Origin of the sequence: Pseudomonas sp. Lz4W (assembly GCF_000346225.2) — a bacterium.
Lineage (GTDB): Bacteria > Pseudomonadota > Gammaproteobacteria > Pseudomonadales > Pseudomonadaceae > Aquipseudomonas > Aquipseudomonas paraversuta.
In genome coordinates, this window is sequence record NZ_CP017432.1 from 2,567,627 (window position 1) to 2,682,969 (window position 115,343).

General features: G+C 58.4%; 86 protein-coding genes and 2 pseudogenes (2 of these 88 running past the window's edge). 57 read left to right on the forward strand and 31 right to left on the reverse strand.

Going from position 1 to position 115,343, the window contains the following annotated elements:
- The 3 genes in view from B195_RS11850 to B195_RS11860 are tightly spaced (at most 34 nt apart) and all read left to right on the forward strand, a layout consistent with a single transcriptional unit that may run on beyond the window.
- Positions 1-1,526: the 3' portion of an RND family transporter gene (locus B195_RS11850; RefSeq protein WP_003445563.1), read on the forward strand. 1,009 nt of this gene lie to the left of the window's left edge; the window shows 1,526 of its 2,535 coding nt (coding positions 1,010-2,535); its start codon lies beyond the left edge, outside the window; the stop codon is at positions 1,524-1,526.
- A 7-nt stretch (positions 1,527-1,533) separates the two neighbouring features.
- Positions 1,534-3,312 carry an acyl-CoA dehydrogenase C-terminal domain-containing protein gene (locus B195_RS11855; RefSeq protein WP_003445565.1) on the forward strand — a complete coding sequence of 593 codons (1,779 nt, stop codon included), beginning with the start codon at positions 1,534-1,536 and terminating at the stop codon, positions 3,310-3,312.
- Between the two features lie 34 nt (positions 3,313-3,346).
- Positions 3,347-4,990, forward strand: a complete 1,644-nt coding sequence (locus B195_RS11860; protein WP_003445567.1) for a fatty acid--CoA ligase — start codon at positions 3,347-3,349, stop codon at positions 4,988-4,990.
- Between the two features lie 104 nt (positions 4,991-5,094).
- Here B195_RS11860 and B195_RS11865 read toward each other — a convergent pair whose 3' ends face one another.
- Genes B195_RS11865 through B195_RS11880 form a run of 4 tightly spaced genes read right to left on the reverse strand, consistent with a single transcriptional unit; the run spans position 5,095 to position 11,243 of the window.
- Positions 5,095-7,206 (reverse strand): 3-hydroxyacyl-CoA dehydrogenase NAD-binding domain-containing protein, encoded by a 2,112-nt coding sequence (locus B195_RS11865; RefSeq protein ID WP_003445569.1) that lies wholly within the window; start codon positions 7,204-7,206, stop codon positions 5,095-5,097.
- Entirely contained in the window at positions 7,203-8,282 is a 1,080-nt protein-coding gene (locus tag B195_RS11870) for an NAD(P)-dependent alcohol dehydrogenase (RefSeq protein ID WP_003445571.1), read from the reverse strand. Before B195_RS11870 ends, B195_RS11865 begins: the two co-directional genes overlap by 4 nt.
- A 59-nt stretch (positions 8,283-8,341) precedes the next feature.
- Positions 8,342-9,799 (reverse strand): acyl-CoA reductase, encoded by a 1,458-nt coding sequence (locus tag B195_RS11875; RefSeq protein ID WP_003445573.1) that lies wholly within the window; start codon positions 9,797-9,799, stop codon positions 8,342-8,344.
- A gap of 4 nt (positions 9,800-9,803) precedes the next feature.
- On the reverse strand, positions 9,804-11,243 hold the full coding sequence (locus B195_RS11880; protein ID WP_003445575.1) for a hypothetical protein: 1,440 nt from the start codon (positions 11,241-11,243) through the stop codon (positions 9,804-9,806).
- Between the two features lie 331 nt (positions 11,244-11,574).
- Here B195_RS11880 and B195_RS11885 point away from each other — a divergent pair, with 331 nt between their 5' ends.
- From B195_RS11885 to B195_RS11905, 5 genes are all read left to right on the forward strand, one after another.
- Complete coding sequence (locus B195_RS11885; protein WP_003445577.1) at positions 11,575-12,726, forward strand: iron-containing alcohol dehydrogenase; 1,152 nt, start codon at positions 11,575-11,577, stop codon at positions 12,724-12,726.
- Complete coding sequence (locus B195_RS11890) at positions 12,723-13,160, forward strand: thioesterase family protein (RefSeq protein WP_003445578.1); 438 nt, start codon at positions 12,723-12,725, stop codon at positions 13,158-13,160. Before B195_RS11885 ends, B195_RS11890 begins: the two co-directional genes overlap by 4 nt.
- Before the next feature lie 77 nt (positions 13,161-13,237).
- Entirely contained in the window at positions 13,238-13,906 is a 669-nt protein-coding gene (locus B195_RS11895) for a TetR/AcrR family transcriptional regulator (protein WP_003445586.1), read from the forward strand.
- 166 nt (positions 13,907-14,072) lie between these two features.
- Positions 14,073-15,083, forward strand: coding sequence for an aldo/keto reductase (locus tag B195_RS11900; protein ID WP_003445589.1), 1,011 nt, complete (start codon positions 14,073-14,075; stop codon positions 15,081-15,083).
- A 160-nt stretch (positions 15,084-15,243) separates the two neighbouring features.
- Entirely contained in the window at positions 15,244-15,867 is a 624-nt protein-coding gene (locus B195_RS11905) for a dTMP kinase (RefSeq protein WP_003445590.1), read from the forward strand.
- A gap of 27 nt (positions 15,868-15,894) precedes the next feature.
- On the opposite strand, the gene B195_RS11910 is transcribed toward B195_RS11905, so the two are convergent.
- A complete protein-coding gene (locus tag B195_RS11910; RefSeq protein WP_003445597.1) occupies positions 15,895-17,394 on the reverse strand; it encodes an amino acid racemase in 1,500 nt (499 codons plus the stop codon).
- Entirely contained in the window at positions 17,391-18,710 is a 1,320-nt protein-coding gene (locus B195_RS11915) for a dicarboxylate/amino acid:cation symporter (protein ID WP_003445600.1), read from the reverse strand. Before B195_RS11915 ends, B195_RS11910 begins: the two co-directional genes overlap by 4 nt.
- 229 nt (positions 18,711-18,939) lie before the next feature.
- Here B195_RS11915 and B195_RS11920 point away from each other — a divergent pair, with 229 nt between their 5' ends.
- The 6 genes and pseudogenes from B195_RS11920 to B195_RS23065 form a co-directional block, all read left to right on the forward strand.
- Positions 18,940-19,860: a LysR substrate-binding domain-containing protein gene (locus B195_RS11920; RefSeq protein WP_003445601.1), complete on the forward strand. Its 921-nt coding sequence runs from the start codon at positions 18,940-18,942 to the stop codon at positions 19,858-19,860.
- A gap of 115 nt (positions 19,861-19,975) precedes the next feature.
- Complete coding sequence (locus tag B195_RS11925; RefSeq protein ID WP_003445603.1) at positions 19,976-20,575, forward strand: MliC family protein; 600 nt, start codon at positions 19,976-19,978, stop codon at positions 20,573-20,575.
- 308 nt (positions 20,576-20,883) lie between these two features.
- Positions 20,884-21,252 carry a hypothetical protein gene (locus B195_RS11930; RefSeq protein ID WP_003445609.1) on the forward strand — a complete coding sequence of 123 codons (369 nt, stop codon included), beginning with the start codon at positions 20,884-20,886 and terminating at the stop codon, positions 21,250-21,252.
- Positions 21,253-21,374: 122 nt separating this feature from the next.
- Positions 21,375-22,322, forward strand: coding sequence for a 5'-nucleotidase (locus tag B195_RS11935; RefSeq protein ID WP_003445611.1), 948 nt, complete (start codon positions 21,375-21,377; stop codon positions 22,320-22,322).
- A 763-nt stretch (positions 22,323-23,085) separates the two neighbouring features.
- Positions 23,086-24,993, forward strand: coding sequence for a nuclease-related domain-containing DEAD/DEAH box helicase (locus B195_RS11940; protein WP_003445614.1), 1,908 nt, complete (start codon positions 23,086-23,088; stop codon positions 24,991-24,993).
- Positions 24,994-25,276: 283 nt separating this feature from the next.
- Positions 25,277-25,444 (forward strand): annotated as a pseudogene (locus B195_RS23065) (LysR family transcriptional regulator); the annotation flags it as partial.
- Positions 25,445-25,509: 65 nt separating this feature from the next.
- On the opposite strand, the gene B195_RS11950 reads toward B195_RS23065, so the two are convergent.
- Complete coding sequence (locus B195_RS11950; RefSeq protein ID WP_003445616.1) at positions 25,510-26,388, reverse strand: LysR substrate-binding domain-containing protein; 879 nt, start codon at positions 26,386-26,388, stop codon at positions 25,510-25,512.
- Positions 26,389-26,542: 154 nt separating this feature from the next.
- On the opposite strand from B195_RS11950, the gene B195_RS11955 reads away from it, so the two are divergent.
- The 7 genes from B195_RS11955 (at position 26,543) to B195_RS11985 (ending at position 31,862) form a co-directional block, all read left to right on the forward strand.
- Positions 26,543-26,968, forward strand: a complete 426-nt coding sequence (locus B195_RS11955) for a VOC family protein (protein WP_003445618.1) — start codon at positions 26,543-26,545, stop codon at positions 26,966-26,968.
- Between the two features lie 112 nt (positions 26,969-27,080).
- Entirely contained in the window at positions 27,081-28,337 is a 1,257-nt protein-coding gene (locus tag B195_RS11960) for a cation:dicarboxylate symporter family transporter (RefSeq protein WP_003445620.1), read from the forward strand.
- Positions 28,338-28,402: 65 nt separating this feature from the next.
- A complete protein-coding gene (locus B195_RS11965) occupies positions 28,403-28,984 on the forward strand; it encodes a TetR/AcrR family transcriptional regulator (RefSeq protein ID WP_003445622.1) in 582 nt (193 codons plus the stop codon).
- A gap of 55 nt (positions 28,985-29,039) precedes the next feature.
- A complete protein-coding gene (locus B195_RS11970) occupies positions 29,040-30,146 on the forward strand; it encodes an alkene reductase (protein WP_003445624.1) in 1,107 nt (368 codons plus the stop codon).
- Between the two features lie 78 nt (positions 30,147-30,224).
- Positions 30,225-30,968: an SDR family oxidoreductase gene (locus B195_RS11975; protein WP_003445625.1), complete on the forward strand. Its 744-nt coding sequence runs from the start codon at positions 30,225-30,227 to the stop codon at positions 30,966-30,968.
- A 68-nt stretch (positions 30,969-31,036) separates the two neighbouring features.
- Positions 31,037-31,417 (forward strand): nuclear transport factor 2 family protein, encoded by a 381-nt coding sequence (locus B195_RS11980; protein ID WP_003445626.1) that lies wholly within the window; start codon positions 31,037-31,039, stop codon positions 31,415-31,417.
- 58 nt (positions 31,418-31,475) lie between these two features.
- A complete protein-coding gene (locus B195_RS11985) occupies positions 31,476-31,862 on the forward strand; it encodes a nuclear transport factor 2 family protein (RefSeq protein WP_003445627.1) in 387 nt (128 codons plus the stop codon).
- A gap of 247 nt (positions 31,863-32,109) precedes the next feature.
- Here the strand turns inward: B195_RS11985 and B195_RS11990 are convergent, their stop codons facing one another.
- The 8 genes from B195_RS11990 to B195_RS12030 all read right to left on the reverse strand — a co-directional run bounded on the left by B195_RS11990 (position 32,110) and on the right by B195_RS12030 (position 56,940).
- A complete protein-coding gene (locus B195_RS11990; protein ID WP_148666175.1) occupies positions 32,110-44,112 on the reverse strand; it encodes a LysM peptidoglycan-binding domain-containing protein in 12,003 nt (4,000 codons plus the stop codon).
- 22 nt (positions 44,113-44,134) lie between these two features.
- Positions 44,135-45,682, reverse strand: coding sequence for a hypothetical protein (locus tag B195_RS11995; protein WP_003445629.1), 1,548 nt, complete (start codon positions 45,680-45,682; stop codon positions 44,135-44,137).
- The gene (locus tag B195_RS12000; protein ID WP_003445630.1) at positions 45,679-49,515 is read right to left on the reverse strand and encodes a hypothetical protein; all 3,837 of its coding nucleotides are present in this window, start codon (positions 49,513-49,515) and stop codon (positions 45,679-45,681) included. The genes B195_RS11995 and B195_RS12000 overlap by 4 nt, the downstream gene beginning before the upstream one ends.
- 4 nt (positions 49,516-49,519) lie before the next feature.
- Positions 49,520-53,056 (reverse strand): hypothetical protein, encoded by a 3,537-nt coding sequence (locus B195_RS12005; RefSeq protein ID WP_003445631.1) that lies wholly within the window; start codon positions 53,054-53,056, stop codon positions 49,520-49,522.
- Between the two features lie 73 nt (positions 53,057-53,129).
- Positions 53,130-54,803, reverse strand: a complete 1,674-nt coding sequence (locus B195_RS12010) for a hypothetical protein (protein ID WP_003445633.1) — start codon at positions 54,801-54,803, stop codon at positions 53,130-53,132.
- A gap of 814 nt (positions 54,804-55,617) precedes the next feature.
- Positions 55,618-56,232: a nitroreductase family protein gene (locus tag B195_RS12020; RefSeq protein ID WP_003445635.1), complete on the reverse strand. Its 615-nt coding sequence runs from the start codon at positions 56,230-56,232 to the stop codon at positions 55,618-55,620.
- A gap of 70 nt (positions 56,233-56,302) precedes the next feature.
- On the reverse strand, positions 56,303-56,656 hold the full coding sequence (locus tag B195_RS12025) for a putative quinol monooxygenase (protein ID WP_003445637.1): 354 nt from the start codon (positions 56,654-56,656) through the stop codon (positions 56,303-56,305).
- An 86-nt stretch (positions 56,657-56,742) separates the two neighbouring features.
- Positions 56,743-56,940: a 4-oxalocrotonate tautomerase family protein gene (locus B195_RS12030; protein WP_003445639.1), complete on the reverse strand. Its 198-nt coding sequence runs from the start codon at positions 56,938-56,940 to the stop codon at positions 56,743-56,745.
- 150 nt (positions 56,941-57,090) lie between these two features.
- On the opposite strand from B195_RS12030, the gene B195_RS12035 reads away from it, so the two are divergent.
- The gene (locus tag B195_RS12035) at positions 57,091-57,993 is read left to right on the forward strand and encodes a LysR substrate-binding domain-containing protein (RefSeq protein WP_003445640.1); all 903 of its coding nucleotides are present in this window, start codon (positions 57,091-57,093) and stop codon (positions 57,991-57,993) included.
- Positions 57,994-58,008: 15 nt separating this feature from the next.
- On the opposite strand, the pseudogene B195_RS23070 reads toward B195_RS12035, so the two are convergent.
- Positions 58,009-58,107, reverse strand: a pseudogene (locus B195_RS23070) (LysR family transcriptional regulator); the annotation flags it as partial.
- A gap of 241 nt (positions 58,108-58,348) precedes the next feature.
- Here B195_RS23070 and B195_RS12045 point away from each other — a divergent pair.
- From B195_RS12045 to B195_RS12055, 3 genes are all read left to right on the forward strand, one after another.
- Entirely contained in the window at positions 58,349-58,774 is a 426-nt protein-coding gene (locus B195_RS12045; protein ID WP_003445642.1) for an N-acetyltransferase, read from the forward strand.
- Positions 58,771-59,289 carry a MepB family protein gene (locus tag B195_RS12050; RefSeq protein WP_003445644.1) on the forward strand — a complete coding sequence of 173 codons (519 nt, stop codon included), beginning with the start codon at positions 58,771-58,773 and terminating at the stop codon, positions 59,287-59,289. Before B195_RS12045 ends, B195_RS12050 begins: the two co-directional genes overlap by 4 nt.
- A gap of 659 nt (positions 59,290-59,948) precedes the next feature.
- Positions 59,949-62,369, forward strand: a complete 2,421-nt coding sequence (locus tag B195_RS12055; protein WP_003445646.1) for a glucose/quinate/shikimate family membrane-bound PQQ-dependent dehydrogenase — start codon at positions 59,949-59,951, stop codon at positions 62,367-62,369.
- 78 nt (positions 62,370-62,447) lie between these two features.
- Here the strand turns inward: B195_RS12055 and B195_RS12060 are convergent, their stop codons facing one another.
- Positions 62,448-63,995 carry a TerC family protein gene (locus B195_RS12060; protein ID WP_003445648.1) on the reverse strand — a complete coding sequence of 516 codons (1,548 nt, stop codon included), beginning with the start codon at positions 63,993-63,995 and terminating at the stop codon, positions 62,448-62,450.
- A 395-nt stretch (positions 63,996-64,390) separates the two neighbouring features.
- Here B195_RS12060 and B195_RS12065 point away from each other — a divergent pair, with 395 nt between their 5' ends.
- Positions 64,391-64,846: a GNAT family N-acetyltransferase gene (locus tag B195_RS12065; RefSeq protein WP_003445651.1), complete on the forward strand. Its 456-nt coding sequence runs from the start codon at positions 64,391-64,393 to the stop codon at positions 64,844-64,846.
- Here B195_RS12065 and B195_RS12070 read toward each other — a convergent pair.
- Positions 64,827-65,720 carry a LysR substrate-binding domain-containing protein gene (locus tag B195_RS12070; protein WP_003445654.1) on the reverse strand — a complete coding sequence of 298 codons (894 nt, stop codon included), beginning with the start codon at positions 65,718-65,720 and terminating at the stop codon, positions 64,827-64,829. The genes B195_RS12065 and B195_RS12070 overlap by 20 nt on opposite strands.
- A gap of 157 nt (positions 65,721-65,877) precedes the next feature.
- On the opposite strand from B195_RS12070, the gene B195_RS12075 reads away from it, so the two are divergent.
- Positions 65,878-67,176, forward strand: coding sequence for an FAD-binding oxidoreductase (locus tag B195_RS12075; protein WP_003445657.1), 1,299 nt, complete (start codon positions 65,878-65,880; stop codon positions 67,174-67,176).
- A 47-nt stretch (positions 67,177-67,223) separates the two neighbouring features.
- A complete protein-coding gene (locus B195_RS12080; RefSeq protein WP_003445659.1) occupies positions 67,224-68,312 on the forward strand; it encodes a polyamine ABC transporter substrate-binding protein in 1,089 nt (362 codons plus the stop codon).
- A gap of 68 nt (positions 68,313-68,380) precedes the next feature.
- On the opposite strand, the gene B195_RS12085 is transcribed toward B195_RS12080, so the two are convergent.
- Together B195_RS12085 and xerC are read right to left on the reverse strand one after the other, a co-directional pair.
- A complete protein-coding gene (locus B195_RS12085; protein WP_003445661.1) occupies positions 68,381-68,593 on the reverse strand; it encodes a PLD nuclease N-terminal domain-containing protein in 213 nt (70 codons plus the stop codon).
- Between the two features lie 89 nt (positions 68,594-68,682).
- Positions 68,683-69,528, reverse strand: a complete 846-nt coding sequence (gene xerC / locus B195_RS12090; protein ID WP_003445663.1) for a tyrosine recombinase XerC — start codon at positions 69,526-69,528, stop codon at positions 68,683-68,685.
- A 1,215-nt stretch (positions 69,529-70,743) separates the two neighbouring features.
- Here xerC and mgtA point away from each other — a divergent pair.
- From mgtA to B195_RS12115, 4 genes are all read left to right on the forward strand, one after another.
- On the forward strand, positions 70,744-73,458 hold the full coding sequence (gene mgtA, locus B195_RS12100) for a magnesium-translocating P-type ATPase (protein WP_003445666.1): 2,715 nt from the start codon (positions 70,744-70,746) through the stop codon (positions 73,456-73,458).
- Positions 73,459-73,524: 66 nt separating this feature from the next.
- A complete protein-coding gene (locus B195_RS12105) occupies positions 73,525-75,189 on the forward strand; it encodes a Na/Pi cotransporter family protein (RefSeq protein ID WP_003445667.1) in 1,665 nt (554 codons plus the stop codon).
- A complete protein-coding gene (locus B195_RS12110; RefSeq protein ID WP_003445668.1) occupies positions 75,177-75,524 on the forward strand; it encodes a DUF2493 domain-containing protein in 348 nt (115 codons plus the stop codon). Before B195_RS12105 ends, B195_RS12110 begins: the two co-directional genes overlap by 13 nt.
- Before the next feature lie 31 nt (positions 75,525-75,555).
- The gene (locus B195_RS12115) at positions 75,556-76,281 is read left to right on the forward strand and encodes a hypothetical protein (RefSeq protein WP_003445669.1); all 726 of its coding nucleotides are present in this window, start codon (positions 75,556-75,558) and stop codon (positions 76,279-76,281) included.
- A 10-nt stretch (positions 76,282-76,291) separates the two neighbouring features.
- Here the strand turns inward: B195_RS12115 and B195_RS12120 are convergent, their stop codons facing one another.
- The gene (locus B195_RS12120; protein ID WP_003445670.1) at positions 76,292-76,924 is read right to left on the reverse strand and encodes a LysE family translocator; all 633 of its coding nucleotides are present in this window, start codon (positions 76,922-76,924) and stop codon (positions 76,292-76,294) included.
- A 147-nt stretch (positions 76,925-77,071) separates the two neighbouring features.
- Between B195_RS12120 and B195_RS12125 the strand changes: the two genes are divergently transcribed.
- The gene (locus B195_RS12125) at positions 77,072-78,466 is read left to right on the forward strand and encodes a PLP-dependent aminotransferase family protein (protein ID WP_003445671.1); all 1,395 of its coding nucleotides are present in this window, start codon (positions 77,072-77,074) and stop codon (positions 78,464-78,466) included.
- Between the two features lie 125 nt (positions 78,467-78,591).
- Positions 78,592-80,214, forward strand: a complete 1,623-nt coding sequence (locus B195_RS12130; protein WP_003445672.1) for an acyl-CoA synthetase — start codon at positions 78,592-78,594, stop codon at positions 80,212-80,214.
- Between the two features lie 96 nt (positions 80,215-80,310).
- Here the strand turns inward: B195_RS12130 and B195_RS12135 are convergent, their stop codons facing one another.
- Complete coding sequence (locus B195_RS12135; RefSeq protein ID WP_003445673.1) at positions 80,311-80,607, reverse strand: putative quinol monooxygenase; 297 nt, start codon at positions 80,605-80,607, stop codon at positions 80,311-80,313.
- Positions 80,608-80,633: 26 nt separating this feature from the next.
- Positions 80,634-80,870, reverse strand: a complete 237-nt coding sequence (locus tag B195_RS12140) for a YdcH family protein (protein ID WP_003445674.1) — start codon at positions 80,868-80,870, stop codon at positions 80,634-80,636.
- A gap of 534 nt (positions 80,871-81,404) precedes the next feature.
- Between B195_RS12140 and bcsE the strand changes: the two genes are divergently transcribed.
- From bcsE to bcsC, 9 genes are read left to right on the forward strand one after another with little or no spacing between them, the layout of a single operon-like run.
- Positions 81,405-82,949, forward strand: coding sequence for a cellulose biosynthesis protein BcsE (gene bcsE / locus B195_RS12145; RefSeq protein WP_003445676.1), 1,545 nt, complete (start codon positions 81,405-81,407; stop codon positions 82,947-82,949).
- Positions 82,946-83,146, forward strand: a complete 201-nt coding sequence (gene bcsF / locus B195_RS12150) for a cellulose biosynthesis protein BcsF (protein WP_003445678.1) — start codon at positions 82,946-82,948, stop codon at positions 83,144-83,146. Before bcsE ends, bcsF begins: the two co-directional genes overlap by 4 nt.
- Positions 83,133-84,779: a cellulose biosynthesis protein BcsG gene (bcsG, locus tag B195_RS12155; RefSeq protein WP_003445680.1), complete on the forward strand. Its 1,647-nt coding sequence runs from the start codon at positions 83,133-83,135 to the stop codon at positions 84,777-84,779. The genes bcsF and bcsG overlap by 14 nt, the downstream gene beginning before the upstream one ends.
- Positions 84,749-84,982, forward strand: a complete 234-nt coding sequence (bcsR, locus tag B195_RS12160; RefSeq protein ID WP_003445683.1) for a cellulose biosynthesis protein BcsR — start codon at positions 84,749-84,751, stop codon at positions 84,980-84,982. The genes bcsG and bcsR overlap by 31 nt, the downstream gene beginning before the upstream one ends.
- A complete protein-coding gene (gene bcsQ / locus B195_RS12165) occupies positions 84,979-85,701 on the forward strand; it encodes a cellulose biosynthesis protein BcsQ (RefSeq protein WP_003445686.1) in 723 nt (240 codons plus the stop codon). Before bcsR ends, bcsQ begins: the two co-directional genes overlap by 4 nt.
- Positions 85,698-88,298: a UDP-forming cellulose synthase catalytic subunit gene (bcsA, locus tag B195_RS12170; protein ID WP_003445689.1), complete on the forward strand. Its 2,601-nt coding sequence runs from the start codon at positions 85,698-85,700 to the stop codon at positions 88,296-88,298. Before bcsQ ends, bcsA begins: the two co-directional genes overlap by 4 nt.
- Positions 88,295-90,616: a cellulose biosynthesis cyclic di-GMP-binding regulatory protein BcsB gene (gene bcsB, locus B195_RS12175; protein ID WP_003445691.1), complete on the forward strand. Its 2,322-nt coding sequence runs from the start codon at positions 88,295-88,297 to the stop codon at positions 90,614-90,616. Before bcsA ends, bcsB begins: the two co-directional genes overlap by 4 nt.
- 4 nt (positions 90,617-90,620) lie before the next feature.
- The gene (gene bcsZ / locus B195_RS12180) at positions 90,621-91,733 is read left to right on the forward strand and encodes a cellulose synthase complex periplasmic endoglucanase BcsZ (protein ID WP_003445702.1); all 1,113 of its coding nucleotides are present in this window, start codon (positions 90,621-90,623) and stop codon (positions 91,731-91,733) included.
- On the forward strand, positions 91,721-95,251 hold the full coding sequence (gene bcsC / locus B195_RS12185; RefSeq protein WP_037001795.1) for a cellulose synthase complex outer membrane protein BcsC: 3,531 nt from the start codon (positions 91,721-91,723) through the stop codon (positions 95,249-95,251). The genes bcsZ and bcsC overlap by 13 nt, the downstream gene beginning before the upstream one ends.
- Positions 95,252-95,736: 485 nt before the next feature.
- Here bcsC and gorA read toward each other — a convergent pair whose 3' ends face one another.
- Positions 95,737-97,095: a glutathione-disulfide reductase gene (gene gorA, locus B195_RS12190; RefSeq protein WP_003445707.1), complete on the reverse strand. Its 1,359-nt coding sequence runs from the start codon at positions 97,093-97,095 to the stop codon at positions 95,737-95,739.
- A 131-nt stretch (positions 97,096-97,226) separates the two neighbouring features.
- Entirely contained in the window at positions 97,227-98,066 is an 840-nt protein-coding gene (galU, locus tag B195_RS12195) for a UTP--glucose-1-phosphate uridylyltransferase GalU (RefSeq protein WP_003445709.1), read from the reverse strand.
- A 283-nt stretch (positions 98,067-98,349) separates the two neighbouring features.
- Here galU and B195_RS12200 point away from each other — a divergent pair, with 283 nt between their 5' ends.
- Entirely contained in the window at positions 98,350-98,541 is a 192-nt protein-coding gene (locus tag B195_RS12200; protein ID WP_081481317.1) for a hypothetical protein, read from the forward strand.
- A gap of 26 nt (positions 98,542-98,567) precedes the next feature.
- Complete coding sequence (locus B195_RS12205; RefSeq protein WP_003445711.1) at positions 98,568-98,849, forward strand: hypothetical protein; 282 nt, start codon at positions 98,568-98,570, stop codon at positions 98,847-98,849.
- A gap of 191 nt (positions 98,850-99,040) precedes the next feature.
- Here the strand turns inward: B195_RS12205 and B195_RS12210 are convergent, their stop codons facing one another.
- Complete coding sequence (locus tag B195_RS12210; protein WP_003445727.1) at positions 99,041-99,391, reverse strand: hypothetical protein; 351 nt, start codon at positions 99,389-99,391, stop codon at positions 99,041-99,043.
- Positions 99,392-99,601: 210 nt separating this feature from the next.
- Between B195_RS12210 and B195_RS12215 the strand changes: the two genes are divergently transcribed.
- The 6 genes from B195_RS12215 to modC all read left to right on the forward strand — a co-directional run bounded on the left by B195_RS12215 (position 99,602) and on the right by modC (position 103,441).
- The gene (locus B195_RS12215) at positions 99,602-99,904 is read left to right on the forward strand and encodes a DUF1883 domain-containing protein (RefSeq protein WP_003445729.1); all 303 of its coding nucleotides are present in this window, start codon (positions 99,602-99,604) and stop codon (positions 99,902-99,904) included.
- 36 nt (positions 99,905-99,940) lie between these two features.
- Positions 99,941-100,120 (forward strand): hypothetical protein, encoded by a 180-nt coding sequence (locus tag B195_RS12220; protein WP_003445731.1) that lies wholly within the window; start codon positions 99,941-99,943, stop codon positions 100,118-100,120.
- Positions 100,121-100,123: 3 nt separating this feature from the next.
- Positions 100,124-100,780 (forward strand): DNA oxidative demethylase AlkB, encoded by a 657-nt coding sequence (gene alkB / locus B195_RS12225; protein ID WP_003445732.1) that lies wholly within the window; start codon positions 100,124-100,126, stop codon positions 100,778-100,780.
- 121 nt (positions 100,781-100,901) lie between these two features.
- A complete protein-coding gene (gene modA / locus B195_RS12230; protein ID WP_003445734.1) occupies positions 100,902-101,669 on the forward strand; it encodes a molybdate ABC transporter substrate-binding protein in 768 nt (255 codons plus the stop codon).
- Positions 101,670-102,350, forward strand: coding sequence for a molybdate ABC transporter permease subunit (gene modB / locus B195_RS12235; protein WP_003445736.1), 681 nt, complete (start codon positions 101,670-101,672; stop codon positions 102,348-102,350).
- 2 nt (positions 102,351-102,352) lie between these two features.
- Positions 102,353-103,441 carry a molybdenum ABC transporter ATP-binding protein gene (gene modC, locus B195_RS12240; protein ID WP_003445738.1) on the forward strand — a complete coding sequence of 363 codons (1,089 nt, stop codon included), beginning with the start codon at positions 102,353-102,355 and terminating at the stop codon, positions 103,439-103,441.
- Here the strand turns inward: modC and B195_RS12245 are convergent.
- Positions 103,433-104,728, reverse strand: a complete 1,296-nt coding sequence (locus B195_RS12245; protein WP_003445751.1) for a Wzz/FepE/Etk N-terminal domain-containing protein — start codon at positions 104,726-104,728, stop codon at positions 103,433-103,435. The genes modC and B195_RS12245 overlap by 9 nt on opposite strands.
- A 474-nt stretch (positions 104,729-105,202) precedes the next feature.
- On the opposite strand from B195_RS12245, the gene B195_RS12250 reads away from it, so the two are divergent.
- Positions 105,203-106,138: a LysR family transcriptional regulator gene (locus B195_RS12250; protein ID WP_003445752.1), complete on the forward strand. Its 936-nt coding sequence runs from the start codon at positions 105,203-105,205 to the stop codon at positions 106,136-106,138.
- 8 nt (positions 106,139-106,146) lie between these two features.
- Here the strand turns inward: B195_RS12250 and surE are convergent, their stop codons facing one another.
- Positions 106,147-106,908 carry a 5'/3'-nucleotidase SurE gene (gene surE / locus B195_RS12255; RefSeq protein ID WP_003445754.1) on the reverse strand — a complete coding sequence of 254 codons (762 nt, stop codon included), beginning with the start codon at positions 106,906-106,908 and terminating at the stop codon, positions 106,147-106,149.
- Between the two features lie 90 nt (positions 106,909-106,998).
- Positions 106,999-107,973, reverse strand: coding sequence for a porphobilinogen synthase (gene hemB / locus B195_RS12260; RefSeq protein WP_003445756.1), 975 nt, complete (start codon positions 107,971-107,973; stop codon positions 106,999-107,001).
- A gap of 192 nt (positions 107,974-108,165) precedes the next feature.
- Here hemB and B195_RS12265 point away from each other — a divergent pair, with 192 nt between their 5' ends.
- The 4 genes from B195_RS12265 (at position 108,166) to B195_RS12280 (ending at position 112,122) form a co-directional block, all read left to right on the forward strand.
- A complete protein-coding gene (locus B195_RS12265; RefSeq protein ID WP_003445757.1) occupies positions 108,166-108,462 on the forward strand; it encodes a helix-turn-helix transcriptional regulator in 297 nt (98 codons plus the stop codon).
- A gap of 54 nt (positions 108,463-108,516) precedes the next feature.
- Positions 108,517-109,527 (forward strand): NAD(P)-dependent alcohol dehydrogenase, encoded by a 1,011-nt coding sequence (locus B195_RS12270; RefSeq protein WP_003445759.1) that lies wholly within the window; start codon positions 108,517-108,519, stop codon positions 109,525-109,527.
- Between the two features lie 77 nt (positions 109,528-109,604).
- Positions 109,605-110,087 (forward strand): YbaK/EbsC family protein, encoded by a 483-nt coding sequence (locus B195_RS12275; protein ID WP_003445761.1) that lies wholly within the window; start codon positions 109,605-109,607, stop codon positions 110,085-110,087.
- A 163-nt stretch (positions 110,088-110,250) separates the two neighbouring features.
- Positions 110,251-112,122: a DUF3857 domain-containing transglutaminase family protein gene (locus B195_RS12280; protein WP_003445762.1), complete on the forward strand. Its 1,872-nt coding sequence runs from the start codon at positions 110,251-110,253 to the stop codon at positions 112,120-112,122.
- 67 nt (positions 112,123-112,189) lie between these two features.
- Here B195_RS12280 and pgm read toward each other — a convergent pair whose 3' ends face one another.
- Positions 112,190-113,830, reverse strand: a complete 1,641-nt coding sequence (gene pgm, locus B195_RS12285) for a phosphoglucomutase (alpha-D-glucose-1,6-bisphosphate-dependent) (RefSeq protein ID WP_003445764.1) — start codon at positions 113,828-113,830, stop codon at positions 112,190-112,192.
- A 184-nt stretch (positions 113,831-114,014) separates the two neighbouring features.
- On the opposite strand from pgm, the gene eco reads away from it, so the two are divergent.
- A complete protein-coding gene (gene eco, locus B195_RS12290) occupies positions 114,015-114,497 on the forward strand; it encodes a serine protease inhibitor ecotin (protein WP_003445767.1) in 483 nt (160 codons plus the stop codon).
- Positions 114,498-114,610: 113 nt separating this feature from the next.
- On the opposite strand, the gene B195_RS12295 is transcribed toward eco, so the two are convergent.
- A protein-coding gene (locus B195_RS12295) for a PQQ-dependent sugar dehydrogenase (protein WP_003445769.1) crosses the window boundary here: on the reverse strand, positions 114,611-115,343 show its 3' portion. The gene runs 416 nt beyond the window's last position; the window shows 733 of its 1,149 coding nt (coding positions 417-1,149); its start codon lies beyond the right edge, outside the window — the gene reads right to left on this strand; it ends in the stop codon at positions 114,611-114,613.

The window sequence follows — 115,343 nt, forward strand, 5'->3', positions numbered from 1 at the left end:
TCATGCAGGACATCGCCCGCGGCACACACAAATTGATTGCCGCCCGCTATACCTTTCGCCGTCTGTTCATTGCCGGTGTTACAGCCCTGCTGGCCGATGCAGTGGGCTTCGCCGTGCTGATGCTGATCGATATTCCGGTGATACAAGACCTGGCAATCACTGCCAGCATCGGGGTCGCAGTCCTGATATTTACTTCTTTGCTGTTAATGCCCGTCGCGCTGTCTTATATCGGTGTGGGCCGTAAAGCCGCCGAGCGGGCCCTTGAAATCGAAACCCGGGCCACCGGCCATAAAGGCTTCGGCAAAATGTGGGACCTGCTGGACCGCTTCACCACTGGCAAGTGGGCAACCGGTGCGGTGCTGGTGGCGCTGCTTATGGGTGGCATTGGCTTTGTGGTCAGCCTGCAACTGAAAATAGGTGACCTCGACAGCGGTGCCCCGGAGCTGCGCGCAGACTCGCGCTACAACCTCGACAACGCCTACATCACCCGCCATTACGCGCTGTCCAGCGATCTGTTTGCGGTCATGATAAAAACCGCCCCGGAAGGTTGCCTGAACTACCAGACACTGATTCTTGCCGATCGTCTGGCATGGGAGCTGCAGCAGTCCCCAGGGGTACAGGCCACCTCTTCGCTGGTAAACGCGGTACGCCAGATCACTGCCGGTTCCTATGAAGGCAATCCCAAGCTCAACAGCATCCAGCGCAACCAGGACGTGCTCAACTATGCCGCCCAGCAGGCTTCGGTGAATTCCCCGGAGTTGTTCAACACCGATTGTTCGCTGATGCCCGTGATCGCTTTTCTCAAAGACCACAAGGCCGAGACCCTGGACGCCGTCGTGGCCATTGCCGACAAATTCGCCAGGGAAAACAGCACCCCGCAGCGTCAGTTCCTGCTGGCAGCCGGTACTGCCGGCATAGAAGCGGCGACCAATATCGTGGTGCGCGAAGCCAACCGCACCATGCTGCTTTATGTCTACGCCGCGGTGACCCTGTTCTGCCTGATCACCTTCCGCAGTTGGCGGGCCACGCTGGTGGCCTTGCTGCCGCTGGTGCTGACCTCAATCCTCTGCGAAGCGTTGATGGTGGTCATGGGCATCGGGGTGAAGGTTGCCACCTTGCCGGTGATTGCCCTGGGTGTGGGGATCGGCGTGGATTACGCGCTGTACTTGCTCAGCGTGCAGCTGCATCACCAGCGTCAGGGCCTGTCACTGTCCGATGCCTACCGTAAAGCGGTGTCATTCACCGGCCGGGTCGTGGGGCTGGTGGGCATCACCCTGGCGGCAGGTGTGGTGAGCTGGGTCTGGTCACCGATCAAATTCCAGGCAGACATGGGCATCCTGCTGACCTTCATGTTCCTGTGGAACATGCTTGGCGCGCTGATTCTCATTCCTGCCCTGTCGTACTTCCTGTTGCGCGGTCCTGCGCTGAGTCGTCGCACTGCCCCCGACGAGCCGGCGGTACACCTCAGCGAGACCGACAACCCCAAAAAACAGGGCATGCGTCGTGCCCTGTCACTGACTGAGTAAGCCAACCATGTCTGACTACAAAGCTCCCCTGCGCGACATGCGCTTCGTGCTCAATGAGGTTTTCCAGGTGTCCCGGTTGTGGGACCGACTGCCCGGCATGTCCGGGGTCGTGGATGAAGAGACCGCAGCCGCCATCCTGGAAGAGGCGGGTAAGATCAGCGCCGGGATCATCGCCCCGCTGCGCCAGAAAGGGGATGAGCAAGGCTGCGCCTGGAACAATGGCGCAGTGCAGGCGCCCGAGGGGTTTCAGGCGGCCTATCAGACTTTCGCTGAAGGTGGCTGGGTCGGTCTGGGCGGCGACCCGCGTTACGGCGGCATGGGCATGCCCAAGGCCATCAGTGCCCAGGTTGAAGAAATGGTCAACGCGGCCAACCTGTCGTTCGGTCTCTACCCGATGCTCACCGCCGGCGCCTGCCTGTCACTCAATGCCCATGCCAGCGAAGCGCTGAAAGAAAAGTACCTGCCCAACATGTATGCCGGCCTCTGGAGCGGCTCCATGTGCTTGACCGAGGCCCATGCCGGCACCGATCTGGGCCTGTTGCGTACCAGAGCCGAGCCCCGGGACGATGGCAGTTATGCCATCAGCGGCAGCAAGATTTTCATCACCGGTGGTGAGCACGACCTGACCGAGAACATCATTCACCTGGTACTGGCCAGAGTGCCGGATGCACCCGCCGGGCCAAAAGGCATTTCACTGTTTCTGGTGCCCAAGATACTGGTCAATGCCGACGGGACGCTGGGCGAGCGCAATTCACTGTCTTGCGGCTCCATCGAACACAAGATGGGCATCAAGGCGTCCGCGACCTGCGTGATGAACTTCGACCAGGCGACCGGCTGGCTGGTCGATGCGCCCAACAAAGGGCTGGCGGCGATGTTCACCATGATGAATTACGAGCGGCTGGGTGTCGGCATTCAAGGCCTGGCGCAGGGCGAACGCTCTTATCAAAGTGCCATCGACTATGCCCGTGAGCGCCTGCAAAGCCGCGCCCCGACGGGCGCACAGAATAGCGAAAAGACCGCCGATCCAATTATCGTGCACCCGGATGTGCGGCGCATGCTGCTGACCATGAAGGCCCTGAACGAAGGCGGACGAGCATTCTCCAGTTATGTGGCCCTGCAACTGGACACCGCCAAGTACAGTCAGGACCCGCCCGCCCGGCTGCGAGCAGAACAACTGGTGTCATTGCTGACTCCGGTTGCCAAGGCGTTTCTCACCGACATGGGCCTGGAAGCCACTCTGCACGGGCAGATGATTTTCGGCGGCCATGGCTATATCCGCGAGTGGGGCCAGGAGCAACTTGTACGTGACGTGCGGATCACCCAGATCTACGAAGGCACCAATGGCATTCAGGCGCTGGACCTGACAGGGCGCAAGATTGTCGGCAGTGGCGGGGCACTGTACCGGCTGTTTGCCGATGAAATTCGCCAGTTCAGCGCAACCGCCAGTGCTGACCTGGCCGAGTTCACCAAGCCGCTCAACGCGGCCGTGGACAACCTCGACGAGCTGACCGCCTGGTTACTGGACCGGGCCCGGAACAACCCGAATGAAGTGGGCGCGGCCTCAGTCGAATACCTGCAAGTGTTCGGCTACACCGCCTACGCCTACCTGTGGGCGCGTATGGCCCAGGTGGCCCTGGAAAAACACACCGAAGATGATTTTTACGCCAGCAAGCTGGGCACCGCACGTTTTTACTTTGCCCGCCTGCTGCCACGCATTGAATCACTGAGTTCATCGGTCAAGTCGGGCAGCGAAAGTCTCTATCTGCTGGATGCCGTGCAGTTCTGAGGCACGTCTAAATAAAGAATCAGGAATTTCCATAATGCTTAAAACAAAAATAATTCCACCAGCAGATGGCGCCTATACCTACCCGCTATTGATCAAGCGCCTGCTACTGTCGGGCGCTCGCTATGAGCCGGGCAATGAAATCGTCTACGCCGACAAACTGCGTTACAGCTACAAGACCCTGAACCAGCGTATCCACCGACTGGCCAACGCCCTGACCGCTGCCGGAGTCAAGGCCGGGGATACGGTCGCCATGCTTGACTGGGATAGCCACCGCTACCTGGAATGTTTTTTTGCGGTGCCCATGATTGGCGCAGTGCTGCACACGGTCAACATTCGCCTTTCTCCGGATCAGGTGCTCTACACCATGAATCACGCCGAGGACGACCTGGTGCTGGTGCATGATGATTTCTTGCCCTTGATTGAGCAGATCCAACCCGCTCTGACCAGGGTCAAAGGCTTTATCCGCCTCACTGACGACCAGCCTCGGCGCACCGACCTGCCGCTGTTGGGCGAATATGAAGGCCTGCTGGCGCAGGCGGCTACCGATTACGATTTCCCCGACTTTGACGAAAATTCGGTGGCGACGATTTTCTACACCACGGGCACCACAGGTGCACCTAAAGGTGTGTACTTCACCCATCGTCAGTTGGTGCTGCATACCTTGAATGCCGTGGGAGCCATGGGCAGTTACCAGAGCTTGCCGCTGGTACGTTCCGATGACGTTTATATGCCGATCACCCCGATGTTCCACGTGCATGCCTGGGGGGTGCCTTATGTGGCGACGCTGATGGGGATCAAGCAGGTGTACCCCGGCCGTTACGAACCCAACAGTCTGGTCAGGCTGTTCCGGGAAGAAAAGGTCACGTTCTCCCATTGCGTGCCCACTGTTCTACAAATGATCCTGAGTTGCGAGGAGGCGGTTAATACCCGCTTTGACAGCTGGAAAATGCTTCTGGGTGGCAGCGCCCTGACCCTGGCAATCGCCAGCCAGGCGAGCGCCAAAGGCATTCAGGTACACAGCGGGTACGGTATGTCAGAAACCTGCCCGATGCTCTGCACCAGCTACCTGAACGCAGCAGAAATTGAGCACTCCACGCAAACCCGACTCAGCCAGCGCATTAAAACCGGAATGCCGATACCGATGGTCGACCTGAAGATCATCGATGGCAGCGGCCATGCCGTTGCCCACAATGGAGAGTCTTTGGGCGAAATCGTGGTGCGTGCACCCTGGCTGACCCAGGGCTATTTGAAGGAACCTGAAAAAGGCGCCGAACTGTGGCAGGACGGCTGGCTGCACACCGGCGACCTGGCCTCCATCGACCCCCAGGGCCGGGTGGAAATCAAAGACCGGATCAAGGATGTGATTAAAACCGGCGGCGAGTGGATCAGTTCCCTGGATCTGGAGAACCTGATCAGTGAACACGCGTCGGTGATAGCGGTGGCCGTGGTGGGTGTAGCGGATGAGCAGTGGGGCGAACGGCCGATGGCCCTGGTGGTATGCGAGCCCGGGCAGTACGTCGATCAACCCATGCTTGAGGTCCACCTGCAGCAGTTCGTGGCCTGTGGCCGCATCAACAAATGGGCGATACCCAAACAGTTCGACTTTGTGGTTGAAATTCCCAAGACCAGTGTGGGCAAGATCAACAAAAAGCTGATCCGCGAAAGCCTGTTGACCTGACGCAAAAAGCCCCTGTGCCACGGCGCAGGGGTGTTACCTTGGCGGGGGGCAGATGCTCGCCATCTACGGCAATCACCGCCCCCGGCTCCTTGTTGCAGTTTGGCTCAGATCACTTCAATCCGGGTTTTACCCGCGGCAACCAGACGCTCCAACAGCGGCGCCGGCTGGAACCACATCTGCCCATAAGCGCCCAGGCTCTGGCGATAGTGGCGGATCCCCTCAAGCACCACATCCAGGCCAAGGGTCTGTGCATAGTGCAAGGGGCCGCCTCGCCAGGCCGGAAAGCCATAGCCGTTGATCCATACCAGATCGATATCACCGCTGCGTTGCGCGATACCTTCATCCAGCAGCGCAATCCCTTCGTTGATAAGCATGAACATGCAGCGATCATGGATTTCCTGATTGCTGATGACACGCCGGGTGATCCCCAGGCCCCAGGCGATATTTTCAGCCAGAGCAGTCAACTCCGGATTCTCCACAGGTTCTCGGCCCTGATAGAGGTAGAAGCCACTGGCGGTTTTTTGCCCGTAGTGCCCCAGGTCATACAGCGCGTCGGCGATTTTGCAGTAGCCCGGGTCCTGCCGGATCTGCTCGCGCCGCGCCTCGCGGATCAGGTAGCTGACGTCGATCCCGGCCAGGTCATGCATGGCCAGCACCCCCATGGCCAGCCCCAGATCAGTCAGCACCTTGTCTATCTGGGCTACGGTTGCGCCTTCCAGCAGCAGGCGATGGGCTTCCCGGGAGTAGGGCTCGAGCATGCGGTTGCCAATAAAGCCAAAGCACACCCCGGACACCACCGGGATTTTGCCGATACGGGCGGCGATGCTCAGCGTGGTTGCCAGGGTATCGGCTGCGGTGGCTTGCCCGCGAACCACTTCAAGCAGACGCATGACATTCGCCGGGCTGAAGAAGTGCAGGCCAATCACGTCTTGCGGGCGTCGAGTGACCGCAGCGATGGCATCCACGTCCAGGGTCGAGGTGTTACTGGCCAGGATTGCCCCCGGTTTGCACACTTCGTCCAGGGTGCGGAAGACCTGCTGCTTGATGGCCAGGCTTTCGAATACCGCTTCGATGACCAGGTCGGCATCACTGATCTCGGCATAGTCGAGGGTGCCGTGCAGCAGTTCCATGCGCTGTTCCAGTTGCGCCTCGGTCAGTTTTCCGCGTTTGACGCCAGTCTGATAATTAGTGCGAATCTGCCTTAAGCCGTGGTCCAGCGCCTCAGCCTTGAGCTCCAGCAAAGCGACCGGAATTCCGGCGTTGGCAAAACACATGGCAATCCCGCCGCCCATGGTACCTGCGCCAATGATCGCTACCCGGTGAACGGGACGAATCGGCGTCTGCAGGTTTACCCCGGGCTGTGTGCCGAGGTCGCCCTCGGCAGCATGAACGTGGCGCAAAGCCTCGGACTGGCTTGATCCCTCGAGCTGCCGGAACAGCCCGGCCTCGAACGCCAACCCTTCGGCCAGCGGTAAATTGCAGGCGGCTTCAAGGGCCGCCAGCGCCTGTTGCGGGGCTGGCTGACCTTGCCAGCGATGCTTATTGGCGCTGCGATATTGCTGGAAATAATGCGCAGGCAGTTCGCTGGCCGGGTCGGGCCATGGCGGTGACGGTTGGGCAGGTGCCTGGGCCGCAAGCAGTTCATGGGCCCACTCACTGGCCTCAGCGAGCAAGGTCTCGGGGCTTTGGGCCAGGCGATCGAGCAGACCGGCTTGCAGTGCATGGCGAGCATTGACGGGCCGCCCGTAGAGGATCATTTCCGTAGCTTGCGCAGCGCCTACCAGACGCGGCAAACGCTGAGTACCACCGGCACCGGGAATCAACCCCAGGTTGATTTGCGGCAGGGCGAAACGGGCACCCGGCTCACTGATGCGATAGCCACAGGCAAGTGCCAGTTCCAGGCTGCCCCCCAGCGCCATGCCACTGATTGCGGCAATCAGCGGCTTGTTCAATTGCGTCATGCGCAGCAGTACATCGCCCAGGGAGGGGCTGGCGAATGGCGCCAGAGTACCGGACTCATTGATATCCGCCCCCGCACCAAAGGGCACGCCGTGACCGTAGACAATGATTGCCCGTACCTCCCCGTCGGCCACTGCACGCTCGATGGCCTGCAGCAGTTCGCTGCGCAGCCTCTGGCCTAGGGCATTGACGGGGGCATGGGCCAGGCCGATCAGGGCCAGTTGCCGGTCTACCTGAAAGTGGATCAGGGCACTCATGGCGCCTCCTTTGAAGACAAAGAGGCAACGTCATGCAAGGTGCTCATATCGATCACGAAACGGTATTTCACATCGTTGCTCTGCAGGCGCTCAAAAGCGCTGTTGATGTCCTGCATGGCAATCATTTCGCAGTCGGGCAGGACCTGATGTTCGGCGCAGAAATCCAGCAATTCCTGAATCGCCTGAATTCCGCCGATCAGCGAGCCCACCAGACTGCGGTTATTGCGTATCAGCAAGCCGCCATGAATGGGCTCCAGCGGTTCTATGGCGCCCACCAGCACCAGCACCCCGTTGCGTCCCAGCAGCATCAGGTAGGGGTTGACGTCGTGACGGCGAGGAATGGTGTCGATGATGAATTCAAATGAATTGGCCGCTTTGGCCATCCCTGGCGTATCACTGGAGAGCAGCACCTGCCTGGCGCCCAGGGCGCGGGCGTCATCCGCCTTGCCGGCCGAGGTGGTAATCACGGTGACATCGGCGCCCAGGGCTGTGGCCAGTTTTACGGCCATATGCCCCAGCCCGCCAAGCCCGACCACCGCAACCTTCGACCCTTTGCCCACGCCGTAGCGGCGCATAGGGTTCCAGACGGTGATGCCCGCGCACAACAAAGGGGCTGCGTAGCGCGGATCAAGATTTTCCGGCATGCGCAGCACAAACGGCTCACGAACCACAATATGTTCGGCATAGCCGCCATAGGTGATCTCGCCGGTCTGCCGGTCTTTGCCGTTATAGGTGGTCGTAGGGCCGTGGACACAGAGTTGTTCTTGATGCTCGGCGCAGGGTGCGCACTGCAGGCAACTGTCAACCTGACAACCGACAGCCACCCGGTCACCGACTTTGAAGCGGCTCACCTTGGGGCCTGTGTCTGTGACATAGCCCACAATTTCGTGGCCCGGCACGCAGGGATAAACCGTGTTGTTCCAGTCGTTGTGAACCTGATGAGCATCGGAGTGGCACACACCGCAAAAAGCGATCGCGATGGCAATGTCATCATCGCGCAAGGCCCGCCGCTGGAAGCGAAACGGGGTAAGAGCGCAATGTGCATCCAGAGCAGCAAAACCCAGGCAAGTAGTCATGGCAATGTCCTGTGAAAATCGACAGGCCCCCACAGCCTTGACTGTGGAGGCTGTGGTGGTTAGATCGAGGGGCGTAGCCAGGGAGCCGGGCTGGTTTGCGGTGAAGCAATCTGGTTGACGATCCACTTGCCCATTCGCCGCAGCGGCTCGATGGCATCCTGGGGACCGGCCCATTTGAGCCCTGCGGCGTAGCCCAGCGAGACAATTCGCTGGGCACCATACAAGGGCAATATGTCCTTGAGCTCCTCCTTGATACTTTCCGGGTAGACGCCAACTGTCTGGGTATAGGCATCCACCGCTTCGAGCATTTCGCTCAGCTCGTCAACGGGCACCAGGTTGGCTGTGCGATCGTCCAGACGTGCAGCAAAGGACACCGGCTCCGCCAGCTGGGAACAGATCACCGAACCTTCGCCGTCCTTTCCGCCAATCACTTGATACCAGTCATCACTCAGGCGCAGTGCATCGACTTCGGCCTTGAGGCCCGGGTCGTAACTTTTGGGCGCGGTACTGATGGTATTGGGCAGGGTCTGCATGGCGTCGTAAACATAGCGGCCGAAGGTGTTCAACTGCGCCAGGCCGGCCTCATCGGTACCGCTCTGTACATAGACCACGCGGGCGCACACACAGGCCTTCTGGTTTAGCGCGCCAATGTCGCAGGCCAGGCGCACGGCGGCCTCACGCATGCTTTGCTCACTGTCGAAAGTGGCCTTGCCGATGATGCTGGCGCTGCGTTTGGGATCCAGGGAAATCAGTTCAAGACCCGGCTGGATATAGCGCGTGACATGCTTCATTGAGGCAAAACCGCCCCACGCGACGATTTTTTCCAGGTTCTGAGGCTGGTAAAGACGCTCCTCAAAAGCCTGATCGCCACCTTTCCAGTACGCGACACTCAAGTGCCGGGTCAGCGGATGGTCAGGCGCCATGTCGACCATGGTGCGGGCGATGGCCAATGCCGTGAACGGATCATTGGAAGGCGCTTTGATGATCGCATCGCTGCGCAACACCATATTGCGGATGATGGTCAGCAGCGATAGCCCGGTCGCATTGCCCGCGACGATATGCAGGGTGCGGGCGCCGAAGCAGCGTACTTCCAGCTCGGTGCCGTCGATCAAGCGCTGCCTGACCCAGCCTTCAAGGTATTTGATGCCCACGGACAGCTCGACCTGCTCGGTGATCGCTTCTCGAGTGAGCATATGGCGCAGTCCCATATAGCTGCTTTTGACCATTGTCGGGGTCACCGGGGCGGTCAGGTAAGACAGCTCGCAGGCTTCCTGCAGGTAGGGATTGGTGTCGAACTCCAGGCGTTCACCGAGGGCCTGGGCGTACTCCAGGATATCTTCGAATGTGAGGCTGTACAGGTCGGCCAGTCTGGCCGGATTGCCCAGCGGCAACTGGTCGATGTAGCAGTGTGCATCAGGGGTGCGAAAGATCAGATCACCGCCCCGGCCACCCACATCGATCAGGTTGTCGGTGATGATCTGACCGCGAATGATCATTGGCGCAACAGGCTTGTTCATGGGGTTAGCCCTCCAGGGTATTGAGAAAGTCCATCGCCTGGCGATGAGAGTCTTCTGTGGCGGCACAGGTGATCTTGTCGTCGCCGCCAGTCAGTTCGCTGTAACGCTGAATGGCCCCGACCACGTAGTAGCTGGGTCGGCCGCACGCGCAGGGTTGGTCCCACTCGATGGTGATCTCGTCGCCGGTGATAAAACCGCCCCAGCGGATCTCCGCGCCGAGGTCAAAGAACGCCGCGCGGCCGGTTACGCGGCCATGGCGGGGCAGTGGCCGGCTGGTTTGCGGGTCAAGCAGGTAAGGGATGACCGTGGGGGCAAAGTGGAAGTGCCCGGCTTCACAGCGCGGGTGGGCGCCGCCGACGACTTCGGACATTGCATAGGACTCATTGATCCGCCGGGCCCCGGTGAACCGCAGCACGTCATCGCGCCACCCTTCGGGTTGCACCACGCCCTTGCCACCCCCCGAGGTATGGATAAATGAATCAGGGTCGAACACAGCTTCAAGGCCACGCTCCAGGCCTGCTTTGGCCATGCTGTGCAACAGGTTCCAGGTTGCAGCGATGTATACCCGCTTGCCCCGGAGTTCAGTGGACATCTGATCAAAAAAAGCCGCCAGGTGCTGCGGCATTTCGGCCTGCAACTGGTCAAAGGCCTGCTTCTTGGCCTGCAGTTGCGGGCTGATTTCCAGACGATCAAGGGTGCCCTTGGACTGTGCTGCACGCAGCCTGGCGCCAAGATGAAGCACATCGCTACTGAGGGTGGCCGGGTATGCCGCATGAAACCTTGATTCGTGCCCCAGCAACGCTGGAATCATCGCTTCGTGGACCCGCACATGGCTCAGGTAGCCCTTGCGGTAGTACGGGTAAATGGTGTGCAGGTCGGGCAGGGGCGTATCCGGCCCCTGCATGTTGTGCACATTCATTTTGCGTAGCTGGGCAAATTTCTCCCATTCACGCACGGCGTGGGGCAGGAACGAGAGGGTCCCGGACGTACCGGAAGTGTGGCTGATGCGCAGTTGCGGCACGGCCTCGTCCATGACTTCGAACCAGTCGTCCAGCCCCTCACAGCCACTGACGTTGACCGCCGCAATGGCCTGGGCAAGCTCTGAGGTGACGAGCTTGCCCAGCCACTTGTTGATTTGGCCAAAGTTACGTTTTTCCAGGAGCGACGGCGGGTACGACTTGTACACGGTGTGCTCGAACAACAGAGGAACCACGTCATTGATGTGCAAGACATGATTCACGCCTTCGCCATCGGCGAGCTTCTTGAGGACCGGTATCCGGTCGCGAAGCATTGCAAAGCGCTGCTTTAACCCGCACAGCTGAATCGCGTCGATTTCGGCGCGGGGGAGCATGTCCCAGGCCTGTTGGGAATAGGCGGTCAACTCTGCCGGACTGTTAAGCAATAGCCGGGTTTTTTGTTCTATCGACAGCTGTGAAGTAGGCATGGTCTGGCTCGCTACTCGACTCGTAAACCGGCAATGCCGGAGGAGGATGTGGCTCAAGTATGGGCAGACTGGATGGGCTTTTGTTCCGTATACAGACGATCGATATATCGACCTAACTAGCTGATATAAAACATGAAAAAACTATTCATCGAGGTGCTTTCCAGGACTGATTCCGGATTCCCGGCGAAGACTGTTTTTGCCCGCTGTGCAGTGGCCCGGCTGCAATACACTGGGTTTTCCCCACGCTCGGGTGAGGGCATTTGCCCCTGAGTGCTGTGCTTTGCAAGCAACAACAAAAACTGGACGCAACACACCTATTTGTGAGGCCTTTATGTTGAAAATGGTATTTCAGACCACCGCTTCAATGATCATCGAGCGGGGCGCCGCAACTCGGCTCGCCGAGCATGTACAGGCCATGGGCTGCACATCGGTACTGGTGGTGACCGATGCCGGGGTTATCGCGGCACGCTTGCTGGATGCAGTGCTCGCCAGCTTCGAGAACAGCCCCGTCGCCGTCAGGGTATTTTCCCAGGTACAGGCCGACCCGCCGGAGTCGGTGATTCAGATTGCTGTAGACGTGGCCAAAGCCTGTGCTGCTGATTGTGTGCTGGGGCTGGGGGGAGGGAGTTCGCTGGATGTCGCCAAACTGGTGGCACTGCTGGCCTGCAGCGGTGAGGGCCTGGCTGAGGTCTATGGCATTAACCAGGCCAAAGGCCCGCGCTTGCCGTTGATTCTGGTGCCCACCACGGCAGGGACGGGCTCGGAGGTGACCCCGGTATCGGTGGTGACCACCGGCGAAGGTCAGAAAAACGTGGTGTATTCGCCGCTGCTGCTGCCTGACCTGGCGATACTGGACGCCGAACTGACCCTTGGCCTGCCGCCCCATGTCACTGCCGCCACCGGCATTGATGCCATGGTCCACGCCGTCGAGGCCTACACCAGCAAGGATCTGAAAAACCCGATCTCCGACTGCCTGGCTCGCGAAGCCCTGCGTTTGTTGTCCACCAGCCTGTTCAAGGCCTGCCAGGACGGCAGCAATCTGCAAGCGCGGGAAAATATGCTGCTCGGCGCATGCCTGGCAGGCATGGCGTTCGCCAACTCACCGGTGGCGGCAGTGCACGCCCTGGCCTATCCCCTTGGCGCACATTTTCATGTGCCCCACGGGCTTTCCAATGCGCTGGTGCTGGGGCCGGTGATGCGCTTCAACCTTGAGGCGGTCGCACCTTTGTATGCGCAACTGGCCGATATTGTGCTGCCCGGCCTCAGTGGCAGTGACAGGGAAAAAGCCATGGCATTGGCCGACTACCTGGGAGCGTTGGCCGGTGAGTTGGGGCTGGCGACCCGCCTGCGCGACCTGGGCATTACCGAGTCTGATATCGAGTTGCTGGTGACTGATGCCATGAAGCAGACCCGCCTGCTGGGCAATAATCCCCGGCCCGTCCGTGAGGAAGACGTACGCGCGATTTACAGGAGCATTCTGTGAGCAACAAGATCGAACGTGCGCACCGCGATGAGTTTCGCCGGTTTACCCAGATGCCTACACGCTGGGGCGACCATGACTCCTATGGGCATGTAAACAATGTGGTCTATTACTCTTACTGTGAGTCGGCAATCACGGCCTATCTGGTGGAGCAAGGCACTCTGGACATCGCCCACAGTCCCGTCGTCGGGCTGATTGTCAATTCAGGCTGCACGTACTTCTCATCCCTGTGTTTTCCCGACCGGATCAGTGTCGGAATGAAAATATCGCGGCTGGGCAACAGCAGTGCGCGATACGAACTGGGCCTGTTTCGCAACGACGAACCGCTGGCCTGTGCAGCAGCCCATATCGTCTATGTCTACGTCGATCGGGCCAGCAATACCCCTGTAACCATTCCACCGACGGTACGTGCAGTACTCGCTCGACTCACTGACTAAAGGAGCCGGCTCGTACATACTCCAGCTTGCTGCCTGGCGGGACTGACCCGCCAGGCAGCATTCCGGAGAAACAGCGCATGATCAAACCAAGCCGAAACGGTCAGGGCATACAGGTAGAAATACCGGCGCAGCCACGCAAGGAGCCGCGCCAGCCCCGTTCTATTGCACTGGTGAGTGCGGTAAAACAGACCGGGCGCCAGATTCTTGAAAACGAAGGCCGCGAAGCCTTGAGTGCCATGCGTCTCGCAGCGGATTCGGGCGTGGCAATCAGCTCTATCTATGAGTACTTCCCGACGATCGATGCACTGATCGCTGCGATTTTTGACGATTACCGGTCTGAGGCGCGCACTGCGCTGTTCAGCGACATCATGGCGCTGCCAGCGCAAAGCACATTGCTCGACGGCATTTTGCTGGCCTTGCGAGTCGTGATGGCCGCCCACGTCAAGAAAAACCAGTTCGACCCGGCGTTCAGCGTGCGCTCAACCCATTACGAAGAACTGGTGCGACTGGATGTGGTCAAGGACAAACCGCTGTGGACCAGCACCGCGAGTTCGGCGTTGATGCAACGGTTCGCCAGCGAGATCCGGGTCAAGGACCCGCAAAAGGCTGAGTTCCTGGTTTATCAGACGCTGTCTGCACTGCCCAGGGCCATGCTGCTGGAAAGACCGGGCTACCTGGTGGAGGAAGACTCCCCCGAATTGATTGCAAGCATGCTGCATGCTCTGTTGACCCATGGGCAGACCTGAATCGATGCGCCTGGCTCAGGGCTTCTGAGCCAGTGACCGGCAGCGACCAGGTATCGATCATCAGGGCTGTGCCACCGGCACAGCCGCATCCCTTTTTTGCACCTCAATCAGTAACAGGAACTGGTCTAGGATCAACTGCTCTTGCAAACGCCTTTGAGGATCGACGATGAATTACCGTTATCTGGGCCGCAGCGCCCTGAAAGTATCGCCTTTGTGCCTGGGCGCCATGATGTTCGGCGGCGAGACCGATGAGGCTACCAGCAAGCGCATCATCGACAAGGCGGGCGCCGCAGGCATCAACTTCATCGATACCGCGGATGCTTATCACGCCGGGCGTTCCGAAGAAGTGGTCGGCCGTTCCATTGCAGCGCAGCGCGACAACTGGGTGGTGGCCACCAAGTTCGGTTACCCGTCGTCGGCTGACGCGGGCCCGAATCAACAGGGGCAGTCGCGCAAATGGATCATGCAGAGTGTCGAGGCCAGCCTCAAACGCCTGGGCACCGACTATGTCGACATTCTGTATTTCCACCGCACCTTGAGTGATGCGCCGATGGAAGAGGGATTGCGCGCAATCGACGATCTGATTCGCCAGGGCAAGATCCGCTATTACGGGGTTTCCAATTTCCACGGCTGGAAAATCGCCGAGATGGTTCGCCTCGCTGATTCGTTGGGCATCCAGCGGCCGAGCGTCAGCCAGCCGTTGTACAACATCGTCAATCGTATTGCCGAGGTTGAACAACTGCCTGTTGCAGGCAATTACGGCATCGGGGTTGTGCCTTACAGCCCCCTTGCACGGGGCGTGCTCAGCGGTAAATACCCGGTGGACGCGCCGCCACCGGCGGATACCAGGGCAGGGCGCGGTGACAAGCGTATCCAGCAGACTGAATGGCGTCCCGAGTCGTTGAAAATTGCCCAGACCATTGCCCGGCATGCGGCCGATCGCGGCACTACTTCAGTCGCCTTTGCTATTGCCTGGGTGCTTAAAAACACATTGATCAGCGCAGCGATTGCAGGCCCCCGGACAGAGGCGCACTGGGACGGCTATATGCAGGCTTTAGGGCTGGAACTGGGGCCGGATGACGAGAAACTGGTGGATAGCCTGGTGGTGCCGGGTCATGCCTCGACCCACGGCTTTACCGATCCGGCCTACCCGGTTGAAGGGCGCAAAGTGAGCTGAGCTTGAACAACGCCGCAGGTTTACCTTCCGGCGCTGGCCACAAATCGGGTTAGAGTGTTCATCAATGCCTGTTTATCGGGCCCTCAACCCTGTTCGCAGCTGGCAGTTCCAGCTGCGCTCAGGGCGAAAAACAAACCGTCTTTCAATCGATATGTGAAGAATGAATCGTCCGCTGTTTGTTTCACTGGATGGCCCCAAGGGGGCCGGTAAAACCACACTGCTGGAGGCCATTACCAAAGTGTTGCGGGCCGACAACCAGAAGGTGATCCGCCTTTGCGAGAAAAAAAGCGATCCCTTCAGGGCTGAAACGATGGCCCTGGTGAACACACTCGCCAGAAATCCGGGCCGGGATCTGGAGTGGCAGGTTTGTCAGCGCCTTGCTGACAGCCGGGCCTGGATTTCCCGGCACGTACTGACTAAACAGCCCGCGGACAGCATCATCCTGATCGATCGCTGGTACCCGTCCGATGCCGCGTTTCGCCGGATAGTCCCGTTTGCAGAAATTGTGCAGTTGAACCTTGATCGCAACGTGCGAGTGCCAGACCTGCATGTAGGGGTGGTCACCGCCCCTGAAATTTCATGGGCGAGGGCAGCGGCACGTTCCCGGGGGCTGGGCAGCACCGTGCTGCATGACCTGGAAGAACATGTCGCCTGCACCCTGGGATTCGAGCAAGGGGTTGCAGATCACGGCTGGGTGTTATGCCGTAATGAAGGAACCCTTGAAGAGGCAACGATGCAGGTGGTTTCCGAGATTTATAGAGGCTTTCCATGCCTCATGAATTGAATCAACCCCTGCAAACTGCATGGGCCTCTAACCGGCAGGAACACTCTGCCGTTGGATCAGGTTTTCCCGGGAAAGCTGAATGCACTTGATTGCCAGGAGGGTTGTCGGGTCTATCAAGGCCACTTGATGGCCGTTGATCATGTAAGCCTTGCTGTGCTCCAGCACCAGAGGCAGCTCCGTACAGCCGAGGATGAGCACTTCGGCACCCGATTCACACAAGTGTTCTGCAGCGAGCAGTAGCTGATCTTTACAGATGCCTTCAGTGAACCCGGCTTTAATCCCCCGCGCGCCATAAATCGAATCCATGACCAGCGCCTGGTAGTCGACGCCGGGGACAATTATTTGCAGTCCGGTGCGCCGGGCAGCGTCCTGGTAGACCTGGCTTTTTATGGTGCCCGAGGTCGCCAGCAAGCCGACTGTTTTGCCAGCGCCGTACTGCCGGACAATGGCGTCCACTGTCTCAGTCAGCATGTTGACAATGGGGACCCGCAGGTATGCCTGAATACGTTCAACAAAGGCGTGGGCGGTATTGCAGGGAATCGCAATCGCATTGGCGCCTGCACTTTCCAGGCGCTTGCACGTTGCATACATCGCCATGGTCGGATCCGTTGCGTCATGCAGCAGGTTGGCCGTGCGATCAGGAATCTGCGGATTTTGCTCGACCACCATTTTGATATGTTCCTGATCACGGCCTGCCGGTGTATGTGTAACGACCTTGGCCATGAAGTCGACCGTCGCTGCCGGGCCCACCCCCCCCACTATCCCCAGTTTGAAGGGGGGGCGACTCGATTGACCTTTGTTCAGGGTCGCGAAACCGGCATAAAGCTCGTTGATATCCAGCACTGCAATACCCCGTCGCTGCAGATCACCACAGACCAGCGAGAGTTCAGTCATGCCAGGCAAGACAATGCTTGCCCCTTGTTCCTGTAGCGAAAGGCAAGCCTGATAAGCAGACTCCAGAGGAACCCCGTGCAGATAGCCATCCTTGATGCCATTGACGCCATACATCGCTGCCATCAGCCCTGACTGCACTTCATCGCTGGGATAAACCAGCTTGAAGTCAGTGCCAAAATAGCGCTCAAACAAACCGCAATGGCGCACGTAGTCAGAGGCGACGATACCCAGGGTGATGCCAGGTTTGGCGATATGGTCAATGTGCCTGCGCAGGGCAGCCATCATGTCGAGTACGGGAATACTCAGTTCTTCCTGAATTTCAGCCCGGAATGTATGGCTGGCGAAGCACGGAAGCATCACCGCATCTACGCCACTTTCTTCAAAAGTTTTACAGACCTGGAACACGTAGAACTTGCGCGATGTCATATTCGCGCCCTTGTCCAGGGGCAGCAGCACGTCCTTGAACGGATGCTGCTCGAACAGGAAGTGATAGCGGCCCTGGTCCTCAAGCACGGCCCTGGACTTGACCAGCTTGTAGAACAGATCCCCCCCGGCCAGGGAGCCGAGGCCACCCACAATGCCAAGTTTTCGAACAGTGGCTGCGTCCCCGGATGGCGCTGATTTGCTCTTCATGACGCAACACCAAAAGCCGCCGGGACAGGACATACGGTTTGAGGGTTTACCGGTGAGCGTTGTGCATCGTCAACTTCCTCTGCCGATTCATCACAGGGTTCGGACTTCGCAACCACAACGGTGGCAATGCTGTTGCCCACAACGTTGGTGGCGGTGCGAGCCATATCCAGAAACTGATCAATGCCAAGGATCAGCAAAATTCCGGCTTCGGGAAGATTGAACATGGGCAAGGTTGCCGCTACCACCACCACTGATGCCCGGGCTACACCCGCCATGCCCTTGCTGGTAACCATCAGCGTCAGCAAGATGAGAAGTTGCTGTGTGAAGCTCAAGTCAATGTTGTAGGCCTGAGCAATGAACATGATGGCGAACGCTTGATACATCATCGAACCATCGAGGTTGAACGAGTATCCCAATGGCAGTACGAAGCTGGATACGCGCTTCGGTGCGCCGAATTTCTCCAGTGCCTCCATGGTTTTCGGGTACGCGGATTCGCTGCTGGCGGTGGAAAACGCGAGGAGCACGGGTTCACGAATGAGCTTGCCCAGGGTAAATACCGAGCGGCCGAGAAAAAAGTAGCCGGCGCCGAACAACACTGCCCAGAGGATGAGGATTGCCAGATAAAACTCGGCAATCAGCTTACCGTAATCGACCAGCAGCCCCACGCCCTGGGTAGTAATCGCCGACGCAATGGCTGCAAAAACCCCGATGGGTGCAAAGGCCATGACGAAGTCGGTGATCTTGAACATCACTTTGGCCAGCTCTTCAATGCTGTCGACGATCCTGGTGTAACCGGCGCGCTTGACTCCCGCCAGGGCAAAACCGAAGAACAGCGAGAACACCACAATTTGCAGGGTCTCGTTATTGGCCATCGCCTCGGCAATGCTGCGAGGAAACACGTGGCTGATGAACACTTTGAGGCTGAAATCTCCGGTGTTGACCATTGCCGGACTCGCGGCATGCTGGACCACCTCCATGTTCAGGCCGGCACCGGGTTGAAACAGGTTGACCAGGCCCATCCCGATAGCCAGGGATACCACCGAAGCCGTGACGAACCAGGTCATGGCTCTCAAGCCTATGCGCCCGACGGAACGAGAGTTGCCCATGCTGGCAATGCCGCCGACCAGGGTGGCGAACACCAGAGGGGCAATGATCATTTTGATCATGCGCAAGAAAATGTCGGTGACCAGCGAGAAGTAAGACGCTATCTCTTCGGCTCTCTGTTCGCTGCCTGCGAAATGGTGACATGCCCAACCAACAAGCACGCCCAAGGCAATGCCAATCGCAATTCGACGCCCAAGCTTATTTTTCTTCACAGCGCTTTCCTCAAGTTGTTTTTGTGCTTTTTCTACTTGGCTGCAGACAAGTGTGTTGCTGCCGTGACGCTATGGCGGCGATCTCAGGTTCGAGATTCTAGAGACAGGCCCCGCAGGTCTTGATGAGTAATCAGGATGGGCCTATGCGCTTTTGGAATAGTTTCTCCAGGAGCTGCCTGGGCACTGCCGGGGCGCTATACACTGGCTGTTCGCAGCATGGGGTGAGGCTATGCAAATCAAATGGCTGGATGATCTTCTGGCGGTCGCAGAGTGGAAGAACTTTTCTCGGGCGGCTGAGGTTCGCTGTGTGACCCAGTCGGCTTTGTCGCGGCGTATAAAGTCACTTGAAGAATGGGTGGGTGCAGAGCTGGTGGATCGCGGCACCTATCCGGTCCAGCTCACGCCTGCCGGGCGTGCATTCAGTGAAGAGAGCCGCGAGGCATTGGCGGGGCTGATGAGGTTGCGCTCCAGCCTGCGCGAGGTAGAGCGGATGCCGGGGCGATCCATCCAGGTCACTGCCGGCCACAGCCTGTCGATGACATTCCTGCCCAAATGGCTGAAGCAATTTCAGCAGCACAACGAGCAATTCAATGTGCGGGTCGTTGCCGCCAACATCCACGACGCCGTCATAGCTCTGGAGGAGGGGAGTTGCGACCTGATGCTCGTCTATCACCACCCCCTGGCGCCCATTGTTCTCGATTCGGAAAAATTCGGCAGTCTGACCCTGGGGCATGACGCATTTATTCCGGTGTGCGCACCTGACCGCCGGGGAAATGCGCTGTATCCCTTGCCGGGCAGCTCCAGTAAACCCGTTCCTCATCTCGCCTACACGGCCACGACTTTTCTCGGGCGTGTGGCCGAGATTGTCATAAAGAATGGCCCCGCAGCATGCAGGTTGGAGCGGTGCTACGAGGCGGATATGACAATGCTGCTGATGCGCATGGCCGTCGAGGGTTACGGAGTAGCGTGGCTGCCCCAAAGCGCGGTCATCGATCAACTGCAGCGGGGACAGTTGGTGAAAGCGGGGGGTGATGAATGGAGCACACGACTGGAAATACGTTCCTGCTGCTCAATCAGCAACCAGAACCCCACCATGCGTAACCTCTGGAAGACGCTTGAAGGTGCTTCACTCAATTTAGCGGACGAATAGGGCAAACTCCCATGGCTGCTCCCGCCAGTGCATTACCCGGCGAATGCCGGGCGCTGCCATTGGCCTGAAGGGCTGCATTGGTTTTATCAAGTTTTGAATCATCAGGAGCACCAAAATGTCTTTCAATCCCTCAGTAGCCTTCTTGCCCCTCGCATTGCTGGCTGCAGGGTTCGCCAGCGCCGCCCAGGCCAGGACTGAACCTTCGTTCAAGTGCAGCCCAGGGATGTCCAGCTCTGCCGAGACGCTGATTTGCCAGAGTGAAGAGCTGTCGACCCTGGACCGCAAGCTGGCCGGTGTCTATGACACGGCCGTGAAGAAGGCCGCAAACGCGGCCAAAACCCTCAAAGCCGAGCAACGTGGCTGGATCAAGGGCCGTGACGAGTGCTGGAAAGCCGACGACAAGCAGACCTGCCTGCGCGACAGCTACACCCTGCGTATCGTCGAAATCCAGACAGCCTATGGCCTGGTTCCCTCCACAGGCCCGGTGAAGTTTGATTGCGCCAGTGATGGCAGTGTCGTAGCGACTTTCATCCAGACGGACCCGCCGTCCATCAACGCGACCTACAAGAATCAGCAATCATTGATGTTGGCCGTGCCTTCGGGCCGCGGCGCACATTACCAGGGCCGTAATGAGAGTTTTTGGGAACACCAGGGTGAAGCGCTTGTAACCTGGGGCTACGGCGCCAAGGAAATGACCTGCAAAAAGACTGGGTGAAGCATCAGGATGCCCGGTTAAGTCCGGTTCGTGAGTGTGCCGACATGAGCGGCGTCTAATTGCACGTTCGCTTGAACGTAGAGTGCCAGCGATGGAGCAACTTTCGAAAAAGTCTTGCAGACGCGCCTACTCTCTTGAGCCTTGCGGGTATCTATCCGTCAAGGCTTTCGGCCTTGGCGACTGCGTATGCCACTTGCACTTAACCAGCTCAGCGCGCATAGCCGCCACGTGGGCAAAGGCTGCAGCCGTGATGGCTTTTTGCCTTGCTTGCCTTTAAGCTTCCGGAACCTCTTTAATCAAGGATGACTATGAAACAGCTCATCGCTGTAATGGGTATGTGCTTTGTGCTAGGTGGTTGTGCCACGTCACACTACACCGCAGGCCGGGACTTTTCGTCAACCAATGTGGCCAGCATCACTAAGGGCATGACAACGACAGCCGAACTGAAGTCGCTCTTCGGTGAGCCCTACGCTAAGAGTGCTGTCAGTGAGACTGACGAGAAGTGGATCTACACCTACACCAACGGGTCAGCACACGCTCAGAGCTACATAGTGACAATGAAGGTGACGACTAGAGGCACCCAGAAGACGCTTGACGTGCTTATCCGTAACGACGTGGTGATTAACTATACATTTAGCGAAGGGCCAGCACCGGGCACCATGACAGCAACCAACTAAGATTATGTAATGTGTAGCAAATGCTGTCTCTCCCATGTGCCAATGACCCTAGACTCGCAGTCAGTCGATGGCTGCTGAGCGTTTCGTTTGCTGACGTCACTAAACAAACAAGAGAAAGTTAAATGGCCTATGAATTGGACAATCGTCTTGTAATCGGAGTCGCGTCCAGTGCCGTCTTTGATTTGCGTGAATCGGATGCAGTTTTCAAAAGTCAGGGAGAAGAGGAGTACCGAAAGTTTCAAGAGCAGAATCTCAAATGCCCCTTGCCCAAGGGCATCGCATATCCGTTCATCAAACGGCTATTATCCCTGAACGATCTTAGTGCAAATCCATCCGATCCATTAGTTGAGGTAGTGCTGCTGTCTCGAAACGACCCGGATACTGGGCTACGGGTGATGAAGACTATCGAGTATTACGGGCTTCCTATGACCCGGGCTATTTTCATGCAGGGCAAGTCGCCCTATGAATACATTCCCGCCTTAAACATCGCGCTCTTCCTGTCTGGAAATAAATCCGACGTCGAGGCAGCCATTATGGCTGGTCATCCAGCTGGCCAGGTTCTCGACTCACAATTCAATGACGACGAAGACGACAAAACTTTGCGAATCGCATTCGACTTTGATGGTGTCCTGGCCGACGATGAGTCCGAGACAGTCATGCAGTCAGATGGCTTGACCAAGTTCCATGCCCATGAAGTGAAAAACGTAATGGAGCCGCATCATCCCGGCCCGTTAAAAGAATTCATGGTGCGTATGTCGAAGATTCAGTCGGTGGAGGAAGAGCACAAGAAACTGAATCCTGACTATCAAAACAGGATTCGCGTATCGATCGTAACCGCTCGAAATGCTCCGTCACACGAACGCGCGATGAATACACTCAAGAGTTGGGGCGTAATGGCAAATGATGCTTTCTTCCTCGGAGGCATCGAAAAAGGCCGAGTTCTCGGAATACTAAAACCGCATATTTTTTTCGATGACCAGTCAGGACATCTGAAGGCTGCAAGTGCCGTCGCTCCATCCGTACATATTCCGTTCGGCATCACCAACCAACGGGCGAAGGATCCCCATTGAGGATTGATGTTCAGGAAGAGCCAGAAACTGGAAATGTCTGATCCCCTTGGGTTACTGGACGCAGGACGATCTGATTTACGCTATTTAGTTGCTTTTTAATGGAGACTATCGATATGACTGTCAAACCAAACATCGGTGCTCATGCAGGTACAGTAAACAACCCGCTGACTTTTACGGACGCGTATAATCGTGTCAGCGCAGCACCAGCAACACCCTATATCACCACCGGAAACGGTACTGCGTTCACTGCGCGAGCACGCCTCACTCGACGGGGAGCCCGGACAGGGGAGCCAGTCATCGTTTTTTATTCTAATGGCGTCGAAAAAGCCCGAGCGTATGCCTGCTGTTGGGGGTTGCGGACCAACTGCAATAAAACCCACATCAATACTTATACGGCGGCGCTTTAATAACACTACCTTGATTGGGTAAGTTCGGTAGCTATGCTCTCTGCAGGCATACGGCTTACCTATGCGCGCAACATAGTTGACTGGTCAATGAAACCGACTTAGCCGAGGAGTTGGCGTTGTATGCCTTGCTGATTGCGGTTTGGCGCCGCAAACCCAAACACCGAGTGCTTATCGGCGGCGTTAGCCTTGAGCCCTTTGAAAGCGCCACATTATCAGGCTGGAAATTGTCTATGGCGGCGGGGGTAGTCCATTTAATGTCATCGTAGACTTGGATTCTAATCGGATGGCGCATTCATTGTGTGAAATATGGCTTTGTGCTAGTGTTCGCATTGAGCATGTTCAAAGGAATTGAGGCTGTGGCGAATATAATCCCTAATATTGATCAGATTAAAAAGTCTAGACAATCACCTACGCCTGGAGAGTTGAACTTGCTCGAAGCTCTCAGTCTAATGTTCGACGAAAATACAAATATTTTTTTTCAACCTTGCTTCAATGGCGACAGGCCAGACATAGTATTGCTCAATAAGGAGTTGGGCGTTGTGGTGCTCGAGGTTAAAGATTGGGATCTTCAGCGATATAGAGTGTCTTCAGATAACGTTTGGAGTTTGAAGAGCAACGGACAAATAATTAAATCCCCTTTCGCACAGGCCTTTGCATACAAGAAAACATTTTTTGACGTTCACATTAACGGGCTTTTAGAAAAGCACATAAGGGATGAAAGATTTTTTAACATTGTCAAGGTGAGTGTTTATTTTCACTGTGTTGATAAAAAGGAGCTTGAGGGTTTTTATAGCCCGGCTATCGAAAACCTAAATCAACAGCTTAGAGAGAATGAGAGTAATTTCAAGTCAGAAAAAATATTACACGAAAGCTATGATAAGAAACGAGAGTACCTGGAGAACAAGAAGAAAAAGCTTGTTCGGGATTTGACGCTATTGTCAGTGACTAGAGATAATCTACAGGAAATTTCGTTTAGCAAAAATTTACGTGGCATAAGTTTTTACGAAACTGTGTATAAAGAATTTTATCGTTTGTTGTTCCCCCCTTATCACTATGCGAATGAGGGGGAAGAACTGCAATACAGCAAGCTACAATCAAGGCTATGTGAAAGCTCACTGGGAGCCAGAGCTAAAATTTGCGGTGTGGCTGGATCTGGAAAAACTACTGTATTGGCAAAACGTGCGGTGAACGCGCACAAACGCCATGAAGGTGCTGTTTTGATTTTGACCTTCAATATAACTTTGCGGATGTATATTAAAGGAAAAATCAGCGAAGTTCGTGACGATTTTTCTTGGGCCAATTTTGAGATTGCGCACTATCATGGATTTATGAGTTCTGCGTTTAACAATTATGGTGTTCAGATTGATTTTAAAGATTTGTCGTGGGATGAGCTAGAAAAGCGCTACTTTTCAAATGAAAATATCTTTCAAAGTATCGAGAATATTTGCCGGTACGACACGATTTTGGTAGATGAAGTTCAAGACTATAAACCAGAATGGCTAAAAATAATAAGGGATAATTTTTTAAACCCAGATGGCGAAATGGTATTGTTCGGGGATGAAAAGCAAAACATTTACTCGAGGGCTATTGATTCCGAAAGACGATCTAAGTTGATCGATGGCTTTGGACGGTGGGAAAAGCTAACCAAAAGATTCCGATTCAAACAAGATAGCCATGTCATGAAGGTTGCTGCTCTTTTTCAGGCGACCCACCTCCTGGAAAACTATAACTTGGATGTGGACGAGTCTTACCAGCCGTCTCTGTCGATGCTAGGAGTTAACGCCTATTCTTTTTATCATGAGGATGAGTTGGATAAATGTGCAAAAATGATTGTAGATCTAACAAAAAAAGAAGGCTTACATCCAAATGACCTGACAATAGTGTGTTCAAGGGAAAGTGTGCTTCAAAATTTGGACTATCATCTCCGTAATGGGGAAGGGCATAGGCAGCGCACGCTCACGACATTCGCCACTCTAGAAATGATGCAGCATCCGAAATTTAATAAATCTGCAAAGGCTCTTGGCAACTCAAAAAAAGTCGGATTCAACCTCAATAGTGGCGTTGCGAAGCTATCCACTATTCATAGCTTCAAGGGATATGAATCCCCGCTTATTGTTCTTCTTGTCTGTGACAAAGATTCTGCCGAGATAATATATACAGGGCTTACACGGGCAAAAGAAAGCATTATTGCTTTTATACCTACTGAAAGTGTTTACAAGGATTTTTTTGAAAAAAACTTTGACCAGCTGAATAGTATTCTTTAATAGTTTTGACAAGTGTAATTTAGATACAGTAAAGAGGAAGTATTCAGGCCTTGTTACGTCAAGAAGGTATAAAAGTTGAGCGATGGCAAACATGGTCACAGTTCGTTCAGTTCTGACGAGCGCGCGGGATGTATCGGGTGACACACCAGAACAGGTACTGCTTCAACAGCCGCTGGTGCTGGACACGGGTGCGCGGATCGATCTGCGGAAAAGATGCCGTTTAGCTATGCCGATTCGGGCTATCAGATTATCGGCCTGACGGCCGCTTTGGAGCCTGATGAGTCGCTCATATCTGGCCAGCGGTGCCTTGGTTGAAGTCGCGCCACAAGCATTGAGCTCTCCAGTAGCCGCCCACCATTTGGTGTTTCCAAAGGCGCACTCCAGCTTTCCTAGAGTCAGGCGATTTCTGGAGTGGATGGAAGGAGAGTTGGGGCACAGTTTTGTATTTTGATCACTCCAAATGATTTCGGTTTTGCTACAAAAGGGCCCCTAAGGACCCTTTTTGCCTGGAGGCTGTTATGTAGAAACGGCGACTACCTGATCACTTATAAGCTGAGCCAAAATTCGCACAGGCTCGGTAAAACTCTGTCGAGACCGATGTACCAGCCCGATATCCCGGTGAAAGGTGTGTTGTCCCAAATCGATCGCTCGGACCCCTGCGGGCCATTCCTGATGGAGTTCTGTCTGCGGCACCAGCGCTATGCCTACACCTTTTTCAACCAGCTTGATGATGGCCTCCAGTTCATCCAGTTCGCAAACCTCCTGCAAGGTGAAATGCATCTGCCGCAGGAAACGATCGACTTGTCTGCCGCCGAAGGATGATCGGTCATAGCGAATGAATGGCTGGCTGGACAGCAGTTCCGACCAGTCTTCTCCCTCCAGGTCACGGGGCACGATCAGTCGGTAGGGCTCCAGCGCCAACGTTGTCCAGCGCAGGTCACTTTGAAGGGAGAAGGGCGGGCGAATGATCACGGCCATGTCGATCTCGCCGGCATCGACGAGGTTCACCAGCTCCATTGAAAGGCCCGGGATGACACGTGTGCGGCACTGCGGACACTGTTGGTGAAACTTTGCCAGCGCATCTGGCAAATAGGAGCGCTGCACGGACGCGATCGCACCGATGTTGACCAGCACGCTGGGAGGCTTGCCCAGCGTTGTAGAGCCCAAATTGTCATAAAGCCTCAGCAGCTCTTGCGCCTGCAGAAGTATCTGGTGCCCCATTTTGTTGAGATGGGCCGAGCGTCCTTTCCTGTCGAAAATCTCGAACCCGAGCTCGGCTTCCAGGCGCTGGATCTGCGCGCTAACAGCGGCCTGAGTCAGGCCGATCTTGTTGCCGGCAGCGGCGAAAGTGCCTTCCCGCGCCACAGCAATGAGTGTCTTCAGTTCTTTGATCATTCACAAATATTAATTGTGTTTCTAAGAAATATATATTGATTTTAATGTTTGGTTTGCCGTCCTACGATGTTTCCCATCCCCGGCAACGGCTGAATCCTGAGAGCCAGTGTCGGTGGAAATATTCGCCAACCAACAAAAAATATTTGGAGTTCTGATGAGCCTCTCACCATTCCACCTCGCAATCCCCGTTTACGACCTGGCTGCAGCTCGCACCTTTTACGGTGAGGTTTTTGGACTTGAAGAAGGGCGCTCAAGCGCGCAGTGGGTAGATTTCGATTTTTATGGCCACCAACTGGTGATTCACGAACATCCAAAAACCGCGACCCAGGAAAGCGTTCACAGCAACCCGGTCGACGGGCACGACGTTCCAGTTCCGCACTTCGGCATCATTTTAGGTTGGGAACAGTGGGAGGCACTGGCCGAACGACTGAAGTCGTTTGGTACCGAGTTCGTGATCGAACCGTACATTCGTTTCAAAGGCCTGGTAGGCGAGCAAGCCACCATGTTTTTGTTTGATCCGTGCGGCAACGCTCTTGAGTTCAAGGCTTTCAAGGATATGAGCCAGCTCTTCGCCAAGTAACAACACCCATGGCACAACCGAGTTGTGCCATTTGATCTCAGTGAGCTGGAAGCTCATGACTCTAGCAACTGCGAATACACGCAGACCTTTCATTCCAACAAGAAGGCTAGACATGAAACGTATTCCCTTGGTGTGGCAAATCGTTGCCGGGCTGCTGCTTGGCGTGCTTGTCGGTTGGTACTTCAATACTCATCCGCATTATCAGACATGGGTGAATGCTGAGATCCTCAAACCACTCGGCGATATCTTCATCAAGATGATGAAGATGGTGGTTGTACCGATTGTGTTCTGTTGCATGATTCTGGGCATCGCAGGAGGTGGCGATAACAAGTCATTTGGCCGTATGGGAATAAAATCCCTGGGCTACTTTTTTGCGATTACGGCCTTGGCCATTGTCATCGGCTTGTGTTTCGCCAACATTTTCGAGCCGGGTACAGGCACTGACATTTCCGGTATTTCCCACGGTACCGCCGCGATCACTCTGGAGCCGTCCAAAGGCGCATTGGTCATTATGCAGAACATCGTCCCTGACAATGTGCTGGTTGCCATGTCAGAAGCGAAGTTGCTGTCCGTGCTGTTTTTCGCTGTGCTGTTAGGCATGGCTTTGAACGCGCTGCCGAAGGACAAAAGCGCACCTTTCATTGCGGTGGTTCAGAGCCTTTGCGATGCGATGTTCAAGGTCGTCTCAATCGTCATGGCTTACGCACCGATCGGTGTGTTCGGGATGATCGGGGCAACCGTGGCGACCTTTGGTTTCGCCTCATTGTTGCCGTTGCTCAAGTTAATCGGGGTGGTTTATCTGGCGCTGATTGTTTTCGCATTGGTGATACTCGGCGGTATTTGCTACTTGATTGGCGAAAACATTTTCAAGTTGATCCGCTACTTTCGCAATGAGTTGATTCTGGCGTTTTCGAGTGCCGCGTCAGCCGCCGTCATGCCGCAGTTGATGACGCGACTGGAGAGCTACGGTGTACCGCGTCGGATCGTCAGTTTTGTGGTGCCTGTGGGTTATGCGTTCAATCTGGATGGCGCATCGATTTTTCTCGGTGTGGCGACAATTTTCGTGGCGCAGCTCTATGGTATCGACCTGTCGCTGTCGCAGCAGATCCTGCTGGTGGTAACGATGGTGCTGACGTCGAAGGGCGCAGCAGGGGTGCCGGGTTTTGCCATCATCATCTTGTCAGCGACATTGGCGTCTGCCGGGTTGCCGTTGGAGGGGGTGGCGTTGATTGCCGGCATATTCAGGATTATCGACAGCGGTACCACCACGTTGAACGTATTGGGTAATGCCATCGCACCTTTGGTGATCGCCAAGTGGGAAATGGTCGAACTGGAACCCGAGCGGGCTCATCCAGCCGCTAGCGTCTAGTCGTTCGTCAGATACTCAACAGGGCGCTAGACGACCGGTCTAGTTTTGTTTAGGCTTTGCCCACTATGAAAAAACCTACTCAAGACATGCGACAACACATCATTGATGTAGCGAAGTCATTGATGACCCACAAGGGCTACACCGCTGTCGGTCTTATGGAAGTGCTGAAGGCGGCGGGTGTACCCAAAGGGTCGTTTTATCACTACTTCCGCTCCAAAGAGGAATTCGGCCAGGCACTGTTGGAAGAATACTTTCAGGAGTACATCGGGCGGGTAGACGTTGTTATGGCCGCGCAAGGGACGGGCGCCGAGCGGCTCCTTGGTTATTTGCGCTATTGGGCGAAGACGCAGGCGTTCGATCATCCCGAGGAGAAATGCCTGGTGGTGAAACTCGGCGCCGAAGTGTGCGACCTGTCGGAAGACATGCGCGGCGTATTGGAGGAGGGCACCGCGCTGATCATCCAGAGAATCAAGCGGTGTGTTGAGCAAGGAATGGCGGATGGCTCAATCACTTCGACCCAAGACGCAGAAACACTGGCTGAGTCGCTGTATCAATTGTGGTTGGGGGCATCACTGCTGGTGAAAGTGCGCAATACAACAGCTGCCTTTGACACGGCATTAATGACGAGTGAGCGCCTGCTGGCATAGGGGCGTTTTTTTTAAGATATTTACTAGACGACCGGTCTACTTAACTGGAATTTTCATGACTGATATTGCTGCAGACACCGACCTTTTTTCGCCCATGAATATGGGCGCGCTGCAACTGGCTAACCGAATTGTAATGGCCCCCGTGACGCGCAGCCGAATGGCCGACGACGGCGTGCCGAATGACATGCACGCGACTTACTACGCCCAGCGTGCCAGCGCAGGCCTGATCATCGCCGAGGCCACGAACATTTCAGCTCAGGGGCGTGGCTATGCCATGACGCCGGGTATCTGGTCGCAAGAGCAGGTGGCCGGCTGGAAAAAAGTCACCGACGCAGTACACGCGGCAGGGGGCAAGATCGTCAGTCAACTGTGGCACGTAGGTCGCTTCTCCAGCGTCGAGTTGCAGCCCAACGGCGAAGCGCCAGTCGCGCCCTCGGCAATCAAGGCCGAAGGTACCACCTATACCAACAATGGCATGGTCGAAGTGTCCATGCCTCGAGCGCTTGAGACTTCAGAGATACCGGGAATCATCGAGCAGTACAGGCATGCGGCAGAAAATGCCAAGCGAGCCGGTTTCGACGGTGTGGAAGTCCATTCGGCCAACAGCTATCTGCTCGACCAGTTCCTGCGTGATTCCACCAACCAGCGGACTGACCAGTACGGCGGCTCCATCGAGAATCGGACACGACTGACACTTGAAGTCACCGAAGCCGTGGTGGCAATTTGGGGCAGTGAGCGGGTCGGCATCCGCCTTTCACCAGTCACGCCTGATGCCGGTAACACGCCTCCAGACAGCAACGTCATGGCGACCTACGGTCACCTCATTCAGCAGTTGAACAGATTCAACCTGGCCTATCTGCATTTCGTTGAAGGCGCCACCGCCACCTCTCGTACCGTGCCCGAGGGAGTGGATCTGGATGCTCTGAGTGCGCAGTTCGAGGGGTCGTACATTGGTAACAACAACTATGACCTGGAAATGGCGCTGAAGCGCAGGGCGCAAGGGCGGATTGATGCCGTGGCATTTGGTCGATTGTTCATTGCCAACCCCGACCTGGTAGAGCGCCTGCATCGAGGTGTCGAGCTGACCATAGCCCCGCGCGAGAGTTACTACGGCGGAGGCGCCAAGGGCTACATCGATTGGCCTGCAGCCAACTCCAACTAAATAGAGATTTCCTCTGCGTCAGTTCGGCGCGGGGAGGCTAGGGCGCGAAAGCATTTCGCCGCACAGAGGTCCTTGAAAATGAGTTATCTGCAAAACAAAGTCGCCATCGTCACTGGCGCATCTTCCGGCATTGGTGCTGCCACCACCCGCGTATTGGCCGCACAGGGCGCTCGCGTCGTGGCAGCAGCAGTCGATCAGCACGGGTTGGAAGCGTTTGTTGCCGAGCTGCGTGAGGCCGGGAGCGAGGTGGTCGCTTTCACCACAGACGTTACCCATCTGGATCAAACCAGAGCACTCGCTAAGTTTGCACAAGACACCTATGGCGCAGTGGACATCCTGGTCAACAACGCCGGCCTGATGCTCTTTTCCAACTGGGTCGATCTGGCCGTGCAGGATTGGGAAAAAATGATCGATGTGAACATCAAGGGCTACCTCAACACTATTGCTGCTGTGTTGCCATTCATGCTTGAACAGAAATCCGGGCAGATTCTCAACATGGACTCCGTTGCAGGTCACCAGGTCGGCCCCGCGGCGGGTGTTTACAGCGCAACCAAATTTTTCGTCCAGGCCATGACTGAATCCATGCGAAAGGAGTTGGGCGTGCAGCATGGCATTCGCGTCAACACCGTCAGCCCGGGCGTGATCAATACCGGCTGGGCGGACAAGGTCAGCGATCCTGAAGGGCGTAAGGCTGCCCAAGCGCTGAACAGGATTGCCATTGCGCCTGATGATATTGCCCGGGCTGTGATCTACGCCCTCGACCAACCGGAAAATGTCACCGTCAACGATCTGATCATCTCGCCGACACGCCAGGATTGGTAATTGTCGTTTGAGTTTTCCGTGTCCGATTGGCCAAAAGGGTCACCGGCACATGCAACCAGGAGTACATCATGAGCAATCCTACTTACGTCCAGGAATACAACGCGATCGTTGCTGTTCTGAGTCAGTACAACGAAGGTGGTGCCAAGGCTGACAGCGCTTTGATGAAGCCCGCGTTCAACGAGCAGGCCACCATGTTTGGCGTCGACGGCGACAAACTCGTCGGCGGTGCGATCCAGAATCTGTACGACGTCATCGACAACTCTTTCCGCCCATCTCCCGAAGCCAAAGCCGCGATCGTTCGTATCGACATTGTGGGCACTGCCGCCAGTGCCAGGGTCGATACCGACAACGTTTCGGGATTTCGTTTCACTGACTTCTTCAACCTGCTGAAGGTAGAAGGCAAGTGGACGATCGTCAGCAAGATTTACCACACCCATCCGAGCGCTTGAGCATTTGAGCGCTTTTGGCGAGGTGTGTTTTACGTCGCCCTGATGAAAGGAGAAAACCATGTCGAAGAACATCAAGGCAGTACCGACTTCCGAGTACGACGCTGTCATCGCTACTGCCAATCAGTATGTTGAAGGTCTGCGCGTGGGCAGTGCAGAAGGCGTTGCTCAGGCGTTCCATAAAGACGCCGTGATGTACGGTTATACAAATGGCGAGCTGCTTGGCGGCCCGATCAGAAATCTGTTTGATTTCGTCCAGAAGAACGGCAGCGCCCCGGAAATTACGACTCGGCTCGACATACTGGCAATCACGCCCACGACAGCCGTGGTGCGTGTCGATATGGAAAATGATGCGATCGGTGCCGACTACAACGACTACCTGACCCTGATCAAAATCGACGGCGCCTGGAAGGTCATCGCCAAGGTTTATCACCAGTTCGAAGGTTGAGCATTCACCGATCCCGGTTGGGTCAATGCCGGGATCGGGGCTTGTTCATCGCCAAACGGAGCAGCGATCATGCCGCTGGCAAAGTAGGGTGGTGATTGGTTAAGCAACTCGCAGGACGAAGTCACGACCGTGAGCCAGGATCGCCCGATACGCGCGCGCAAAACGCCCAGAAAAGATCAATGACTAACGCGCGTGCCCTCTTGGAAAACCAGCATGTGGATTCAGTCGCTCGGTGCATCAGTTAGGTCTACGTGCGTCCTTCGGCCTGATGAACCAGTCTATACACCAATCGCTCAACGGTCAGCAGTGTCAGCCGTTCACGGTTCTGGATCTGCGAGTAAAGCGACAGCGACACCACGATCTCTGCGCCGCTTCGGCAGGGGGACTGGGCGGCGATCCAGCTGTCAACGGCGCCCTTGAGACTAGCGCCGGTCGAGGCGCCAAGCTGTTGGTCGGGGTACAGTGCAATCGGCAGGTAGGTCACCAATGGCTCAGCCTCTGGGGCAGGGCTTGCGAGCAGCTCGAACCCGTAGCTCAGCGATAGTGTCACCGGTTGGCCCACATAGGCGGTGGCGCCAAACAGTTGCTCAAACGCAGCAGTCAGCGCCGAACCCAGGTCGGTGCCGAGGTCAGTAATGTCAAATCGCGCGCTTTCGGTGTTAATCGGCGTCACCGTGGAAGGCGCATTCACAGTGTCTGTTGAGAACACGAAATCAGGATTCGTCACAAGGCGCTGCGACAGGTGCAAGTTGCGCGTGACGTTCAGCGATGCCGTGGCGTTCTGGTAGGACGCCATTGCGATGCCATGCCATTCCAACGCGATGTCGGCGTAGCTTCCCGCAGCAACGGGTTGTTCCAAGGTGTAGCGGCTTTGAGTAGGCGATATTTCGTTGCGCACGGTCGCCACCGGCAGGCCATCCACCGTTCGCACGATCAGCGCAGGCCATTGACCGGAAGGTCCTGGGCCCGCCGTGCCGCAGGACACACCGACGTCAGCCACACGCGCGTTACCGTCCTGATCACTCGTGTAGTCGATGTCGATGTCAAACCCATAACTTGTTGGCAGCAGCCCTGGCAGCTGACTGTCGATCGGCTCTGGCGTGTTTACGCGTCGTTTGTGCTCAAGGTCGACCCAGTGATTTTTCCAGGCGCTGGCGATCGCCTCAGCCAGTGTTGCAAAACTCCTGGCGGCATTTGCTGCCGACTGCGCGTCGCCCTTCGCCGGATCGGCATAATGGCTGAGAAGGTCCCACAGCCCGGTTGCGACGGTATCGTAGGCCAAGAGTGCGCTCGCCAGTGCATCGCTGGCCGCCAACGTGTTCGTCAGTGCGTCGGGCTGCTGGTTGAAGCGGACATCAAGGTGCACCTCGTCCTGGCTGGCATGCTCGTGTAAATAGCGCAGGCCATAGGTCCATTGGGCGGCGTTGGCGAGTGTGGTCACCGGATCATGGCTCACCGTTTGGCTACGCAATGTAGGTACCTGTGGGAAGGCGCGGTTCGGAATCGGTACGCTGACGTCGCCCAGTCTGGTTGTGGTGGTGTGCGGCATCGATACTGGGGTAAGTTGCGGGGTGAACGCAAGCCAGTTAGAGGCGTCGTAGCGCGTTTGCGCATCAACTTGGATCGAATCGATGTCGAACTCAAGGTTGTCAAATGCATAGTCAAGTGCGAGCGAGATCTGATCTGCATGTGCCGGGTCGTTCAATGTCAGCATGAAGTTGACATAGCTGTTTGCAGCGTCCAGTCGGGTCTTGGCTGCGGTGATCGAATAATGCAGGCCGCTCGACACGTCGTTGTGCTCTCGGCCAATGGCGTGGCCAAGCAGTCGCGCTGGCGCGGGTGCGTCAGGACCGGTCCATATCGAGTTGCATGTCGAGGTGTATTGCAGGAGGGTTGAGATGGCATTGCCCTGCGCAAGGCTCAGCGACAATACCTGGCGCAGTTCGGCAGCGGCGGCCTGGATGGCCGGTTGCAGACCGGGGTCGGCTTGCTCGAAGACCGCGGCGATGCCGTTGGCCACTGCCGAAGCGAGCGTTCGCTTGCTTGCGATCACCGCCACAAGCGCTGTGCGCACTTGCGCAAGGGCGTAGAGCGGAGCGGCGTATTGCGCGCACAGGAGTTGGTCAAGGTCCTGCAGAAAACGCTGCGCGATGGGCTCCACGTCGATGCCGATCACGTCTGATCGCGGCGTGTCGTGGTTCATCGTGCCGTCCCTGTTCAGTGTTGGCAATTGGATGCCTTGCAGCGAAACCAGGCTTGCATAGAGCGGACGCAAGGCGAAATACCGGGGCCATTTTTCGCCTTGGCCGGACGGTGGATCGAATACGCCTTCAACGCTTAGCGCCGCGATTGCAGAATCGTTGAAGGGCAGGAACCACAATTCATCTGTCGCGCCTGCGACGCGACCGGTGATCAGTCGCAGTGTGGGAAACAGGTGTGCCAGCAGCGTACCGAAACGGTCCTGGTCCATGTTCTGGCCGCCACTGCTGCTCGATGAGGAGACTGGCGATCCAATCTGCGTGGTGAAGCGCGCTACCGCACTGTCTGGAGTGAACGCAGGGTCGATTCGCTCGTCCGGACGGGCGAGGGAGAGCGATACCTGTAGCGGCATCACCGGATCGCAAAACGGTCCCGCCGCCGCGGGCACGGACACAGCCATCGTTAGCGGAGACGGCGGCAGCAATGCGAGCGCGCCAGCGGCCAGGAAGTCCACGTTTGCGTTGGTCGCGGCCAGTTGCGCCACATCAATCTGCGCGCCGGCTGTTGCAAACCTTGCCAACAGTGCCGTGATGGTGTCGTATTCGGCAGTCTGGACGGTAACCGGGTCAACACCCGGACCGCTCACGGCCACACCGGGCTTGATCAGACCTTTGAGCGCAGCATTTGCGCTGAGCAAGGCGGCGGCGTCAAAGCCGAATGCCGCGGCTGCCTGGGCAGGCGAGAGCACGCGGTTGCCCGTCGGGTCCGGCATCACCGCCGGCGGGCAGGACAGCATGGCGTGTTCGGCAAGCAACCCGGTCTGGGGGCCTATCGCCGTCATCAGGTTGCCGAGGTTAATGGTGTTTGATTGCGCCTGTAGCCGAGCGAGGACTGAACCGATGCTGTCGCCGGTCTGAGTCAGGGTCTGATAGCTGCTGTTGTTCAGCAGCACTTTCACCGTCTGGCCTGGGACGAACAGGTTGGTCATGCCCGCGTTGTCGAGGCCAAGCTGCTCGAGCCCCCCGGCACCGTAGGCGAAACGAGCGACGATGGCCTGTAAGGTGTCCGTCATGCGCACTGGGCAGCCGATGCGCAGCGCCCCTGAAGCCTGAGGCAATGCGAGCATGCCGGGAATGGTCAGCGTTTCGCCCGCAGGCAGGCTGGGTTGTGGGTTTTGCTGGGCTAGCGCCGCGAACAGCAGCGCTGGCGTGGTGCCATACTGGTTGCAGAATTCGTTTAGCGTGGTGGTGTCCGCTGGCTGGGCGGCTGGACTGCCGGGGAAGTCCCCAAGATAGACCAGCGCACCGTTATCGAAGAGGTTCGGCGTGGTGGCGTTGAGGATTGCCAAATCGGCGACTGAAGTGCCGCTGCCATTGTTGGCCAGGGTCTCGAACGCTGCGCTCACGGTGGTGGGCTGCGGTACCAGATAGCGCTTCGCCACCCATGTGCTATCCGCGCTCAAGGTTCCGATCTGCTCAGCAAGCTGCGCGCCGATATCGCCAACGAACACAATCACGCCTTGTTCAGCGAAGGCGGCAACGATGTCGTCAAAACTTCGAACCCCGGCGTTGTTGGGGGCAACAGTGGTGACGGTCAGTTCGTCGAACACCAATGTGATGCCGCCGGCCAGAATGTCTTTCGCGGCGCCATTGTCCTCGGCCAACAGTGGCGCCGTGCTACCTTGCTGCGCTGCAATAGTACCCAGCGACAACACTGGAGCGGCCGCGGGTACACGAAAAGAACGTGCCGGGATCGTGAGTAAAACACCGGGGCGCAGCGGCAGATGGTCGGCATTTTGTACCATTGTCAATAGCGCCGCGCCGGAAGCTGGCCGAGGCCAGCCCGGCCGTACCGTGGCCTGGATTGTATTGGCGGTCTGGTTCTCGGCGAAGGGGACTTGGGCGGCGATAGTCAGCACCTGCCCGCCAAGGATGTCGTAAGCGCGCGCAGCGCCCTGGGCGCCGGCGAGTGCATCAGTGCTGAGCCCATAGGCCTGGGCGAGCGCACTAATAGTCTGCGCGCCAGCCACCAACGGACGCTCGGGCTCGAGCGCTGCCACCGCACGCGCATAAAGCAGGTTCGCTGCCACAAAACGCCAGAGAGCGGGCAGCTGAAGTGACAGATCCACCGGTTTTGCTCGTCCCGTTTCTACACCGCTTGATTCGGTGTAGAGCGTCGAGGAAAAGCTCAGCGTCAGTTTCGGTTGGCAAAGTTGGTAATAGACCGTCTCATAGGTGGCGGCCTGGTTCTGCGCTGCTAGCAGTGCGTGCTGGGCCAGCCCGTTGAGAGCGGGCATCAGTGCGTTGGCTTGGCTGGCGAAAGTCACACCAATGGCCACCGTACCGACGCTGACACCCGACGCCAGCGCGTACCCGCTTGCCAGTGCTGGCCAAGTGTCGAAGGCCACGAGTGAATCTGTATAGCCCACAGGCAGATTGATCGTGCGTGCCTGGTCGGGGGTGGTAGCGTTGCCAAAGAGGTCGACAAAGCCAACGGTCAGATCCGCCGAAGCGAGTGAGCTGCCAGCATTGATCCCGCGATAGGGATCGGCTGCTGAGGCTGGCAGACCACTTACTGTCGGGGCGTTGGAGGCCGGGCCCATCTGCGCGATCGGGAATACCTGGGTGTAGCTCCAATGGCTCGGCTCCAGCTCGGCATAGCAGGTGCCGCGGGCGCGTGCCTGACGGGCCCGCCGCCGTCGAGCGACCGCAGTAAATTGGGGGTCGTCCTTCGCTTCTGGGGTGATCGGCATGCCAGGGCGCTCGGCATGGAAGGTCGCGCCTACCTGGCCAATACCATAGGTGGCGATTGAATAAAGCTGCTGCGTGCGCTCGCTCGGCGAGGCGGGATCGATTGGCGCCATCGGAACCACCATGCTGATGCCCGCATTGCCCGGCGGCACGCTGGCGATGCGCTTTATGTTGCTGTCGTCGGCCGCCTCAAGGTAGACGCTTGAAGCGGCGGCATCGAGGCCAGGACCGATCAGCGCGCAGGTGTTAAACGCCAGCAACGCCCGGCCGTCAGGTGCCGCCCCCTGCTGTGCGCCGACGATCACCAGAAAGTAAATCAGTGCTTCGCCTTCGCCGGTGAAAACCGTCGCTGGCAGCCCGCTGTTGCCGCTGTCGTGCAGGCTCAGATAATAGCCCGCACCGCCGACCGAGACGCCTTCCCACAGTAATTTGAGGAAGGCGGGAATATCCGCCAGGGCAGCGCCATAGGTGATTTCGACGTCGTGCGCTGCCGTTGCCTGCGCGCGCAACAGCGGCCGTATGTCCGTCAGCCCTGGCACCGTCTGCGTGGAGAGGTTGGTCTTGACGATCGTCGAGGCGTTTTCGTCCAGTGTGACCTGGGCCAGCCCCTGAATGTTGGCGGCGGCAGGATCGGGCGAAACCAACAGTGCCAGCGTTGGTGCCGGGTCAATCGAGGTCGCGAGGTATTGCCACAGGTGTAGCAACGTTTGGCGCTGGACATCGTCGGTCCCCAGCAACTGGTAGCAGGTACGCGACCCCGGCAACGTCTTGACTTTGACCGAAATCAATGTGCCGTAGCTCGATGACAACAAGGTCTGGGCATCACTGCTCACCGTGCCTTGCGGCGCTGACCCGACGATGTCGTACGGGGTCGGCGCCGCCAGCAACGCGAGCGCCTGAACGGCAGCAGAAAACGGCCAGAGGCTCGGGTTGCCAGCTTTGGGTGCCGTGCCTTGAGCAGGAATCGCAAGGGGGGCGATCACCTGCAGCTCGACTCGATTCGATAACCCGTAAGTGACGGGCACCTCGACCGACAGCGGCATTGCGACAGGGCCGGACACCGGCGTGATGCTCAGCGAAGGCGCTGGATACAGCCCCAGAAGGTCGTGCGGTGTGTAGACAAAATCGAGTTGGTTGACAGTCTCAAGCTGAAGGATCGCGCCCGCAGGTGCCGCGATGTCAGGCGCGCGCGCCAGCCGACGGTTGGCCGACAGCGCCGTTGGGGCGCGTGTAGCAAGGGCGCTACGGCTCTCCGCATTGCCGGCGACGGTGCTGTTGACCAGCTTGAGCCAGTCAGAACCGCCGTTAAGGGTTGCATGGATCGTGATTGCCGGATCGGTTCCTGTGCCAGGGGGCGGGCCTGTGAACTGCTGGCCGGACAGGCTGGCCATTGCGGTCATCGGGCCGTTGCCGCGAACGGGCCCGGCATCGACCGACACCGGTGTCGGAAGCCTCAGCCCGGCCATCAGTTGGCGGCTACTCTGCGCACTTATATCGGTGAAGTACTTGCCGGCAAGGATCCGTGACACCAAGGTGTCAACGTCGGCGACCGGCACATCGGTCACGGTCCAGGGCAGCTCGTCCTTGGTGGTGACCGGCACCAGGGCATCGTCGCTAAGCTGATGTGCGAGGGCGGCGATGTCTAAGCCCAACGCCTGCGCGACAGAGCTGAAGCTGGGGTAGACCTGAGTGTCGAGCGTGAACCCGTCGATGCGCAGCACAGCATGCACTACCAGTACGTCCGGCGCGGTAGCGACCCAGGCGAACAGCCCTGCAACATTGGGTGTTTGCTGTCCCGCGAAAATGTAGCTTCGCTGCGCAAGGCGATTGAGGCTCTCGCCGGGTCCAATCGTCACCACCGTGGGCACTAGCGCAGGGGCTGCGGCGCCGCCCGATCCCTGGGTGAAGGCAATTACCATGGCGTCACGGTAAGTCGCCCAGCCAGGAACGCTCGCCGCTGAACCCGTGGCGTAATTCTGCATAATGTCGACCATTGCAGCGATGGCATTGATGCTGTCGCCCATCAGACTGGTGTAATTGGCTTCAGCAGGCTGGGTGAGATTTTCCAGCGCAGTAGGCACTTTTAACGCCAGCCCCGGCGCAAGAGGCTCGCCGGGCAACTGGTCACGTAGCGTCTGCGCGTTCCAGTGCAGGATCAGGTCGACATACCATTGGCGCTCTGGCAGCGCACGGGTGTCTTGCAGGCGGGCAAAGAAAAAGGCCGCCGCTTGCAGTGCGTTGAAACCCGAAGGCGCGGTGTACGGTGTTGCCGGTGTGGTGAAGCGTGCTGTTGCGCGCAGCAGTTCCGGGTTGCTGGCAAGCCCGGAATAGGAGAGCAGGCGGGTGGGGCCGGTGAGGCCGAAGTTGGCGGCGATGCCTGCCAGCGTGTCCCCGGCGCGGACCTGGTAGGTGATGTGATCGACTGCATATCGACCGGCGACCAGTGTGCGCTCGGCATTGTCCAGCGCTATCACTTCGGGCGCAATGCCAAGGGCGATGCTAATCTGCGTTCCCGCCGCAGCGTCACGCAGTTGCGTGTGCAGATTGTCATTGAGGTACAGCAGTTCCTCTGTCGTCGCTGAGAGCGCCTGCGCCACGGCGTCGACGCTATCGCCATGGCGCACGGCATAACGCACCTGCGTTCTGGGGAATGCCGAAGCAAGCGCGTTCAGGCTGGTTGCAGCCAAAGGCCGCATCTCCCAGCGTGCAAGCTGCTTCTGCGCCGCATCCACCGCAGCGCGCGTGATCATAAGGCACCAATCGGCGAACAAATGGCTGGTGAAAGAGACGGTGTCTGCTGCGCCACCAATTGCTCCGGTAGATTGCGCTGCAGTTGGGGTGAACTGCTGCTGATAGGCCGCGATGTCGGCAATATAGTCGGGGCCAATTTTATTGAATGCCGCAAGGTCGACTGAACCTTGGACTGCGCCGCTCCAGGTAAAGCTGAACACTGGCGGCAATGCCACTGGCATCGCACTCATGTCGTGGGGCAGTGTGCTGGGTTGGCCGCTGACCGAGAGGCGCACGTTGGTAGTGAGGAAGGCGCTCAAGTTCGTGAAGCTGAAGGCCGTTCGGGTCGCCAGGCTGCCAAGCGCCATTTCGTCGGCCAGATGCAGAAGCTGGCCGGCGGTGATAGAGGTCGCCGCTGCTGCGCCTGTCGGGTTGGTTACCGCATAGATCGCCCAGCGCAGAAAGGCTTCAATCAGTTCGGCCGCGGGCATCTCTTGCACTTTATCGGCGTGAGCGCTGGTTCGGGTGTGTCGCTGATAACTGTCGGCGATGGAGGCCGGGTCGGTGACAGTGCCGGTCTCGGCCCAAAGCTGCAGGATGATTTTGTAGTCGGCGTTCGCTGTACCCGGTGTTGTCGACCAGCCGAGCGCGACATTGTCGCAAGAGAACACCGGCAACAGAATCAACGGTATCTGGCGCGGTGAATCGTTGAACACCGCGAAGGCAGGATCCCAGTTGAGCGCCTCGCCAACCCCCAGATCGTGCGCAAGCCGCATGCCTGATGCGCTGCGCCGGTCCGCCGCGGCCCTCATCAGCAGACAGTGCGGGGTTGTTTGCGTAGTGAGCAGGCCTGCCGCGTGCAGCCTGCGTAGGTGTTCGCTGCGCAGCAGCGTTTTGCGTGCGCTACGCTGGCCACGGCACAGCCGATAAAGACTGCTGGCAGGACCCGGCGCCGAAAATCGCTCATGCAGGGTTCCATCGTTCGCAGTCGTAGGGGCGAGAATCCAAGGCGTTGTTGATTGGGTGCCGATTGTGAAGTCGAACGAAACGGTCACGTGGAAGTTGAAGTGAATCCTGATAAACAACACTTTCACTGTGGCCCGTGCATCGACGTCGACGTCGACGTCCAGCGCGACCAGTGTCGGCTGATGGGCCTCAAGCGTCAGCGCCACCATGGCTGACGCTTCCAGTGTTACGTTGACCTTGATCACAACAAAGTCGACCGTGCCATAAATCTTGCCGTGAAGCCCGGCGATGCCGCGCACCCAATAGTACAGCGCGGTGTCCTGGCCGGCGTTGCTGGGCAGGAAGCGGGCGAAGACGCCTTCGAAGATCACTTCCAGCTCGATAAATGCACCCGCGCGCAGGACACCGGCGCTAAAGTCCTTGCCGATACCCACGGCCAGACCGATGCCCAGCTCAATGACCGGCGCAAAGAAGCCGTTGTTGATCGCAGGCACGCGGCTTGAGCTGTTGCCGTCGAGCAGGCCAAAATAGAGGCCGCCGCGGCCGAGGAAGGGAAACACTTCGACACTGAACGAGCGCGAAAAATTGCGTGCGTGAGGGAACCCGAGGTCGACCTTGAAATTGCCGTTGGTATAGACCTCGACCACCACCAGCCCAAGGGTCATCGACACTGCACCAAACTCCAGATGGCGGAAGGCTTCGGGCAGTTGCAGCTCGACCCGGAACATGCCGAGGGAGTCTGTGATCTTCTTGTAGAGAATCTCGAAGTTGAGCCCCGCGAGCGAGCCAGCGTCGGGGCCGCCCAGTGCGATTGACAGGCCATAGAGTCTGGGATCATTGAAGATCAGTCCAAGGTCAAGCACCCCGGCGATGCCGAGGTTGATACCGATCAGCCACTGGCTACCCGGATCGAAAGACACACCGTTCGCCCCCGGCTGGCCAATCGGTGACTGGCCGCTGTCGACCGGTTTCATCGCCCTCTGCATTTGCTGCAACACGGCGCGGACGGTGTTCAGGTCTTCGATACCGTTAACTTTTACATGCTGACCAAATGCCAGGTAACGCAGGTCGATAACCGCTGTTTTGGCCGGTACCAGGTCGGGCGGATTGTCGTTGATAACGTCCCAGTCGAGCGCATCGTCGCCGCGGTATTGCTGACCCAAGGCTGCGCCCTCAAGGATCAGCTTAACGCTGCCTTCGCCCTGCTTGCGGCTGTACGTTACGCCGATTCGATCAACACGCAAGATCGTCAGGTCGACGCTCACCTCATAAGTCAGCGCGATCGTCTGTTCGGTGGGGTCGAGCGTCAGCGTGAAGCGCGAAAGATCGACCTGGTTGAGTAAGTCCCAGGGTGGTGGCAGATGATAGCCCAGCGTCGGTGCGGCGAGGTTTACCAGATACTCCAGGATCTCGCCCAGGGTGATCGCGCTCAGTTGCAGTGTGACGATCTGGTGACGTGCTTGATCCTTGCCGATCCAGGCGGTCTGCGCGCTAAGGTAGTTGTCGCCGAACAAGACGCGGAAGGTATAGGTGGGGAACTCGACGCCGATGTCGCGTGCGGCGTACAGGCCAATGCGGTTGATCTCGAAGCTGCCCGACAGAGTACCCGAGGGGCTGGTCTGCTTATTGGGACGGGAAATGTCGGCAGTGGCGCGTGCCGAAACCGTCAAGGGCGTGCCAAATGGCGCGAACTGCCAGCGCGCCAGGATTGAACCCTCAACACTGTAAGACTGACTGGTTGAGCCGAAAGAAATCGCCATTGTCTCGACGTTCAACGCCGGCAGATTATCAGGTGGCGTGTCAGTCAGCAGGTTGGCGACCAGGGTGACCAGCTCAAGCGGTGCATTCTGATTGAGGCTGCCGCGGAAGGTCCATTCACGCTCGCGGCTGGAAGCAGGGTAGGTGGCGCAGACAGTGAATTGAGGTTGCGCCTCACCGCTGGCTCCGCCGGTCAGTTGCAGTGTGCCGGCAATAGAGCCGCCCACTGTGGCTTGCCGAGCATCGATGTTAAAACGCAGCTCGATGAGGTCCAGGCTCACCGACTGGGTAAAGGGGATCGACCAGTTCATCGAAATGACCGCCTCGGCCTGGAAGGTCAGGAGCCGAGGGTCGGCGAGAAACGAGAAGCCGGTGATCCGCATTTGATCGGGCGTAGGTGGGCCGGGGTTGCCGAAAAACTGGTTGAAGGCATAGCCGATCGGGATTTCTTGATTGCTGCGCAGCCGCCCTTCAAGCACGAAGGAAGGAATGTAGCCTACGAGGTCCACTGTGAAACTGTCGGCCAGTATCAATTCGCCGTCGTCGCGCACTGCCGGCACGCGAGGGTCGCCCATTGCCGCAACGGGTGCGCTGAGCAACGGCAGGCTGCGCCTTGTCGACCGCGCGGCGACCTGCTCGTCGGAGGCGCCAATGTTGAGGCCGCCGAACACCGAACCAAAGGTGTACATCTGTGGTTTATCGTTAGCGTCGACCCGCCAGCCGATGCCCCAGCGTATACAGGTGTCGATCACACGTACGAACGGAATGGGGGGGTTCCACACCCGGTCGGACTTCAACGTGACGCCGATATTGGAGACATCAAAGGCGGCTGCACCGAGGTTGTCGAGCAAGCTGGCGTGGTAAGCGGGCAGCCAGATCTCAATCGACGACAAGTAGAAGGCGTTGAACGTGTCGAGGGTGTCGGGGGAGATGAGCTCTGCGACGGAGAGTCCGAGCAGCGCAGCCACGTTGTCGATCTGGTCGCCGATACGGATCGTGTCCGGGTCAGCCTCGACCAGCAGGCGCCAGCTGGTCTGCACGGTCATGATTGCCAGCACCAGACGCAGGCTGTGTTCGGCGTCGAACTGAACCTTGCCACTGAGGTTGAGCATCGAGATGGCGTCGTAGCCATAATTGACCGGGTCAAAACCGGTCTGGACCTCGATCTCGAACCCCAGCTCGAACAAGGTCGAATCTCCGAACGCAAGCGTACTGTCGCCAACGGTCGCCATCATTTGCAGCACGGGCGGCGCGTCGAAACGTTCAGGAAGGATCAGCGTCCCCGCCGCTGCCAGCGGCCAGCGGCCTGGAAACAAGCTGGTATAGACGGGTTGGACGAAGACCCCGGACTGCGCCAGGTTGCCAGCCAGTGTGACGCGAGTGCCCGCTACGGAGCTGGCGCTAAGCGCTGCATCCAGCAATGGCAAATCGATCAGAAACGACGGCGCAAGCTCCACGGTCTGTTTGTTTTGCGAGATCTGCTGGCAGTCGGGCAGGTTGGCAAAGGTGTCGCCAAAGCGCCAGGTTTGTTGTGGCAGGAACAGCGTGAGGGTGAACACCGCGTTGCCGCCAGCGTCGAGCGTGACCGCGAGCAAGACACTGACATCAACGAGGTGATTGCCGGCGGCCTGCGCCCCGGGCAGCCCATAGCGTGCGGTGCCGCGCAGTAACACCTGGTTGACCGGTTGCGCCAGCACCGTGTTATTGATGATGAAAAGCTGTTTGAGCTGCAGTAGGCCGAGCGCTGAAGCCATCGCAGCAAGTGGGCCGGTAGCCGCACTGACCAGGTCGATTGAGCCGTCAGACAGGTGGCTGCGTAGCGCCTTGTAGATCTCATCGAGCATCATGGCGCCCCCCCATTGTAAATGCTCAAACATCGAGTGGCCTCACTCGGCGCGGTTGACGCGGGGTCAAGGCACTGCCATTTCCGGAATTCGGCCCTGTGTGGTGGGCTGGTGGCCTGGGCGCCATCGTGCGGCTCGGTGGCCGCGTGTGCTCCTCGACCTCTGGTGTTGAGCAGGCAGGTGTAGGCGTGGGGGTATCTTTGGACATTTGCATGACCGCAACACTGACGAAGCCCAGACCATCTTTGCGGTTCTCGACGCGATGCAGGGTCGTCTTCTGGGTTGCTGCGTCTGAGGTATATTGCCAGGCCACTGCAAAGGGTGGGCTGTTCAGGGCGCCCGATTTAGGGATGTCGGTCACCCGACCTGGGTTGGGCGGGAACGTTGCCGTCTCGTTTTTATCCGGTTCGTAGGCAGCCTCGCGGACATAATAGCGATTGGTGAAAACGGCGTAATTTGTCGCGAATGTCCACCAGTCGTCGAATGGGAGAAGCTCTAGCTGACGCGTGAATGTCTTTTTTGTTTGGGGATCTACAACATCCACGTTGATGGAGTAGTCGTCGTCTTTTTTGAAGTAGGCATTGTATAAATGCTGTTTCTTGGAGAGAACAGGGTCAACGTACCAAGCGGTCTTTTCCACCAACTCCCAGAAGTAGCTCATGGTGTACGCCGATGGATGGCGGAAAGAGCCTACATCTTCTGCGCTGGCGTGGATGGACATTGCCTTGACGCTGTTGGCGAAGCTCTCGATCACTTTCTTGGCTGCGTCGGGAACACGTTCGTTTTTGTGTGGGCGCTTGCCTGAGGTGAGAGCGAAGGTTGTAGTCTCACTGGAGTGATGCGGCATGGTCAGAACGGCCACGTTGCCGAACTTTACTTTGAACTTGTCGATGTAGAAGTTGGCCTGGTCGATGGTTGCGCCGGTTGCGTCGCCGGTGATGACGTACTTCCAGTCGTCGAAAACCACGACAAAAATGAGCGAGTAGGTGTTAAGCGAAAAGCTGTCGACCCGCCATTTTTTGTCACCGATTATGGTGCGGATAGTGTGTTCTCCCGCAATATGGTTGCCAACCAGCAGGTTGAAGCTGACATCCTGTATTTCGAACATCGGCGTTGGTTGACTGTAGGAGCAGTTGTTTGCGGGAAGAGGCTCAGGCTTTACCGTTCCTGTTCGTTGATAGGCCTCCAGATCGTTGATGACATTTGTGCCGCCGTGCTTGGCAAAGCGAACGCGGTGCCCCCCATAGATTACCTTGCCGACTTCAAGAATCGGTTTGGTTGCCTTCTTGGTGCCGGGCTTGTCGAACTTGCTCAGCAGGTCTTGAACCAGATTGATGTGATCGCTATCGCTGTGCGAGAGCGAGCAGAAGTCGATTCTCGGTGTGGTCATCGAGTTCAGCGACTTCTCGATCAGTTTGACCGCAGGCTGTCCCGCCTCGGTCTTGGCACGTTCCGAGCCAAGGTCGAGCAGTGCGGTTGCGGTGATTTTGCTGCCGGTATAAATCTCGACAAAGGTGCCGGAGCCCTGGCCGACGTCAAGCAATGTCACGACGATCTTGCTGGCCTTGCTCATGGTGTTGTTCCCTCGCCGCGTCGTCCTGACCGCGCGGCCCGGATGCGTTGTAATGCCTCGCGGTCGCCCTCAGGCGGCACGACCTTGTGCGTAGCAATCGGGGCGGGCGCTGCCAGGCGTTTTCGCCCGGGGTGCACCTGCAGCGCTTTTTCGTCTTTCTCCTCGGCGGCATAGGCCGCATACCAGCCCAGCTTGCTGCTGCCCAGTTGATCAGGATTGCCGAACAACACGATGTCGTTGTTGCCCGGCGGGAAGTTGAGCAGGCCAAGCACTGAAAGGGTGAATTGGTGCAGACGCAGCAGATAGACCAGTTCGTCGTGCTCACCGATGTAGGTGAGGAACTGAAAATTGCGAAAGCCCAGGCGCAACACGCCCTGTAGCGGCCACTGCACGCCTTCAGCAGGGCCCGTTTCGAGTTTCAGACCCAAAAATTGCGGCGGTGCACGCTTGCCGTCGGTGCCGGGCTGCCAGGCGGCGAGTACTTCCACGGCAATGCCGACGCTGCCCAGCAGCGCGCCCAACGTGCCCAAATCGAGGGTGAAGCGCAGCCCATACCAAGGTGCTAGCAGTGACGTTTGATCAAGTGGCGCAGACACTGAGGTGAAGCCCAGGTCCTCAGGGCGGGTGCCTGTTGGCGCGTCTGGCTTACCCTCCTGGTCAGGCATTGGCAGCACGGCTAGCAGTCCATTGAGCGTCAGGGGGAAATGGCCGACCAACGACTGGGCCCGGGTGGTGCTGTTGGCAAGATCGAAGCGCAGGTTGCTTTCGTCGACGCTGAATTGTTTGACGCCGGCGTCGTCGCCGAGGGTGAATTGCATCGAGACGGCCAGGTTGCTGTAGCGCAAGCCGACCGTGGCGTCTGTAGACACGTTGTCGTTCACCGGCTCAGGGCCGAAGGAGTAAAGATCGAAAACCTGCGGGGCGGCGAATTGCAGTGTGCCCGAGAGGGTGAACTCGGTGACAATCTGCCCTGGCGCGTTGCCTGCACCGCGGGTTTGCAGCGCGACGAGGGCGACATCAATGCGTGACAGCACCGAGGCGCTGGTGGCATAGCTGTTGCGCCCCTCCAGCAAAAAATTATAGGTCGCGACTGCCGCCAGGCGCTGGTAGCTGCCGTCGAGCACCAGGTTGTTGCCGTGTTCGGTCTGCGACTTGGTCAGTGTGTCGCCAAAGAGCCGGTTGACCAGCAGCTCTGCCTTCGCCGAGAAGTCGGTCAGTGCCGAATTGGAGAAACTGGCGCGCAGTTGCAGCGTCTTGAAATCGAACGCGACGTTCGCCTCGCTGTACAGGTCGACCGGGTCGATATAGTTGATCAGGCCGAAGGCGGCGGTGTTTTTAAGCTCAGGCTTTGAATCTTTAACAACGAAGGGCGTTTGCGCCAGGCCGAGGTGGTGGGCATAGAAGTGCTCGGTGTCGATCCCAGCGGTGAGGAACAACAAATCGGCAGGCATTTGTGCGATGTCGACTGGCGTGTTGAGGAACAGAAAACCATTCCAGGCCGGGTTATGCACCACGCCGCTCAGAAAGCGCTGGTAGGGCGAACCCTGTTCAGCGACCGCTGCATCGCTGAAAATATCGAGGATCAACCGCTGTGTCTGGCCGATGCTCCCGCCCACTATCGGCGGCACAGCCACTTCAGGCCATAGCCAACTGCTGCTGTCGGCAACCAGCTCCACGAGGGTGCGGTTGCAGAATTTGGCGATCATCACCGTTGGACTGTTGGCCACCGGTTCGAGCGTGTCCCTGGGCTCGCCGTCTTTGACTTGGCTGCGCCACGGGCGCCAGGCGCGTGGTGAGATCTGGAAGGTCCAGCCGTCCATCTGCGCCTGTAGCAAGCCGGCCATCGCCAGGTAGACCGGCAGGTAAGGAGGGGTAGCCGCCGCACCGATGCAGGCGATGAACTCGGCCTCGGTATCAAAGGGCTGGGTTTTACCGCTGAGTGCTGCAAAAACGGCAGTAATGATCGCTTGCGGTACCCCTTTGGCCAGCAGCAGAGCGCTGTTTTCGGGTGTCTGTTGGAATTGATAACGCACGGAGGTGGACTGCATCAGCACGTCCACGTTAGCCGCGACAAAAAATAGCTGATTACTCTGCAGCGCAGATTTAAAACCGCCGGTGACCACCGTGAAGTCAAGCCGCGGATGGTCAGTGCCAGGCAGGTTGCCGACAAACATGCCGTCATAATCCTGGTAGTCCGCCGTGAGTTCGACTATCAAGCCTTGCGGCGTCACGCCCAGTGGATCGCTCTCGGCGCGGGGCCGACGGACGGGGCCCGGCGAGGCGAGCAAGGCCTTTTCTGGGCTCTCCATCCGGGCTTTGGCACGCTCACCATAATGGGTGTCGATCTGGAAATGCCGGTATGGCGCGATGCTGGCATTCTCCAGCGCCGAGGCCAGCGCGGTGTCGGCGCTGTTTAGCCCTGCATAGCAGCCGAACGGAAATACCGGCGGTGTACCTGAGGCACTCAGTGTGGCAGCTGGCATCGGATTGAAGTCGAGGAAATTCGGCGCGATCTGACGTTTGCCCGAGAAGATCGGCGCCTGGCGCGGCTGAGCGAAATAGACAGCGTCGGGCTCGCCAGCCAGTGGCAGGATTGTGGCGTGTGACGTCGTGGCGGTGCTGTTCAGTGCCTGCGCCACCGTCGGTGCCAGGAGCGTGCCGTCATTGGCCCCGATGGCAAAGGCGGGGCAGTTACCGGCGAAAACGATCTGGTGGCGGTCGGCAGATATTTCGACAACTTCGAGCCCCGACAGCCCCACCAGTAGTTGATAGGCGCCGGCGGGCCGATTAGCGGGCGGGACAACGGTGATCTGGAACGCACCTTCGGGACTCAAGTGATAAAGGTCCCCTTCGTCGCAGCTACTGCCCGTCACTGGCGACACACCGAAAACGAATCGCACATCGGACAGGCTTCCCGCCGCAGCCAGAGGCGTGAGTGTGGCGGCAAAACCCAAGTTCGTGCGCAGGAATGAAGCAAGCTTTGGCGCACCACTGGCGATGGTTGGGGCCAGCGAGAGATGTGTGCGCGCGCCTACCCGGGGGTTGAGCGGGTCATAGGCCAGCGCTGCGCTGATCGCGGTTGTCTGGCCATCGAAAACGCGCTGGAACAGTAGCCGTGTCGCGCCTTGGGTGGCGATTTTTTGTGGTGTGGCATTGCTGCCGATCGAGAGGGGCGGCGCGGCGTAGCGCAGGCCGATCGCGAAGCGGGACCAGATCGTTTGTTCTTCCTGCCCTGCAGGGACGGCGGGAAGGGTGCAGCGCGCGGTCAGGCTTGCCACCTGTGCGCCGTTGAACGGGATAGTGAGCGAGCCCGCGGCCAAGTCGGCATCGCCGTTTGGGCCCAGGAAGACACCGCCACCCATAAAGCCAATGCCACCCCCTGCGTCATCGGCGATTTGCGTCAGTGCGCTGAGGCCGGCGAGCTCCAGCCCATAGTGGCCAAGTCGGAAGCTGGTGGCGCGTACCGTCCGCCATTCAATCAAGTTGCTGGCGCCATCAGCGGCGGCCTGAAGGGTGGTCAGGCGCCACTGAACCATCGGTGCATCCGGGTTCTCGATCCACAGCAGCCGAAGTTGGGCGGGCGGCGCGAGATTGGGGCGCAGCGCATCAAAACCATTCAGAAATACTGTCCAGTCGCTGGGCGTGGTTCCCAGAAACAGGTAGGTACCGCCCATGTCCTGCCACACCTGCGTGGTCGACAAGGTACCGGATAAGTTCGATCCGGGTGCTGAACAATAACCGGCCCAGAAGCCCGCTACACCCGCGTGGTCGCGGGTGGACAAGGCAAACAGGCGGCTGCCTGCCTGCTGCTCAAACACTGGCGCCGATGGCATGGGCTTAGCATCCCACGGTGATGATGTGATCGCCCGCGAGCAGGGGCAGTGAGTAGCCGTCAAAGCCGCTGCCCGGCGCGTAGACGGTACCTCCCTGCCAGTCCAGCATGACCTCAAGTTGCACGCCCAGGCTGTCCGCAGCAGAGGTGGCCGTCTGCCCAGCGCCACTTGCGCGTAGTAATCGTAGGCCAGCGCTTCGCCCAACGGTGCTTGGTCGCAGCTGGCGTTCTTCGAGCAGATTCCCGAGGCGGGTGCCGACGGGGACCTGGCGCTCGTTGCCGTCCAACTGGACGCGGATCATCACTTCCAGCGTGGTACGCCCGCGGAAGTAGACCGTCGAAAACTGCTGTGGATCGGGTTTGGCGTCATTGATTGCAGTGAAGCTTTGCGCCGCAACAATGGCGAAGTTGAGATTGGCCTGGTTACCGCTGCTCGTGCTGCTCGGGGACAGTAAGGAGGCGGGCAGGAACACGCGATAATAAGGTTGCTGGAATTGGCTGAAGTAGAGGTCCGCCGCCGCTGCCACGCCCGACTGTCCCGTGCCTGACATACTCTGGAACGGTTTCTCTACCTGCAATGCGTTGTGCGCGGCGAGCTCGTTGAGGAACCCGTCGAAACCGACACGCCATGCACCGTTGGTGTGATAACTGCCAATGTCGAAGTCGACCACTGAAGCGCCAGCGTAACCATTGAGCCAGGTTGGCAAACCTTGTTCGTTGATGCTGACATAGTCGCCAAGCACAACGCGCAGCACCATACCGGGCCGCAAGTCGACATAAGCGCTGCCGGCGCGGGTCGAAAACGATAGGCCAAAATTGTAGTAGAGCTGCTCGTCAAAGGTTTGCGGCATCATCCGTGCGATCGCACTTTGTACGAGATAGATGCCGTAGGGGCTTGCCCCTGCAAGGCCCTCCTTGGGCTTTTCAAGCTTGGCCAGCAGCTGCACATAGTCGCTTTGCAACGTGGTGCGCACTGCTGTGGTGTCGAAGCTCCACACCGCCGCGTCTGTGGCGATGGTGAGCGTGTAAGGCAGTTCGGCATTGGCGAACGGCGCTACGGTGAACGGGCCAACGCTGATCGACTCGGAGCCCAACGCATCGGCGGTCAAACCAAGTTGGGGCAGGTAGAGCGTGATCTCCCGTGGGGGCGGATTGCTTATCGAGCTACCGAGGCTGGCCTGGGCAGACGCGGGATACACATAAGGTGTAGCGACCGTGGCAGGTTGCTGACTGAGGAAATAAGCCGGTACGAAGAGCGCCATCGCATTGGCGGCGAGCCCGGTCCCGTCGGCGCCCGCGGGCTGAACATAGACCGTATAGCGCTTACCCGGATCAGCGTTGAAGGCAAGGGCACCCGTTGTCCCGTTGACGGTAACGCTGGCGACAGGCGCAGCGTTCTCGTAAACCGACAGGACATGCGCATCCGCGCCACTGTGCGCGTGCCAGCGTGCGCGTACCGATTCGCCATCGTAGCGGGCGTCAATTAACATGTCGGCTGCGGTCGGGACGGATGCGGCGGCGCTAAAAGGGCCTATGACGACAACGCCATTGTCGGTACGCGTCGCTGCAATTTGGTAGCGAAGGCCGGCATTGATGCCTGCTGGGCGACTCAGCACATAGTGGGTTGTGCTGCTTGTCTGCGTGCTGCCATCAGAAAACTGCAGTGTATAGCTGACACCGGCGCCGATAGTCGACCAATTCAGTGTGGCCAGCTGTGTGGCCGGGTTGGTGGCCGCCGCAAGGCTGCGCGGTGTGGTAAGGATCGCAGTTGCTTGTTGGTTGGACGCCATTGTACGGTCCGCCACAACACGCAACGGTCCGAGCAAAAGATCTACCATTGCCACGGCACTACCGTCTGCTGGAACAATAAGCTCGCGCAGTGACACGGCGCTGGCGTTGCCAGTGGTGATTGTGCCGAGCAGCAACACCTGATTGGCCCCTGCACCGGAGCCGTTGATGAGTCGGATCGCATAGCTCGGTGGTGGATCTGCGGGCAGGCCAGCCGCTACGTTCCAGGTCACGGCAAGCTGATCCTCGGTGGCCGTGAGCGTGCGCAATTGCGGCGTGACAAAGACCAGCGCCTGGGTGACTGACGGCGAGGTGCCGCCGCTGATGCCGGTCGCTTGAAGGGTCAGTGTTTGTGTCTGGCCTTGGGTGACCGTTGATTTGGCGATGCTCAGTACGGCAGCGGTGGCGCTTGTCGTCTGCGTGGCCAGCGACTTGCCATTTTGGAGGACGTTGACGGTATAGCTGATTACGTTCGAGGGGCTGTCTGGCAACGCTGCCCATTGGCAGGCAATCTGCCAGTTTTGAGGATTTTTCGGATCACTCTGGATCGTGGCTTCGATCAGGGTCGGTGCGATAGCCAGCAGCATTGCCGGTTGGCTACACGGCCCGCTGGTCTTGCCGTCGGCCGATTTACCGCGTGAGATCACCGAAAGGCCAACGGCCCCAGACGCTGCATAGGTGAAGCTCAATTTGCCACTGGATGCATTCACCGGGCCGACGAGCACGGTAGAGCCGCGCATTAACCAGCCCTCGCTGGAGGCGGCGCTGGTAGTGACATTGGCCTCGACGGCTGTGCCGTTGATGATGACGCCACTGACCGTTGGCGCCGCCGTGATCAGCGGGATTTTGAGCGGCGCTGCACCGATGGCGAATGCCTGTGTCTGCACACTGGCGCTAACGCCGGAGCTGTCGTTTATCTGCGCGGCGAACCTGGCTGAGGTCGGCCCACCTACATAAGGGGCGACCTCACTGGCATTGACCTGCAGCGAGATCACGCTGTTCTGAGGGCGTGGGGCATCCTGAACGTTGTCGAGTCCCCAGATGAGTAACAGGGTGCTGCCGTCATAGTCCGCCTGGGTGAGCGAAGCGGCGGCTTGCGGTACGGTCTGGGGGGCGCTGAACGGGCCCTGGCTAAATGGCGCAGCGAAACTACCCGCACCGCCGGGATTGACTGCTGGCACCAACGCCGTTGCATAGATGCGGAACGGCGCAGGATAGTCCGCGACTTTTACCGTAGCGGTGTTGCCCTCGACATTCGCGCTGCCAGCGAGTGCCCAGACACCCCCGGAGAAGCCATAGACCAGCAGTTGCGTGCCGACCTGGACGCTGCTCGCACCGTAGTCGAGCTGCGCTGTGACGCTTTGGCCATCGTATTGTGCACTCGCTACTGTGACGCGTGCGGCAGTCACCGGCGCGCTGGCCACTGCCTGGCTCCAGTCAATGCCCGCAGGCGAGGTGCCCGCGACCACCCAGATAAGGTCGACCATGTAGCTGATGGTGGCCGAAAGGGGGAAGGGTGGCTGAAACAACGCGTAAATTGGCGAAGTGCCTGCGCCCGACGTTGGCGAAACACCGATCACCATTGGATCGTTTGCCAGCCGCAGCCGGGTGACCAGCACCAAGTTGGGCGGCGTGCTTGGCAAGCTCGACTGCTTGACGTTGACAGTCAGCCCAGCGGTTGCGCGCCCTGGCGGCAGACTGGCATAGGGGCTGACATAGTAAATGCTTGAGATGATGTCGGCCGGGCTGGTCATGTGGATCCTCCCTGGAAGTGCACGCCTATGCCATGGGCACGCGTTGGCGACCATGGCAGCGTGGTTCAACTGATCAGAAGCGCCGGTCTGCGAACGCGGAGCGGCAATCGTTGTGCAGGCGTTTGTCCACCCGGGCCAGGATGGCGTCGAGGTCGTCGCGTCTGCGCAGCGTAAACGCGCGCATCGCCATGTGGTCACCACAGCCGATGCCATCTGCAAAGTAGAGCGCGGAGTCAGTCGGATAGTCGCGGGTCGCCATCTCGGCGTCACTGCCGATAGCCAGCGAGTAGCAAACGCCGTCATAGGCGATGGCCGAATGGCCGGTTATGGTTGCTGGGCCATCCTGGGTGAGGACCTGATCCCCTTGTGCGAGGTCGCAAATCTGACGGAACGAGCCGCTGGCCAAAGCAATCAGATGCGCACCGCTGGCGCTCAGGCTGTGTCCGTTGTCGGTATCCATACGGTAGACCGCGCTTGTGCCGCGGGCATCTGCGCTTGATTGGTGTGGCCCGTGCCTGGTTGCGCGCACCGCCCAGGTGCGGCCATCGGCACTCTTCACCCGGTGACTGTTGTTAACTTGCTCGATTGGCAAGGTGTCGCCGCTCTCGAGTGTGACCAGCGTGCCTTTAACCGCGCAATGCCACCAGAACAATAGATTCTCGATGGTCGTGCAATTGACCGAATGCGCCTCAGGCGAGTTCTTCGAACAGACATAGAAGGTCTGGTTCGGCTGGCCGCCCTGCATGGGGATGTCGAACATGAAGTAGAAATAGCTGATGATCTCAGACGTGAGTGAGGACATCTGATAAACCAGCGATTTGGTATTGGCGTAATAGGTGTTTGGTCCGTCGTAGGGGTATTGCCACGTCAGCACATTGGGCGGGCTACCTTGCTGTAAGCCTGCAACCAGCGCTGCGTCAGTGGTGTACTGCGTGGCGCGCTGGATCGTCCACGAGCCGCCGCTGCCGTCGTCGACAACGATATTGGTCATCAGGTTGTTGACGGTAAGGCTGACAAGATCGGGCGTGCCCGACAATGCAACGCTGCCCACGAACGGGCAGGTGAGATAGGGCTTGTCCTGATTACCGGCGCCGGCGGGATTAAGGTACACATAGTCGCAATCGTTATTTTGATACCCGCTCATCCGCCCCACGCTGATCTCGATGGCCGTGTGGGCGCTCTTGCTGATAACCGGCTGCGTGACCGTGGCCTGAATGCCCTGGCCCATACTGGCTTCGGTCGACAGGGCGAAGAAGCGGGTGTTGCCGGCAGTGTCGGTGGCATGGCAGATGTGCAGCAGATGAAGCCCATCGGCGGGTGCTGCACTGGCGTGCGCGGCACGGGTCGGGCAGGTCAGAAAGCCGCTGTTGAGCGCCACGTTCTCGCCGCATGCCACGACCTTGCCCGAATCTTTGTCGAACGCCATCAACACGCCGCCTAGCATTAACAGCTCGCCGCTGGCGGAGGTCCAGACGGTCGCAGTCGCAGTGCCTTGAGCGGTTTTGCCTGCGTCGACCAGCATCAGCGTGGCGCTGGGTGGTTCACCAGCAGGTGCGTTGTTCAGGGCGTGGTAGAGCGCCGGATACTTGTTTTCAGTGAAGCCGCCGAGATTAAGGCCTAAGCGGATGGCTGCATGGTGTCGGGGGTCGCCGGGGCTCAGGGGGAGGGTGTCGCCCAACGGCAGCTGCTGCCGTAGATCATGGAAGGTGCTGAGTTCAACTGCCGACAAGCTCGGTAGTGCGTCCATGCCATCTTCTCCAACTAGATCTGACTAGTGTCGACGAAAGAGGCGCTCATGCGCCCGGTGCTCTCAAAACACAGCACTGCAAGTTGCCGCCCGGCCACGTTAGGAAAACAGATAACAACCCCAGGCTGAATCCAATATAGACGCAAAAACGGTGATGTGACGGCCTTGAAAAATTTAAGCCTACCATCGATATCGATGAACAGGATCTCTCAGGACAATCCGGGAGCAACACACTGGTGATCGGTTTCACGATCTGCGCTGCAGCCTTTCTGGGAACGGATTCTCCGCGGCGTCAATGTGGCTCTCAAAACGCCGTTCAAGGACGTCGGCAACGAACACGAAGGACATGGTCCGTTAAGAGAGTGGATGCTCGAAGCGAATTTTTCGAATCAGTGGCTTAGGCAGCTCATGAGCATCTATGACATGACCTGTCATTTAACAAGTGGGCGATGTCAGATGTGAATAGCCCCGGGTTTCGTAGACGCTCGGTGACCGCTATTGGCCGATTTCTGCCGGTCAGGAAAGGCCGCTATCGACCCAAAGCGGACATCCATTTTTAATTGCAGGCTAGCGCTGCCATGCGGTCCGCGCGATACCGGCCCGGCAGCAAGCGCAATTCCGCCGCAGGCCCCCCAGAGCGCGACGGCGGAGCGGCTTCGGTCCGGATCTTGAAATGACACGCGGATCAGCGTCAATGGCGGGTGATTGAGTCATGGTATTCGTGGTTCACAGCCTGTGGCAGTCATGGTTGTGAGTCGATTGACCCATGCACGTGCATGCCTGGAGTGAACTAGGGATGCACAGCGGCAGAGGCTTAAACGAACTGCAATACGTCGTTCACGGCTTTGCGCGGCTTTTGTGGCCAGTTGGCTGCGCCCGGGTAGCCAACGGTGATCAACATCACCGGTACTTCTTCATCAGAGAGACCAAACTCCTTGGCCACTGCGGACTGATCAAAACCGATCATGGGCGTCGAAACCAGGCCTTGGCCCTTGGCGGCCAACATTAGGGTCATCGCCGCGAGCGAGCCAGAGCGGATGGCCTCATCGCGCTGCAATTGATGGTTTTCCTGGTACATGCCTTGCGCCGCACCCACCCACATGTCGTAGATCGACTGGTCGATGATTCCGGCGTCCAGGGTCGGCTGCAAGGCTGCCGGCAGGGTTACATGCGGGTTCAGGGTACCGCAGACAATAAAGGTCACAGCGGCATCCATGACCTTTTGTTGGCCGAATGCCAATGGCAGTAGGCGCGCCTTGGCTTCGGTGCTGCGCACGGCCAGGAACTTCCAGTTTTGCAGGTTAAAGGCGGAGGGCGCGTGGGTGGCCAGGTTGACCAGTTCGGCGACCTGGGCGTCCGTCAACGAACGTTCGGTGTCGTAGCTGTTGGCGGAGATGCGTGACTTAATAACTTCAGCGATAACGGACATGGTGGTCTCTGTGCGGGATAGGTTTGCGCAGGACACGGTTGTCACTCTTGAACCTGCGCATTGTTTCAACTCAGCGGCTGAAACCGTCGAATGGGGTCATGTAAACGGCACCGAACGGGTCCAGGCGCTTGCGAATTTCGGCGTCGGGGGTGCCGTAGACCACGAGGCTGGTGATGGTGCACAGCTCCAGGAAACGTTGGCCGAACGGCGCGAATGTGGTGTCGACATGGCTGACCACGGCATCCACGTTATAACGCTCAAGGATGTGCACGGTGCTGTTGTCTTCATTGACACTGTATTCGTAAATCAGTGTGCCCGGTTCGGTTCGGGTGGCGGCAACGATGGTGGCGATCAGCGCCTTGAACTCAGGAAACTCTGCGGGTTTGACCGCAAGGGAGAACAGGCAGGAAATATGGAGGTGCATGTGGTGGTCTCCGGCAGATGGATGACAGAAACCTGCACGAGAGCATCACTGGATTCGGGCAATGCGTGCGGTGCAGGTCGCAGGTGTCAGGACTTTTCGGGTGCTTCCCCGAACAGCTTGCCGGCGCCTGCCCAATCCGATGCGGCTACGTCTTCGAAAATCACGTAGATATAATTGGCATCGGTACCGGTGTGTTTAACGATGCTTTCGGTGATATCGGCTGCAACAGCGGCTTTCTGCGCGTGTTCCTTACCTTCGAACCAGCTCACACGTACGACGGGCATGATGTATTCCTTCTAGGGCATTCATCTGGGAGAGGTGCGCGAAGTGCACCGTTGTCTTGCTGGAATCCATCGTACTGTTGAATGCTGTAGCGATAAATGGCCTAAAACTATAATCTGGGTAGATCTAAACTCTACAATAGAGCGGTCGGCATGGTACCCATCGATTCCTTCCAGGGCGTAATCACCTTCGTAGTGGCTGCACGCTCATCCAGTTTTACCCAGGCGGCTGAACGGTTGGGGGTGTCAAAATCTGCCGTTGGCAAAGCCATCGCACGTCTGGAGGAGCGTTTGGGCACGCAGTTGTTTCATCGCACTACCCGACGGATATCCTTGACTGCCGATGGCGAGGCCTACTTCGTGGCGTGTTCCACGGCCCTGGAAGAAATCGGCACCGCTGAAAGCGGGTTGGGCCCCGGTGGTGGAGAGCCTTCCGGACGCTTGCGCGTTGATGTGCCGGTTGCTTTCGGCCGCAGGGTTGTTGCGCCCTTGTTGTTCGAGATCGCCAACAAATACCCGGCGCTGCAATTGAACCTGACGTTTTCCGATCACCTGGTGGACCCATTCGAGGAAGGGATCGATTTGTTGGTACGGTTTGGTGAACTGCAGGACACCAGCGGCCTGGTGGCACGGCGCTTGACCCGCCAACGCTGGGCCATCTGTGCTTCCCCTGATTACCTGGCGCGCTTCGGCACCCCTAAAACCCTGGAAGAACTGGGTCAGCATCGTTGCATCGTCGGCCATCGACGCGGCCAACCGCTAACATGGCGCGTCACAGAGGCGGGGAAAACGGTGCGTTACGCGCCAACCTCAACTCATCAGATTGGCGATGGTGAGGTCATGATTCTTTCGGCGGTGGCAGGCGCCGGCTTATGCCAGATGCCACGCAGCCTGTTTCAGGACGATATAGAAGCGGGCAGGCTGGTAGAGGTGCTGCAAGCCTATGAGCCTGAAGCGGTGGATGTGCATGCAGTCTGGCCAAAGGTGTCGCACCTGAGACCCAAGGTACGGTATGTGGTCGATGAGCTGGTTAAGTTGTGTGCTCATTGGCAGTAAAGGGTGTGCATCTACTTAATCACTGAACAGATCAAACATCAGTTGTCGGAACCATTTGTTGGCGGGGTCCCTGTTGTATTTGCCGTGCCAGAACAATTGGATGTTTACTTCCGGGTGCTGTCACGAAGCGAACTCGCCATTGGGACGAACCCAGACCCAGATACGTGATTTAACATAATATACATTATGCGAATTATCGTATTGGTGCCTCAGGGTCAGTGGAGGTCAGATTTCAAGGCTGGAAATTCCTCTCTCGAACGATCCCCGCATTTCGATGCCTGCAACAATGCCCTGACGCGCCCTAATTGCTGGCTTTGCATTAAGCTTGTCGGCCAACACCACAATGGAATGACAAATGATCAGAGCATTTGAACAACACGACATGGAACCTGTTGTGGAAATCTGGCTGAGCGCATCGATCAAGGCTCATGACTTTATCGACGCGGCTTACTGGCATTCCCATACAGCAACGATGCGTGATGTTTACATCCCGGCATCTGAGACCTATGTGTTTGAAGACCAATCCAGCGTCCAGGGGTTTTGCTCCTTGCTGGGCAATCAACTGGCCGCGCTGTTTGTTGACCCGGCTCATCAAGGCAAAGGCCTGGGCAAACAGTTGCTTGAGCATGCGAAAAACCTTCGTGGCGAGTTGAGCCTTGCGGTTTACAAAGAGAATGCGCCCAGCCTGGCCTTTTATCGCTCACAGGGTTTTGATGTGGTCCGCGAGCAAATTGACGAGCAGACAGGTCATGCTGAATACCTGATGGCGTACCGCACATGATCCTCCCACAGCCTTTGCTGACAGCTATCGAGAGCCTGTATTTGAACGCAGCCTTAGCGCATCCGGTTGATTACTCGGTAGACAGTGAAGCCCGGGAATATGGCGGTTTGCGCTTTACTCTTGCCGGTCGCAAGGTTGTCTTCAGGGTAGCCAAAGTGACGCCAACCAAGGTCGGCCAGTTCGTCACCCTGTGGAAACGACCTTGCCCAGGCGGCGAAATTGCACCACTGGATAGCGCGGATGACATCGATTTCGTGGTGGTTCATGTGTCTACTGAAGGACGCTGCGGACAGTTCGTTTTTGATCGTGAGACCTTGTTGTCGCGGGGTGTGTTTGCCATCAATGGTCGCGGCGGCAAGCGCGCATTTCGTGTTTATCCACCCTGGAGCCAGCCTGTAGCACGCCAGGCCGTGCAGTCTCAAAGATGGCAAACCGAGTGTTTTGTCGCGGTTTCTCCCTTTGAACCGGCCTCAATAGTACGTATTCACGGCCTTTTCAACTGCGAGCAGTCTTAGGCTTATATATGCATTCTAGATATAACTAAACTAAAGAACTATTTAGTATAGTTATAATAATGACCCTTGGCATCAGGTTCGGCAGCCCTTTCCCCTTGCTGTCCGACGGCTCCATCTGGAACCCCGGTGCACCAAAGCCTGGCGATTTACGCCCCCAACGCGGCCGCCACTCCAGATACTTCCATGCCTTCCACCGCAGGCTGCCCCAATGCCTGAGCGCATTTATCTCGCTTAACGCACCGGGCGCGCTGTACCTGTTGCCTGTGCTCCAGTTGCGTAACTGCTGCACGCTGCGCCGCCAGTGCTTCGCGCATCCGGGCATCGATGATGCCTGCGATGCATGGCCATCAACCTCTGCCCCGCCGCTACCTGCATCCCCGGCTCCAGCGAGAGAGGCGCCGAGGTGAGGATGCGAAAGCGCTCGCCACTGGCTTGCTGCGGTTTGCGCGGACAATTTGTCGCAGGGCGTGTTTTTTTGTTAAAGTTACGGAACTAACCGTTTAGTACATAGCTATCTATGACTTCTGCCGGTTGTCTCGCCCTGCTCCATAAGGCACCAGGCGCTGCAAAGGCTTCCCCAGCCACTCTGTAATGGAAACAGCTATACCTAATAGGCTGCTCCCACCTCAATCGCTCATGCATCAGTAGGGTCATGCACCATGAATAATTCTCAACCTTCGGCCTCCGTGAGCCGCTGGCCCGTTTGGGTCGCAGCCCTCGGCGTGCTGGTTTTCGGATTGCTGTTCGTCGCCGGCGGCGGCTATCTCGCCACCCTTGGTGGAAGCCTGTATTTCCTGCTGGCCGGTCTCGGAATGATTGCCGCGTCGGTATTAATGTTCAAACAACGCCTTTCAGGCGTCTGGCTGTTCGCTGCCGTGATGGTTGCGTCGATTGTCTGGGCCCTGCTGGATGCCGGGCTGGTGTTCTGGCCGCTGGTTTCGCGCCTGTTCGCCCTGGCCGTGCTGAGCCTGGTGGTGGCGCTGGCTTACCCTTCTCTGCGCAAGGCCAACGGCCTGAGCGGGAACGGGGGTTACGCGCTGGGCGCGGTGCTGGCAGTGGCCATCGCTGGCGGTTTCTGGGGCATGTTTCTACCCCACGCCACGGTGTCGGCTACCGGCGACGGCCCGGGCCTGACCAAGGTCGACCCGGCCAATGCCCAGAAAGACTGGGCACACTACGGTAATGACGAAGGTGGCAGCCGCTTTGCCGCACTGGACCAGATCAACCGCAGTAACGTTGCCGATCTGGTACCCGCCTGGACTTACCAGACCGGCGACGTGGCGATCAGCGACGGCAATGGCGCAGAAGACCAGCTGACCCCGTTGCAAGTGGGCGACAAGGTGTTTATCTGCACCCCGCACAACAACCTCATCGCTCTGGATGCCGATACCGGTAAAGAGCTGTGGAAGAACAACATCGATGCCAAATCGGCTGTCTGGCAACGTTGCCGGGGCCTGGCGTACTTCGATGCCAGCGCACCGGTTGCCCAGCCGACTGATGGCAGCACCCCTGCCGTGCCAGTGGCTGTTGCCCCCGGCGCTGCCTGCCAGCGTCGCCTGCTCACCAACACCATCGATGCGCGCCTGATCGCGGTGGATGCTGACACCGGCAAGTTCTGCCAGGACTTCGGCACCAATGGCCAGGTTGATCTGAAAGCCGGTCTGGGCAATGTGCCTGACTCCTTTTACCAGCTGTCGTCGGCACCGTTGATGGCAGGTACCACAGTGGTGGTTGGCGGCCGGGTTGCCGATAACGTGCAGACCGACATGCCTGGCGGCGTGATCCGCGGCTTTGACGTAATCACCGGCGCCATGCGCTGGGCGTTCGACCCTGGCAATCCGCAAGACAAACAGGCTCCGGCAGAGGGTCAGACCTACGTTCGCAGCACGCCCAACAGCTGGGCGCCGATGTCCTATGACCCGCTGATGAACACCATCTTCTTGCCGATGGGCAGTTCGTCCACCGACATCTACGGTGTTGAACGCACGGCTCTGGACCACAAGTACGGCGCTTCGGTGCTGGCACTCAACGCCTCGACCGGTGATGAAAAGTGGGTCTATCAGACCGTTCATAACGATCTGTGGGACTTCGACTTGCCCATGCAGCCGACCCTGATCGACTTTGCCAAGCCTGACGGCAGCAAGGTCCCGGCGCTGGTGATCGGCACCAAGGCCGGCCAGATTTTTGTTCTGGATCGCCACACCGGCCAGCCACTGACCAAAGTTGAAGAAGTAGCGGTCAAAGCCTCCAACATTCCGAACGAACCCTACTCGCTGACCCAGCCGAAATCGGTGGGCATGCCGCAGATTGGTGCGCAAAAACTGACCGAGTCGGACATGTGGGGCGCAACCCCGTTCGATCAGATGCTGTGCCGCATTTCGTTCAAGAAAATGCGTTACGACGGCCTGTTTACCGCACCTGGTACCGATGTGTCGCTGAGCTTCCCGGGCTCACTGGGGGGCATGAACTGGGGCGGTCTGTCGACTGATCCGGTGCACGGCTTTATTTTCGTCAACGACATGCGTCTGGGCCTGTGGATCCAGATGGTGCCGCAGAAAAAAGAAGCGGTGGCCAACTCCGGCGGCGAAGCACTGAATACCGGCATGGGCGCAGTACCGCTCAAAGGCACGCCGTATGCAGTGAACAAGAACCGCTTCCTGTCCATCGCCGGCATCCCTTGCCAGGCTCCGCCGTTCGGCACCCTGACTGCCATCGACATGAAGACCCAGAAAATTGCCTGGCAAGTACCGGTCGGCACTGTTCAGGACACCGGCCCGCTGGGGGTCAAGATGCACCTGCCATTGCCAATCGGCATGCCTACCCTGGGCGGTACGCTGTCCACCCAGGGCGGTCTGATTTTCATCGCGGGGACTCAGGACTATTACCTGCGCGCCTTCAACTCGGCCAATGGTGAAGAGGCCTGGAAGGCCCGCTTGCCAGTCGGCAGCCAGGGCGGCCCGATGACCTTTGTGTCGCCTAAAACCGGCAAGCAGTACGTTGTCATCACCGCCAGTGGCGCACGCCAGTCAGCCGATCGCGGTGACTACGTGATCGCTTACGCGTTGCCTGACAAAGAGTAAAACAGCCCTGTAGGGGCGCGCTTGCCCGCGAGTCTTTCGCAACAGCGAAGAACTCGCGAGCAAGTTCGCTCCTACAGATTACGCTTTGCTAAGCAGCACCCTGGTCACCCGCCGCTCTTCAACCTCCATCACCCTCAGGTTCCACCCTTCCCAGGTCAGGCTGTCGCCAATCACAGGCAGACGGTCCAGCAAACTCATGACCATTCCAGCCAGTGTTTGATAGTCATCCGTGGCCTTGGCCGGGAAACCGGTGTGCAGGGCTATCTGACTCAGATTCAAGGCGCCGCTCACTAAGTAACCATCCCCTTGGACCACAATGTTCGGGCCTTCGATTTCACTGGCGTCAGGCAACTCGCCGGCAATCGACTCCAGAATATCGGTCATGGTCAGCAGGCCGGTGAAGTCACCGAACTCGTTGATCACGAAAGCGATGTGGGTGGACTCTTTGCGCATCTGCTCCAGAGCATTGAGGATCGAGAAACTGTCCAGCAAGTTGATGGTCTTGCGGGCCATGGCTTCCAGATCGGGTTGATGGCCGGCCAACAACTCTTTCAACAGCTCCTTCTTGTGCACAAAGCCCAATGGCTCATCGATGCGCCCTGCCCTGATCACCGGCAACCTGGAGTAGGACGAATGCATCAGCTTTGCGCGAATGCTCTCGGCCGAATCTGCCAGATCGATGTGATCAATCTCCGTGCGCGGGGTCATGACTGTGCGTATGGGCCGCTCCGCCAGTTGCAGAACACCACTGATCATGACCCGCTCGCGACGGTGGAACACCTCTTCGCTGGCGCCGCCTTCCAGCATGTCCGCAATTTCTTCACCGACTTCGTCGGCACTCAGGGTACGCCCGCCCAGCAAACGCATCACGGCATGGGCGGTGCGCTCACGCATCGGGCGCACACCTTGCAGGCTGCGTTTACGTTGCGCGCGGGCAATCTGGTTGAAGACCTCGATCAAGATCGAGAAGCCGATGGCAGCGTACAGATAGCCCTTGGGAATGTGGAAGCCCAGGCCTTCAGCGGTAAGGCTGAAACCGATCATCATCAAAAAGCCCAGACACAGCATGATCACGGTCGGGTGACTGTTGACGAAGCGGGTCAGCGGCTTGCTGGCAATGATCATCAGGCCAATGGAGATCACCACCGCGATCATCATCACGGACAAATGCTCGACCATGCCCACCGCGGTAATCACCGCATCCAGCGAGAACACCGCGTCCAGCACCACAATCTGCGCCACGATCGGCCAGAACATGGCATACACAGCGTTGGATGAACGCTCTGCGACATGCCCCTCGAGCCGTTCATGCAGCTCCATGGTGGCTTTGAACAACAGGAACAGACCACCGAACAGCATGATCAGGTCGCGCCCCGAAAAGGATTTTTCAAACACTTCGAACAGGGGCTCGGTCAGCGTCACCATCCACGAGATGCTGGCCAGCAGGCCCAGGCGCATCAATAGCGCCAGGGTCAGACCAATGACCCGGGCGCGGTCGCGCTGCTCGGGCGGCAACTTGTCCGCCAGGATGGCAATAAACACCAGGTTGTCGATGCCCAGCACCAACTCCAGCACAATCAAGGTCAGCAGGCCTAGCCAGGCCGTAGGATCAGCAATCCATTCCATAATGCTTACGCGCGCTCTTGAGGGGTTGGGGATGATGAGAATGCTGCGCCCGGGTCAATCCTCTGGCAGGCAGTGGCCACAGGAAATTCAGCACAGACAGGCAGGCGCAAGACACGGGATGTACCGGTCAGGCTGGAAACGCTGGAGAGATGAGATAAACGATCAGCAACTGAGGCTGAAAACAAACGGGTTGCTGACAGAAAGCAGCAACTGGGAGGCTCCATCAGGGTGTTCATATAAACCTTTAGTAAATTGGGGATGCAATCCTACAGCGCAATCAGAGTTTTCTGAGTAACAGACTTATTACAAAATTTGACTGAGCTATCAAGAGCGGCCGACGTCGGCAGCAAGGTCTAAAGTAGTTCGCCATTACCATCACAACGGATAAATCACTTATGAGCGTTCTGGTTCGAGCGGCCCGTGCCGAAGATGCAGCGGCCATCAGCAAGGTGGTGATCGCTGCACTTCGCCAGTCCAATGCCCTGGACTACCCGCCCGACGTCATCGCCCGGGTGGAGCAAAGCTTTGCGGCCCCACAGATCCTGGGCTTGATCATCCAGCGTCAAGTCTATGTGGCAATTCTTGATGGGGCCGTGGTCGCAACGGCAAGCCTGGACCAGCAGGTAATTCGCAGTGTATTCGTCGCTCCCGGCCACCAGGGCACGGGAATCGGCAAGCAGCTTATGGCCAGAATCGAATCCGTTGCAGGGCAGCATGGCCTGCAAGAGTTAAGGGTGCCCTCTTCGATCACCGCCGAAGGCTTTTACGCCCGCCTGGGTTTTGAAAAAATCCGCGACGAATTCCACGGTGCCGAACGCACCGTCATCATGCTCAAGCACCTGGCACCCTAGCCTGTTGCGCCTGCTCTGCGAACCACTGCAGCACCCGGGAACAGGCCGGGTGTCCGGCGGCCAGGGGCTGTGGGCACAACGAGTAATTGCCGCCGGTTTTCAATGGCTCGCCAAACGGAATCACCAGCACCCCGCGCTGGATCGACTCATCGGCCAGAGTCATGTCCGTCACTGCGACCCCAAGCCCCCGGGCCGCAGCATCCAGTGCCAGCTCATCGAGGTTGAACGGGATGTGACGATAGCTCTCCAGGGGGTTGCCGTGATTGGCTGACAGCCAGTCGATCCACGCCTGCTTGTCGGCCGAACGGTGCAGCAACGGGAAACCTGCCAGGTCATCCATTGACGTCAGCGGCCCCAGATCCGGGGAGCAAACCGGCACCAGTGCCTCATCGAACAGCACCAGACAGGCCGGGTCAGCGCGGGGCTCCGGCAGATAGAGGATGTAGGCATCACTGTCGCTGGCGGGCTCAACGATCTCGGTGGCAACGGTTTCGATCGACAGGGCTATGTCCGGATGCTGCAAGTAGAAGTCACTGAGCTTGGGCAGTAACCAGCGCACGGCCAGGGAGACGTGCATGCGGATACGAAACGGACGCTTTTGCGGTGAAAGACGATCTTCCAGCGCCCGCAACTGCGCAAGAATGGTGCGCGCGCTGCCCAGCACCTCTTCGCCTTCAGCCGTCAGGTGCACGCTGCGACTGTTTCTGGCGAACAGCGGTACACCGAAATGCCCTTCCAGTTGCTGGATCTTGCGACTGACTGCGCTCTGGGTCAGACACAGCGCCTGCGCCGCTAGGGTGAAGCTGCCCGAATCGGCAACTGCAACCAGCGCCTGCAGGCCCTGTAGAGACGGTACGTGGCTAATTGTATCCATGCATTTTTGGAATCGATCAATGAATTTATAACGTTGGTTATATCACCGTGTTCGTCATAAATTCCAGCTATAGAGGGCGCCACCTGATAACAGCCATGCAATTTGCGCATGTATTCACCCAAGCAGGAGGCGCCGCAACCGTTGAATGAGGTGTTACGTGAAAAATCAATGTGGCTGGATTGCCCTGGCAGGAACCTCCCCGGGCCGCGATCACCTCAAGGGGCCGGAAAAAGCTGACTGGCTGATTATTGGCGCCGGTATCACCGGGCTCAGTGCCGCCCATTCCCTGGCAGAAATGTACCCTGAGGCGCGTATTGTCGTGGTCGATCGGCAGCGCGCAGCCCAGGGGGCCTCAGCGCGCAACTCCGGCTACGCGGTGTCCCACGAAAACCCCGGCGATGATGAGCTGATCGGCCACAGCGGCTTCGCCGGTTTTGAGGTCGACTCTGCAATCGGCTGCGCCGCCGGCGAAGAAGTACGCAAGCGCATCAGCCGCCACGGCATTGAGTGCGAATACCGCGATTCGGGTTACTACTTCGCGGTCAATGATCCCGCCAAGCTGACCCACATCGAAGCCAAGCTCAAAACCCTCAGTGCCGTGGGGGCCTCGGCACAGTTTCTGGAGGGCGGGCAACTCGCCCAAAAACTGGGGACCCGTCACTATCGGGCGGCGATCTGGTGCGGTAATGGCAACGCTCTGCTGCAGCCGGCGAAGTACGTCAAAGGCCTGCTGGATGCTCTGCCAGCCAATGTCAGCGTATTCGAGAACACCGAGATCAGCGGCCTCGAACCCGTGCGCGGCGGCGTGCGTGCCATTGGCACCCAAGGCAGCATCGAGGCCGGACAGGTTCTGGTGTGCCTCAACGCTTTCATTCCGCGCGCCGGGATCGACAACAGCGCCACCTTCCCCATGGAACTCAGCGCCAGCCTGACCCGCCCCCTGTCAGACCGGGAGTACGCGGCCATCGGCAGCGTCGAGCCCTGGGGCGTACTTTCCACGCGCCCCCTCGGCGCAACCGTACGCCTGACTCCGGACCGCCGGGTGATGATCCGCAACACCGCCGAATACCGTACCAAAGACCTGTCCGACAGCGATTTGATACAGCGGCGCAAACACCACGCGCTGGGCTTGCAACGACGCTTCCCGGGGCTCACCGAACAAGACATTGACTACACCTGGACCGGCCACCTGAGCGCCACACGCAGCGGCCAGCCTTATTTCGCCAAGGTCCAGGAACGGGTGTTTGCCGTCGCCGGCTGCAATGGCTCCGGCGTGGCACGCGGCACCCTGTGGGGCCGGTTGCTGGCGGAAATGGCCAGTGGCGCCAGCTCCCCGCTGTTGCAGTCAGTCATGGACCGGGCACGGCCGGGCTGGCTACCGCCGCGCCCGTTCTTCGACATCGGCGCCGTGTTGCGCATGCGCGTGGAAGCGGTCAGGGCCAGAACCGAAATCTGATGCACTGTGACGAAAAAAATAAAAGCTCCTCGAAAAGGTGATTGAACATGCACATCAACACGATTTCCCTGGCGGTCATGCTGGCCGCGTTTTCGGCAGCCAGCTACGCAGACGAGACAGTCAATATCTCCAACTGGAACGGCTATATCGCGGATGACACCCTGCCCTCGTTTACCAGGCAAACGGGGATCAAGACGACTTACGATATCCACGACAGCAACGAAGTGCTGGAGTCCAAGTTGATGACCGGCAACACCGGTTATGACGTGGTCAGCCCGTCCAACCACTTCCTGTCCCGGCTGATCAAGGCGGGGGCCATACAAAAGCTCGACCGCAGCCAGTTGCCCAACTGGAAAAACCTCGACCCGGTGCTGATGAAAAAGCTCGAGGTGAACGACCCGGGCAACCAGTACGGCTTCCCCTACATGTGGGGTACTGCAGGCATCGGCTATAACGTGGACAAGATCAAGCAGATCTTCGGTACCACCGATGTCACGCAGTCCTGGAGCCTGTTTTTTGATGAGAACAACATCAAGAAGCTGAGCCAGTGCGGCGTCGCAATCATCGACAACCCGACCCAGGTGCTACCTGTCACCCTTAACTATCTAGGCCTGCCGCACCACAGCCATGACCCGCAAGACTACAAGAAAGCCGAACAGGCTCTGCTGAAAATCCGGCCTTACGTTCAGTACTTTCACGCATCGAAGTACATCAGCGATCTGGCCAACGGCAATATCTGTGCAGTGATAGGTTTTAACGGCGATGTGGTGCAGGCAGCCGCCAGTGCCAAGGAAGCCAGGAACGGGATCAACATCGCTTACTCGGTCCCCAGGGAAGGCTCCACCTTGTGGATGGACATGGTGGTCATGCCCAAAAGCGCGCCCCATGAAAAGAACGCCTACACCTACATGAACTACCTGCTCACGCCCCAGGTGATTGCCGATATCAGCAACAACATCCACTACGCCAACCCCAACCTTGCAGCGGATGCCTATCTCTCGTCAGAGGTGAAACAGGACCCGGCCATCTATCCGTCGAAAGAAGTGATAGACACACTGTTCACGGTCGAGGACCTGCCGGCCAAAATTGCCCGGCTCACCACGCGCCTGTGGACCAAGCTGAAGACCAATACCTGAGTCGGCAAGCCCCCTGCAGGAGCGAGTTTGCTCCTGCAGCTTGGGTTTATTCATAACGCTCTTGCGGCTCACCTCGAGACCGAAGACGAATCCCTTCTGTGCTTTTTCGACCCAGCCACCAGCCACGCCAGCATGCCGAATAATGGCACGAAGATAATGACCGCCACCCACATCAGCCGACTGCTTGCAGGGGCTGCGCTTTTAAGCACGCGGCTGATGGTCCAGAACTCGATCAGCAGCAGGATAATGGCCAGTACGACCCAAATTTGCTCGATTTGCATGCATCACCTCCCAGGTTGTAAAGCTTTAGGTGGGGGCATGCCGCGAGGGTTCATTGTTTTTTCAGTGCTGCGAGCCTGGGCGTTGCCAGTCACAACATAAAGCGGTCAGTCACATTGCGCCGCTCATTGTCATCGCGCACGTCATAGCTGACGGTGGTCGCAATGTTGGCGTGGTGGGCCAGTTTTTGCGCAATGGAAACGTCGTACTCTTCGATCACCCGGGTGATGAATGAACGGCGAAAGTCATGGGGCATGATGTCGACCCCGACCTGCCGGCCGCGCTGTTTGGCGATGTAGTAAATCGCATGCTTGGTAAGGCGCTCGCGGGTGATGTGATTGCCGCGACGAATCCGGTTGAACAAGAAGTCGTCGTCACTGGCTCCGTCCGGCAGGTTGTCCCGTCGAAACGCCAGCCACTGCTCGAGCTTTTCAAAGGCCCAGGCCGGAGCGAACTTGATCAGCTCCTTGTTGCCTTTACCCACCACCCGCAGACTGCGCTCCTCAACATTCACCTGCCACAGGTCCATGTTCACCGATTCCGACTTGCGCATCCCCGAGCCATACAAAATTGCAATGATCGCCGCATCCCTCAAGCCCTGGGGGCGCGGGTCGGCAGCACAGACATCCATCAGTTCACGAATCAGGGTACGGCGTAGATTACGGCCCTTGGTCAGACGCGAACCACCTCCCGCCTTTACCGCACGGATCTTCAACAAATGATCCTGGGTGATCAGGCTTTGTTGCCAGGCCTGATTCATCACGCCGCGGATGGCATTCACGTACAGCGAGGAGGTATTGGGCGCATAGCCATCTGCGCGCAGTGCAGACACCAGCGCGGTGATATGCCCCGGCTGCAGTTGATGCCACGGAAACTCATCGATGGCGACATCCTCAGCCCCCAGGCGATCCGCCGCCTCCTGCAATACATAACGCATGGTCTGACGGCTCGATGGCGCAAGACGCGCAAGGTAAAGCGCAACAGGCGTTTGAACCTGAGTTAATGCAATGGCTGAAACCTGCGTTGCTGCGGGGTCAATAGTCGACAAAACCAATCTCGATACGGGGCTGAAACAGTCCCTAATATAACCCAAACCTATAGATTGTCCGTGCAGTTATAGCGTTTAGGTGATGGCAGCACCATCGGGCAGCAGCCGCAGCTACAGCCCGGATGCAACCCGTGCTTTTGGACTTCAATGCCTTACATGGCGTTTGCAGACAGAACACTTCGGCGCCCCACTCTTCGGCTATTGAGTTTTATTATTGTCATATTCAAGCGGTGACTGTTTTAAATACACTTTCCCGTTTCTGAACATTGGCTGTACCGCCCTTACTTGTGCCTGTTTAACCTTGACATGAGTTACCTGACTGAGTAGATTGCGCAGGCCGAATTACTTCGGTCTTTTTTAAACCTCACAAAAGAAGCCAATGGACACAGTATCTAGACGCTGTCCGGTCACCGCGAATGCGGAGCTCCGGGCAATTAACCAAGACATTGACAGGACTCGCCTGCACGGCGGGGTCAATTGCGCTAGAGCCTGACGCTCCAACGTAACGACCTCCCCGGCATCAGTCCGGTCACGAGGTGTGTTATGACCTTTAAAACCTTTGTACTACCTGGCGTCCGCGCCTTTAGCTCGAGCATGCGGGTCAAGCTCTGCCGTGAGCCTGCTTTTGCTCGGCAATCCCCCTTCTCCACTGCCGTTCCCGGCGCAAAACCTGTGCACCGCCAGGTGCATTGGCGGGTCAGCCCCGGCACAGGGCAACTGGAACAGCGCTGGAGCATCAACGAATCCCAGGACCCTCCGTGTTGTGGCACCGTTCGCCTGCTTGCCCGCGCCCCGAGTTTCTACACAGCCGCTCGCGCCGGATAAGCACGGTTTAATCGAGCGCAGAACCTTCTGCAAAGAAAGTTCTGCCATCGATTAACTTCCGCCTGATAAACATCGTTATCTGACTGCTGTTCTTTATGAACCAGATTGGAAGTTTCCTGTTGCCCGCTGATTAATAGCGCTGTTGTAACGAAACATACAACTGCACCTAAAACTTATTTAAACCGATCGCCGACTTTCGCACCGGACGACTGCTATTTGCCTTCAGAAAGGCAAGTCGCATGTATGTCCGGATTAAAACAGGCGACAGGAGCAGCCCCTATGAGCGCATTGAAAACCCCCAAAGCACTGGATAAAAACAGCGCTGCAGACCGTGCAAAACTGTCCATGCGTGCCGCACGTGAAGCACAGAACGGACTGTCGGCGACCCTGGCGAACGTCAAGGCCACCACCGACGGCCTGACCCTGCTCGAGGCCTCGAAACGCCTGCAACTGGAGGGTTACAACGAGGTGGCCCACGACAAGCCGCCCCATGCGATCGTGCAGTTCCTGCTGGCACTGCATAACCCTTTCATCTACGTCCTGCTGACCCTGGCGGTGATCAGCTTTTTCACCGACTACTGGATTCCGCTGCGTGACGGTGAAGAAAGCGACCTGACCAAAGTCATCATCATCGGGTTGATGGTCGGCCTCAGCAGCGTGCTGCGGTTCTGGCAGGAGCACCGCTCGGCCAAATCCGCCGAAGCGCTCAAGGCCATGGTCCGCACCACAGCCACCGTACTGCGCCGCGAAAAGGACGGTGCCAGGCCCCGGGTGCTTGAAATCCCGATGCGCAATCTGGTGGCCGGCGATATCGTGCAACTGTCCGCCGGAGACATGATCCCCGCGGACATTCGCCTGATTGAATCCCGCGATCTGTTTATCAGCCAGGCCGTACTCACGGGCGAAGCTTTACCCGTGGAGAAATACGACACCCTGGGAGACGTCACACAAAAGTCCGCCTCCGGCATGGCAGCCGACCAGAGCAACCTGCTGGACCTGCCCAACATCTGCTTCATGGGCACCAACGTAGTAAGCGGTACAGCCCGCGCCGTGGTGGTTGCCACCGGCCCCCGGACCTATTTTGGTTCGCTGGCCAAAGCCATCGTCGGCTCGCGCTCGCAAACGGCATTCGATCGGGGAGTCAACAGCGTCAGCTGGCTGCTGATCCGCTTCATGCTGGTCATGGTGCCCATTGTCTTTTTCCTCAACGGGTTCTCCAAGGGCGACTGGGGCGATGCCTTAATGTTTGCCCTGGCAGTGGCGGTCGGCCTGACCCCGGAAATGCTGCCAATGATTGTCAGCGCCAACCTGGCCAAGGGCGCCACCGCCATGGCCAAACGCAAAGTGGTGGTCAAGCGCCTGAATGCGATCCAGAACCTCGGTTCGATGGATGTGTTGTGCACCGACAAGACCGGCACCCTGACCCAGGATCACATCATCCTTGAGCACCACGTGGACGCCACCGGCAAGCGCGATGAGTCGGTACTGGCCCTGGCCTGGCTCAACAGCCATCACCAAAGTGGCGTGCGCAACCTGATGGATCAGGCGGTGGTGCAGTTCTCTGCACAGGACCCAAAGTTCAAAGTGCCGTTTGCCTACCGCAAGGTCGATGAACTGCCTTTCGACTTCGTCCGCCGACGCCTGACGGTCGTGGTCAAGGACAAACGGGGTGACCACCTGCTGGTATGTAAAGGCGCAGTAGAGGAAATGCTCGCCATCTGCACCCATGTCATGGAAGGCACCGCCAGCGTTGCGCTGGATCCTTTGCGCCGCCAGCAGTTGCTGGAACTGGCCAGCGGCTACAACGAAGACGGCTTCCGGGTACTGCTGGTTGCCACCCGTGAAATTCCCAAGGCCCAGTCACAAAAGCAATACACCACCGGCGATGAGCGGGATCTGGTCATCCGCGGCTTGCTCACCTTCCTCGACCCGCCAAAAGAAACCGCCGGCCCGGCGATTGCCGCGCTGCAGGCGATAGGGGTAGCGGTAAAAGTACTGACCGGCGATAACGCCACAGTCACCGGTAAAATCTGCCGCCAGGTGGGACTGGAGCCAGGCTCGCCGTTGCTCGGTCCTGAAATAGAGGCCATGGACGACGCCACGCTGCAACTGGAGGTGGAGCAGCGCACGGTGTTCGCCAAGCTCACTCCGCTGCAGAAGTCCCGGGTGCTCAAGGCACTGCAGGCCAATGGTCACACGGTCGGCTTTCTCGGCGACGGGATTAACGATGCACCGGCCCTGCGCGATGCGGACGTGGGCATTTCGGTGGACAGCGGCACGGACATCGCCAAAGAGTCGGCCGACATCATCCTCCTGGAAAAGAGCCTGATGGTGCTGGAAGAAGGCGTGCTCAAAGGCCGCGAAACCTTCGGCAATATCATGAAGTACCTGAACATGACCGCCAGCTCCAACTTCGGCAACGTGTTCTCGGTATTGGTGGCGAGTGCCTTCATCCCTTTCCTGCCGATGCTGTCGATCCACCTGCTGCTGCAGAACCTGATGTACGACATCTCCCAGCTGGCGCTGCCCTGGGACAAGATGGACAAGGAGTACCTGCAAAAACCGCGCAAGTGGGATGCGAAAAACATCGGCCGGTTCATGATCTGGATCGGGCCGACCTCGTCGATCTTTGACATCACCACCTTTGCCCTGATGTGGTACGTGTTCTCGGCCAACAGCGTGGAAATGCAGACCCTGTTTCAGTCCGGCTGGTTCATCGAGGGCCTGCTCTCGCAAACCCTGGTGGTGCACATGCTGCGCACCCGAAAAATCCCCTTCATCCAGAGCACTGCCGCATGGCCGGTGATCATGATGACCCTGATTGTCATTGTGCTGGGCATCTACGTGCCGTTCTCGCCGCTGGGCACCATGGTCGGCCTTGAGCCGCTGCCGCTGTCGTACTTCCCCTGGCTGGTGGCCACCCTGTTCAGCTACTGCTGCGTTGCACAGTTGATGAAGACCCTCTACATCCGCCGCTTCAAGCAGTGGTTCTGAGCTGAATCTGCGGGCGCCGGTCTGGCGCCCGCAAAACAATGAATGTTTGTTATGTGGAGATTCCTTATGTCGGGAACCACTCTGTTACTCAACCTCGCGGGGGCCATAGCCCTGTTGCTGTGGGGTACCCATATGATTTCAACGGCGCTGCTGCGCGGGTTTGGTACCCAGCTGCGTAACTGGATGGGGCGCAACCTGAACAATCGCTGGATGGCGCTGATTTCCGGAATCGGTATTACTGGCGTACTGCAGAGCAGTACCGCCGTCAGCCTGATGGCAACCTCGTTTACCGCCGCCGGCACCCTGGGCCTGGCGCCAGCCCTGGCCGTGATGCTGGGAGCGAACATCGGTTCGACCCTGGTGGTGCAACTGCTGAGTTTCGACACTTCACTGGCGATGCCGGTGATACTGCTGGTGGGTTTTGTGGTGTTTCGCCTGCGCGATGACTCACGCTTTGAAAGCATCGGCTGCGCGCTGATCGGACTGGGGCTGATGCTCCTGGCCCTGAGTCTGCTCAGCGCCAGCCTGGGTCATATGGAAGCCACGTCGGTGTTCCGCGCGCTCATGCAAAGCCTTGAGGGCGACCTGGTCACTGCGGTGCTGGTCGCAGTCCTGCTGACCTGGATCTGCCACTCCAGCGTGGCGGTGGTGTTGCTCATTGCCTCCATGGCCGGTGCCGGCATGATGACCCCGGTGACGGCGCTGGCCTTGATGCTGGGGGCCAACATAGGTGGTGCCTTGCCCTCGGTGTTCAGTGCCGGCTCCCCGGTGGCGCGGCGCCTGCCCGTGGGCAACTTGCTGATTCGTTTGTTCGGCAGCCTGCTGTTGCTGCCGTGCCTGCCACTGATTGCCACACAGCTGGGCCGAACCGATATCGGCCCGGCCCAGCTGGTGGTGTATCTGCATAGCGCATTCAACATCGCCCTGGCGCTGCTGTTTATCGGGCTGACCGAACCCATGGCGCGCCTGCTGAGCCGGCTGTTTGCCGAGCAGCAGAGCCCGGTGGATCCCGGCATGCCGCAATACCTCGATGAAGCCGGGCTGGAAGTGGCCAATATCGGGCTGTCCAACGCCGTACGCGAAGCCCTGCGCCTGGCGGACATGGCCTCGCTGATGCTCAGCCAGGTGCTGCAACTGTTCGAGAAGCCCGATCAGGCCGCCTTCACCAAAGTCCGCCAGCTGGATCACTCGGTGGACCTGCTGAGTGCCGCCATTCGTGCCTACCTGGCGGATATAGGCCATGACGGGCTGAGCGATCATGACGCCGACCGCGCCCAGGAAATCCTGATGTTCGTGATCAACCTCGAACATGCCGGCGACATCCTCAACAACCTGGCGCAACTGGCCATCCGCAGAACCCGCCGTGGCGAGCACTTTTCCAGCTTCGAGCTGCGCCATATCCAGGCCATGCACCAGGCCCTGCAGGACAGCCTGAACCTGGCAGTGACCGCCTTCATGGGCGAAGACGTGCTGGCAGCCAACACCCTGGTCAGCCACAAGGACACCGTGCGCAAGCTGGAAGCCAGGGCCAGTCGCGAGCATTTTCGTAAATTGCAGAATGACAAAACGGCCTGGGCCGAGTCCGGGGATATTTTCCAGCGCGTGCTGCGCGACTATCGGCGGGTTCATCACCATATTGCCGCCCTCGGCTACCCGGTGCTGGAGCGCTGCGCAGAACTCAACGGCTTCGTCGACCACAACTCCAGGGACACTGACCCGTGCGCCTCTTGATCTGTGCCGGGCGCCATTACGCCGACACCCTGATGTGCCTGCGCGTACTGGATGCCTACCAGGCCATCAATGGCGTGAGTGTGCTGATTCACGGCGCCAGTCCGTATCTGGGCAGCGCCGTGGAGGACTGGGCGCGCGAGGCGGGAGTCGATGTGGTGCGCTACCCGCCGAACTGGAAGATGTACGGCAAGCAGGCCGAGCGCCGGCGCAATCGATTCATGCTCACGGACAGTCGCCCGGACGTGGTCATTGCCCTGCCCGGGGGAGATGACACCTGTGCGCTGATCAGCCGGGCCAGAGCGGCCGGCATTCATGTTGTAACGGTTAACAACTGACCTTTATCGATTCCACTCAGGAGTTTTACCCATGACTGAAGTATCCCGTTCAGCAGCCGTTCGCCATTGGGTCGGCGCTTCGATGAGCATCGCCCTGACCCTTGGCCTGGTCTCCAAAACCTGTGCATCCGGTGGTTCATACGTGGTCGACGACGGCGCAATCAACAGCCCCGGCGCATGCAACATCGACGCCTGGTTTACCAGCAACCGTCACCACAGCGCCACCCACAATGCAGTCATTTCCCAGGGCTGTACTTCGCACAACCTGCCCTGGCTGCAATGGGGAGGCGCCATAGAGCAAGGTCACAGCAACGACGGCACCGCCCGACAGTTGAGCCCGCAACTCAAGGCGCAGCTGTATTCAAGTCTGGACCAGAGCCTGGAACTGGCGCTATCGGGCGAGGCCCGCTTTGCGCTGAACCGGGCCCACAGCTATGACGGCACCGACCTCAACCTGCCGCTCACCTGGCAACCTTTCGCGCCCCTGCGACTCAATCTTAACGGCGGCTGGAGCCATGCCTGGAACGACGGCAAGCAGAGCCACCGACTGACCTGGGGTAGCGGCTTTGAATATGCCGTTACCAACTCGCTGACCCTGATTGGCGAACGCTACGGCGAAGAAGGCGGCGAGCAGTCCTGGCAGACAGGTCCCAGGTTCCACATAGGCTCTGCCGTGGATCTGGACCTGGTGCTCGGTCGCACCCTGAACCGCGACCGCGACCGCTGGCTGACCACCGGGGCTACCCTGCGTTTCTGAGGCTCAGCCGCTAAAACCCCCGGGCCAACAGAATGGCCACCCCCAACAGCATGATGGCTGTGGCCCGTTGCAACAGAACTTGTCGCGACGGGCTTTGCAGCACCCGCCGCACCCGCTGGCCGAAGTAGCAATACAGGCAGCCGCTGGTGAACTGCAACAGCAAGAACACCAGCCCCAGTACCGCCAGATCCAGCGCCCGGGTGGCACTGCCCTGCCCGGCAAACTGCGGGAACACGGCACTGAACATGACAATGGTTTTGGGGTTGGCAAAGCCGGTGAGCAACCCCTTGGCGAAACGCCCCCTGAAGCTGCTATCCAGGGACTCGGCAGGACGCTCCAGCAACAGTGCCCGACTGTTCCATTGCCGATAGGCCAGATACAGCAAATAGGCCACGCCGATACATTGAATGACGCGACTGATCAGGGGATCGCCCTTGACCAGCTCGGCAAATCCGACGGCAAAAATCAGGATCGACACCAGATACGCAGCGCTGGCGCCAAGCTGCACCGGCATTGAGCGCTTCAAGCCTTGCTGCATGCCGAAGCCCATCAACAGTAAGGTCATGGGCCCGGGACTAAAGGTCATGGTGGCGCAGAAAAACAGAAAGTAGAGGAAGGACGCGAGTGTCAGTTGTGTGGCCATTATCTTAATCAGATCCCGAAACCATTGCTCGAACACCTGCGAGCGGTTCCGCAGTTTAGGTGGCGCAGCCCGGCATGGGCAGATCAAGCCCCGACCAACTTGACCGTACTTTACTGGTAGCATGACCGGTAAAGTACGAGGTCATTGATGCCTATCCCCACGATTGAATTCCAGCCCGGCACTCCCAAAGTCCAGCAGATTGTCGAAGCCATGAACCAGGCCATTACCCAAGGTCGCCTGAACCCGGGGGCCAGACTGCCCTCCGCCAGGGAAATGGCCCTGAGCTGGGGCGTCAGTAAATTCACCCTGATTGAGGCTCTCGATCGCTTGCGTGGACAGGGCCGGATCACTTCAAGCCAGGGCCTTGGCTACTTTGTCGCGGCCAGGGCTGCGGCTGCAGAACGGGCGAGCGCGCTTGATCTGTTACCGCAAGACCTGACCAGTGTCCTGCGCCGCTCATTGACCGGCGCCAGCGGCGCCATGCGCCCCGGCAGCGGTCATCTGCCTGAAAGCTGGCTGGAGCCCAGCGCCATGCGTACCCACCTGCGCCAGCTCAGCCGCTCGCCGGGGCTGCGCCTCACCGGCTATGGCGATCCGGCGGGTTACCTGCCATTGCGTCTGGCACTCCAGCAAAAACTGCTGGGCCAGGGCCTGGACGTTGCCGTCGAGCAGATCATCACCACCGCCAACACCGTGCAGGCACTGGACATGTTGTTGCGCTTGCGGGTGCGTCCCGGCGATACGGTGCTGCTGGACATGCCCTGCTACTTCAACTTCCACGCCAATCTGGCGTTGCACGGGGCACGGGTCGTGACCCTTGAGCGCACTCCCCAGGGGCTGGATCTGCAAGCGCTGGAGCAGCTGTTTGAACAGCACCGGCCGAGCCTGTATCTGACCACAGGCCTGCTGCATAACCCCACCGGCCATTCCTTTTCTCCGGCCCAGGCCTACGGCTTGCTGGAGCTGGCCAAGCGTCATGACTGCCATATCATCGAGGACGATCTGTACGGCGACTGGCACCCGGACCCGCCTCCGCGGCTCGCGGCCCTGGCCGGGATCGAACACGTCACCTACCTCAGCGGTTTTTCCAAAACCCTGAGTGCCAATCTGCGGGTGAGCTATGTGGTGACCTCGGCGCAGGCAGCCGCCAACCTGACCCATCTGAAACTGATGTGCGGCGGTATCACCTCGGAAATGTTCGAACAGGTCGTCTGTTCGATGCTCACTGACGGCACCTATCACAAACACCGCAAGCGGGTGATGCAAGGTCTGCTGACCAGCGGTGCGCGGGTGGCCAGCTGGTTGCAAGGCCTGGGGTTCACCCTCAATGCACCTTACACCGGGGGCCTGTATATCTGGGCCACGCTCCCCGCCGCACGGGACGCCGCAACCCTGGCCCAGGAGGCGCTCGCCCGGGATCTGGTGCTGGCGCCGGGCATCCTGTTCGGCTTTGACCCCGCACTGCGCCACTGCATGCGTTTTAACGTGGCCCACACCGACAAGCCCGAGGTGATGGCTGCCTTGGCAGCGCTGCTGGATTAGCCCAGGGCCATTGCTTCCCTATGCCACACCGAGTGAGCTATAAGTCAGGCCGGACATAAAACTGTCCCGCCCACCGATGGGCGCGGGCAGCCAAAGAGCTAACAATCAGCCACCGGAAGACCTTCATGTCGATTTTTGAGCAAGGCCTTGAGCCCAATGCTGTCAACCATATTGCCCTGTCGCCGTTGAGCTTTATCGAACGCACAGCCAGTGTCTACCCGGACTACCCCGCCGTGATCCACGGCTCGATTCGCCGCACCTGGCTGCAGACTTACCAGCGCTGCCGGCGTCTGGCCAGTGCGCTGGCCGCTCGCGGGATTGGCAAGGGCGATACCGTGGCGGTGATGTTGCCCAATATCCCGGCCATGCTCGAAGCCCACTTTGCGGTGCCCATGCTCGGCGCAGTGCTCAATGCACTTAACGTACGCCTCGACGCCGAAGCCATTGCCTTCATGCTGGCCCACGGCGAAGCCAGGGTGTTGATTGCCGACCGTGAATTCCATGCCGTGATCCATGCTGCCGTGGCCATGCTTGATCATCCACCGCTGATCATCGACGTGGATGACCCGCAATACGGCGAAGGCCAGCCGGTCAGCGCACTGGATTACGAGGCGCTGCTGACCGAGGGCGACCCTGACTACCCGTGGCAATGGCCGGCAGATGAGTGGCAGGCGATCGCGCTCAACTACACCTCCGGCACCACGGGCAACCCCAAAGGCGTGGTCTATCACCACCGCGGGGCCTACCTTAACTCCCTGGGCAACCAGATGGTCTGGGCCATCGGCAATCACCCGGTGTATCTATGGACCTTGCCGATGTTCCACTGCAACGGCTGGTGCTACCCGTGGATCATCACGGCCCTGGCCGGCGTGCACGTGTTCCTGCGCCGGGTTGATCCGCAACGAATTCTCAGTCTGATCCAGGAGCATCAGGTCACCCATATGTGCGGCGCGCCGATTGTGCTCAATGCCCTGACCAACCTGCCGCTATCCGCCAGGGTTGCCATCGATCATCCGGTGAGTGTGATGGTCGCGGGTGCAGCACCACCGGCCCAAGTGATAGGTGCGGTGGAAGAAATGGGCATCAAAGTCACCCACGTGTATGGCCTGACCGAAGTCTATGGCCCGGTGACCATTTGCGCCTGGCATGAGCAATGGGATGCCCGGCCACTGGCCGAGCGTGCGCAGATCAAATCCCGCCAGGGGGTACGCTATCCGACGCTGGAAGGGGTAATGGTTGCCGATCCGAAAACCCTGGTACCGACCCCGCGGGACGGAGAAACCATGGGTGAGATATTCATGCGTGGCAACACCGTTATGAAGGGTTACCTGAAGAACCCCAGTGCCACGGCGCAAGCCTTTGAGGGGGGCTGGTTCCATACCGGGGATTTGGCCGTGTGCCACCCGGATGGCTACATGGAGATTCGTGACCGACTCAAAGACATCATCATTTCGGGTGGCGAAAACATCTCGACCATCGAAGTTGAAGGCGTGCTTTATCGTCATCCCGGGGTACTGGAAGCGGCGGTGGTCGCCCGCCCGGATGAAAAGTGGGGCGAAACGCCCTGTGCCTTTATCACCCTCAAGGATGACCACCAGCAGGTGCTCGAGCTGGATATCATTGCTTTTTGTCGCCAGCACCTGGCGGGATTCAAAGTGCCGCGCACGGTAGTGTTTACCCTGCTGCCCAAGACCTCGACCGGCAAGGTCCAGAAATACCTGTTACGCGACATGGCCAAGGCCCTGTAGTCGCTGCCGAGGAACTTAACAAGCTTGCACAAGCCCGACATGAAAACGGCGGCCTGTTCAGGGCCGCCGCTTGATGCTGCTGTGTTGATCCCTGTCTCAGATACTCAACTCGTCCAGCAACAGCACTTCACGATGCTCGATCAAGTCAGCAACAGCTTTGCCCATCGCCAGGTAATGCGCTGTGGTTTTGTGGTGCTCAATGGCCGCCATGTCCTTCCAGCCTTCGATGAATACAAAACGCTCGGGATTGGAGCGATCTACATGCAGGTCATAGAAAAGACAACCGGCTTCAGCCCGTGATCCGGCCACACATGCACTCAGCGCCTGTTTAACAGCCGGTCCATGACCAGGCTTGGCACTTAAGGTGGCAACAATTTTGATAATTCTGGACATATACGATTCCTGCAGCTTGCGGTGACTTAAACGTTCAGTAGTTGGACAATTTTGTCTTTGATCTGGAGCCTTTGCTCCTTGAGTTTCTTCAAGACCTCATCCGGGACACCAATGGCCTCCCCGGCCTCCGCTTCAATGACCTCGGCATCCTTCTCGGCATATTGCACAAACAACTGGTTCAGATGAGCGTTTTCGCTGCGACACTTGCTGACAGCCTCTTTAGTGAGTCCCAAGTCTTGCAACAAATCGTGTTTGACTGGCATATCTGCACCTCTTAGACGTTTCGGTGACGATTCCAGACTCTTTAAATGAGTCCGCTCAAGAGGCTCAAGCCAACACCCCCACCTAAGCAATAGCACGCAACAGGTCACCGAGAAAGCCAGGCGTACACATAAGCGTCTTCGCCTGCGTACAGAGGGCTGAATTCCACGCCCGCAAACCCGCTTTAAACGCGACCCCTCAAGGCGCCAATTAAATGCCGACGGAAAAATAGGCGGTATTTTTTTGACGACATGTGACTGGAATCATAGTCTCGGATGATTTTTCAGTGATACGATGCGCATCTGCCTACATGCTCTAATTTTAACTACTACTCTTCCAGAGCATTGCTTACAACCAACAAACAGGTGTATTTCGCATCGGGCACCGCTATATAAAATGTCGATCAACATTTGATTGGCGTCAATAATAAGTCACCGCTGCAAGGCATTACTCGAACGCCTTGTATGCAACGAGACAATACTTCCGACAAACATGGGGTGTATTGCAACTCGTATATCCCTGGGGGGACGTTACGCTTGGTTCATATCAGCTTGGCTATCCGTGGATTGCTTGATCAACAGATCGTGTTGCGCACCGGTGGCTTGTATTGGGTCGCGGTCGATCAACAGGCTGATGCAAGGCTGCTGGCCCGACAGTTTCTTGAAGCGATTCCCGAGCATGTACCTGCGACCCTGATTTGCTGTGCGGACGCGGTGCAAAGTATCACCGGCACAATGGCGGCCGATCTGGGCCCCGACAAACTCCGGCAGTTCGAGATCCCCCTCGCCAAAGTCGAGCAAGGGCTCGCCACGCTGACCCGGGATATGGGCCGCATCGGTGTCGCTGCCGGCAGTCAGATTACCTTGCTGCTACCTGCCAGCTGCTGGGCTGAAACCACCACCGCAAAACAGTTGCAACGCTGGTGTCAGCGTCTGCACGAGTGGCTGCAGTTGCGCGATGCAACCTTGCTGGTGATTACCCACGGCGAGGCGCCGCTCCTGCATGCGCAACTGCTGCAACTCAACGAGACATTGTCCGGCCTGGGTCGCCTGTATCGCCATAACGGTGTCATGCGTTACCAACTGCACTTCTGGCACAACCATATGGGGGTAACGGCAGGTCAGGAGTTCAAACTCGCGATCCAGGACAATGCCCTTACCCTGATCCCCGATACCGCAGTCGACGTGCAGCCACGGGTCGGTGACGACCAGCACCTGTACCTGGCCGAACGCGCCGTGCTGGAAGGCACGCCATCACTGTCAAAACACTGGTATCTGTTTGAAAGCCGCGAAGCATTGCTTGCAGAAGCCCGCAACGCCAGACAGGCCACAGTCATTGTCGGGATCGACAACAGCCACCAGCTGCTCGATCTGGCCCAACAACTGCACGACCTGCGGGAACAGTGCGGCCCGACACTGAAGATCGTAGTGCGGGAAATGGAACCCGCCGTGCGCTATCGCGACGAGCGACTGCTGCTGGCCTGCGGGGCCAACCTGATTGTTCCGGACGGTACCCTGCTCTCAAGATTCCTCAGCATGATCGAAAGTGTTCAGGGCCAGCGCTGGCAATACAGCCAGAACAGCGACTTTGCAACGCTGCTGGAACGCCAGCGGCCACCGCAGATTCGCGGTCTGGTAAGCCCGCGGGAATTCTTCGAAACCGTGGAGCAGATTTATAACGACAGTTCCGGTGAAGTCACCCACCAACTGGTCCGGTTTCAACCGGTTCCCGGGCTGGCCGAAGAACTGTTCCTGAACCAGATGTGCCTGCGCCGCTATGGTGACTTTGCCTGCGTACTGGATGAAGACCTGTATCTGTTTCTGTTCGCCTGCCGTGCCGATGGCCTGGACCCGGCCCTGGGAAATATCTGCCGCCTGCCATGGCGTGACATGTTTCTCCAGCGTCAGGTGCTCACCGGCCCCGATGATCTGCCGCAGGACGCTTTTATGCAGGCCGGATCAGTACCTGCCCACCTGAGTATTCCGATTGAAAACACCGTAATGGCGACACCTGCTGCCGGTAGCCGCATGCCGTTAACACCGCAACGCACCACGTTGCCCATTCGTGAGCCACAAGCATGACGTTCCTTGACCTGATTGATGTGATTGTCCTGACCTGCGTGGTAACCGTGCTGCTGACACTGTTCGCACAGCGCATCCGCAGGTACTTGAAGGATCACTTCGAACAGTACCTGTCACCCCGCTATCTGAAATCCCGCGGCGTTCGACGTCGTGCACCTGCCAGCCCTTCTTTGAGAGCGCCCGATGAGTCTGTCTAAGCCTGCCTCCCCGGCGCACAAGATTTCCGGCTCCTGGCGCGGCCTGGGAGCCTGGAATGTGTATTTCCTCGGCAAATTCCTGCTGACCTGGACCGGTCACCTGAACTTCCAGGTATTGCCCAACCTGATCTTCGCCCTGGTGTTGTTGATCCCCATCGGCCATCCAATGCTGCGCCGCGCACGCACCCTGATAGCAATCCCGGTGGCTGTGGCACTGCTGTACCAAGACACCTGGTTCCCGCCGTTCAGCCGTTTGCTGGCGCAACCCGGGGTACTGGACTTCTCTTTCGACTACATCGTTGAATTGCTCGGGCGTTTCATCGACTGGCAAGTGTGTGCCATGTTGCTGTTGCTGGTGGTCGGCTATCTGTTTCTCAGCCAGTGGCTGCGCCTGACCACCTTCACCCTGCTGGGCTTTGCCTGGTTGAGCATGGGCAGCCTGCAATGGCTGCTGCCCCCTGCCGCCGATCAGCAAATGGCCAGCACCCAGCCCGGCCAGACCGCTCAGGCCGGCAGCGGCGGTGAACCGGACGATGCGACGCTCAATGGCTATCTGGACAAATTCTATCTTGCTGAATCAAGCCGCAAGGTCGAGTTCAAGGACCCCGCCGTCAAGCCACCGCCGTTTGACCTGCTGGTGATCAATATCTGCTCCATGGCCTGGGACGACCTGGATGCCGTGGGCTTGCGTGATAACTCGCTGTTCAGCCAGATGGATGTGATTTTCGACAACTTCAACTCGGCTACAGCCTACAGCGGCCCGGCAGCGATCCGCCTGTTACGCGCCAGTTGCGGCCAGACATCCCACGCTCAGCTGTACAAGCCACCGGCCGATCAGTGCCTGCTGTTTGATGACCTGCGCAAGCTGGGTTTCTCGGATGAGTTGATGCTGAACCACACCGGCGAGTTCGACGGCTTTCTCCAGGAAGTCCGTGAACAGGGTGAATTGCCACAGCCGGCACTGGGGGTTGTTCCGGCTGGCCTGCCACGCACCTATGTCGGCTTCGATGGCTCGCCGATCTGGCGCGACCGCGATGTGCTGAGCAAGTGGTGGCAACACCGCCTGAACGAAAAGCAGCCGAATATGGCGCTGTTCTACAACACCACCACCCTGCACGACGGTAACCGTCAGGTGCAGTCCGATGGCGGCACCCAGGCAGCCGACTACAGCAGCCGGGCCCAGCTTTTGCTCGATGATTTGAATTCGTTCCTTAAAGAGCTGCAAAAAAGTGGCCGTCGGGTGGTTGTGGCCATCGTGCCTGAGCACGGTGCAGCCCTGCATGGCGACCGGATGCAGATTGCCGGCATGCGTGAAATCCCCAGTGACTCCATTACCCACGTTCCGGTCGGCATCAAGCTGATCAATATGGGCGACAACGGGCAGACCGCACCGGTGCATATCACCGAGCCAAGCAGCTATCTGGCCGTTGCCGAAATCATTGCCCGCCTGTATGCCGACCCGGCCCTCAGTAATGGCCAGACAGTGGACTGGACAAAACTGCTGACTGACCTGCCGCAGACCGCGAAAGTATCGGAAAACTCCGGGACTGTTGTGCTGGACTACAACGGCAAGCCTTATGTGCGAATCAAGGAGAACGGTGGATGGCTACCTTACCCACAGAAGCTCAAATAAGCGCCGACATCCTTTCGCGCAAAGAGCGCGCCGATGACATCGCCCGCCTCAAATCGATGATCGACTTGCCGTCGCTCAATTATGTCGACGTCTCGGCGCAGATGGAGTTGCTGCAAGCCTTTGAACGGTGGCCGCTGCTGGCCCATGTCGAAGAGCTGCAAAGGGCGAACACCCAGGACTTGCCCGCGGAGCCGAACCCATGATCTGCGTGAGCCTGCATGGCGTGCGTGGCGGGGTGGGCACCAGCTCCACCCTGGCGGCACTGGGTTACGCACTGCACCAGCTGGGACAAAAAGTCCTGATGGTCGACATGTGCCCGGAAAACACCCTCGGCTTGCACTTCAACCTCAAGCTCGGCCCGCCTGAGGGCTGGGCGCGGGCCACCCTGGACCAGCAACCCTGGCACCAGCAGGCATGGACCGTTGAGCCCGGGCTCTGTGTACTGCCCTATGGTCAGTTGAGCACTGACGAATACCTGCAGCTCGATGCCTTGCTGCTGGCCGACCCCGAACTCTGGAAGCAGCGCCAGGCAGAGCTGGCCGAGGCCTTTGACTGGATCTTGTTCGATCTGCCGCAACGCTTGCCGGGACATGCGGCTAACCCGCACTGCGAGATCGCAATCACCGTAATCAATGCCGATGCGGCTTGCCATGTACTGTTGCAGCCACAGCTAAGCCATGGGCCCTTGTTGCTGGTCAATCGCTATGACGCGGCCAGCCAGTTACAACGTGACCTGGTGCTGATCTGGCAATATCGCTATGCCCGCTACCTGCTGCCGGTCAGCCTGCATAGCGATGAAGCCGTGGGCGAAGCCCTGGCCCGGCGCGAACCGGCAGGCCGTTATGCCCCGGGCAGCCTGATCGCCCAGGACATCCTCAGCCTTGCCAGTTGGTGCCTGCTGCGTGGCCGGAGGCTTGAATGACAGAGCGCTGGTTTCCCTATACCTATTTGCGCCGTGAACAAAACTGCAGCCGTTTCACGGCCTTTGTTCTGGCTTCGCTTCAGGCGCTCGGCTGGATTTTCCTGCGCCTCGAATCCCCCAGCTGGAAAGCCCTGCGCGCACAGCACCGACGTCTGTACCCGCATCTGGCGGACAAGTCCGCGAGCATTGGCGACCCGCTGCGCTATGCGATCCAGAGCCTGTGGCTGCTGCTGGTGCGCCCGGCCGAACAGAACCGGGGCCGCCGCTCGCCAGGCAAGTATGTGCGCTCGCTGCTGCAGGCCTTGCTGAGGATTGTGCAGCAGCCCTGGAACCTGCTGTCCAATGCCTTTGTGCGGTTGCCTACGGCGATCAGCCCGCAAGTGATTAAAAGCACGCGCCGCTGGAACACCATGGGCTGGCCCCTGCGCAAGGCGCTGTACATCGCCATTGGCGTGCTGGCAGCGGTATTGATCATTATCTGCGTGACCGAACCCTTCGGGTATCTGGCGCAACTGGTGTTCGTTATCTTGCTGTGGGGCATAGCGATGCTGGTGCGGCGTATACCGGGGCGCTTCCCGACGCTGTTGATGATTGCCCTTTCAGTGATCATCTCGTGCCGCTACCTGTGGTGGCGCTACACCTCGACCCTGAACTGGAACGACTCCCTGGATCTGGTATGCGGCCTTATTTTGCTGCTGGCAGAAACCTACTCCTGGCTGGTGCTGATTCTGGGCTACGTTCAGACCTCCTGGCCGCTCAATCGCCAGCCGGCGCAATTGCCACGCGATACCAGCCTGTGGCCGACGGTCGACCTGCTGATACCTACCTACAACGAAGAGCTCTCGGTGACCCGCGGCACGGTGTATGCCGCGCTGGGTATCGACTGGCCCAAGGACAAGTTGCGCATTCACCTGCTCGATGACGGCAACCGTCCAAGCTTCAAACAGTTCGCCGAGGAAGCGGGCATCAACTATATCGCCCGGACCGACAACCGCCACGCCAAGGCCGGCAACCTGAACCATGCCCTGACCCAGATCGACGGCGAGCTGGTAGCGATTTTTGACTGCGACCACATGCCTGCCCGCTCCTTCCTGCAATTGACCGTGGGCTGGTTTCTGCGCGACCCGAAACTGGCACTGGTGCAAACACCGCACCACTTCCTGTCACCGGACCCGTTCGAGCGCAACCTCGGGACTTTCCGCAACCGCCCCAACGAAGGCGAGCTGTTTTACGGTTTGATCCAGGACGGTAACGATATGTGGAACGCCGCGTTCTTCTGCGGCTCTTGCGCCATCGTCCGGCGTAGCGCGATCGACTCGATCGGTGGCTTTGCCGTCGAAACCGTCACCGAAGATGCCCACACCGCTCTGCGCCTGCATCGCAACGGCTGGAACTCGGCCTACTTGCGCATCCCCCAGGCTGCCGGCCTGGCCACTGAAAGCCTGTCGGCCCATATCGGCCAGCGGATCCGCTGGGCACGGGGCATGGTGCAGATTTTCCGCACCGACAACCCGCTGCTGGGCAAAGGCCTGACCCTCTTCCAGCGTATTTGCTACACCAACGCCATGATGCACTTTCTGGTGGGGCTGCCGCGGATCGTGTTCCTCACTGCGCCGCTGGCCTTTCTGCTGCTGCACGCCTACATCATTTACGCCCCGGCGCTGATGATTCTGCTCTACGTATTGCCGCACATGATCCATGCCAGCCTGACCAACTCGCGGATGCAAGGCGCCTATCGCCAGACATTCTGGGGCGAGGTGTACGAGACCGTGCTGGCCTGGTACATCGCACGGCCGACCACCGTGGCCTTGTTCAGCCCGTCCCGGGGCAAGTTCAACGTCACCGCCAAGGGCGGCATGATGGAGGAGAACCAGTTCGACTGGCAGACCGCCAAACCTTACCTGGTGCTGTCGCTGCTCAACGTACTCGGCCTCGGCTTTGCGGTATGGCGCCTGTTTTACGGGCCCAAAGACGAGATTTTCACTATTTTCGTCAGCGTGCTGTGGGTGATTTACAACCTGCTGATCATCGGTGCTGCCGTGGCCGTGGCTGCTGAAGTGCGCCAGGTGCGTCACACCCATCGGGTACAGACCCGGTTGCCGGGTGCGATCAGACTCAGCGACGGCCACTGCTACCCCTGTGAACTGGTGGACTACTCCGACGGCGGGGTCGGCCTGCAGCTCATTCAGCCCCTGCAATTGCCGGTCGGCACCCTGGTGTCACTGATTCTGCAGCGCGGCAACCGCGAGTTTGTATTCACCGGCAGCCTGACCCGCTCCCACGACATGTTTATGGGTTTGAGCTTCGCCGGGTTGGCGCCCGAACAGAAAATCGAGTTCGTCCAGTGCACCTTTGGCCGGGCCGATGCCTGGCTCGATCACAACAGCGGATTCGAAGCCGACAAGCCGATCCAGAGCCTGAGAGAAATTCTCGCTCTGGGCGCCAAAGGCTATTACCGCCTTTACCAATACCTGCCTGCCTGGGTGCGCACGCTTGCGCGTCCGTTCATGCGAGTTCTTCAGTGGCTGGGCAGCTTTTTGCCGCGCATGCCCAAAGCGTCCACCCCTCTTATCTCCCGGCCAGTGAGCAGATCATGAGTCGATTTTCCAAAAAAGCTTTTTTCGCCAGCCTTGCGCTAATGACCTTCGCCTCACAGCTGATGTCTGCACCGCTGCCATTGCCGGGCAGCTCGCCTGCGCCGCTGCCCAAGCCGCCCGTGGAGGACTCGCTCCAGCCGTTGCCGAGCTGGACGGTGACCCGCACCTTTGAACAGCTGGGGCGTGCCACCGACACCCTGCTGCTGGGGATCAACAACTCGGAGCAAGTGGAGTTCACCCTGCGCCGCGACCGGATTGCCAGCGATGCCCGCCTGCAACTGGAGTACACCCCCTCGCCCTCGCTGATCCCGACCGTCTCCCATATCCGGGTGTACCTCAATGATGTGCTGATGGGGGTGCTACCCATCGACAAGGATCAACTGGGGCGTAAAACCACTCAGCAGATGGCACTTGATCCGCGCCTGATTTCGGACTTCAACCGGGTTCGCCTGGAGTTTATCGGCCACTACACCGATATCTGCGAAGACCCGGCCAACAGCACCCTGTGGGTCAATATCAGCCGTTCCAGCAGCATCACCCTGCAAGAGCAGGCGCTGAGCCTGACCAACGATCTGGCGTTTTTCCCGCTGCCGTTCTTTGATCCACGCAACAGCGGAAAACTTGAACTGCCGTTTGTATTCGCTGCCAACCCGACCCTGGGCGAACAGAAAGCCGCGGCCATTCTGGCGTCGTACTTTGGCAGCCAGTCCAACTGGCGCGGCGCCAGTTTCCCGGTGCTGTATGACGCTTTGCCAAGCGTACAAAACAAGGAAGCCACTCAGCCTTCGGTGGTGTTTGCCACCAATGATCACCGCCCGGCGTTCATGAGCGACCTGGAAAAATTCCCGGCCGTGACCGCGCCTGTGGTCGAGCTGATTGACCACCCGGATGCGCCTTACAGCAAAATCCTGCTGATCATGGGTCGTAACGAAGAAGACCTGGCCACCGCGGCCAAGGCCCTCGCTCTGGGCGGCAACCTGCTGCGCGGCTCTCGCGTGACCATCGACAAGGTCGAAGAACTGCAGCCCCGCAAACCCTACGATGCCCCGGCCTGGATGCGTACCGACCGCCCGGTGCGCTTCGCCGAGCTGATCAGCTACCCGCAGCAGCTGCAAGTCAGCGGATTGCAACCGCGGCCGATCACCCTGGATGTGAACCTGCCACCCGACCTGTTTGTGTGGCGCAACCAGGGCATTCCGTTGCGCACCCAATACCGTTACACCGCACCGTCGGCCAATGATGATTCGCGCCTGAACATCAGCCTCAACGAACAGTTCATCACCAGCCTGCCTTTGGTCCGCAAAGACACCAGCAGCCTTGAAGAACTGCGTCTGGCGGTGCTGTCCAACGACACGGCCAATGCCAATGACAAGCTGGTGGTACCTTCGCTGAAAATTGGCGACCGCAACCGCCTGCGTTTCGACTTCAACTTCGCCAGTACCATGGGCAGCGCCCAGCGTGATCGTTGCCAGACCATACTGCCGGCCAACACCCAGGCCATCATCGATGAAGACTCGACCATCGACCTGTCCGGCTACCACCACTACATCAGCATGCCAGACCTCAAGGCCTTCGCCCGCAGCGGTTTCCCGTTCAGCCGCATGGCCGACATGTCGGAATCGATCGTGGTGGTGCCGGCCAAGACCACTCCTACCCAGATCAGTACCCTGCTTGAAGCCGTGGCCGGGATTTCTGCCCGCTCCGGCTATCCGGCCTTCGGTTTGCGCCTGAGCGATGACTGGCAGGCGGCAGCCAAAGAAGACGCTGATCTGCTGTTGCTGGGGCAAATGGCACCGGAGATGCGCGACAATCCGGACCTGAGCCTGTTGCTGCAACGCCAGCGCGACATGCTGGTACAGCCTTATGGCAATTCCGCCATCGATGCCAACAATCGCCGCGGCCCGTCGCCTGATCAGCGCAACAAACCGGCCAACCGCACAGAGGTCACGGCCCAGGCACCGATTGCAGCCATTCTGGGCATGCAGTCACCGCACCATGACCAGCGCAGCATCGTTGCACTGCTGGGCAATGACGACGCCGACTACAACCTGCTGCGTGATGCCATCGGCGACAGCGGCAAACTGGATGCAGTGGCAGGCTCTGTTGCGCTGATTCGCAGCAGCGGGGTTTATAGCCAGCTGGTGGGGGACCAGTACTACGTGGGTAACCTGCCGTGGTACCTGCTGCTGTGGTATCAACTGTCCGAGCACCCGGTGTTGCTGGCGGTACTGGCGGTCATCAGCGTTCTGCTGACAGCCTTCCTGCTGTGGCGGGCCCTGAGCTGGGCAGCCAACCGTCGCCTGCACAAGGATGACTGAGACCATGGGACGCCTTGCTGCACTGGCCCTGTCCGTGACCCTCGGCGCCTTGCCCCAGGTGGTGAGCGCTGCTACCTGTAACTGGCCCGCCTGGGACAGTTACAAGAAGGCGATGATGAGCGCCGACGGACGCATTATCGATAGCTCCTCGGCGCAGCTGATCACCACCTCCGAGGGGCAAAGCTACGGGCTGTTTTTTGCCCTGGTGGGCAACGACCGGCAAGGTTTCGCAAAGATTCTCGACTGGACCCGCAACAACCTGGCCCAGGGCAATCTTGATAAGCATCTTCCCGCGTGGCAGTGGGGACAGTCCAAGAGCGGCAAATGGCAAGTGCTGGATAGCAACAACGCCAGCGATTCCGACCTGTGGATTGCCTACAGCTTGCTGGAGGCCGGGCGGCTGTGGCAGTGGCCGGCTTATATCGCGCAAGGGCAAAACATGCTCTGGCGCAGCGCCGCCCAGAGCCTGCGCACGTTGCCCGGGCTGGGCCTGATGCTGCTGCCCGGAGATGTGGGGTTTGACAGCGCTCAAGGCTGGCGCCTGAACCCCAGCTATATGCCGCCCCAACTGCTGGCCCGCTTTGCCCAGATCTCACCGGTCTGGGCCGAGCTGGCAAGCAATCAGCAACGTCTGCTGATCGAAGGTTCGCCCAAGGGTTTTGCCCCTGACTGGCTGCTGTGGCAAGCCGCAGGCGGCTGGGCCCCGGACCCCAAGGATGGCAGCGCGGGGGACTACGATGCGATCCGCGTCTACCTGTGGCTCGGCATGCTGGCCCCGGACGCGGCCAATCGCCAGACCCTGCAACAGCACTTTGCCCCCATGGTCAATCTGACCCGGACCCTGGGTTATCCGCCAGAGAGCGTAGATGCCATAACCGGCACCTACACCGGCACCGGTCCGGTGGGTTTCTCGGGGGCCCTGTTACCGCTGCTCGCCAGCGCCGATTCACCGGCGCTGGCGGTCCAGCAGGCTCGCGTGCAGCAAGACCCGCCCGCGGCCGATGCTTATTACAACCAGTCGTTGCTGTTGTTCGGCCAGGGCTGGGATCAACAACGCTATCGCTTTGACAAGGATGGTCGGCTCAGTCCTGCGTGGGCGAACACATGCAAAAATTAACGACATGGGCGTTATTGCTCAGCGGTTTTTCCACTGCGGCCATGGCCCAGCCAGTCAGCGTGCAGGATCAGCAACAGTGGTTGCTGGAGCAGGTGCGGATCGGTGAAGCCTTGTACCGCGAAGATCTGGTGCGCGACTCATTGGCGCGCCTGAGCCTGATCGCACCGAACAATCCCCAAGCGCTGGTGGCCTCGATCCGCCAGGCCTTGCTGGACAAAAACCCGGGGCTGGCAAACCAGCGCCTTGCACAATTGCAAAGCATCGCGCCCGACTCGCCAGCGCTGCGCCAGGCCCAGAGCCTGATGAAACTGCAAGACCCGCAAAGCCAGAAAGCCCTGCAGCAGGCCCGCCTGTTTGCCGCCGCAGGCCGCCCGGAAGAAGCCGCCACCATTTTCGAGCAACTGTTTGGCAATGCGCCTCCGGATTTCGCCACCTCACTGGAATATCTGCGTATTCGCAGCAATATCCCCGGCCAACGGCCCAGGGTGATCGAACAACTGCGCGCACTGGATAGCCAGTACCCGGGTAACGTGGGGCTGCGCCAAACCCTGGCCGATTTGCTTTTCCGTGAGAATCGGGCACCTGAAGCGCTGGTGGTGTTGCATCAACTGTCAACCGACCCGCTGGCCAGCAACGCCGCCGCCGAGCGCGAATACCAGTACCTCAATGGCCAGCCCGTGAATCGCTCTACCGCCCAGGCCTGGCAGGCTTTTGTCAATCGGTACCCGGCCTCCCCGCTGCTTGGCGAAGCCAGCAAAAATCTGCAGACCCAACAGCATTTGCTTGGTGATCCGGCCTGGCAAGCAGGCGCACAGGGAAAGCAGATGATTGATCAGTCCCGTAACCCTGTGGCCGCCGAAGGTCTGCTGCGCCGTGCCATCAAGCAATATCCCGAGGACCCGACGCTTTACGGAGCATTGGGTATGGCCCTGTTTCGCCAGGGCCGCTATCAGGAGTCCAGTGCCAATTTCGCCACCGCGCGGACCAAGGATCAGGACACGTCCAATATCAGCAAATGGCAAGACCTGATGGACGCCAGCCGTTATCGGATGCTGCTCAGTCAAGGCGACAAGGCCCTGGAGCAGAACAACCTGGTCGCTGCTCGCAACGCTTACCAACAAGCGCGCAAAGCCAAACCTGCGGATGCCGACCCGCTGATCGGGCTGGCCAGCGTTGCCCGTGCCGGACACGATGATATCCAGGCTGAAGCCCTGCTGTTGCAGGCCCGTCGCCTGGAACCCGGCAATGGCAGTGCGGTGCGCGGTCTGGTGCGCCTGTATACCGCCCAGTCACCGGACAAGGCCAAGGCCTTCCTCAATAGCCTGCCCCCTGCCAGTCAAAGGGAATTCGCCGGGTTGCGCCAAAGCCTGGAGCTGGACGAGCTCAACCGCCAGGCCGATGCCGCCGCTGAGCGCAAGGACTGGCCCCAAGTGGTGGCGCTGCTGAGCAAAATCCGCAACTTGACCCCCGATGAACCCTGGCTGACTTATCGCCTGGCCAATGCCCAGCGCGAAATCAATCAACCGGGCGCCGCCGACGCCAGTTTCAAACAGCTGATGCAGCGCCAGGGCAGAAATCCGCAGGCGCTTTACGCTTACGCGCTTTACCTGTCGAGCACCGAGCGCGATGCCAGTGCCTTGAGCACGCTGGAACTGTTGCCCAGGGCGCAATGGACTGACGACATGGTTCAGCTCGATGCGCGCTTGCAGCGCAACGTGCTGGTGGCCCGGGCCGACAGTCTGCGCGCAGCCGGCCAGGAGCCCCAGGCGATTGCCCTGCTGATGCAAAAACCCGACAACGACGACCTGATGACCGTTGGCAGATGGGCCCAGGAACGCGGCGACTTTACCCAGGCGCAAAAGCTGTACAGCCAGGTGCTGAAGAATGAACCTGGCGACATCAATGCGCAGTTGGGACAAATCGAGAGCCTGATTGCCAGTAAGCAACTGGCCCCGGCCCGTCAGCAGTTGGCACAGTTCAAGCCGGCTCCGGGCGTGGTCTTGACCCCTGCGCAGCAACGCCGGGTGGCCAACGCCTGGTCCGACGTGGGTGAGCCGGGGAAAGCCCGAGCCATGTACGCCGAGCTACTGAAGACGCCCCAGGCCGACCCGTTGATGTACCGCGATGCAGCGCGCCTGATCTCCGCGACTGAGCCGCAGCAAGCCCTGGACTATTACGCCAAAAGCATGGCCGGAGCCGGGTTGCTGCCCGCGCAGCAGGCCAGCCCGCGGGACGATCGCGCCATGACCATGGCCAGTCGTGAAAAAGACGATGACCAATGGCTGGCGAGCAGCCTGCGCAGTGACGTGGATGAACTGTACCAGCGACAAAATCCGACGCTGCATCTGTACACCGATTACGGCTGGCGCTCGGACAATGCCTCCCAGGGCACCTCGGATACGGACACCCGGACCACCATCCTGCAACTGGATTTACCGATTGCCGATGGCACCGGCTTTATGCGGGCCGAGCAGATCAACATGGATGCCGGGGCTTTCAAAGCCGACCCGGACGGTCTTGTCCGTGAGAACTATGGCACCTGCGGGGTAGCCGTAAGGCGCAAAGGCACCGACGGACCGGACTTCTCGGGCTGTGAGGACCGCTCGCAATCGGCCAATGGCACCATGCTGGCGGCTGGCTGGAAGAATGAGACATGGAACGTTGATATCGGCCGCACGCCGGATACGTTCAAAGTGCCTAACTGGCTCGGCGGCGTGGCCTACAGCAGCAAGATCGGCTCAGTGGGCTGGACGCTGACCGGATCGCGCCGGCCTTTGAGCAACTCGATCCTGTCGTACTCCGGTGCGACCGACCCCAATACGGGCGTGACCTGGGGGGGTGTGACCTCTAACGGCGTGACCCTGAGCCTGAGCCACGACGAAGGCGGTGTTGACGGCGTGTGGGCCAGTCTTGGGCAGCATTGGCTGGTTGGCAAGAATGTCGAAGACAACCACAAGAACACCGCCATGGCGGGCTATTACTATCGCCTGGTGGAGCGCGCCGATGAACGCATGCGCACCGGTCTGACCGTGATGTACTGGAGCTACGACAAAGACCTGAGCGAATACACCCTGGGCCAGGGCGGGTATTACAGTCCCCAGCAATACTTCTCCATCGGCGTACCGCTCAACTACGCCTTTCGTACGCCTAACTGGTCGGTATCCCTGGAAAGCTCGGTGGGCTGGTCGTACGCCCAAACCAAGTCCAACGACCTCTACCCTCTGAGCGGGCTGAACGACAAGCTTCTGCACGCAGTGGATCAGGCCGGCTACGAGCTATCGGAAGGGCTGGGAGAGACGTCGGGAGGCAACAGCAATGGCATCGGCATTCGCCTGCAGGGCCTGGTAGAACGCCGGCTGACGGACAATCTGGTGCTGGGCGGTGGCTTGCTCTATCAACACAGTGAAGGCTACGCCCCAAGCCGGGCGATGCTCTACCTGCGGTATACGTTTGACACCTGGCAGGGCAACTTGCCGATGCCGGTGCAACCGTTGATACCGTATGCGGACTTCAGATAGCTGATGCGCATGCTCTTTTTTGTTGTGGGAGCCGGCTTGCCGGAGATACGGGTAACGCGGTTCTTCAGGTAAACCGCGTCGCCGCCATCGCGAGCAAGCTCGCTCCTACAGGCCCGGGTTGAACATGCTGCTTTTGTTGTGGAAGCCGGCTTGCCGGCGATGCGGATAACGCGGTTCTTCATGTAAACCGCGTCGCCGCCATCGCGAGCAAGCTCGCTCCTACAGGTACAGGCCGGGGTTGAGCATGCTGTTTTAGTTGTGGGAGCCGGCTTGCCGGCGATACGGATAACGCGGTTCTTCATGTAAACCGCGTCGCCGCCATCGCGAGCAAGCTCGCTCCTACAGGTACAGGCCGGGGTTGGGCATGCTGTTTTTATTGTGGGAGCCGGCTTGCCGGCGATGCGGGTAACGCAGTTCTTCATGTAAACCGCATCGCCGCCATCGCGAGCAAGCTCGCTCCTACAGGCCGGAGTGGGAGCCGGCTCTTAACCTTTGGCCGGGGTACGCATGGTCACGAACTCTTCGGCTGCGGTCGGGTGCACGCCGATGGTTTCGTCGAAATGCTGCTTGGTGGCACCGGCCTTCAAGGCAATTGCCAGGCCCTGGACGATCTCCCCCGCCTCTGGCCCGACCATGTGGCAGCCCAGCACTTTATCGGTGTCGGCATCAACCACCAGCTTCATCAGTGTGCGTTCCTGGCACTCTGTGAGGGTCAGTTTCATCGGCCGGAAGCTGCTCTCGAAAATCCGCACCTGGTGCCCGTCTTCAATCGCCTGCTCTTCGCTCAAGCCCACGGTGCCGATATTCGGCAAGCTGAACACCGCAGTCGGGATCATCTTGTAGTCCACTGGGCGGTACTGCTCAGGCTTGAACAGACGCCGTGCCACGGCCATGCCTTCGGCCAGTGCAACCGGCGTCAACTGTACCCGGCCAATCACGTCGCCAATCGCCAGAATCGATGGCTCGGCGCTTTGGTACAGCTCGTCCACTTCAACAAAACCGCGCTCGTCGAGTTTGACCCCGGTGTTCTCCAGCCCCAGGTTATCGAGCATCGGACGACGTCCGGTGGCATAGAACACGCAATCGGCAACCAGCTCGCGGCCATCTTTGAGGGTGGCTTTGAGGCTGCCATCCGCCTGCTTGTCGATACGGGCAATATCGGCGTTGAATTGCACGTCCATCCCGCGCTTGATCAACTCTTGGTGCAGATGCTTGCGCACCGCTCCGTCGAAACCGCGCAAGAACATCTCGCCGCGATACAGCAACGAAGTCGTGGCGCCCAGCCCGTGGAAAATCCCGGCAAACTCCACCGCAATGTAACCACCGCCCACGACCAGTACACGCTTTGGCAACTCTTTAAGAAAGAACGCTTCGTTGGAGCTGATCGCGTGTTCGTGACCCGGGATTTCAGGGATCTGAGGCCAGCCACCGGTAGCAATCAGTATGTTCTTGGCGGTGTGGCGCTGACCGTTGACCTCCACTTCGTTGGGACCGGTCAGTCTGGCGTGGCCTTCGAGCAGGGTCACGCCACTGTTGACCAGCAGGTTGCGGTAGATGCCATTGAGACGATGAATCTCGCGGTCCTTGTTGGCGATCAGGGTTGGCCAGTCAAACTTCGCCTCGCCCAGGCTCCAGCCAAACCCCGAAGCCTGTTCGAAATCCTCGGAAAAATGTGCGCCGTAGACCAGCAGCTTTTTGGGTACACACCCGACGTTGACGCACGTACCGCCCAAATAGCGGCTTTCCGCTACCGCGACTTTGGCACCGAAACCTGCAGCAAAACGGGCCGCGCGCACACCGCCGGATCCCGCACCAATTACAAACAAATCAAATTCGTAGGCCATTTCTATCTCCTGGGCAGCTCATCAGCATAATCACTTCAGCGCGATTGACCAGCACCGGTGCTGACGAATGTAAAAAAACGAAAAAACCACCCGCAGGTGGCTTTCTCTTGAAACGTTACAGACGGGCTCTGTTAGTAAGCTTTGCCCGTTTTGTAGAAGTTCTCGAAGCAGAAGTTGGTGGCTTCGATGTAGCCTTCAGCACCACCGCAGTCGAAACGCTTGCCTTTGAATTTGTAGGCAATTACGCAACCGTTTTGCGCCTGTTTCATCAAGGCGTCGGTGATCTGGATCTCGCCACCTTTACCCGGCTCGGTCTGTTTGATCAGTTCGAAAATATCCGGAGTCAGGATGTAGCGACCGATAATGGCCAGGTTCGAAGGAGCGTCTTCGGGCGCCGGTTTTTCAACCATGTTGCGCACGCGGTACAGGTCGTCGCCAATCAGGTCACCAGCGATAACGCCGTACTTGTTGGTTTCCTGGGGATCAACTTCCTGGATCGCAATGATGGTGCAGCGATACTGGTTGTACAGCTTGACCATTTGCGTCAGAACACCGTCGCCTTCCAGGTTGACGCACAGGTCGTCCGCCAGTACTACGGCAAAGGGTTCGTCGCCGATCAGCGGGCGGCCGGTCAGAATCGCGTGACCCAGGCCTTTCATTTCGGTTTGACGGGTGTAAGAGAAAGAACATTCGCTCAGCAGGCGACGGATACCGACCAGGTACTTTTCTTTATCTGTGCCCTTGATCTGGTTTTCCAGCTCGTAGCTGATATCGAAGTGGTCTTCCAGTGCGCGCTTGCCACGTCCAGTCACGATGGAGATTTCGTTCAGGCCAGCGTCCAGTGCTTCTTCAACCCCGTACTGGATCAGTGGCTTGTTCACCACCGGCAGCATTTCTTTAGGCATGGCTTTGGTCGCTGGCAAAAAGCGAGTGCCGTAACCGGCTGCTGGGAACAAGCATTTCTTGATCATATGAGTCCTTAAAAGGGCTGTACGTTCGAATTTTGGCGCAGTCTAATCAGGCGGCTTCGAGCTTACAATGCCTCCCGATAGCAAACTGATGCCAACATAGAGAAAATTTGCGCCAGTTAGTTCACTTATTGCCTGTTTTTCTAATCGCCACTGCTCCACATGACCTGTGGACCAGCCCGCACGGGCTCTGAAGCAGTGTGGGCAAACTGGCATTACTCGAGCTTTAAGCCCTGAATAAGCGCTATTATTACGCCCATTCCCCCGCCAACAAGGCCACTGCACCATGTCCGCCACAACAAACAGCATCAACGGTTACCTGATAAAAAATGTCAGCCCGAATCAATGGTGGATTACCGACTCGGCTGACGAGCAAGTCGCCGGTCCTTTTGAGTCGGAACAGGCCGCAGTAGAGGTTGCCTCTGTACTCCAGGATCAGCCAGCACCCGCAGCCCGTCGACGCAACAATAAATCCTGACCCCTAACTCTCGAAGACTGACCCTGATGAATAAGCCCCTGACGCTTCTTGCACTATTGGTTCTTGGCGGCTGTGCCACTGCATCCAGCACCTATCTGGTGGATGGCAAGCAAGGACTGAGCATAGACTGTTCTGGCGAGGCCATGTCCTGGGCCAAGTGCTACGAAAAGGCTGACGCCTCATGTGCCGGGACCGGCTACAGCATTGTGGGAACTGACGGCTCACCGGTGGCGGACAATAGTCAGAAAACCTTGGGCGTAGATGTGGGCAATTTCAACAGCCGAAATATTGTGGTGGTGTGCAAGTAGTTTGCTCAGGACAGACCTTGGAGATACCACTGCCCACAGCACTAACCTGCCGCTAACGCCAAGCCCCGGCTTGCTGTCTGAACGCCCTCTGCACTTGCACCGGGTTTAATCCCGGGCACAAAAAAACCTGACACCGCAAGCAGCAGCCGTCAGGTTTTACAGAGGGGACAGTGGGCCCGGATTGCCAGCGATCAACCAGAAATACAATGGGTTGCGGCTTTGCGGATATCTCCAGGACGCACCGGCACGTTGGACATGCTTTCATAGACCTTGATGCTGCTGCCGCCGGAACGCTCTTCAATATCAATCACGGCTGTAGGATTCGACGTCAGCTTTTGCGGGACGATGATTCGTAAACCTTCTTTATGCGGCTCAATTTGTGGCGCCCTTCGAGTACTGGACAGTTGTTGTACCAGGCACTGAGCGTACGCATCAGGCTTCTTGCCTGATATCACACTCATGGTGGGCAGCGTCTGTTCTATATCCGTGACTGATGCACAGCCACCCAAAACCAGCATTGCCAACAGAACGCCCCGCTTCATACATTTCCTCCGTTAAAGATCCTACGACAGTGGATCTCCAGGTTTTCTCCCCGGCCACAGGGAATAAATATTCAATTGTGGCGAATTATCCGCGTTTTGCGTCAGACTTGTCTGCATCGAGGCATAATATGCGGCTTTAGTCTCCTTTTTGGACTAAAGCACATGCTATCTTGCTGATTTTTCAGCTAAAGCCCTCCCCTTGGAGCCCCCATGAAATTTATTCACCAGCGCGAGCACCTTAACGAAGACGACATTGTCGTCATCGAGTGCTCTCAACCCTGCAATATTCGCCTGATGAGCGACGCACATTTTCGCAGCTTCAAAAATGGTGGCCGTCACTCCTACCACGGCGGCGCATTCAAGGATTTCCCGGCCAGAATCACGGCACCCAGCACCGGCTTCTGGAACATCACCATTGATACCGTTACCAGCCGGGCGATTAGCGTGACCCGCAAGCCAAGCTTCCAGCCTACGATCAAGATCGTGCGTCGCTCCAGCTCCAAACTCCGCTAAGCCTGACATCCCCGGCCTTCAAAGACAGGAAATATTGTGGACACTACGCGTAACACCACTAAATACGTGATCAAGTACAAACTCAACGGCGAGCGTCGTTTCGAGTTTGCACAGCTACCCACCGGCTCCGATGAAGAAGCCCGCGCAGCGCTTGAAATCATTCACGCCGGCTCGGACGACAAGATCACTGATGTCAAAGCGAGCAAGCCGCTTTAACCAATGACTCTCGACCTGTTTGCTGACGAGGACCTGCAGCAACCCGCCCGACTGCAAAGCATCAGCGAGCAGGGGTTTGTGCTTCGCGGGTTTGCCTTGCCGTGGGCCGAGGCACTCTTGCAGGCTCTGGCCGGCGTCTTGATCCAGTCACCTTTTCGGCACATGCAGACGCCCGGCGGTTTCACCATGTCGGCGCGCTTGAGCAGCTGTGGCGAATTGGGCTGGACCAGTGATTGCAATGGCTACAGTTACAGCCCGGTCGACCCGTTGCGCAAGCAGCCCTGGCCTGCCATGCCCGACACCTTCCTCGCGCTGGCCGAAGCGGCCGCAGGCGCAGCAGGCTTTGAACATTTCGTCCCCGATGCCTGCCTGATCAATTGCTACGTCCCAGGGGCAAAAATGTCTCTGCATCAGGACAAAAACGAACGTTCCCTTGAAGCGCCCATTGTCTCGATCTCTTTGGGGTTGCCGGCTGTTTTTCAGTTTGGCGGCTTTGAGCGCAGCGACCCGGCACAACGCATTTCCTTATTTCATGGTGACATCGTGGTCTGGGGTGGCGTTGACCGCCTGCGCTACCACGGTGTGCTGCCAATCCAGCCGGGGCAGCACCCGGTATTGGGAGAACAACGCATAAATATCACTCTGCGCAAGGCAGGCTGAGTCACGGGGCACTGCGCCAGACAGCAAAACGCTATGTATTTTTTTATATACCGTTTATCTTCCTAGCGCCCGATACAACTCAATAAAGATGGGCCGCCCTCGCCTCTAACGGAGTTTCGTCATGAATGTACGCGTTCGATCCTTTACCCCCGGCGCACTTGCTGCACTGATCGGGTGTCTCGCTGTCACCGGCGTCCAGGCCGATGAAGTGCAGGTGGCGGTGGCAGCCAACTTCACCGCACCGATTCAGGCTATTGCCAGCGATTTTGAAAAAGACACCGGGCACAAGTTGATTGCCGCGTATGGCGCCACCGGACAGTTCTATACCCAGATTAAAAACGGTGCTCCGTTCGAAGTTTTTCTGGCGGCCGATGACAGCACCCCCGAGAAACTCGAAAAAGAAGGCGACATAGTTCCTGGCTCCCGTTTCACCTATGCCATTGGCACTCTGGCCTTGTGGTCTGCCAAGGACGGCTATGTCGATGATGCCGGCAAGGTGCTGGAAAAAAACCAGTTCAAGCATTTGTCCATTGCCAACCCGAAAGCGGCACCTTACGGCCTGGCAGCAACACAAGTGCTGGCTAAACTGGGCCTGACCGACAAGGTCAAGGACAAGATTGTTGAAGGCCAGAACATCACCCAGGCTTATCAGTTCGTGTCCACAGGTAATGCCGAGCTGGGTTTTGTCGCCCTGTCGCAAATCTTTAAAGACGGCAAAGTCAGTCATGGCTCTGCGTGGATCATCCCCGAGACCATGCACGATCCGATCAAGCAAGACGCAGTGATTCTCAAGAAAGGCGAGAACAACCCCGCCGCCAAGGCCCTGACCGAGTACCTGAAAGGACCGAAAGCCGAGGCCATTATCAAATCCTACGGTTATCAACTGTAAATGACGCTCTCGAGTGCTGACTTCGCCGCAATCTGGCTGACCCTGAAACTGGCGTCACTGACCACGGTCATTTTGCTTCTGATCGGCACTCCCATTGCACTGTGGCTGGCCCATACCCGGTCACGGTTACGGGGACCGATCGGGGCAATTGTCGCCCTGCCTCTGGTGTTGCCACCCACCGTGATCGGCTTCTATCTGCTACTGGCGATGGGGCCCCATGGTTATGTGGGCCAGTTCACCCAGGCCATCGGCCTTGGCACCCTGACCTTCAGCTTCGCAGGCCTGGTGATAGGCTCGGTCATCTACTCCATGCCCTTTGTCGTACAGCCTTTGCAGAACGCATTTACGGCCATTGGCCCCAGGCCACTGGAGGTGGCTGCCACCTTGCGCGCCAATCCGTGGGATACCTTCTTTAGCGTGGTCCTGCCCCTGGCGCGACCTGGTTTTATCACTGCTGCAATTTTGGGCTTTGCCCACACCGTGGGTGAATTTGGCGTGGTCTTGATGATTGGCGGCAACATTCCCGAGAAAACCCGGGTGGTTTCAGTACAGATCTACGATCACGTCGAAGCCCTGGAGTATGCACAGGCACACTGGCTGGCTGGCGCAATGCTGGTGTTTTCGTTTTTGGTGTTACTGGCGCTGTACTCGAGCCGCAAATCTCAAGCAAGCTGGAGTTGAGCATGACCTCGCAGATAAATGTCCGGCTGCAACTCAGTTACCCGGGATTTGACCTGGACCTGGACCTGCAACTGCCCGGCAAGGGGGTGACGGCACTCTATGGCCATTCCGGCTCGGGGAAAACTACCTGTTTGCGCTGCATAGCCGGACTTGAACGTGCCGGCCAGGCCTTTGTGCAAATCAATGATGAAGTCTGGCAGGACAGCCAGAGCAATCTGTACGTACCGGTACATAAACGCGCACTGGGTTACATCTTTCAGGAAGCCAGCCTGTTCCCGCACCTGTCGGTGCTGGCCAATCTGGAGTTCGGACTGCGGCGCATTGCGCGCAATGAGCGGCGGGTGGACCTGGCCCATGCCACCGAATTGCTGGGCATTAGCCACCTGCTGCAGCGCACGCCCAATAATTTGTCCGGCGGCGAACGCCAGCGGGTCGGTATCGCCCGGGCGCTACTGACAAGCCCGAAGCTATTGCTGATGGACGAGCCGCTGGCGGCTCTGGACAGCCAGCGCAAGCGTGAAATCCTGCCCTATCTGCAACGTCTGCACGCCGAGCTGGATATTCCGGTGCTCTACGTGAGTCACTCCCAGGACGAAGTCGCACGTCTGGCTGACCATATGGTGTTGCTCAGTGAAGGCAAGGCGCTTGCCAGTGGTCCGATCGGTGAAACCCTGGCCAGGCTTGATCTACCCCTTGCTCGGGATGACGACGCCGGGGTGGTGATCGAAGGCAGGGTCGCTGCTTATGATGCGCACTACAACCTGCTGACCCTGCGACTGCCAGGCAGCACGCAACACCTGAGAGTTGCCCATGGGCCGCTGGCAGTCGGCCAGACGTTGCGGCTCAAGGTACAGGCCCGCGACATCAGCCTGAGCCTGGATCCCAGTGAGCACAGCAGCATTCTCAACAGCCTGCAGGCCACCGTCATCAGCGAAACCGGGGCTGATAATCAGGCCCATGTTCTGGTGCGCCTGGATGTGGATGGCTGTGCAATGCTGGCCCGTATCACCCGCTACTCCCGTGACCAGTTGAACCTGCATCCGGGGCAAAACCTCTGGATACAGGTTAAATCGGTAGCGGTATTAGTCTGAGTGATTGCCCTGCCAAGGTTCACGGCGGCGTTGCATGAGGTATCGCGCCGTTGCAATGGTCAGCCCCAGTAACAGCCCCACTGCCAGACCCAGTCCGATGATCAAGGCCTTTTTCGGCTTGATCGGATCAATCGGGGCTTGCGCCAGGCGGTCAATACTGACCAGCCCAAGTTGGCTCATATCGGTTTTCAAATTGCCCAGACGTGCCACTTCTGCGCGCAACGGATCGATGTTTTTCAGGAACAGGTCTTCGTTGGTACGCCTGCCGAGCATTTCGACCTGACGGTTGGTCTCAAGCAGCTGCAGTTCCTTGCCGATTTCCGAAACTCTTTTGTCCGTAAAATCATCAGAGGTGCGCTTGAGCAAGGCTGCGCGCTCTGCTTGCAGCGCCTGAGTACCCATGAAGTACAGCGGCGTAGCCTGCGAGGTGATTTCAGTGCGCATGAGATTGGAGGACCCGCCTTGAGCCACATCACCCATCGACGAGGGGGTGGTCGGACGGCTGATACCCAATGAGGTGGCGATGGCAATGGCTTCGTTCAACTGCGCAATGCGTGAATCGCGTTCGGCTCTGAGCTGCAAGCGCAAGGCCTTTAATTCGTCCTTGAGTTTTGCCGACTTGACCTTGTCTGACTCGGTCAGCGCAGCAATCTCACCCTCTTTATCGGACTGGTAGGCTGAACGTGCAGCATTGATCTTTCCGTCCAGCTCCCTGAGCCGGTTATTGATGATGACTTTCAGGTCGGCACTGATTTGCTCACGCTGGCTATTGATAGCGTATTCAACAAAACCGTTGAGGATCTCAACGCCATTGAGCGTATCCGGATAGGTAATTTCCAATTTGATATACGGGCTCAATGAAGCCGCTTGCTTCGGATCGGGCTGGATCAGAGTGATCGCATCACGATTGAAAATCTCAAAACTTTGCTCAAGCGTACGGCCTTTGCGTGCCAGCGGCTTGAACAACTCTTCATGGGAGCGGAAGTAACTGTAGCGAGTGTCGTAGGACTCCAGTGCCGAACCGATCTTGAGCAACGCGTCTCGAGGGGGAAGCGTGTAGACATCCGAACGGTTAAGCGCATCAAGCTCGTTGATGGCCGCAGGACGCAACAGGGAACTGGCCTGATACACAGGCTGCGCCAACAGGACGTAGCCCAGGGCAATACAACCGGCAGCGCCCATGGCTCCCGCGATCAACTTTTTTTGCTGCCAGAACGAATGAAACAGGTCCAACAGATCGATCTCTGCGCTTGAGTTGCCTGTTCGCTGCTGCTCGGTTTTTTTCAAAGTATACGCCCTGTGAACTGAACTCCTTGGCGAGTTCACCTCTTGACAATTAACGCTTAACTGCGCTTTAAAAATAAGCGTAGTGTCTGACAGCCTATTAAGAGAAAAGATCCCTCTGCTTTAGAATCAACTACATACCAGAATGAAATCAAGGTTTATCTAGAGACTGGCTGTCGTTTTTTTCGATTAAATTACTTACTTCACACTTCCAATAATGTGCCACTGCTAATTTTCAGATTTCTCCTACGACGAAATCTCATACTGATCCTGGCCAACTGCTTTTCTACCCGCTATCGCAGCAATCCCACTGCTGACGCACCTGCGCCCACCGCCATGCTTCAGGGCAACCAGCCCGCAACCATCACTGACTGTACGAGCCCTTGGGTAGCGCTATCAGATGGCGGAATATTTTCACGGTCTGTGTAATTATTGCCGCCACAAAAAAGCACGATTACGTGTGAGGTAATAATCAGCATGGATATTTATCAGGCAATGCGGGTGTTTGTCCGTGTGGTCGAGACAGGCAGTTTTACCGCTGCGGCTCAGGCGCTGGGCTATTCCACAGCGCAAACCTCGCGCTTGCTGTCTGAACTTGAATCCTCGCTGCAAGCCAGGCTGCTGCAGCGCAGCACACGGCGGCTGGCATTGACGGAGGTGGGTGCGCGCTATCTTGAGCGCTGCCGAATGATTCTTGGCGAAATAGAGGACGCAAATGCCGAAGCGGCCGGTGCCCATCTGATTCCCCGCGGCCATTTACGCGTACAGTCCACCACCGGGCTGGGGATCCAGCTCCTGGCGCCACTGGTGGCCCGTTATTCGCAGCTGTACCCGCAGGTCGATGTCGATCTGACCCTGTCTCAACGTCAACCCGACTTGCTTGAAGAAGGCCATGACGTGGTGATCACGTTATCGGCCAACCTGCCCGACTCGGAAATGATCGGTCAGCAACTGGGGAGTATCTTCAGCGTCATCAGCGCCGCACCGTCCTACCTGCAAAGCCAGGGCACGCCCAAGACTCCCGACGACCTCAACCAGCACCGCTGCCTGCATCTGGTTGACCCGCTGTTTACCGACAGCTGGACCTTTCGCGATGATCAGGGTGAACAGTCGATTCGCCCCGGCAGCGTGTTTCAGGTCAACGTTGCTGAAGCGATGGCCCAGGCCGCCGAAGCCGGACTCGGGGTTTGCCTGTTGCCGGATTACGTGGCGGTCGGTTCCTATCAGCGCGGTGCGCTGGTGCGCCTGTTGCCTCAATACCGGTTGCACGAAAAAAGCATCTACGCGCTTTACCCCTCGCGACGCTTTCTGGATGCCAAGGTCAAAACCTGGGTCGAGTTTCTCAAGCAGGAAATTCCGAAGGTGCTTGATCAGCACCAGGCCATCGTCGATGACCCGGCGCATTGGGCATAGCGTCAGACTTACCCTTGCAGTTGCTCGCGCAAGGCCTGGGCGGTGCGATCGAACTGCAGTGGGGTCACCGAAATCCCGCCCTGGGTGACAACCCGGGTTTCTGTATCGGCGGCTTCGGGGTGCTGGTGGCGGGTAATACTGAGCCAGTAATAGCTGGACTCGCGAAAGTCCGTACGCTCGTTCACACTCACCCCGTCCATACGGCCATGGCCCTGGCGGGTGATCTGTACGGGGCCGGCCTGCTCGGGCGCAACGTCCGGGAAGTTGATGTTCAGGCACGCTGATTGCTCCCAGCCCTTGCCCAGCAACTGGCGAATCACCCCGGGCGCCAGTGTGCGGGCCGTGTCCCAGCGCACCGAGTCGCGACGGGTGAAGTACTGGCTCAGGGCAATGGAGGGGATGCCCAGCAACAGGCCGGTCATCGCCGCTCCCACCGTGCCGGAGTACAGGGTTTCGACCCCCAGATTGGCGCCTTTGTTGATGCCGGACAGCAATAGCTGCGGCGGGCTGTCCATCAACTGCTGCAAGGCCATCGCAACACAGTCGGCCGGGGTTCCGGACACCGAAAAACGCCGCTCGCCACGGGCAGTCACCCGCAACGGGTGATGGATGCTGATGGCGGTGGAAATACCGCTCTGGTCATGGTCCGGGGCGACCACCCAGACCTCGTCTGCCAGTTCCCGAGCCACAGCCTCAAGGGCCTCAAGACCCGGGGCGTCGATCCCGTCATCATTGGTAATCAAAATTCGTTGCAGTCGAGCGACCGTCATGCCTGAACTCCTTGTTGTTGGGGAGTCGCCCAGAACGGCAAGGTAAAAGCCCGGATTGTCCGGCTCGCAACTTGCCGCTCGACGCTCCTGCTAGATGCCCTGCAATGCCAGATCCATCGCAAAGTAGGTCAGAATCATGTCTGCGCCGGCCCGCTTGATCGAGCCCAGGCTTTCTCGAACAACCCGCGCTTCGTCGATGGCTCCGGCCAGGGCGCCGAACTTGATCATCGCGTACTCGCCGCTGACCTGATACGCCGCCAGAGGTAGACGCGAGGCTTCACGGACGTCACGAATGATGTCCAGGTACGCGCCGGCGGGCTTGACCATCAACACGTCGGCACCCTCCTGCTCGTCCAGCAGCGACTCGCGAATCGCTTCGCGACGATTCATCGGGTTCATCTGGTACGACTTGCGATCGCCTTTCAAAGCGCTGCCACCTGCCTCACGGAAAGGACCATAGAGTGCCGAAGCGAACTTGGTGGAGTACGCCATGATCGAAGTGTCAATAAACCCGGCAGCATCCAGCGCGCTGCGGATGGCCTGAACCTGACCATCCATGGCCGCTGAAGGCGAGATGAAATCAGCGCCTGCCGCAGCGGCGGCAACGGCCTGCTTGCCCAGATTGATCAGGGTCGCATCATTGTCCACGCCATGATCGTGCATCACACCGCAATGACCGTGGGAGGTGTACTCGCAGAAGCAGGTGTCACTCATCACGATCATTTCCGGGGCGGTATCCTTGCAGATACGGGCCATGCGCGACACCAGACCGTCTTCACGCCATGAATCGCTACCTGTGGCATCCAGATGGTGCGACACGCCAAATGCCATCACCGACTTGATCCCTGCACGGGCATAGCGTTCGATTTCGCCGGCCAGTTTGGACTCGGGAATACGCATCACACCCGGCATGCTGGTGATAGGTACGAAGTCGTCGATTTCTTCTTCGACAAAAATCGGCAGCACCAGGTCGTTAAGGCTGAATTCGGTTTCCTGAAACATGTCGCGCAGGGTTTGCGAGCGGCGCAGGCGGCGGGGACGAACAGAAGGGAACTGGTTAGGCATCATGGTTCCTGATGGGCAGGTTCATAGACAGACGAGCCTTGGCCAAGGCTCAATGGCGCAACAAATACAGGATTGACCCTGCAATTGCAAAACATCCGGCCGGCCTGCGGCCTGTTGTCGCAGGCAGTAACTGCATCCATGGCGCATAGGCTCCGGTTGTACATTTCGTAAAAAAGCGTAACATCGCCGACCATGATTCTTGAACAGCTCAAAGCCCTGGGTAATGACACTCGCATGCAAATGATGGAGTGGCTCAAAGACCCGCTCAGCAATTTCCCGCGCCAGGATCATGGCGATCCTGCAATCGGCGTGTGCGTGACCCATTTGCAGCACAAGGCCGGTCTTTCCCCTTCCACTGCTTCGGCGCACCTGGCCATTTTGCAGCGTGCAGGCTTGGTGCTCACCACACGCATCGGCAAGTGGACGTACTACCGGCGCAATGAGCAGGCGATAGATGACTTTGCGGCTAGGCTGAAAGTCGAGTTGTAATTTTTAACCGATCATTTCGTTATTTTGCGTAATGTGAAAACTTGAGGACATCCCGTGAGCATTAAAACTATCTTCGTTGAACCCGGCGGCGGTTATCCAAATGTGGTCGTTGGCAGCAGCGAAGCACGCGCACCTGACAGTGGTGAAATCACTGTACGTTTACATGCCAACTCCCTGAACTATCACGACTTCGCCGTGGTAAGCGGCATGTGGGGACCGAGTCAAAAACGCATTCCCATGGCGGATGGCGCCGGTGAAGTGATTGCCGTCGGCAGTGCGGTCAGCGAGTTCAAGGTCGGCGATTCGGTGGTCAGCACTTTCTTCCCGGAGTGGATCGACGGCACCCCGCTGGTTGAGGGCTTTGTCAGCGTACCCGGTGATGGCATCGATGGTTATGCCCGTGAGCAAGTCACAGCCAAGGCCACCTCGTTTACCCTCGCCCCCACCGGCTACAGCCACGCCCAGGCCTCTACCCTGACCACCGCAGGTCTGACCGCATGGCGCGCCTTGATGGCCGATGACTCGCTCAAGCCCGGCGACACGGTGCTGGTCCAGGGCACGGGCGGGGTTTCGATTTTCGCCCTGCAATTTGCCAAAATGGCCGGCGCCACCGTGATCGCGACCTCTTCCAGCGATGAAAAACTCGAGCGTCTCAAAGCACTGGGCGCTGACCACGTCATCAACTACCGCAAGGACACTGCCTGGGGCGAGACAGCCCGTGCGCTCACCGGCGGTCGCGGGGTGGACCACATCATCGAAGTCGGCGGTCCTGAGACCCTAGAACAGTCGATGATCGCCATTCGCGTGGCCGGGCATATCTCGATCATCGGTATTTTGAGCGGCACCAGCGGCGCCATGAACTTTGTCCCGGCACTGATCAAGCAAGTGCGTCTGCAAGGGGTACTGGTAGGAAGCCGCAGCCAGCAACAGGACATGGTACGGGCGATCAATGCCAGCGGCATGCGCCCGGTCATCGACCGGCACTTCCCGCTGAGCGAGATTGTCGAGGCGTTCAAGTACCAGGAAACCAACCAGCATTTTGGCAAGATCGTGCTGGACATCTGACCCCATCACCGGTGGCGCATTGACAGTGCGTCACCGGCTTCTCTAGATTCAGGCATTTACCCAGAGAGCTAAGCCTGATGAGTCTTGAATCTGTCCGCGCATTTTTCCTCGCCAAAGCACCCGACCTGCACATCATTGAGCTGGCCACCAGTACCGCTACCGTAGCTCTGGCTGCCCAAGCCCATGGCGTTGAGCCCGGCCAGATCGCCAAGACCCTGGCCTTTCGTGTCGGTGAACGCAATGTGCTGCTGGTTGCCCGTGGCGATGCGCGTATCGATAACAAAAAAATCAAGAATGCCCTTGGCAGCAAAGCCAAGATGCTTGATGCCGATACTGTCGTGGCCCTGACCAGTCACCCCGTTGGCGGCGTTTGCCCGTTCGGGCTGGCGACCGATCTGGCGGTATATTGCGACATTTCCCTTAAAGCCTTCACTGAAGTGATGCCTGCAGCTGGCGCTACCCACACCGCTGTGCGTATCAGCCCCGACCGAATGGCCGAACTGGTCAATGCCCAATGGGTCGATGTCTGCCAGGCCAGCCAAACCGAAGAGACCGTTTAAACCGCTCTATTACGGGGCTTACAGGGGCGAATGGCGGCTGTGCATATGGAAAATATGGATGCTATCGATTATCATTATCCACTTCATCTGCACCCTGCCTCGGCTTCAATAAACCAACAAATGCGTGGCCGGGTGCTTTTTTAAAGGACTAATTGAGGCGCCCATGCACCGCTTTTCTTTCAGCAAATCCTTGATTTGCGCCACCCTGGGGATTTTCACCCTGCCCGCTTCAGCGGCCTTTCAACCCGTATCCGAGGCCGCACTGGCCGGTGAATCGGACAGATCCTGTCACTTCAACGCGGACACCAGCTACGACTGCACCTCAACCTATAGCTACACCATCCTCACCAATAACGGTCGCGAAATGATTTCGCGTATCGACTTCAGCTTCCCGGAGTCTGACCGCCTGGAAATAATCAAGGCCGAATCGACCCAACCGGGCGCCAAACCGGTGGCACTGGCTGACACACAAATCGACACCCGGATGGCACCGAACCCGGACCAGGGTTTTTTACGCTTGAAGCAAACCTCGATCGCCTTCCCCAACCTGCGAATCGGCACGATGGTGAGCTATACCCTGCGCGAACACATAGCAGCCAAGCCGCTGAGTCATGAGTTTCACTATGTGCTGATGTTCCCCCCCAATGCGGTGCGTATGGACCGTTTTAAAAACAGCTTCAGCGCTGAAAAGCCAATCGTGTGGCGCAGCGAAATGATGGAAGACTTCAGCTTTACTCCGTCGGCCGACAACAAAAGCCTGGTCATTGAACAGAAGGCACCGCGCTTCGTGAATTATGTCAATGAAGCCGGCAACGCTTATATTCGCCAGCTGCCAAGGGTTGAACTGGGCAGTTCGAGCCGCATGCAGGATTACTTCGGCGATTTTGCCCGGCGCTACACCGAAATTACCGCAGCCAGACTGCCTGCCATCAGTGCCAGGGCAGTGGCCGGCCTTAAAGGCTTGCCGCCGGAGCAACAGGTATCGGGCCTGATGCAGCATATCCACGATAACTATCGTTATCTGGGCGACTGGCGAGCCAGCGATCGGGGCTATGTGCCTTTCACCCTCGCTGAAATCGAAGACCGCGGCTATGGCGACTGCAAAGACCTGGCGGTACTGCTCACAGCCATGCTCAACGCTAGCGGCATCGACGCGCAGACCACCTGGGTCAGCCGTGGCAACATGAGCCTGGGGTTGTTGCTGCCGGGCACCTCAGCACCCAACCACGCCATCGTACGGGCGCGGGTCAACGGTAAAGTCTGGTGGCTCGACCCGACCAATCCGGTGTTCTCGCCGGGGCGCTCCATGCCGGATATTCAGGATCGCTGGGCACTGGTGATAGACCCGCAAGGCGCAGTTCGCCGGGAACATATCCCACAAGAAGAACCTGTTGTCAGCACCCTGGTGCGAAAACAGGAACACTTCAACCCTGATGGCACCGCGCGCACCAGCGCCGACATCGAAATGAGCCAGATGCGCCTGATGAGACTGAGTGTGGCCGATAACCAGTCGGGTATTTCTGGTACCGACCAGGACCTTTGCGACCGGTTCAGCAAGGAACAGACCGATTGCACGATCACACGCTCAGCCACCGGGTTTGTGGTACCCCACAAGTATCAGGTCAAGGCCGAACTGACCGACCTGCGCCCATTGAAGACACTCTCGGGCCAAAGCGTGTACCAGCCCGCCTTCATGACTGAACGCTGGGATGATTTGGTCAATTACCGCCGCACCGGGCAAAAGGCCGATTTGTATCTGGAAGATCCTGAAACCATGGACTACGAGATCACCCTGTCAGGGCTACAGGTTGCGCAGAACATCAAGAGCTGCACCGTTCGCTCGCCCTGGTTCGACATGGACCTCAATGGCAAACAGGTCGAGGGCCATTACCGTTACCAGTACCGCCTGACACAAAAGCAACGCTGGCTGAGCCATGACGACATCATGAGCGGCCCTTTCGAAGCAATGCTCAAGGAAGCCAGAAACTGCAACGATCAGATGCAGCAAGTGGTGACACTGCAAACCGCGGCCTGAGTTAATCAAACAGCTGCAAAAAAGCCTGGCCCTCTTGCGGGGGCCAGGCTTTTTTTTGAGTCCGCTATCAGGCGATCGCGGTATCCACCAACACCTGGGCTTCTTCTACCAGACGGCTCAGGTGCTCGTCACCGATAAAGCTCTCGGCGTAGATTTTGTAAATGTCTTCAGTGCCAGAAGGGCGTGCCGCAAACCAGCCGTTTTTAGTCATCACCTTGAGTCCGCCAATCGCCTGATCGTTGCCGGGCGCATGACTGAGAATCCCGGTAATGTCTTCGCCGGCCAGGCTTGTGGATTTGACTTGCTCCGGCGACAGCTTGCCAAGCAGGGCTTTCTGTTGCGGGGTAGCCTTGGCATCGACCCGGGTCGAGAACGGCAGGCCCAGGTCTTCGGTCATTTGCTGATACAGCTGCGAAGGATCACGACCGGTACGGGCCGTCATTTCTGCGGCCAGCAGCGAAGGAATCAGGCCGTCCTTGTCTGTCGACCAGACACTGCCGTCCAGGCGCAGGAATGAAGCCCCGGCGCTTTCTTCGCCACCAAAGCCCAGCGAGCCTTCAAACAGGCCATCGGCAAACCACTTGAAGCCCACCGGCACTTCGTACAGGCGGCGGCCCAGACGGGCAGCAACCCGGTCAATCAGCCCGCTGCTGACAACGGTCTTGCCAACGGCTGCGTCTGCACGCCAGTGCGGACGGTTCTGGAACAGATAGTCGATGGACACTGCCAGGTAGTTGTTGGGGGCCAACAGACCGCCTGAAGGGGTAACAATGCCGTGGCGGTCATGGTCGGGGTCGCAGGCAAAAGCCACGTCGAAACGCTCTTTAAGGCCAATCAACCCCTGCATGGCATAGCTGGAGGACGGGTCCATGCGGATGCGCCCGTCCCAGTCCACACACATGAAGCGGAAGGTTGGATCTACCGAGGTGTTCACCACTTCCAGGTTCAAGCCGTAGTGCTCGCCGATCGCCGGCCAGTAGTTCACGCCCGCGCCGCCCAATGGGTCCACGCCAAGACGCAGGTTGGCGCCGCGCAGGGCATCCATGTCGATCACGTTCTTCAGATCGGCGACATAGGTATTCAGGTAGTCGTGACGATGGGTGGTGCCGGCCTTCAAGGCCTGTTCGTAGCTGATGCGCTTGACACCCGCCAGCCTGGCCGCCAGTAACTCGTTGGCCTTGGCCTCGATCCACTTGGTGACATCGGTATCGGCCGGGCCGCCGTTAGGCGGGTTGTACTTGAAACCGCCGCTTTCAGGCGGGTTGTGCGACGGTGTAATAACCACACCATCGGCCAGGCCTGAAGTCCGACCGCGGTTGTAGCAAATAATGGCGTGGGAAATGGCCGGCGTCGGGGTGTATTCGTCATTGGCGGCGATCATGGTTTCGACGCCATTGGCGGCAAACACTTCCAGCGCACTGGCACCAGCAGGCGTCGACAGTGCATGGGTGTCGATGCCGACAAACAGCGGACCATTGATGCCTTTCATTTGCCGGTACAGGCAAATGGCCTGGCTGATGGCCAATACATGCCACTCATTGAAACTCAGCTCAAACGAACTGCCGCGGTGACCGGAAGTACCAAAGGCCACACGCTGGGTGGCGATCGCTGCATCAGGTTGACCGGTGTAATAAGCGGTCACCAGTCGCGCAATATCGACCAGCAATTTCGCAGGAGCCGGTTTGCCCGCAAGAGGACTGAGAGTCATGCAAAACCTCGGGAAATAAATGATTCAGAGGAAAAAAGGCAGTTTACTGGCAGTTCGACACTGGCGCGAAGCAATCTATCCCTGCAAGTGCATCTGTTTTGCACTTAAATAGCCTTTTAGTTGTCAGATACAGCCCATAGATTCACCTGAACGACATTTTTCTGTTCTGAAATAAGGAAGCAGCATGAAACCACTCTTGATCAGCGCGGCCCTGGCCCTTTCGCTGAGTACGCTGTGCAGCGTCGCCAACGCCGCCAAACTTGAGGATGTGGCGCCCTACCCTAAAGCCGAAGCGGGCTATAGCCGACAAGTCATTCACCTGCCCAAGCAAAAGAATGAGGACGACTACAAAGTCCAGATCATTGCCGGCAAGACCCTGCAGGTGGACTGCAACCAGCAGCGTCTGGGCGGCAAGCTGGAAGAAAAAACCCTCAAGGGCTGGGGCTATCCGATGTATCGCCTGAACAAGGTCAGCGGGCCGATGAGCACGATGATGGCCTGCCCTGAAGGCAAGTCGCACCCCGAATTTGTCCCCGTGGTCGGCGATGGCTTCATGCTGCGCTATAACAGCAAGTTGCCGATCGTGGTCTACGTGCCCAAGGACATAGAAGTGCGTTACCGGATCTGGTCGGCCTCCAAGCAGATCAAGCAGGCGGTCAGCGAGTAAACAATCAATAACGCTGACAAGGAACGACGGCTGCGACAGGCATCTTTAAATGCGCGAGCCCTGCGGGCTCGATCGCAGCCTTCGTTCCTCGTCAGCGACTATGGCTCTGCTGACTATTGCAAGCCGACGCGATACAACGCGCCGTTGCTTTCATCGGTCAAGACATACAAATAACCGTCCGGGCCCTGGCGCACGTCCCGGATACGCGCGTTCAGACCGCCCAACAAGCGCTCTTCATGCACCACCTTGTCACCATCAAGCTGTAGCCGGATCAGGTCTTTATCGGCCAGCGCGCCGATAAACAGGTTGTGCTGCCAGGGCTTGAAGCGCTCCCCATCGTAGAACGCCATCCCGCTAATGCCCGGAGACTTCTCCCACACATGATGGGGGCCTGTGGTTCCTTCGGCTGTTTTGCCCCCGGCTTCAGAGATGGGCTGCGAAGAATAGTCAATGCCATGGGTCGCCAGTGGCCAGCCATAGTTCTTGCCGCGCTCGATCAGGTTGATTTCGTCGCCGCCTTTGGGGCCATGCTCATGGCTCCAGAGTGTCCCGGTCCAGGGGTTCAGGGTGGCACCCTGCTGATTGCGATGGCCAAATGACCAGATTTCCGGGCGTACCCCTTGCTGGCCTACAAACGGGTTGTCGGGCGGGATTCGACCGTCAGGGTATATGCGCACCACTTTGCCCTGCAGCTTGTCGAGGTCCTGGGCAGTCGGTCGCTGATTATTTTCGCCAAGGGCAATAAATAAATAGCCATCACGGTCAAACACCAGACGTGAGCCGAAATGGTTGCCGGTTGACAGTTTGGGCTCCTGACGAAAGATCACCTCAAAGTTGCTGAGTTTG

Excerpts from the sequence above, each read along its gene's own strand:
- B195_RS11855 (WP_003445565.1), top strand. The coding sequence starts at position 1,534 with ATGTCTGACTACAAAGCTCCCCTGCGCGACATGCGCTTCGTGCTCAAT.
- B195_RS11860 (WP_003445567.1), top strand. The coding sequence starts at position 3,347 with ATGCTTAAAACAAAAATAATTCCACCAGCAGATGGCGCCTATACCTAC.
- B195_RS11865 (WP_003445569.1), bottom strand. The coding sequence starts at position 7,206 with ATGAGTGCCCTGATCCACTTTCAGGTAGACCGGCAACTGGCCCTGATC.
- B195_RS11870 (WP_003445571.1), bottom strand. The coding sequence starts at position 8,282 with ATGACTACTTGCCTGGGTTTTGCTGCTCTGGATGCACATTGCGCTCTT.
- B195_RS11875 (WP_003445573.1), bottom strand. The coding sequence starts at position 9,799 with ATGAACAAGCCTGTTGCGCCAATGATCATTCGCGGTCAGATCATCACC.
- B195_RS11880 (WP_003445575.1), bottom strand. The coding sequence starts at position 11,243 with ATGCCTACTTCACAGCTGTCGATAGAACAAAAAACCCGGCTATTGCTT.
- B195_RS11885 (WP_003445577.1), top strand. The coding sequence starts at position 11,575 with ATGTTGAAAATGGTATTTCAGACCACCGCTTCAATGATCATCGAGCGG.
- B195_RS11895 (WP_003445586.1), top strand. The coding sequence starts at position 13,238 with ATGATCAAACCAAGCCGAAACGGTCAGGGCATACAGGTAGAAATACCG.
- B195_RS11900 (WP_003445589.1), top strand. The coding sequence starts at position 14,073 with ATGAATTACCGTTATCTGGGCCGCAGCGCCCTGAAAGTATCGCCTTTG.
- B195_RS11905 (WP_003445590.1), top strand. The coding sequence starts at position 15,244 with ATGAATCGTCCGCTGTTTGTTTCACTGGATGGCCCCAAGGGGGCCGGT.
- B195_RS11910 (WP_003445597.1), bottom strand. The coding sequence starts at position 17,394 with ATGAAGAGCAAATCAGCGCCATCCGGGGACGCAGCCACTGTTCGAAAA.
- B195_RS11920 (WP_003445601.1), top strand. The coding sequence starts at position 18,940 with ATGCAAATCAAATGGCTGGATGATCTTCTGGCGGTCGCAGAGTGGAAG.
- B195_RS11925 (WP_003445603.1), top strand. The coding sequence starts at position 19,976 with ATGTCTTTCAATCCCTCAGTAGCCTTCTTGCCCCTCGCATTGCTGGCT.
- B195_RS11930 (WP_003445609.1), top strand. The coding sequence starts at position 20,884 with ATGAAACAGCTCATCGCTGTAATGGGTATGTGCTTTGTGCTAGGTGGT.
- B195_RS11935 (WP_003445611.1), top strand. The coding sequence starts at position 21,375 with ATGGCCTATGAATTGGACAATCGTCTTGTAATCGGAGTCGCGTCCAGT.
- B195_RS11950 (WP_003445616.1), bottom strand. The coding sequence starts at position 26,388 with ATGATCAAAGAACTGAAGACACTCATTGCTGTGGCGCGGGAAGGCACT.
- B195_RS11955 (WP_003445618.1), top strand. The coding sequence starts at position 26,543 with ATGAGCCTCTCACCATTCCACCTCGCAATCCCCGTTTACGACCTGGCT.
- B195_RS11960 (WP_003445620.1), top strand. The coding sequence starts at position 27,081 with ATGAAACGTATTCCCTTGGTGTGGCAAATCGTTGCCGGGCTGCTGCTT.
- B195_RS11965 (WP_003445622.1), top strand. The coding sequence starts at position 28,403 with ATGAAAAAACCTACTCAAGACATGCGACAACACATCATTGATGTAGCG.
- B195_RS11970 (WP_003445624.1), top strand. The coding sequence starts at position 29,040 with ATGACTGATATTGCTGCAGACACCGACCTTTTTTCGCCCATGAATATG.
- B195_RS11975 (WP_003445625.1), top strand. The coding sequence starts at position 30,225 with ATGAGTTATCTGCAAAACAAAGTCGCCATCGTCACTGGCGCATCTTCC.
- B195_RS11980 (WP_003445626.1), top strand. The coding sequence starts at position 31,037 with ATGAGCAATCCTACTTACGTCCAGGAATACAACGCGATCGTTGCTGTT.
- B195_RS11985 (WP_003445627.1), top strand. The coding sequence starts at position 31,476 with ATGTCGAAGAACATCAAGGCAGTACCGACTTCCGAGTACGACGCTGTC.
- B195_RS11990 (WP_148666175.1), bottom strand. The coding sequence starts at position 44,112 with ATGATGCTCGATGAGATCTACAAGGCGCTACGCAGCCACCTGTCTGAC.
- B195_RS11995 (WP_003445629.1), bottom strand. The coding sequence starts at position 45,682 with ATGAGCAAGGCCAGCAAGATCGTCGTGACATTGCTTGACGTCGGCCAG.
- B195_RS12000 (WP_003445630.1), bottom strand. The coding sequence starts at position 49,515 with ATGCCATCGGCGCCAGTGTTTGAGCAGCAGGCAGGCAGCCGCCTGTTT.
- B195_RS12005 (WP_003445631.1), bottom strand. The coding sequence starts at position 53,056 with ATGACCAGCCCGGCCGACATCATCTCAAGCATTTACTATGTCAGCCCC.
- B195_RS12010 (WP_003445633.1), bottom strand. The coding sequence starts at position 54,803 with ATGGACGCACTACCGAGCTTGTCGGCAGTTGAACTCAGCACCTTCCAT.
- B195_RS12020 (WP_003445635.1), bottom strand. The coding sequence starts at position 56,232 with ATGTCCGTTATCGCTGAAGTTATTAAGTCACGCATCTCCGCCAACAGC.
- B195_RS12025 (WP_003445637.1), bottom strand. The coding sequence starts at position 56,656 with ATGCACCTCCATATTTCCTGCCTGTTCTCCCTTGCGGTCAAACCCGCA.
- B195_RS12030 (WP_003445639.1), bottom strand. The coding sequence starts at position 56,940 with ATGCCCGTCGTACGTGTGAGCTGGTTCGAAGGTAAGGAACACGCGCAG.
- B195_RS12035 (WP_003445640.1), top strand. The coding sequence starts at position 57,091 with ATGGTACCCATCGATTCCTTCCAGGGCGTAATCACCTTCGTAGTGGCT.
- B195_RS12045 (WP_003445642.1), top strand. The coding sequence starts at position 58,349 with ATGATCAGAGCATTTGAACAACACGACATGGAACCTGTTGTGGAAATC.
- B195_RS12050 (WP_003445644.1), top strand. The coding sequence starts at position 58,771 with ATGATCCTCCCACAGCCTTTGCTGACAGCTATCGAGAGCCTGTATTTG.
- B195_RS12055 (WP_003445646.1), top strand. The coding sequence starts at position 59,949 with ATGAATAATTCTCAACCTTCGGCCTCCGTGAGCCGCTGGCCCGTTTGG.
- B195_RS12060 (WP_003445648.1), bottom strand. The coding sequence starts at position 63,995 with ATGGAATGGATTGCTGATCCTACGGCCTGGCTAGGCCTGCTGACCTTG.
- B195_RS12065 (WP_003445651.1), top strand. The coding sequence starts at position 64,391 with ATGAGCGTTCTGGTTCGAGCGGCCCGTGCCGAAGATGCAGCGGCCATC.
- B195_RS12070 (WP_003445654.1), bottom strand. The coding sequence starts at position 65,720 with ATGGATACAATTAGCCACGTACCGTCTCTACAGGGCCTGCAGGCGCTG.
- B195_RS12080 (WP_003445659.1), top strand. The coding sequence starts at position 67,224 with ATGCACATCAACACGATTTCCCTGGCGGTCATGCTGGCCGCGTTTTCG.
- B195_RS12085 (WP_003445661.1), bottom strand. The coding sequence starts at position 68,593 with ATGCAAATCGAGCAAATTTGGGTCGTACTGGCCATTATCCTGCTGCTG.
- xerC (WP_003445663.1), bottom strand. The coding sequence starts at position 69,528 with ATGCGTTATGTATTGCAGGAGGCGGCGGATCGCCTGGGGGCTGAGGAT.
- mgtA (WP_003445666.1), top strand. The coding sequence starts at position 70,744 with ATGAGCGCATTGAAAACCCCCAAAGCACTGGATAAAAACAGCGCTGCA.
- B195_RS12105 (WP_003445667.1), top strand. The coding sequence starts at position 73,525 with ATGTCGGGAACCACTCTGTTACTCAACCTCGCGGGGGCCATAGCCCTG.
- B195_RS12115 (WP_003445669.1), top strand. The coding sequence starts at position 75,556 with ATGACTGAAGTATCCCGTTCAGCAGCCGTTCGCCATTGGGTCGGCGCT.
- B195_RS12120 (WP_003445670.1), bottom strand. The coding sequence starts at position 76,924 with ATGGCCACACAACTGACACTCGCGTCCTTCCTCTACTTTCTGTTTTTC.
- B195_RS12125 (WP_003445671.1), top strand. The coding sequence starts at position 77,072 with ATGCCTATCCCCACGATTGAATTCCAGCCCGGCACTCCCAAAGTCCAG.
- B195_RS12130 (WP_003445672.1), top strand. The coding sequence starts at position 78,592 with ATGTCGATTTTTGAGCAAGGCCTTGAGCCCAATGCTGTCAACCATATT.
- B195_RS12135 (WP_003445673.1), bottom strand. The coding sequence starts at position 80,607 with ATGTCCAGAATTATCAAAATTGTTGCCACCTTAAGTGCCAAGCCTGGT.
- B195_RS12140 (WP_003445674.1), bottom strand. The coding sequence starts at position 80,870 with ATGCCAGTCAAACACGATTTGTTGCAAGACTTGGGACTCACTAAAGAG.
- bcsF (WP_003445678.1), top strand. The coding sequence starts at position 82,946 with ATGACGTTCCTTGACCTGATTGATGTGATTGTCCTGACCTGCGTGGTA.
- bcsG (WP_003445680.1), top strand. The coding sequence starts at position 83,133 with ATGAGTCTGTCTAAGCCTGCCTCCCCGGCGCACAAGATTTCCGGCTCC.
- bcsR (WP_003445683.1), top strand. The coding sequence starts at position 84,749 with ATGGCTACCTTACCCACAGAAGCTCAAATAAGCGCCGACATCCTTTCG.
- bcsQ (WP_003445686.1), top strand. The coding sequence starts at position 84,979 with ATGATCTGCGTGAGCCTGCATGGCGTGCGTGGCGGGGTGGGCACCAGC.
- bcsA (WP_003445689.1), top strand. The coding sequence starts at position 85,698 with ATGACAGAGCGCTGGTTTCCCTATACCTATTTGCGCCGTGAACAAAAC.
- bcsB (WP_003445691.1), top strand. The coding sequence starts at position 88,295 with ATGAGTCGATTTTCCAAAAAAGCTTTTTTCGCCAGCCTTGCGCTAATG.
- bcsZ (WP_003445702.1), top strand. The coding sequence starts at position 90,621 with ATGGGACGCCTTGCTGCACTGGCCCTGTCCGTGACCCTCGGCGCCTTG.
- bcsC (WP_037001795.1), top strand. The coding sequence starts at position 91,721 with ATGCAAAAATTAACGACATGGGCGTTATTGCTCAGCGGTTTTTCCACT.
- gorA (WP_003445707.1), bottom strand. The coding sequence starts at position 97,095 with ATGGCCTACGAATTTGATTTGTTTGTAATTGGTGCGGGATCCGGCGGT.
- galU (WP_003445709.1), bottom strand. The coding sequence starts at position 98,066 with ATGATCAAGAAATGCTTGTTCCCAGCAGCCGGTTACGGCACTCGCTTT.
- B195_RS12200 (WP_081481317.1), top strand. The coding sequence starts at position 98,350 with ATGTCCGCCACAACAAACAGCATCAACGGTTACCTGATAAAAAATGTC.
- B195_RS12205 (WP_003445711.1), top strand. The coding sequence starts at position 98,568 with ATGAATAAGCCCCTGACGCTTCTTGCACTATTGGTTCTTGGCGGCTGT.
- B195_RS12210 (WP_003445727.1), bottom strand. The coding sequence starts at position 99,391 with ATGAAGCGGGGCGTTCTGTTGGCAATGCTGGTTTTGGGTGGCTGTGCA.
- B195_RS12215 (WP_003445729.1), top strand. The coding sequence starts at position 99,602 with ATGAAATTTATTCACCAGCGCGAGCACCTTAACGAAGACGACATTGTC.
- alkB (WP_003445732.1), top strand. The coding sequence starts at position 100,124 with ATGACTCTCGACCTGTTTGCTGACGAGGACCTGCAGCAACCCGCCCGA.
- modA (WP_003445734.1), top strand. The coding sequence starts at position 100,902 with ATGAATGTACGCGTTCGATCCTTTACCCCCGGCGCACTTGCTGCACTG.
- modB (WP_003445736.1), top strand. The coding sequence starts at position 101,670 with ATGACGCTCTCGAGTGCTGACTTCGCCGCAATCTGGCTGACCCTGAAA.
- modC (WP_003445738.1), top strand. The coding sequence starts at position 102,353 with ATGACCTCGCAGATAAATGTCCGGCTGCAACTCAGTTACCCGGGATTT.
- B195_RS12250 (WP_003445752.1), top strand. The coding sequence starts at position 105,203 with ATGGATATTTATCAGGCAATGCGGGTGTTTGTCCGTGTGGTCGAGACA.
- surE (WP_003445754.1), bottom strand. The coding sequence starts at position 106,908 with ATGACGGTCGCTCGACTGCAACGAATTTTGATTACCAATGATGACGGG.
- hemB (WP_003445756.1), bottom strand. The coding sequence starts at position 107,973 with ATGCCTAACCAGTTCCCTTCTGTTCGTCCCCGCCGCCTGCGCCGCTCG.
- B195_RS12265 (WP_003445757.1), top strand. The coding sequence starts at position 108,166 with ATGATTCTTGAACAGCTCAAAGCCCTGGGTAATGACACTCGCATGCAA.
- B195_RS12275 (WP_003445761.1), top strand. The coding sequence starts at position 109,605 with ATGAGTCTTGAATCTGTCCGCGCATTTTTCCTCGCCAAAGCACCCGAC.
- B195_RS12280 (WP_003445762.1), top strand. The coding sequence starts at position 110,251 with ATGCACCGCTTTTCTTTCAGCAAATCCTTGATTTGCGCCACCCTGGGG.
- pgm (WP_003445764.1), bottom strand. The coding sequence starts at position 113,830 with ATGACTCTCAGTCCTCTTGCGGGCAAACCGGCTCCTGCGAAATTGCTG.
- eco (WP_003445767.1), top strand. The coding sequence starts at position 114,015 with ATGAAACCACTCTTGATCAGCGCGGCCCTGGCCCTTTCGCTGAGTACG.